Source organism: uncultured Bacillus sp., from assembly GCF_958411575.1.
GTDB classification, from domain to species: domain Bacteria; phylum Bacillota; class Bacilli; order Bacillales; family Bacillaceae; genus Bacillus; species Bacillus spizizenii.
Window position 1 is genome coordinate 1 of sequence record NZ_CATYRA010000001.1, and the last position, 115,343, is coordinate 115,343.

The 115,343-nt window shown below is 45.1% G+C and carries 111 protein-coding genes, 1 tRNA gene, 4 pseudogenes and 1 other annotated feature (1 of these 117 running past the window's edge); of the genes and pseudogenes, 28 read left to right on the forward strand and 88 right to left on the reverse strand.

The window, feature by feature from the left end; all coding sequences use genetic code 11:
- Positions 1–69: 69 nt before the first annotated feature.
- From opuCD to opuCA, 4 genes are read right to left on the reverse strand one after another with little or no spacing between them, the layout of a single operon-like run.
- A complete protein-coding gene (gene opuCD / locus Q5C82_RS00005; protein WP_003219981.1) occupies positions 70–744 on the reverse strand; it encodes a glycine betaine/carnitine/choline/choline sulfate ABC transporter permease OpuCD in 675 nt (224 codons plus the stop codon).
- A 17-nt stretch (positions 745–761) separates the two neighbouring features.
- On the reverse strand, positions 762–1,679 hold the full coding sequence (gene opuCC / locus Q5C82_RS00010; RefSeq protein WP_003219979.1) for an osmoprotectant ABC transporter substrate-binding lipoprotein OpuCC: 918 nt from the start codon (positions 1,677–1,679) through the stop codon (positions 762–764).
- A 13-nt stretch (positions 1,680–1,692) separates the two neighbouring features.
- Complete coding sequence (gene opuCB / locus Q5C82_RS00015) at positions 1,693–2,346, reverse strand: glycine betaine/carnitine/choline/choline sulfate ABC transporter permease OpuCB (RefSeq protein WP_003219978.1); 654 nt, start codon at positions 2,344–2,346, stop codon at positions 1,693–1,695.
- A gap of 22 nt (positions 2,347–2,368) precedes the next feature.
- A complete protein-coding gene (opuCA, locus tag Q5C82_RS00020) occupies positions 2,369–3,508 on the reverse strand; it encodes an osmoprotectant ABC transporter ATP-binding protein OpuCA (RefSeq protein ID WP_003219976.1) in 1,140 nt (379 codons plus the stop codon).
- A gap of 263 nt (positions 3,509–3,771) precedes the next feature.
- Here opuCA and opcR point away from each other — a divergent pair, with 263 nt between their 5' ends.
- Positions 3,772–4,329 (forward strand): opuC operon transcriptional regulator OpcR, encoded by a 558-nt coding sequence (gene opcR / locus Q5C82_RS00025; protein ID WP_003219975.1) that lies wholly within the window; start codon positions 3,772–3,774, stop codon positions 4,327–4,329.
- 17 nt (positions 4,330–4,346) lie between these two features.
- On the opposite strand, the pseudogene Q5C82_RS00030 reads toward opcR, so the two are convergent.
- A pseudogene (locus tag Q5C82_RS00030) lies at positions 4,347–4,457 on the reverse strand (MarC family protein); the annotation flags it as partial.
- A 1-nt stretch (position 4,458) separates the two neighbouring features.
- On the opposite strand from Q5C82_RS00030, the pseudogene Q5C82_RS00035 reads away from it, so the two are divergent.
- Positions 4,459–4,711 (forward strand): annotated as a pseudogene (locus Q5C82_RS00035) (YvbH-like oligomerization domain-containing protein); the annotation flags it as partial.
- A gap of 144 nt (positions 4,712–4,855) precedes the next feature.
- Complete coding sequence (locus Q5C82_RS00040) at positions 4,856–5,554, forward strand: zinc ribbon domain-containing protein (RefSeq protein ID WP_003219971.1); 699 nt, start codon at positions 4,856–4,858, stop codon at positions 5,552–5,554.
- Between the two features lie 37 nt (positions 5,555–5,591).
- Here the strand turns inward: Q5C82_RS00040 and Q5C82_RS00045 are convergent, their stop codons facing one another.
- Positions 5,592–7,397: a zinc ribbon domain-containing protein gene (locus Q5C82_RS00045; RefSeq protein ID WP_003219969.1), complete on the reverse strand. Its 1,806-nt coding sequence runs from the start codon at positions 7,395–7,397 to the stop codon at positions 5,592–5,594.
- 131 nt (positions 7,398–7,528) lie between these two features.
- On the opposite strand from Q5C82_RS00045, the gene Q5C82_RS00050 reads away from it, so the two are divergent.
- Positions 7,529–7,990, forward strand: a complete 462-nt coding sequence (locus Q5C82_RS00050; RefSeq protein ID WP_003219968.1) for a GNAT family N-acetyltransferase — start codon at positions 7,529–7,531, stop codon at positions 7,988–7,990.
- Positions 7,991–8,032: 42 nt separating this feature from the next.
- Here the strand turns inward: Q5C82_RS00050 and eno are convergent, their stop codons facing one another.
- The 7 genes from eno to araE form a co-directional block, all read right to left on the reverse strand.
- Positions 8,033–9,325 (reverse strand): phosphopyruvate hydratase, encoded by a 1,293-nt coding sequence (gene eno / locus Q5C82_RS00055; protein WP_003219966.1) that lies wholly within the window; start codon positions 9,323–9,325, stop codon positions 8,033–8,035.
- A gap of 28 nt (positions 9,326–9,353) precedes the next feature.
- Positions 9,354–10,889 carry a 2,3-bisphosphoglycerate-independent phosphoglycerate mutase gene (gpmI, locus tag Q5C82_RS00060; RefSeq protein WP_003219964.1) on the reverse strand — a complete coding sequence of 512 codons (1,536 nt, stop codon included), beginning with the start codon at positions 10,887–10,889 and terminating at the stop codon, positions 9,354–9,356.
- Entirely contained in the window at positions 10,882–11,643 is a 762-nt protein-coding gene (gene tpiA, locus Q5C82_RS00065; RefSeq protein ID WP_003219962.1) for a triose-phosphate isomerase, read from the reverse strand. Before tpiA ends, gpmI begins: the two co-directional genes overlap by 8 nt.
- 30 nt (positions 11,644–11,673) lie before the next feature.
- Positions 11,674–12,858, reverse strand: a complete 1,185-nt coding sequence (gene pgk, locus Q5C82_RS00070) for a phosphoglycerate kinase (RefSeq protein ID WP_003219959.1) — start codon at positions 12,856–12,858, stop codon at positions 11,674–11,676.
- 308 nt (positions 12,859–13,166) lie between these two features.
- Positions 13,167–14,174, reverse strand: a complete 1,008-nt coding sequence (gene gap, locus Q5C82_RS00075; RefSeq protein ID WP_003219957.1) for a type I glyceraldehyde-3-phosphate dehydrogenase — start codon at positions 14,172–14,174, stop codon at positions 13,167–13,169.
- Between the two features lie 46 nt (positions 14,175–14,220).
- A complete protein-coding gene (gene cggR / locus Q5C82_RS00080) occupies positions 14,221–15,243 on the reverse strand; it encodes a gapA transcriptional regulator CggR (RefSeq protein WP_003219954.1) in 1,023 nt (340 codons plus the stop codon).
- A gap of 300 nt (positions 15,244–15,543) precedes the next feature.
- Positions 15,544–16,938, reverse strand: coding sequence for an arabinose-proton symporter AraE (gene araE, locus Q5C82_RS00085; RefSeq protein ID WP_003219952.1), 1,395 nt, complete (start codon positions 16,936–16,938; stop codon positions 15,544–15,546).
- Positions 16,939–17,141: 203 nt separating this feature from the next.
- On the opposite strand from araE, the gene araR reads away from it, so the two are divergent.
- Positions 17,142–18,230 (forward strand): arabinose utilization transcriptional regulator AraR, encoded by a 1,089-nt coding sequence (gene araR / locus Q5C82_RS00090; RefSeq protein ID WP_003219950.1) that lies wholly within the window; start codon positions 17,142–17,144, stop codon positions 18,228–18,230.
- A gap of 48 nt (positions 18,231–18,278) precedes the next feature.
- On the opposite strand, the gene Q5C82_RS00095 is transcribed toward araR, so the two are convergent.
- Complete coding sequence (locus Q5C82_RS00095) at positions 18,279–19,289, reverse strand: LLM class flavin-dependent oxidoreductase (RefSeq protein WP_003219947.1); 1,011 nt, start codon at positions 19,287–19,289, stop codon at positions 18,279–18,281.
- Between the two features lie 201 nt (positions 19,290–19,490).
- On the opposite strand from Q5C82_RS00095, the pseudogene Q5C82_RS00100 reads away from it, so the two are divergent.
- Positions 19,491–19,739: pseudogene (locus Q5C82_RS00100) on the forward strand (EamA family transporter); the annotation flags it as partial.
- A 40-nt stretch (positions 19,740–19,779) separates the two neighbouring features.
- Here the strand turns inward: Q5C82_RS00100 and Q5C82_RS00105 are convergent.
- The 11 genes from Q5C82_RS00105 to Q5C82_RS00155 all read right to left on the reverse strand — a co-directional run bounded on the left by Q5C82_RS00105 (position 19,780) and on the right by Q5C82_RS00155 (position 30,188).
- Complete coding sequence (locus tag Q5C82_RS00105; RefSeq protein ID WP_003219943.1) at positions 19,780–21,123, reverse strand: amino acid permease; 1,344 nt, start codon at positions 21,121–21,123, stop codon at positions 19,780–19,782.
- A gap of 68 nt (positions 21,124–21,191) precedes the next feature.
- Positions 21,192–21,427: a binding site (T-box leader), on the reverse strand.
- A gap of 96 nt (positions 21,428–21,523) precedes the next feature.
- Entirely contained in the window at positions 21,524–22,558 is a 1,035-nt protein-coding gene (locus Q5C82_RS00110; protein WP_003219941.1) for a glycosyl hydrolase family 18 protein, read from the reverse strand.
- A gap of 106 nt (positions 22,559–22,664) precedes the next feature.
- Positions 22,665–23,387 carry a lactate utilization protein LutC gene (gene lutC / locus Q5C82_RS00115; RefSeq protein ID WP_003219938.1) on the reverse strand — a complete coding sequence of 241 codons (723 nt, stop codon included), beginning with the start codon at positions 23,385–23,387 and terminating at the stop codon, positions 22,665–22,667.
- Complete coding sequence (lutB, locus tag Q5C82_RS00120) at positions 23,387–24,826, reverse strand: lactate utilization iron-sulfur protein LutB (RefSeq protein WP_003219936.1); 1,440 nt, start codon at positions 24,824–24,826, stop codon at positions 23,387–23,389. Before lutB ends, lutC begins: the two co-directional genes overlap by 1 nt.
- A gap of 26 nt (positions 24,827–24,852) precedes the next feature.
- A complete protein-coding gene (gene lutA / locus Q5C82_RS00125; RefSeq protein ID WP_003219934.1) occupies positions 24,853–25,569 on the reverse strand; it encodes a lactate utilization iron-sulfur protein LutA in 717 nt (238 codons plus the stop codon).
- A gap of 174 nt (positions 25,570–25,743) precedes the next feature.
- Positions 25,744–26,361: a DUF2812 domain-containing protein gene (locus Q5C82_RS00130; RefSeq protein WP_003219931.1), complete on the reverse strand. Its 618-nt coding sequence runs from the start codon at positions 26,359–26,361 to the stop codon at positions 25,744–25,746.
- Entirely contained in the window at positions 26,358–26,687 is a 330-nt protein-coding gene (locus tag Q5C82_RS00135) for a PadR family transcriptional regulator (protein WP_003219929.1), read from the reverse strand. Before Q5C82_RS00135 ends, Q5C82_RS00130 begins: the two co-directional genes overlap by 4 nt.
- A gap of 119 nt (positions 26,688–26,806) precedes the next feature.
- The gene (gene yvfU, locus Q5C82_RS00140; RefSeq protein WP_003219927.1) at positions 26,807–27,409 is read right to left on the reverse strand and encodes a two-component system response regulator YvfU; all 603 of its coding nucleotides are present in this window, start codon (positions 27,407–27,409) and stop codon (positions 26,807–26,809) included.
- Positions 27,410–27,425: 16 nt separating this feature from the next.
- Positions 27,426–28,541, reverse strand: coding sequence for a sensor histidine kinase (locus tag Q5C82_RS00145; protein WP_032727284.1), 1,116 nt, complete (start codon positions 28,539–28,541; stop codon positions 27,426–27,428).
- 3 nt (positions 28,542–28,544) lie between these two features.
- Positions 28,545–29,282 (reverse strand): ABC transporter permease, encoded by a 738-nt coding sequence (locus Q5C82_RS00150; protein ID WP_003219923.1) that lies wholly within the window; start codon positions 29,280–29,282, stop codon positions 28,545–28,547.
- Positions 29,283–30,188, reverse strand: a complete 906-nt coding sequence (locus Q5C82_RS00155; protein ID WP_079996464.1) for an ABC transporter ATP-binding protein — start codon at positions 30,186–30,188, stop codon at positions 29,283–29,285.
- A gap of 284 nt (positions 30,189–30,472) precedes the next feature.
- Here Q5C82_RS00155 and Q5C82_RS00160 point away from each other — a divergent pair, with 284 nt between their 5' ends.
- Entirely contained in the window at positions 30,473–31,282 is an 810-nt protein-coding gene (locus tag Q5C82_RS00160) for an alpha/beta fold hydrolase (protein WP_003219918.1), read from the forward strand.
- A gap of 34 nt (positions 31,283–31,316) precedes the next feature.
- Positions 31,317–32,528: a PP2C family protein-serine/threonine phosphatase gene (locus Q5C82_RS00165; RefSeq protein ID WP_003219916.1), complete on the forward strand. Its 1,212-nt coding sequence runs from the start codon at positions 31,317–31,319 to the stop codon at positions 32,526–32,528.
- 40 nt (positions 32,529–32,568) lie between these two features.
- Here the strand turns inward: Q5C82_RS00165 and Q5C82_RS00170 are convergent.
- The 7 genes and pseudogenes from Q5C82_RS00170 to lutR form a co-directional block, all read right to left on the reverse strand.
- Positions 32,569–33,860: pseudogene (locus tag Q5C82_RS00170) on the reverse strand (arabinogalactan endo-1,4-beta-galactosidase).
- 80 nt (positions 33,861–33,940) lie between these two features.
- Complete coding sequence (gene ganA, locus Q5C82_RS00175) at positions 33,941–36,004, reverse strand: beta-galactosidase GanA (protein ID WP_079996465.1); 2,064 nt, start codon at positions 36,002–36,004, stop codon at positions 33,941–33,943.
- A 17-nt stretch (positions 36,005–36,021) separates the two neighbouring features.
- Complete coding sequence (gene ganQ / locus Q5C82_RS00180; RefSeq protein ID WP_003219912.1) at positions 36,022–36,873, reverse strand: arabinogalactan oligomer ABC transporter permease GanQ; 852 nt, start codon at positions 36,871–36,873, stop codon at positions 36,022–36,024.
- A 3-nt stretch (positions 36,874–36,876) separates the two neighbouring features.
- Positions 36,877–38,133: an arabinogalactan oligomer ABC transporter permease GanP gene (gene ganP, locus Q5C82_RS00185; RefSeq protein WP_003219911.1), complete on the reverse strand. Its 1,257-nt coding sequence runs from the start codon at positions 38,131–38,133 to the stop codon at positions 36,877–36,879.
- 39 nt (positions 38,134–38,172) lie between these two features.
- The gene (gene ganS, locus Q5C82_RS00190; protein ID WP_003219910.1) at positions 38,173–39,438 is read right to left on the reverse strand and encodes an arabinogalactan oligomer ABC transporter substrate-binding protein GanS; all 1,266 of its coding nucleotides are present in this window, start codon (positions 39,436–39,438) and stop codon (positions 38,173–38,175) included.
- 141 nt (positions 39,439–39,579) lie between these two features.
- On the reverse strand, positions 39,580–40,572 hold the full coding sequence (ganR, locus tag Q5C82_RS00195; protein ID WP_003219909.1) for a galactan degradation operon transcriptional regulator GanR: 993 nt from the start codon (positions 40,570–40,572) through the stop codon (positions 39,580–39,582).
- Between the two features lie 181 nt (positions 40,573–40,753).
- Positions 40,754–41,476, reverse strand: a complete 723-nt coding sequence (gene lutR / locus Q5C82_RS00200; protein ID WP_003219908.1) for an L-lactate utilization/bacilysin biosynthesis transcriptional regulator LutR — start codon at positions 41,474–41,476, stop codon at positions 40,754–40,756.
- 227 nt (positions 41,477–41,703) lie between these two features.
- On the opposite strand from lutR, the gene lutP reads away from it, so the two are divergent.
- Positions 41,704–43,395 (forward strand): L-lactate permease LutP, encoded by a 1,692-nt coding sequence (lutP, locus tag Q5C82_RS00205; protein ID WP_003219907.1) that lies wholly within the window; start codon positions 41,704–41,706, stop codon positions 43,393–43,395.
- A gap of 26 nt (positions 43,396–43,421) precedes the next feature.
- On the opposite strand, the gene rpoN is transcribed toward lutP, so the two are convergent.
- Positions 43,422–44,732, reverse strand: coding sequence for an RNA polymerase factor sigma-54 (gene rpoN / locus Q5C82_RS00210; RefSeq protein ID WP_003219906.1), 1,311 nt, complete (start codon positions 44,730–44,732; stop codon positions 43,422–43,424).
- A 78-nt stretch (positions 44,733–44,810) separates the two neighbouring features.
- Here rpoN and yvfG point away from each other — a divergent pair, with 78 nt between their 5' ends.
- Positions 44,811–45,029 (forward strand): protein YvfG, encoded by a 219-nt coding sequence (gene yvfG, locus Q5C82_RS00215; RefSeq protein WP_003219905.1) that lies wholly within the window; start codon positions 44,811–44,813, stop codon positions 45,027–45,029.
- A gap of 10 nt (positions 45,030–45,039) precedes the next feature.
- Here yvfG and Q5C82_RS00220 read toward each other — a convergent pair whose 3' ends face one another.
- From Q5C82_RS00220 to Q5C82_RS00290, 15 genes are all read right to left on the reverse strand, one after another.
- On the reverse strand, positions 45,040–46,005 hold the full coding sequence (locus tag Q5C82_RS00220) for a polysaccharide pyruvyl transferase family protein (RefSeq protein WP_003219904.1): 966 nt from the start codon (positions 46,003–46,005) through the stop codon (positions 45,040–45,042).
- Positions 45,984–47,150: a DegT/DnrJ/EryC1/StrS aminotransferase family protein gene (locus Q5C82_RS00225; RefSeq protein WP_003219902.1), complete on the reverse strand. Its 1,167-nt coding sequence runs from the start codon at positions 47,148–47,150 to the stop codon at positions 45,984–45,986. Before Q5C82_RS00225 ends, Q5C82_RS00220 begins: the two co-directional genes overlap by 22 nt.
- Positions 47,151–47,166: 16 nt before the next feature.
- Positions 47,167–47,805: an acetyltransferase gene (locus Q5C82_RS00230; protein ID WP_003219900.1), complete on the reverse strand. Its 639-nt coding sequence runs from the start codon at positions 47,803–47,805 to the stop codon at positions 47,167–47,169.
- A complete protein-coding gene (locus Q5C82_RS00235) occupies positions 47,802–48,410 on the reverse strand; it encodes a sugar transferase (protein ID WP_003219897.1) in 609 nt (202 codons plus the stop codon). Before Q5C82_RS00235 ends, Q5C82_RS00230 begins: the two co-directional genes overlap by 4 nt.
- Positions 48,407–49,924: an MATE family efflux transporter gene (locus Q5C82_RS00240; RefSeq protein ID WP_003219896.1), complete on the reverse strand. Its 1,518-nt coding sequence runs from the start codon at positions 49,922–49,924 to the stop codon at positions 48,407–48,409. The genes Q5C82_RS00235 and Q5C82_RS00240 overlap by 4 nt, the downstream gene beginning before the upstream one ends.
- The gene (locus Q5C82_RS00245) at positions 49,921–50,955 is read right to left on the reverse strand and encodes a glycosyltransferase (protein WP_003219894.1); all 1,035 of its coding nucleotides are present in this window, start codon (positions 50,953–50,955) and stop codon (positions 49,921–49,923) included. The genes Q5C82_RS00240 and Q5C82_RS00245 overlap by 4 nt, the downstream gene beginning before the upstream one ends.
- Positions 50,952–52,028 carry a polysaccharide pyruvyl transferase family protein gene (locus tag Q5C82_RS00250; RefSeq protein WP_003219892.1) on the reverse strand — a complete coding sequence of 359 codons (1,077 nt, stop codon included), beginning with the start codon at positions 52,026–52,028 and terminating at the stop codon, positions 50,952–50,954. The genes Q5C82_RS00245 and Q5C82_RS00250 overlap by 4 nt, the downstream gene beginning before the upstream one ends.
- Before the next feature lie 4 nt (positions 52,029–52,032).
- The gene (locus Q5C82_RS00255) at positions 52,033–53,067 is read right to left on the reverse strand and encodes a glycosyltransferase family 2 protein (RefSeq protein WP_003219890.1); all 1,035 of its coding nucleotides are present in this window, start codon (positions 53,065–53,067) and stop codon (positions 52,033–52,035) included.
- A gap of 24 nt (positions 53,068–53,091) precedes the next feature.
- Entirely contained in the window at positions 53,092–54,195 is a 1,104-nt protein-coding gene (gene epsG, locus Q5C82_RS00260) for a biofilm exopolysaccharide biosynthesis protein EpsG (protein WP_003219888.1), read from the reverse strand.
- A 3-nt stretch (positions 54,196–54,198) separates the two neighbouring features.
- Positions 54,199–55,347, reverse strand: coding sequence for a glycosyltransferase family 1 protein (locus Q5C82_RS00265; RefSeq protein ID WP_003219886.1), 1,149 nt, complete (start codon positions 55,345–55,347; stop codon positions 54,199–54,201).
- Complete coding sequence (gene epsE, locus Q5C82_RS00270; RefSeq protein ID WP_003219884.1) at positions 55,340–56,176, reverse strand: glycosyltransferase EpsE; 837 nt, start codon at positions 56,174–56,176, stop codon at positions 55,340–55,342. Before epsE ends, Q5C82_RS00265 begins: the two co-directional genes overlap by 8 nt.
- Complete coding sequence (locus Q5C82_RS00275) at positions 56,173–57,318, reverse strand: glycosyltransferase family 4 protein (protein ID WP_003219882.1); 1,146 nt, start codon at positions 57,316–57,318, stop codon at positions 56,173–56,175. Before Q5C82_RS00275 ends, epsE begins: the two co-directional genes overlap by 4 nt.
- A gap of 11 nt (positions 57,319–57,329) precedes the next feature.
- The gene (locus tag Q5C82_RS00280; RefSeq protein WP_171016998.1) at positions 57,330–59,150 is read right to left on the reverse strand and encodes a nucleoside-diphosphate sugar epimerase/dehydratase; all 1,821 of its coding nucleotides are present in this window, start codon (positions 59,148–59,150) and stop codon (positions 57,330–57,332) included.
- A gap of 235 nt (positions 59,151–59,385) precedes the next feature.
- Positions 59,386–60,069 (reverse strand): protein tyrosine kinase EpsB, encoded by a 684-nt coding sequence (gene epsB / locus Q5C82_RS00285; RefSeq protein WP_003219879.1) that lies wholly within the window; start codon positions 60,067–60,069, stop codon positions 59,386–59,388.
- 5 nt (positions 60,070–60,074) lie between these two features.
- On the reverse strand, positions 60,075–60,779 hold the full coding sequence (locus Q5C82_RS00290; RefSeq protein ID WP_003219876.1) for a YveK family protein: 705 nt from the start codon (positions 60,777–60,779) through the stop codon (positions 60,075–60,077).
- Positions 60,780–61,024: 245 nt separating this feature from the next.
- Between Q5C82_RS00290 and slrR the strand changes: the two genes are divergently transcribed.
- The 3 genes from slrR (at position 61,025) to Q5C82_RS00305 (ending at position 63,221) form a co-directional block, all read left to right on the forward strand.
- Positions 61,025–61,483: an HTH-type transcriptional regulator SlrR gene (slrR, locus tag Q5C82_RS00295; RefSeq protein WP_003219874.1), complete on the forward strand. Its 459-nt coding sequence runs from the start codon at positions 61,025–61,027 to the stop codon at positions 61,481–61,483.
- Between the two features lie 74 nt (positions 61,484–61,557).
- Positions 61,558–63,027, forward strand: a complete 1,470-nt coding sequence (locus Q5C82_RS00300; protein ID WP_003219872.1) for a carboxylesterase/lipase family protein — start codon at positions 61,558–61,560, stop codon at positions 63,025–63,027.
- 2 nt (positions 63,028–63,029) lie between these two features.
- Entirely contained in the window at positions 63,030–63,221 is a 192-nt protein-coding gene (locus tag Q5C82_RS00305) for a hypothetical protein (RefSeq protein WP_003219871.1), read from the forward strand.
- A gap of 26 nt (positions 63,222–63,247) precedes the next feature.
- Here the strand turns inward: Q5C82_RS00305 and padC are convergent, their stop codons facing one another.
- From padC to Q5C82_RS00325, 4 genes are all read right to left on the reverse strand, one after another.
- Positions 63,248–63,733 carry a phenolic acid decarboxylase gene (gene padC, locus Q5C82_RS00310; RefSeq protein WP_003219868.1) on the reverse strand — a complete coding sequence of 162 codons (486 nt, stop codon included), beginning with the start codon at positions 63,731–63,733 and terminating at the stop codon, positions 63,248–63,250.
- 21 nt (positions 63,734–63,754) lie between these two features.
- Positions 63,755–64,210: a DUF3237 domain-containing protein gene (locus Q5C82_RS00315; protein ID WP_003219867.1), complete on the reverse strand. Its 456-nt coding sequence runs from the start codon at positions 64,208–64,210 to the stop codon at positions 63,755–63,757.
- A gap of 126 nt (positions 64,211–64,336) precedes the next feature.
- Positions 64,337–65,020, reverse strand: coding sequence for an aspartate/glutamate racemase family protein (locus Q5C82_RS00320; protein WP_003219865.1), 684 nt, complete (start codon positions 65,018–65,020; stop codon positions 64,337–64,339).
- Between the two features lie 15 nt (positions 65,021–65,035).
- Entirely contained in the window at positions 65,036–66,391 is a 1,356-nt protein-coding gene (locus Q5C82_RS00325) for a serine hydrolase (RefSeq protein ID WP_003219863.1), read from the reverse strand.
- 755 nt (positions 66,392–67,146) lie between these two features.
- Between Q5C82_RS00325 and sacB the strand changes: the two genes are divergently transcribed.
- The 6 genes from sacB to Q5C82_RS00355 all read left to right on the forward strand — a co-directional run bounded on the left by sacB (position 67,147) and on the right by Q5C82_RS00355 (position 73,274).
- Positions 67,147–68,568 carry a levansucrase gene (sacB, locus tag Q5C82_RS00330; protein ID WP_003219862.1) on the forward strand — a complete coding sequence of 474 codons (1,422 nt, stop codon included), beginning with the start codon at positions 67,147–67,149 and terminating at the stop codon, positions 68,566–68,568.
- A gap of 76 nt (positions 68,569–68,644) precedes the next feature.
- Positions 68,645–70,195 (forward strand): glycoside hydrolase family 32 protein, encoded by a 1,551-nt coding sequence (locus tag Q5C82_RS00335; protein ID WP_003219860.1) that lies wholly within the window; start codon positions 68,645–68,647, stop codon positions 70,193–70,195.
- Between the two features lie 107 nt (positions 70,196–70,302).
- On the forward strand, positions 70,303–71,865 hold the full coding sequence (gene aspP, locus Q5C82_RS00340) for an aspartate/proton symporter AspP (protein ID WP_003219858.1): 1,563 nt from the start codon (positions 70,303–70,305) through the stop codon (positions 71,863–71,865).
- Between the two features lie 94 nt (positions 71,866–71,959).
- The gene (locus tag Q5C82_RS00345; protein ID WP_003219856.1) at positions 71,960–72,544 is read left to right on the forward strand and encodes a TetR family transcriptional regulator; all 585 of its coding nucleotides are present in this window, start codon (positions 71,960–71,962) and stop codon (positions 72,542–72,544) included.
- Between the two features lie 80 nt (positions 72,545–72,624).
- Entirely contained in the window at positions 72,625–72,960 is a 336-nt protein-coding gene (locus Q5C82_RS00350) for a multidrug efflux SMR transporter (protein WP_003219855.1), read from the forward strand.
- A complete protein-coding gene (locus tag Q5C82_RS00355; protein WP_003219853.1) occupies positions 72,960–73,274 on the forward strand; it encodes a multidrug efflux SMR transporter in 315 nt (104 codons plus the stop codon). Before Q5C82_RS00350 ends, Q5C82_RS00355 begins: the two co-directional genes overlap by 1 nt.
- Before the next feature lie 41 nt (positions 73,275–73,315).
- Here the strand turns inward: Q5C82_RS00355 and Q5C82_RS00360 are convergent, their stop codons facing one another.
- Positions 73,316–73,828, reverse strand: a complete 513-nt coding sequence (locus Q5C82_RS00360) for a DUF3231 family protein (RefSeq protein ID WP_003219851.1) — start codon at positions 73,826–73,828, stop codon at positions 73,316–73,318.
- A 154-nt stretch (positions 73,829–73,982) separates the two neighbouring features.
- Positions 73,983–74,058 (reverse strand) — tRNA-Arg (locus Q5C82_RS00365).
- Between the two features lie 270 nt (positions 74,059–74,328).
- Between Q5C82_RS00365 and clpP the strand changes: the two genes are divergently transcribed.
- On the forward strand, positions 74,329–74,925 hold the full coding sequence (clpP, locus tag Q5C82_RS00370) for an ATP-dependent Clp endopeptidase proteolytic subunit ClpP (protein WP_003219849.1): 597 nt from the start codon (positions 74,329–74,331) through the stop codon (positions 74,923–74,925).
- A gap of 34 nt (positions 74,926–74,959) precedes the next feature.
- On the opposite strand, the gene Q5C82_RS00375 is transcribed toward clpP, so the two are convergent.
- Positions 74,960–75,535: a TIGR00730 family Rossman fold protein gene (locus Q5C82_RS00375; RefSeq protein ID WP_003219847.1), complete on the reverse strand. Its 576-nt coding sequence runs from the start codon at positions 75,533–75,535 to the stop codon at positions 74,960–74,962.
- 117 nt (positions 75,536–75,652) lie between these two features.
- Here Q5C82_RS00375 and Q5C82_RS00380 point away from each other — a divergent pair, with 117 nt between their 5' ends.
- On the forward strand, positions 75,653–75,973 hold the full coding sequence (locus Q5C82_RS00380) for a MazG nucleotide pyrophosphohydrolase domain-containing protein (RefSeq protein ID WP_003219846.1): 321 nt from the start codon (positions 75,653–75,655) through the stop codon (positions 75,971–75,973).
- Between the two features lie 26 nt (positions 75,974–75,999).
- Here the strand turns inward: Q5C82_RS00380 and Q5C82_RS00385 are convergent, their stop codons facing one another.
- Both Q5C82_RS00385 and Q5C82_RS00390 read right to left on the reverse strand, forming a co-directional pair.
- Positions 76,000–77,601: a SulP family inorganic anion transporter gene (locus Q5C82_RS00385; RefSeq protein ID WP_003219845.1), complete on the reverse strand. Its 1,602-nt coding sequence runs from the start codon at positions 77,599–77,601 to the stop codon at positions 76,000–76,002.
- Positions 77,602–77,619: 18 nt separating this feature from the next.
- Complete coding sequence (locus tag Q5C82_RS00390; protein WP_079996466.1) at positions 77,620–78,213, reverse strand: carbonic anhydrase; 594 nt, start codon at positions 78,211–78,213, stop codon at positions 77,620–77,622.
- Positions 78,214–78,606: 393 nt separating this feature from the next.
- Here Q5C82_RS00390 and Q5C82_RS00395 point away from each other — a divergent pair, with 393 nt between their 5' ends.
- A complete protein-coding gene (locus Q5C82_RS00395; RefSeq protein ID WP_079996468.1) occupies positions 78,607–79,584 on the forward strand; it encodes a D-glycerate dehydrogenase in 978 nt (325 codons plus the stop codon).
- Between the two features lie 35 nt (positions 79,585–79,619).
- On the opposite strand, the gene Q5C82_RS00400 is transcribed toward Q5C82_RS00395, so the two are convergent.
- From Q5C82_RS00400 to psdR, 4 genes are all read right to left on the reverse strand, one after another.
- Positions 79,620–81,554: an ABC transporter permease gene (locus Q5C82_RS00400; RefSeq protein WP_003219842.1), complete on the reverse strand. Its 1,935-nt coding sequence runs from the start codon at positions 81,552–81,554 to the stop codon at positions 79,620–79,622.
- On the reverse strand, positions 81,529–82,308 hold the full coding sequence (gene psdA, locus Q5C82_RS00405; RefSeq protein ID WP_003219841.1) for a lantibiotic ABC transporter ATP-binding protein PsdA: 780 nt from the start codon (positions 82,306–82,308) through the stop codon (positions 81,529–81,531). The genes Q5C82_RS00400 and psdA overlap by 26 nt, the downstream gene beginning before the upstream one ends.
- Before the next feature lie 82 nt (positions 82,309–82,390).
- The gene (locus Q5C82_RS00410; protein ID WP_003219840.1) at positions 82,391–83,461 is read right to left on the reverse strand and encodes a HAMP domain-containing histidine kinase; all 1,071 of its coding nucleotides are present in this window, start codon (positions 83,459–83,461) and stop codon (positions 82,391–82,393) included.
- Positions 83,455–84,168 (reverse strand): two-component system response regulator PsdR, encoded by a 714-nt coding sequence (psdR, locus tag Q5C82_RS00415; RefSeq protein ID WP_003219839.1) that lies wholly within the window; start codon positions 84,166–84,168, stop codon positions 83,455–83,457. The genes Q5C82_RS00410 and psdR overlap by 7 nt, the downstream gene beginning before the upstream one ends.
- Before the next feature lie 146 nt (positions 84,169–84,314).
- Here psdR and Q5C82_RS00420 point away from each other — a divergent pair, with 146 nt between their 5' ends.
- A complete protein-coding gene (locus Q5C82_RS00420) occupies positions 84,315–84,524 on the forward strand; it encodes a membrane lipoprotein lipid attachment site-containing protein (protein WP_003219838.1) in 210 nt (69 codons plus the stop codon).
- 35 nt (positions 84,525–84,559) lie between these two features.
- On the opposite strand, the gene Q5C82_RS00425 is transcribed toward Q5C82_RS00420, so the two are convergent.
- From Q5C82_RS00425 to Q5C82_RS00525, 21 genes are all read right to left on the reverse strand, one after another.
- A complete protein-coding gene (locus Q5C82_RS00425) occupies positions 84,560–85,315 on the reverse strand; it encodes an arylamine N-acetyltransferase (protein WP_003219837.1) in 756 nt (251 codons plus the stop codon).
- An 8-nt stretch (positions 85,316–85,323) separates the two neighbouring features.
- Entirely contained in the window at positions 85,324–85,581 is a 258-nt protein-coding gene (locus tag Q5C82_RS00430; RefSeq protein WP_003219835.1) for an HPr family phosphocarrier protein, read from the reverse strand.
- A gap of 23 nt (positions 85,582–85,604) precedes the next feature.
- Complete coding sequence (gene whiA / locus Q5C82_RS00435; RefSeq protein ID WP_003219831.1) at positions 85,605–86,555, reverse strand: DNA-binding protein WhiA; 951 nt, start codon at positions 86,553–86,555, stop codon at positions 85,605–85,607.
- Positions 86,556–86,576: 21 nt separating this feature from the next.
- Positions 86,577–87,530 (reverse strand): gluconeogenesis morphogenetic factor, encoded by a 954-nt coding sequence (gene mgfK / locus Q5C82_RS00440; protein WP_003219829.1) that lies wholly within the window; start codon positions 87,528–87,530, stop codon positions 86,577–86,579.
- A 1-nt stretch (position 87,531) separates the two neighbouring features.
- Entirely contained in the window at positions 87,532–88,419 is an 888-nt protein-coding gene (gene rapZ, locus Q5C82_RS00445) for an RNase adapter RapZ (protein WP_003219827.1), read from the reverse strand.
- A gap of 24 nt (positions 88,420–88,443) precedes the next feature.
- Positions 88,444–88,911, reverse strand: a complete 468-nt coding sequence (locus Q5C82_RS00450) for an 8-oxo-dGTP diphosphatase (protein WP_003219825.1) — start codon at positions 88,909–88,911, stop codon at positions 88,444–88,446.
- Between the two features lie 329 nt (positions 88,912–89,240).
- Positions 89,241–90,191 carry a thioredoxin-disulfide reductase gene (gene trxB / locus Q5C82_RS00455; protein ID WP_003219823.1) on the reverse strand — a complete coding sequence of 317 codons (951 nt, stop codon included), beginning with the start codon at positions 90,189–90,191 and terminating at the stop codon, positions 89,241–89,243.
- A gap of 218 nt (positions 90,192–90,409) precedes the next feature.
- On the reverse strand, positions 90,410–91,819 hold the full coding sequence (cwlO, locus tag Q5C82_RS00460; protein WP_003219821.1) for a peptidoglycan DL-endopeptidase CwlO: 1,410 nt from the start codon (positions 91,817–91,819) through the stop codon (positions 90,410–90,412).
- Positions 91,820–92,199: 380 nt separating this feature from the next.
- The gene (locus Q5C82_RS00465) at positions 92,200–93,654 is read right to left on the reverse strand and encodes a tetratricopeptide repeat protein (RefSeq protein ID WP_003219819.1); all 1,455 of its coding nucleotides are present in this window, start codon (positions 93,652–93,654) and stop codon (positions 92,200–92,202) included.
- 124 nt (positions 93,655–93,778) lie between these two features.
- Positions 93,779–95,548 carry a multidrug resistance ABC transporter ATP-binding protein/permease BmrA gene (gene bmrA, locus Q5C82_RS00470; protein ID WP_003219817.1) on the reverse strand — a complete coding sequence of 590 codons (1,770 nt, stop codon included), beginning with the start codon at positions 95,546–95,548 and terminating at the stop codon, positions 93,779–93,781.
- A gap of 164 nt (positions 95,549–95,712) precedes the next feature.
- Positions 95,713–96,072, reverse strand: a complete 360-nt coding sequence (locus tag Q5C82_RS00475; protein WP_003219814.1) for a hypothetical protein — start codon at positions 96,070–96,072, stop codon at positions 95,713–95,715.
- A 14-nt stretch (positions 96,073–96,086) separates the two neighbouring features.
- Positions 96,087–97,973: a DUF6792 domain-containing protein gene (locus Q5C82_RS00480; protein ID WP_003219812.1), complete on the reverse strand. Its 1,887-nt coding sequence runs from the start codon at positions 97,971–97,973 to the stop codon at positions 96,087–96,089.
- Positions 97,963–98,676, reverse strand: a complete 714-nt coding sequence (locus tag Q5C82_RS00485) for a hypothetical protein (RefSeq protein WP_003219810.1) — start codon at positions 98,674–98,676, stop codon at positions 97,963–97,965. Before Q5C82_RS00485 ends, Q5C82_RS00480 begins: the two co-directional genes overlap by 11 nt.
- Positions 98,677–98,928: 252 nt before the next feature.
- Positions 98,929–99,552: a bifunctional phosphoribosyl-AMP cyclohydrolase/phosphoribosyl-ATP diphosphatase HisIE gene (hisIE, locus tag Q5C82_RS00490; RefSeq protein ID WP_003219809.1), complete on the reverse strand. Its 624-nt coding sequence runs from the start codon at positions 99,550–99,552 to the stop codon at positions 98,929–98,931.
- Entirely contained in the window at positions 99,549–100,307 is a 759-nt protein-coding gene (gene hisF / locus Q5C82_RS00495) for an imidazole glycerol phosphate synthase subunit HisF (protein WP_003219807.1), read from the reverse strand. Before hisF ends, hisIE begins: the two co-directional genes overlap by 4 nt.
- Positions 100,304–101,041, reverse strand: coding sequence for a 1-(5-phosphoribosyl)-5-[(5-phosphoribosylamino)methylideneamino]imidazole-4-carboxamide isomerase (gene hisA / locus Q5C82_RS00500; RefSeq protein ID WP_003219805.1), 738 nt, complete (start codon positions 101,039–101,041; stop codon positions 100,304–100,306). Before hisA ends, hisF begins: the two co-directional genes overlap by 4 nt.
- A complete protein-coding gene (gene hisH, locus Q5C82_RS00505; protein ID WP_003219804.1) occupies positions 101,038–101,676 on the reverse strand; it encodes an imidazole glycerol phosphate synthase subunit HisH in 639 nt (212 codons plus the stop codon). The genes hisA and hisH overlap by 4 nt, the downstream gene beginning before the upstream one ends.
- On the reverse strand, positions 101,677–102,261 hold the full coding sequence (gene hisB, locus Q5C82_RS00510) for an imidazoleglycerol-phosphate dehydratase HisB (RefSeq protein ID WP_003219802.1): 585 nt from the start codon (positions 102,259–102,261) through the stop codon (positions 101,677–101,679).
- Complete coding sequence (gene hisD / locus Q5C82_RS00515) at positions 102,258–103,541, reverse strand: histidinol dehydrogenase (protein WP_003219801.1); 1,284 nt, start codon at positions 103,539–103,541, stop codon at positions 102,258–102,260. Before hisD ends, hisB begins: the two co-directional genes overlap by 4 nt.
- Positions 103,538–104,179, reverse strand: a complete 642-nt coding sequence (gene hisG / locus Q5C82_RS00520; RefSeq protein ID WP_003219799.1) for an ATP phosphoribosyltransferase — start codon at positions 104,177–104,179, stop codon at positions 103,538–103,540. The genes hisD and hisG overlap by 4 nt, the downstream gene beginning before the upstream one ends.
- Positions 104,172–105,347, reverse strand: a complete 1,176-nt coding sequence (locus Q5C82_RS00525) for an ATP phosphoribosyltransferase regulatory subunit (RefSeq protein WP_003219796.1) — start codon at positions 105,345–105,347, stop codon at positions 104,172–104,174. Before Q5C82_RS00525 ends, hisG begins: the two co-directional genes overlap by 8 nt.
- A 249-nt stretch (positions 105,348–105,596) precedes the next feature.
- Between Q5C82_RS00525 and Q5C82_RS00530 the strand changes: the two genes are divergently transcribed.
- Positions 105,597–106,340: a C39 family peptidase gene (locus Q5C82_RS00530; protein ID WP_003219794.1), complete on the forward strand. Its 744-nt coding sequence runs from the start codon at positions 105,597–105,599 to the stop codon at positions 106,338–106,340.
- Positions 106,341–106,594: 254 nt separating this feature from the next.
- On the forward strand, positions 106,595–107,260 hold the full coding sequence (gene pelC / locus Q5C82_RS00535; RefSeq protein ID WP_003219792.1) for a pectate/pectin lyase PelC: 666 nt from the start codon (positions 106,595–106,597) through the stop codon (positions 107,258–107,260).
- A 22-nt stretch (positions 107,261–107,282) separates the two neighbouring features.
- Here the strand turns inward: pelC and hprF are convergent, their stop codons facing one another.
- From hprF to hprK, 5 genes are read right to left on the reverse strand one after another with little or no spacing between them, the layout of a single operon-like run.
- Positions 107,283–107,801 carry a heptaprenylglyceryl phosphate O-acetyltransferase gene (hprF, locus tag Q5C82_RS00540; protein WP_003219790.1) on the reverse strand — a complete coding sequence of 173 codons (519 nt, stop codon included), beginning with the start codon at positions 107,799–107,801 and terminating at the stop codon, positions 107,283–107,285.
- Between the two features lie 3 nt (positions 107,802–107,804).
- Entirely contained in the window at positions 107,805–108,455 is a 651-nt protein-coding gene (gene ppaX, locus Q5C82_RS00545; protein ID WP_003219788.1) for a pyrophosphatase PpaX, read from the reverse strand.
- Positions 108,452–109,390 carry a nucleoside recognition domain-containing protein gene (locus Q5C82_RS00550; RefSeq protein WP_003219786.1) on the reverse strand — a complete coding sequence of 313 codons (939 nt, stop codon included), beginning with the start codon at positions 109,388–109,390 and terminating at the stop codon, positions 108,452–108,454. The genes ppaX and Q5C82_RS00550 overlap by 4 nt, the downstream gene beginning before the upstream one ends.
- Before the next feature lie 23 nt (positions 109,391–109,413).
- Positions 109,414–110,223, reverse strand: a complete 810-nt coding sequence (lgt, locus tag Q5C82_RS00555) for a prolipoprotein diacylglyceryl transferase (RefSeq protein WP_003219785.1) — start codon at positions 110,221–110,223, stop codon at positions 109,414–109,416.
- A gap of 13 nt (positions 110,224–110,236) precedes the next feature.
- A complete protein-coding gene (gene hprK, locus Q5C82_RS00560; protein ID WP_003219784.1) occupies positions 110,237–111,169 on the reverse strand; it encodes an HPr(Ser) kinase/phosphatase in 933 nt (310 codons plus the stop codon).
- Between the two features lie 181 nt (positions 111,170–111,350).
- Between hprK and nagA the strand changes: the two genes are divergently transcribed.
- Genes nagA through nagR form a run of 3 tightly spaced genes read left to right on the forward strand, consistent with a single transcriptional unit; the run spans position 111,351 to position 114,015 of the window.
- On the forward strand, positions 111,351–112,541 hold the full coding sequence (nagA, locus tag Q5C82_RS00565) for an N-acetylglucosamine-6-phosphate deacetylase (RefSeq protein WP_003219783.1): 1,191 nt from the start codon (positions 111,351–111,353) through the stop codon (positions 112,539–112,541).
- Positions 112,538–113,266, forward strand: coding sequence for a glucosamine-6-phosphate deaminase (nagB, locus tag Q5C82_RS00570; protein WP_003219782.1), 729 nt, complete (start codon positions 112,538–112,540; stop codon positions 113,264–113,266). The genes nagA and nagB overlap by 4 nt, the downstream gene beginning before the upstream one ends.
- A 17-nt stretch (positions 113,267–113,283) precedes the next feature.
- Positions 113,284–114,015: an N-acetylglucosamine utilization transcriptional regulator NagR gene (gene nagR, locus Q5C82_RS00575; protein ID WP_003219781.1), complete on the forward strand. Its 732-nt coding sequence runs from the start codon at positions 113,284–113,286 to the stop codon at positions 114,013–114,015.
- Between the two features lie 18 nt (positions 114,016–114,033).
- Here the strand turns inward: nagR and Q5C82_RS00580 are convergent, their stop codons facing one another.
- Positions 114,034–115,343, reverse strand: partial view of a metallophosphoesterase gene (locus tag Q5C82_RS00580; protein WP_003219780.1) — the 3' end only. 2,560 nt of this gene lie beyond the right edge of the window; only the last 1,310 of its 3,870 coding nucleotides appear in the window; its start codon lies beyond the right edge, outside the window; its stop codon occupies positions 114,034–114,036.

Genomic DNA, 115,343 nt, shown 5'->3' on the forward strand with positions numbered 1-115,343 from the left:
TTCAAACTAGAAGGTGTTTTTTATTTGTCTCATATTATGGGGTCAGTCCCATTCACAAGGCGTTTTTTCTTATGCGGCGCCGGCCAGATTTTTCTTCTTTTTCTTTTTAATCGGGCTTAACGCGCGTTCAAGCCAGCCCATGACCAAATCGGCAATCACCGCCATCAGAGCTGTGGGGATCGCGCCCGCTAATATGATCGCGGTGCCGTTTGTTGCGTTTGATCCCCTGACGATGATATCTCCCAGCCCGCCTGCACCGACAAATGTTCCGATGGCCGTAATGCCGATCGCAATGACAAGCGCTGTGCGAAGGCCGGCCATAATGACAGAAAGTGCAAGCGGAAGCTCGACCATCCGCAGCACTTGAAATTTTGTCATTCCCATCGCTTTACCGGATTCAAGATAAGCGTGTTCAATGCTGATAATGCCTGTATACGTGTTTCTGATAATCGGCAGAAGAGAATACAGAAATAATGACAATATCACCGTATTAGCGCCCAGCCCCATGACAAGCATCAGCACGGCGAGCATGGCGAGAGCCGGGATGGTCTGAATGACGTTCGTCACCGCAAAAATCCATCCGCTTAATGTTCGGTATCTGGCGATCAGAATGCCGAGCGGAATTCCAACAATAGCGGCAAATAAAACGCCGTATACCGACATCAGAAAATGGCGGTAAAACTCCTGCAGCACGTAACCGCCGTTTTGCGAATAGTAAGTGCCAAGCTGCTGTAGTACTTCCATATGATCCGCCTCTTTTCTTAGTCAAAATAATGATGTTTCTCTAAAAATTCCTTCGCTACGACAGACGGCTCCTTCAGCTTGCCATCCACCTCATAGTTAAGCTCCTGCATCGTTTCCGTATCGATTTGCCCAATCAGCTTATTGATCACACCTTCAAGCTCCGGATGCTCCTTTAGCACCTTTTCCGGAATCACCGGTGAACAGTCATACGGCGGGAAGAAATGCTTATCGTCTTTTAAGGTTTTCAGATCATAAGCTTTAATCCGTCCATCCGTTGAATAAGCCAGAACGGCGTCCATTTTCCCATTTTTGACTGCGTCATAGACAAGCCCGATCTGCATCGGATAAGTTGTGCCGAATTCAAAGCCATATGTGCTGACAAAGCCTTTATATCCGTCGCCTTTTCGTTTCAGCCAGGCATTGTCGACGCCCAATTTATATTGAGAAGCGTTTTTCTTCAGGTCAGACACGGTGTGAATATGCTCCTTTTCCGCAAACTTTTTTGTCACGGTAAAGGCATAAGTGTTATCAAATCCGTAGGAATCAAACCATTTATAGGAAAAGCGCTTTTTAAACTCGTTCTGCACAATGTTAAGCGCTTTTTTCGGATCTTTTTCTGCTTCCTTGCCGAGGGTGCTTGTTAAATCCGTTCCGGAATAGCGCGTGGCAGAAATATCAATGTCACCGCCCAGCATTGCTTGGTGCTGTACATAGTTTGACCCGAGGTTTTTCACTAAAGCGGTATTCAAATCTGTATCATGTTCAATAAGCTGCGCGATCATATTCGCTAAAATTTCTGATTCTGTCATGCTTTGCGCCCCAATTTTGATCGTTTCATCTGAAGCGCCGCCGAGTCCCGGCAAAGAACAGCCGCTCAGCAGCAGGACAAAGGCGAGAGCGAGAGCGCCAAGCCATTTGATTTTTTTCGTTTTCAACAGAGCCAACTCCTTACGAAACTTCCTTCATCCCTTGCAATCCTTTCGGCGTCACCTTTCGTTCTGTCACAGCCAGCACATAATCAATGATAATTGCCAGGATCGTGACCGGGACGGCGCCGCCAATGATATATTCAGGCTGATACAGGTTCAGGCCGATAAAAATGTAGTCACCGAGACCGCCGCCGCCGATAAACGACGCAAGTGTCGCCCAGCCGATTAAATAAATCGTTGACGTGCGGATTCCCGCCATGATGATCGGAATCGCCAGCGGGATTTCGACAAGCCGAATCTGCTCCCATCCGGTCATGCCTATCCCTTTGCCCGATTCCAGCAGATTTTTGTTTACACCTTTGATGCCGGTATACGTATTACGCAGGATCGGCAACACCGAATAGAAAAATAAAGCGACAATCGCAGGCACTTTCCCTACGCCGAGAAGCGGAATAAAAAAGGCTAAAATCGCCAGACTCGGCAAGGTTTGCACAATGTTGACGACACCTATAATCGCACCTGCGCCTTTTTTCATTCTAGTGAGAGCGACACCAAGCGGCACTGCTACGATAATGCCTAATACAACGGCTATGAGTGAAATATATAAATGCTCTCCTGTTTTATACAGCAGCTCTCCGCCGTTCGTTTGCAAAAAAGTCATCATTTGATTCATCTTAAAAGAGCTCCTCCCCTGGTCAGATCGTCATAAGCTGGTCTTCCTCGCCCCATATAGAATCGTATACGATATCAACAAGGCTCGCTCTCGTCACAATTCCTGCTAAGTGGTTCTGTTCATCCACCACAGGAACATACTTGATTCCCTGCTTCAAGATCTTTCGGACCGTATCGCGAAGAAGCGCCCCTTTTTGCACGGTATATATATCAGAGCGGTATACATCACCAACGACGCTCGCTTTTTTGCGATTTTGATCAATCATTTCCACATCAACATAGCCCTTCAGCACATTCTGCCGGTCCACAACGAGCAGCGAGTCGACACGTTTTTCTCTCATCAGTTGAATCGCCTGAGAAAGCGTTTTGTCCGCTGATACAGTCACAGGTGTTCTGTTCATCATTTGCTCAACCCGCTCAATTTCAGGCCTTGTCTGGATCAGGCGTTCTTTCCCGATAAATTCTTCAACAAATTCATTTGCCGGATTCCGGAGAATCTCATCAGGTGTGCCGACTTGAACGATTTCGCCCGCTTTTAAAATCACGATCCGGTCAGCGAGCTTAATCGCTTCATCCATATCGTGGGTGACAAACACAATGGTTTTGTTTAGTGTTCTTTGCAGTTTTTTAAATTCTTCCTGAAGGGAATCACGCGTAATCGGATCAAGCGCTCCGAACGGTTCATCCATTAAAATGAGAGGGGGTTCCGCAGCCAGTGCGCGCAGCACGCCTATTCTTTGCTGCTGTCCGCCGCTGAGCTCATGGGGATAACGGTCTAAATATTCCGGGCCCATATCCACGAGCTTTAACAGCTCTCTCGCCCGTTCTTTCCGTTTTTCTTCAGGCCATTTCAGCAGTTTCGGTACGAGTGAGATATTCTGCTGAATGGTCATGTGGGGGAACAAACCAATCTGCTGAATCACATAGCCGATTTTTCTCCTCAGCTCAACCGGGTCCTGTTCCATAATATTTTCTCCGTCGATAAAGATCCTTCCCGACGATGGTTCTATCAGTCTGTTAATCATCTTCATCGTTGTCGTTTTTCCGCAGCCGCTCGGGCCGATAAAACAGATAAATTCACCCTTGGCAATATCTAAATCAATGCTGTTCACAGCTTTTTTACCGCCCTTATATACTTTTGACACTTGTTCCAATTTCAGCAATCCGTGCACCTCCGCAGGTTTCCTTTAATTTTTCTGAAAAGTATAATCTTTATTATATTTTGAACTTTATAAAATATAAAGTTTACAATGTGTTGAAATTATATGTTATTTACAGATTATTTATTGTTATGATCAAGACGGAGAGGGTGTTCTTACAATTACGCCGGATACCTCCCTCATCCTCCGCATACAGCTGTTTTCAACAACTGGCAGAAATATGATATATTGACACCATCAATTGCCATTTGAAGGGATGATCAGCTGTGGAAAAAACTGCTCTCGACATCATTGAACATGCTGAAGAGCATCTCATTGAGAAGATTGCCGATAATATGCATACGTTTGGAATGCCTTCGACTGTCGGGCGTGTGCTTGGAATTATTTATATGAATCGAAAACCGATGACATTAAGCGAGCTCTCTGAGGCGACAGGCATGAGCAAAACACGGATGAGCCAGGTTGTCCGTGAAATGATCGATGCCAATATTGCCGAAAAGGTGTTTGAAAAAGGCGTACGAAAAGACCTTTATGACGTTGAGCAGGATTATTATCAAACCTTCATTTCTTTATTTGCGGCGAACTGGACAAAGGTCGTGAGCAAAAACAAAGTGCTGTATAAAAAATTAAACCGGGAGCTGACTGATCTTTTACAAAGGGACGGGCTTACCCCCGAAGCGGAAGAGAAAGTCAATCAACTGCTTAAAGAATTAAGAGAATGGCTTCATTACTATGACTGGCTGAGCAGATTGATTGAGTTTTTTGAGAGTGAGGAAGTTTTTCAATACGTGCCGAAAACAAAAGAAAGCAGCTCCCTGAAGTAAGGGAACTGCTTTTTGCATTATGACGTTAAGATCGGAAACATGCCTTTCAGCCCGGCACCAATCATTCCGACCGCAACGACCGCCAAGATTAATCCCATCAGTCTGGTAATGACGTTCACCTCGGTTTTAAAGTTAAAAGACCTATATAAAGCACTGCTTTGCATCGCCGAAACGATCTATGAAAATGATATTTTAATTAATCAAGCGGAACAAAGCTTAGATAAAGCCGTGACTATTCTTCATTACACCCGTCCTGAACACGTCAACATTGAAACACAATATAGAACTGACAGAATTCGGATTCACATGGCTGACATCCGTCCGCTCGGAGTATCCTTTTAAGGATTTTGGAGTTGTATTTGAGAAATATATTAATAACTAGCATAAAAAAAGACACAGCTGCTATTGCGCTTGTGTCTTTATTATGTGGTATTTTTGTATGAATATTGGTTACTTTACAACTTTTTTCTTTTATAATAAAACTAGTAGTCTATTATCCCTATATTACAGATAAAGGAGTTATTTTATGTATTGTCCTCAATGCGGCCATCAAACAGATGGCGGAAAGTTTTGTGAAAAATGCGGATCACCGCTCCCTGGTCAATCAGGCCAACAGCAGGCGGCGCAAACCGGAGGTGCTGCAAAACAAGCAGCAAAGCAGTTTGGCTCATTTGTCCTGGCCGTCCTGAAACGCCCTTATCAGGAATGTAAATCAACAGGCGGAGAACAGCTGATCAGCGCGATTATCACAATGGTTCTGTTCAGTTTACTGACCCCTTTGATGTTTTATATTCTTTTTTCAGACGGTCCCGGCAGCGTAAGCTTTACAGCAGTCTTTTTAGAGCCAACCATTTACTTTGCCCTGTTTATTTTCGGTTTGCATGCATTGATCTTTTTCGCCTTGAAAATTGCGGGAAATCCAGTATCTTTCAAAGATTCATTTTCCAGATTTGGTGCGTTTCTCATTCCGTTTACGGCTATTTTGATTATTGCCCTTTTATTCTTTTTATTACATACAGACATTTGCTTTACCGTGTTAGCCGTTGGTTTAATCGGTGCATTCTTTGCCATTCCTCCTGCGATGCTAAGCAGTTACCAGCATTCATATAAAGGAAAGGTTGATATCATTTACTCAACGATTGTGATTTATCTGATCACATGCGTAACATTTCAGCTTATTATCGAACACTATATCAAGGAGATTTTCCGTTATATGCTCTTTTAAAAAACAACCCCATCACCTGCTGATGATGGGGTTGTTTTTATTGAATAGACGTTAAGTAAATTCTTCCGTTCTTCACTGTGCCCGTGTAGGTCCAGTTATAAGTTCTAAGCTTTGGACTGCCGCCTGATTTTGTGATTTCGAATTCTTCGTATGTTTTAATTATGATATTCGAACCGCTTTGACTAAAGTTTTTGACCTCTACATCAATAAATACTTCAGTCGTCCCCTCGCTGTACAATTTCTTAACTAGTTTCTGCTGATCAGCATATAACGTGCTTCCTTTTTCTAAATTGCCTTCCATCACTGCAAATTCATTTAAATTCACAGCGCTTGATTGATTTGTCAGATAATCAACCATAAATGATGTCACTTGCTCTTTTGTAAGTGTGCCGGAATTCACTTTGGACTCATTTGATGATGCCCAAGCGGAGGTGTATACTTTAGGATTTTCATTTTTTAGAGTTTTTATATGGTCTCCTATGGCTTCAGAAGTGGTCCCCGCACTTTCAAGCTTCCATTCTTTTTGTTTTTTATCATATGACAAATAATAACGATAAGCTGTATGTTCTTGTGTCATTTCAGGTTCTGTATAATCATCAAAATAAGCTGATTCGTGAAGTTCATTTCCGTTCACTGAAACAATCCATTGTCCCTTGTCGCTCTGTGAAATAGCAAATGAATCGAGATCGTAATCTGTTTCTATATACTTATCCTTATAATACATATGATTGCTCTTCATCTCTGAAATTTGTTTTTTCGTTTGAGCTTTAACATCGGATACGGCATTTGTCATCTGTTCAGTTTTTCCATTAGAAAAAGCAGCCGTGTATTGCTCAGTCGCCTTATTAATGGTTTCTATGATGTTTTCTTTTGTTTCTTTATCAGGAACTAATCTCATCTTCATGTTGCTATCAGTAATTGGCATTGCTTCAGTCGTTTGCTTTCCCCATGGAAAATCAGTTTTCACAGTCGCCGTCATACTGCCATCAGTCAAAAGAGGGCCGTATGTAAAAGTTTTGAACGGGTCTTTATGAATCGATTTACCGTTAATCAGCAAATCTCCCTTCCCGCTCTTAATGTCATCCGCTAAGCTGAATGTCACATCGTCTGCTTCCAATGAAAGATTTACCCGAAAGCTGTTATCGCCAACCGCCTGAATGTCTTCCTTTTTCACAAGATCGACTACATCGTTTTTCAGTTTGGCTGAGACTGTGTATTCTCCGGGAATGTACGGTCCGAGGGTTTGTGCTTGATCCGCTTTCTTTACAGATCCGGCATCCTCTTTATTGACATATAGATCGGTATTTTTATAATTGCTTGTCACTTCAAAATAAACCGGTGCTACCTTTAAGTCATAATGGTCAAAAACTAGCAAGCTTTTCCCGTCTTTCTCCGCATATACGATATCCTTTTGGGCTGTTTCAGCACGCAGCGATGCAAAAAGCTCATCTTTTTTGTCAGGATGATCCTTTAAATAAGTAAGAAATGGTTTTACATTATTTTTAGTTAGCTTGAGCTTGTCATTTATCGGCGTAAGGAGAGACGCGATTTGCTCTTTATCCTCATCATTTACAGCCTGTTCAAATTTGTCGACTAACCTATCCTTTGAAGTAAAGTACGCTCCTGTTTTATATGCGGCGAATAAAATGACGCACGCTGCGGCAATGCTGCTCCATAAAACGATGGTCTTCTTAGGGATTGGTTTTCTCGGGGCCTGCCTCGTTTCAGCAGTGCTTGCTGTTTCTTTATGTGCCTGTCTGTTGCTCTCTCCGATCGGGGTGCCGCATTCTTTACAAAACTTGGCCCCTTCATTGTTTTTTTGACCGCATTCCTTACAAAACATGTGACTTTCCTCCTATTTACTCTCCACTATTTTGTACATATTTCCTATGTTACATATTTTATAATAGAATGGTATGAAATTGGAGGAAATCACGAAAATATCTCTATAAAATATGAAAAGGTGGAATAATGATGCAACAGCTCACCATTCAAAAGGCTACAAACTATGACCAAGCGCTGTATGAGCTTCTGCTGCTCGCCGATCCGTCGAAAGAAATTGTTGATGAATACATAGCCAGAGGAGAATGCTACACCGCCTATATATCGGGTGAGTTAGCTGGTGTATACGTGCTGATCACAACCAGACCGCAAACCGTAGAAATTGTTAACATCGCAGTAAAAACAACAATGCAAAAACAGGGCATTGGCAAGCTTCTTATCTGCAATGCCATTGAAAAAGCGAAACAAATGGGGGCAAAGGTGATTGAGATTGGCACTGGAAATTCCAGCATCCATCAGCTTTCGCTTTATCAAAAATGCGGATTTCGCCTTCAGGCGATCGACCATGATTTTTTTATTAGACACTATGATGAGGAGATCTTTGAAAACGGCATTCAATGCCGTGATATGGTGAGGCTTTATTTGGATCTCTAAAAACACAAAAAACCGCCGAGAGAAACCCCGGCGGTCATTTTATTACTTGTTTAAGTTGTAGAAAGAGTTAATACCGTGGTATTGAGCAGTTTCAGCCAACTGATCTTCGATGCGAAGAAGCTGGTTGTATTTCGCAACACGGTCCGTACGAGACGGAGCACCAGTTTTGATTTGTCCTGCGTTTGTTGCCACAGCGATGTCAGCGATTGTGCTGTCTTCAGTTTCACCAGAACGGTGAGAGATAACAGCAGTGTAGCCTGCACGTTTCGCCATTTCGATCGCATCGAATGTTTCAGTCAATGTACCGATTTGGTTTACTTTGATCAGGATAGAGTTGCCTACGCCGTTTTTGATACCTTCAGCAAGTTTTTTCGTGTTTGTAACGAAGAGGTCATCACCAACAAGCTGAACTTTTTTGCCAAGACGCTCAGTAAGAAGCTTGTGGCCTTCCCAGTCGTTTTCGTCAAGTCCATCTTCGATAGAGATGATTGGGTATTTAGAAACCATTTCTTCGTACCAGTCAACCATTTCAGCAGATGTTTTCACAACGCCTTCGCCAGACAGATGGTATTTGCCGTCTTCTTTGTTGTAGAACTCAGAAGATGCAGCATCCATTGCAAGTTTTACTTCTTCGCCAGGTATGAAGCCGGCTTTTTCGATTGCTTCAACGATTGTTTGAAGCGCTTCTTCGTTAGAACCAAGGTTTGGAGCGAATCCGCCTTCATCACCTACAGCTGTGTTCATTCCTTTAGCAGAAAGAACTGATTTCAGGCTGTGGAAGATTTGAGCGCCCATGCGTAGTGCTTCACGGAAGTTAGGAGCACCTACAGGCATGATCATGAATTCTTGAATATCTACGTTGTTATCAGCATGCTCTCCGCCGTTTACGATGTTCATCATCGGTACAGGAAGCGTTTTTGAGTTGAATCCTCCAAGGTATTGGTAAAGAGGAATCTGTAAGAAATCAGCAGCTGCGCGCGCACAAGCCATAGATACGCCAAGGATTGCATTCGCACCAAGTTTGCCTTTGTTTTCAGTACCGTCAAGCTCGATTAAAAGCTGATCGATTGCGTTTTGTTCAGTTACATCAAAGCCAAGAAGCTCTGGAGAAATAATTTCGTTTACGTTGTTAACAGCTGTTAACACGCCTTTTCCAAGGTAACGGTCTTTGTCGCCGTCACGAAGCTCAACTGCTTCGTATTCACCTGTAGAAGCTCCGCTTGGCACTAATGCACGGCCGAAAGCTCCTGTTTCTGTATATACTTCAACTTCAACTGTTGGGTTGCCGCGGGAGTCTAGTACTTCGCGTGCATAAACATCAACAATGTATGGCATGAGTTTTGTCTCTCCTTTTGATTTCAAATTATTTTTGAATTAACGATGTTCCTGTCATTTCTTTCGGTTTTTCAACACCGAGAAGGTCTAATAACGTTGGTGCAAGGTCGCCTAGGATTCCGCCTTCACGCAGCGTGATGCCTTCTTTCGTCACAATGACAGGGACTGGGTTTGTCGTATGCGCAGTGTGCGGTTCGCCTGATTCTGTAATCAGAATGTCAGCATTACCGTGATCAGCGGTAATGATAGCATGTCCACCTTTAGCGAGAATCGCGTCAACGACTTCGCCTAAGCATTCGTCCACTGCTTCAATTGCTTTAATTGTTGGTTCAACCATTCCGGAGTGGCCGACCATATCAGGGTTTGCGAAGTTAAGAATGATCGCGTCATGTTTGTCAGCTTCAATTTCTTTGACAAGCGCGTCCTTTACTTCATACGCACTCATTTCAGGCTTCAAGTCATATGTTGCAACTTTCGGCGAGTTGATGAGAATACGTTCTTCACCCGGGAATTCAGCTTCACGGCCGCCGCTCATAAAGAACGTGACGTGCGGATACTTTTCAGTTTCTGCAATTCGAAGCTGTTTTAATCCGTGCTGAGATAATACTTCTCCGACTGTGTTATCGAGATTTATCGGTTTAAACGCTACATAGCCGTCAACTGTTTCACTGAAGTGAGTCAGGCAGACGAAATGCAGGTTTTTCGGATGATTTTCACCGCGGTCGAAATCACGGAAATCTTTGTTTGTGAACGTGTTGGAAATCTGAATCGCGCGGTCTGGTCTGAAATTATAGAAAATCACAGAATCGCCGTCTTGGATTGTCGCAACAGGCTCACCGTTTTCCTTTGTGATCACAGACGGAATCACGAATTCATCATAGATTCCGTTCGCATATGAATCATCAACAACATCCATTGCGCTGCGGTATGTTGGGCCTTCGCCGTACGCCATTGCGCGGTACGCTTTTTCTACACGGTCCCAACGTTTGTCGCGGTCCATTGAGTAGTAGCGTCCGGAAACGCTGGCGATTTCTCCAACACCGATTTCCTCAATTTGTTCGTTCAGCTGGTTGATGTATGTTTTCGCTGTTTGCGGACCTACATCACGGCCATCAAGGAAACCATGAATGTAAACCTTTGTCAGCCCTTCATTTTTCGCAAGCTTTAACAATGCGAACAAATGATTGATGTGGCTGTGCACGCCGCCGTCTGATAAAAGGCCGAACAGGTGCAGGGCTTTGTTGTTTTCTTTCGCGTTGTTAATCGCGTCAAGGAATGTTTGATTGCGTTCGAACTCTCCTTCACGAATGGCAACATTTACGCGTGTTAAGCTTTGGTACACAATACGTCCCGCACCGATATTTAAGTGACCTACTTCGGAGTTCCCCATCTGTCCGTCAGGAAGACCTACAGCCTCGCCTGAAGCAGTCAATGTTTGATGAGGATACTGGTTCCAGTAGCGGTCAAAATTCGGTTTTTTCGCTAAAGCGACTGCGTTTCCTACTGTTTCGTTACGTAATCCGAACCCATCAAGAATGATGAGTGCAGCTGGTTTTTTACTCATATTGACCTTCCTCCAATAATTGAACGAATGACTGTGGCTCAAGGCTCGCGCCGCCGACCAAAGCACCGTCAATATCGGACTCTGCCATATATTCTTTAATGTTTGCAGGCTTTACGCTTCCGCCATATTGGATGCGAAGCTTGTCTGCAACTTCTTGGCTGAAGCTTTCAGCGACGGTTTTACGGATATGCGCACACACGTCGTTCGCATCTTTTGCTGTAGAAGATTTGCCTGTTCCGATTGCCCAGATTGGCTCATACGCAATAACAGAAGCAGCAACTTGTTCTTCAGAAAGACCAGCAAGGCCTTTTTTTACTTGGTCAGCAACAAGATCATTTGTTTTACCGGCTTCGCGCTCTTCAAGCGTTTCACCTACACAGATGATCGGCACAATGCCGTGTTTGAAAGCAGCATGTGCTTTTTTGTTAACTGTTTCATCAGTTTCAGCGAACATTTCACGGCGCTCAGAGTGGCCAATGACGCAGTAGTCAACGCCAAGGTCTTTAAGAGCAACCGGGCTGATTTCGCCTGTGAACGCGCCGCTTTCTTCGAAGTGCATGTTTTGTGCGCCGACTTTTAGATCAGTGCCTTTAACAGCAGAAGTAAGCTTTTCTAAGAAAAGTGCTGGCGCGCAAACAACAGCTTCCGCTTTGTCTGCTGCTGGAATGGAAGATTTCACTTCTTCAACGAAGCTGACAGCTTCGCCGAGTGTTTTGTTCATTTTCCAGTTACCGGCGATAATTGGTTTTCTCATCTGTTCCACTTCCTTATAGCAGTTTTGAGATTATTTATCGTTAAGTGCAGCTACCCCAGGAAGCTCTTTGCCTTCCATAAACTCAAGGGATGCGCCGCCGCCTGTTGAGATGTGGCTCATTTTGTCAGCAAGGCCGAATTTTTCAACCGCTGCCGCAGAGTCTCCTCCACCGATGACAGAGTATGTATCTTTCGCCTCTGCCAATGCTTCCGCAACCGCTTTTGTTCCTTGAGCGAACAAGTCGATTTCGAATACGCCCATCGGTCCGTTCCACACGACAAGTTTGCTGTTTTTGATTACGTCAGCATAAGTTTCGCGTGTTTTCGTACCAATGTCGATTGCTTCTAAATCACTAGGGATTTCAGAGATCGGCACAATTTTCACGTTTGCATCGTTAGAGAAATCATCTGCAACGAGTACATCTTCAGGCATGTAGAAGTTAACGCCTTTTTCTTTCGCGCGGTCCATAAATGATTTCGCAAGCTCGATTTTATCCTCTTCAAGAAGAGATTTACCGACTTCATGGCCAAGCGCTTTTACGAATGTATAAGCAAGACCTCCGCCGATGATCAGGTTGTCCACTTTATCAAGAAGACTTTCGATCACACCGATTTTGTCTTTTACTTTCGCTCCGCCGATGATCGCTGTGAACGGGCGGTCAGGGTTAGAAACCGCTTTTCCGAGTACGTCAAGCTCTTTTTCCATTAAGAAACCTGCAACTGCTGGCAAATGCTCGGCAATTCCAGCTGTAGATGCGTGAGCACGGTGGGCAGCACCGAATGCGTCATTTACATATACATCTGCAAGCTCAGCAAATGCTTTTGCAAGCTCAGGATCATTTTTCTCTTCACCAGGGTAGAAACGTACGTTTTCCAATACAAGAACGTCTCCGTCCTTCATGTCAGAAATTTGTGCTTTTACAGCATCACCGTAAGCTTCATCCGCTTTTTTCACTTCTTTGCCAAGCAGTTCGCCGAGACGTGCAGCGACAGGAGTTAAACGAAGCTCCTCAACCACTTCGCCTTTCGGGCGGCCTAAGTGGCTTGCAAGAAGGACTTTCGCGCCTTGTTCTGCAAGGTGTTTGATTGTTGGAAGCGCAGCACGGATACGTGTATCGTCTGTTACTTCCCCGTCTTTCATTGGAACGTTAAAGTCAACGCGGCAGAATACAACTTTACCTTTTACGTCGATGTCTTTGAGAGTTTTCTTATTCATGCCTAGGAGATCCTCCTTCAAAATGGTTTGCATACAGCACGAAAAACGTGAAACCGTCTGGTCAAGCGATAACTCCGCTAGGGCAGATCGCAGTCTTTTTCGGCACAGGGCAGTTCGTCTGAAGCCAGGGCAGCGGCCTTAGGCGTAAGCGCCGGCAAAGCTGCTAAAAACGCGGTCGTTTCTCTATCACAGAACGTTTTCTGAAAGCCGGTCTTCATGGAAAAAGGGAAAGGGAGTCCGTCCCCTTCCCTTGTCCGCTTTCATTATAGCGCTTCTATTCAAAAGAACCAAGTCAGGTCCGCTATAAATTAAAGACCTTTTTTTGCGATGTAAGCTGCAAGGTCAACAACGCGGTTAGAGTAGCCGCTTTCGTTATCGTACCAAGAAATTACTTTTACCATGCTGCCTTCCATAACCATTGTAGAAAGAGCATCGATTGTAGAAGAGTTTTTGTTTCCGTTGTAGTCGCCAGAAACTAATGGCTCTTCACTGTAGCCAAGGATTCCTTTAAGATCGCCTTCAGCTGCTTCTTTAAGAGCTGCGTTTACTTCTTCAGCTGTTACTTCTTGGTTCAGTTCAGCAACCAAGTCAACTAGAGAAACGTTTGGAGTTGGAACACGCATTGCTCCACCGTTCAGTTTGCCTTTTAGTTCAGGAAGAACTAGAGAAACTGCTTTAGCAGCACCAGTTGAAGTTGGGATGATGTTTTCAGCTGCTGCACGCGCACGACGGTAGTCTTTGTGCGGAAGATCAAGGATTTGCTGATCGTTTGTGTAAGAGTGAACAGTTGTCATCATACCGCGTTTGATGCCGAATTTGTCGTTAAGTACTTTTGCAAACGGCGCAAGGCAGTTTGTTGTGCAAGATGCGTTAGAGATAACATCGTGGTTAGCCGCATCGTATTTATCTTCGTTAACACCCATAACAATAGTGATATCTTCTTCGTTAGCAGGAGCAGAGATGATTACTTTTTTCGCGCCAGCTTCTAAGTGTTTCGCAGCGTCTGCGCGTTTTGTGAAGAAACCAGTAGATTCAACTACGATTTCAACGCCTTGTTTGCCCCAGCTAAGTTTAGCAGGATCGCGTTCTGCAGAAACTTCAATTGTTTTGCCGTTAACAACAAGGTTGTTACCGTCAACTGAAACTTCAGCGTCTAATTTTCCGTGTACAGAATCATATTGTAAAAGGTGAGCCAGCATGTTAGCATCTGTTAAATCGTTAACCGCTACTACCTCAACTTCAGGATTGTTTAATGCTGCGCGGAATACGTTACGTCCAATACGACCAAAACCGTTAATACCGACTTTTACTGCCATGATTGTTTCCTCCTTTAAATAAGTGAGAGATATTTATATTGAGGGATTATTCATCCCTTAATAACTTCTTTGCGGCTCCTTCGTCTGTGACGAGAACCGTGTTTCGGGGCTTTTTAAAGTAAGCCTCGATCGCCTCGGCTTTTGATGATCCGCCCGCTACCGCAATAATATCGGGGATGGCGTCTATGTCATCCAGCTGCATTCCGACAGAATGCACTTTGTGGACCACTTCGCCGTCCACGTTAAAATAGTAGCCAAACGCTTCTGTCACCGCGTCGTTATCATCTATTTTCTTTAAGTCTTCTAAAGGTGTGTTTCTCCGCTGAGCCATAGTTTTAGCTTCGCCGATTCCGTGAACCAGCATACTCGCTGATTTAATCGTGTTCAGCACCTCTTTGACAGAAGGTTCTTCAATAATAGATGAATAGGCGCCTTGTGACAGCTGTCCCGGAACAAACAAAAGCCGGTAAGTGCCTGAAGCCTTTTCCGCCATATGCGCGCATATGGTGTTCGCCTGGTTTTTCACGTCTTCGCCTAAACCGCCTCTTGCAGGCACAAACAAAAGCTCGCGGTTTTTAGAATCCGGCGTCATCATTTCGGCGACAGCTTCAATTGTCGTACCGCCAGTTACAGCGACGATATTTTTGCCTGAAAATCTTTTTTTCATACATGCGACAGCTGCTCTTCCCATTTCTTTTTTGACCCATGGGGATTGATCGCTGTCTCCGGACACGATAATGGCATCCTTTAGATTTAAACGTTCTTTTAATGTCTTTTCCAAAAGAGTCAAACCTAAAACATCTTTCATCGTATCTTCCAGAACGGAAAGCAGTTCATAACCCTCTTCTGTCAATGTCATGCCGTTAGTTTTAATATCGACCAGGTTCTGTTCCTTTAAAAACTGAACCTCGCCCCTCAGCACACGCTCGCTGATTCCGAGACTGGCAGACAGGCTTCTTCGCCCGATGGGTTCTGTCAGCCTGATATACTGCAAGATTTCAAACCTCTTTTGCATAACGAGCAGAAGATCAGGCAATAATTTTTTTTGAGCTTGTATTAACTGGTTCATGACTCAAACGTTCCTTCCTTTTTTTGCTGGACATTATATGTCCCGCTATGACAAAAAACGTCCCATCATAGCCAAAAAAAATTATTTCTGCTTTCTTTAATTATTTTAACAGGGTGGAATTGTTTATTCAACTGTTAAGAGTCAATTCATCGACAATATTCGCAGAGTTTTCATGCCGCAGCGTTTTATCCAGCACTATTTTTTCCTATATATCTATATCTTATACAGAAAACGCCAAAAGGTGCATCCCAACATAAACAGCCCTTCCAAAAGAAAGGGCCTTCTTTTTTTAAAGCGTTTTCATTTTATCCAGAGCTTTTCAATCTCTTCGAGCGATTTGTTCTTCGTTTCCGGACAGATCGTAACAACAAACAGGAAGCAAAGGACGTTAATCACCGCAAAAATCCAGAATGTATAGGCGAGCCCGAATGAGTCGATCATCATTGGCACAAACTGTCCGATCGCCCAGTTTGCTCCCCATAAAAAGATGGTTGCAATGCCTGCGGCCCGCGCACGCAGATGGTTCGGGAAGATTTCAGAAATCATAATCCATGTGATCGGCCCTACAGATACACAAAATGCCGCCACAAAACCTAAAATAAAGAAGATCAACATAAGTCCGCTTGTTAACTGAAAGTAGAACGACGTTCCGATTAAGATCATAAAAATAGCCATAAAAGCAGATCCGATTGACATCAGTTTTTTTCGTCCGACTTTATCAATCAACAGCACCGCAATAACGGTAAAAATGACTTCTACAACCCCGACGATACAGGTTGTCACAAATCCGGCATTTTGTCCGAATCCCATCATTTTAAAAATTTCCGGCCCGTAGTAGGTAATTGCGTTCATGCCGATGACTTGGTTAAACAGCGCCAGCAGGATTCCGATGAAAAGCGCCTTTCTGAGCCCTGGCTTGAAAAGCTGGGAGAGCGATCCCATTTGTTCTATTTTTAAAGAGTTCTCAATATTCCTTAATTCTTCTTTTGCAACAGTTTCTCCATTAATACGTGTCAGTATCTTTAGCGCTTCATTTGTTTTGCCCGCTTTCGCCAGCCATCTCGGACTTTCCGGCACAACGAGCAATACGAGGAAAAAGATCACAGACGGCACCATTCCATAAGCGAGCATCCATCTCCAGCCGGTGTGCACACCCCATTCATATGTTCCGGACCGCTGCACAGCGAGATTAATAAAGTACGTTGCGGAAATACCCAATATCGTAAAGAGCTGATATAAGGAAGAAAGGCTTCCGCGTATGGCAGGCGGCGCGGCTTCCGTAATATACGTAACTGAGAGTGATGAGCCCATCCCAATCCCGAGGCCACCGATAATCCTTGCAATAATTAGAGTTGACACGTCTTGAGAAAGTGCTGAAACGATGGCTGATATCGCAAATAACAAAGCAGCTGTCATTAAAATTTTTCTCCGTCCGAACCTGTCGCTTAAAAATCCGGATATTCCGACGCCCGCCACTCCTCCGATCATAATGCTGGAAATCACAAGTCCTTCCATAAACGGAGTCAGGCTGTATAAATCTTTCAAAAAACCGATGGCGCCTGAAATCACTGCCGTGTCATAGCCGTACAATAAGCCGCCAAGTCCCGCCGCGCATGAGATCAAAATGACAAATCCCATTGAATGGCTTCTTGTTACAGGAGCATTTGGTTCTAATTGAGTTGGAGTATTCTTCATTTCCCTGCCCTCCCGAATGTTGAGTAAAGCGTTTTCATTTCCCTATGCAATTGTACGTACTTATATTAAAATTTAACGAAAATTTCATTTAATTAGTACGTACAAATATAGAATAATCCTGTTTGTATTTTCTGTCAATGTTTTCTTACAAAGAATGCTGTGATATACTAAAATTTGTCCGTATACATTTTGGAGGAATGGATATGTTACCAAAATACGCGCAAGTAAAAGAAGAAATCAGTTCATGGATTAACCAAGGCAAAATACTGCCTGATCAAAAGATCCCTACCGAAAATGAATTAATGCAGCAATTTGGCGTCAGCCGGCATACTATTCGCAAAGCGATCGGAGACCTCGTATCACAAGGTCTGCTGTACAGTGTACAAGGCGGGGGCACCTTTGTCGCTTCACGCTCTGCTAAGTCAGCGCTGCATTCCAATAAAACGATCGGTGTTCTGACAACTTACATGTCAGACTATATTTTCCCGAGCATCATCAGAGGAATCGAGTCTTATTTAAGCGAGCAGGGATACTCCATGCTGCTGACCAGCACAAACAACAACCCTGACAATGAAAGAAGAGGGTTAGAAAACCTGCTGTCCCAGCATATTGACGGACTCATCGTGGAACCGACAAAAAGCGCCCTGCAAACGCCGAACATCGGCTACTATCTGAATTTGGAGAAAAACGGCATTCCTTTTGCGATGATTAACGCGTCCTATGCTGAGCTTGCCGCACCAAGTTTTACCTTGGATGATGTGAAAGGCGGCATGATGGCGGCGGAGCATCTCATTTCTCTCGGCCACACGCACATAATGGGTATTTTTAAAGCTGATGACACACAAGGTGTGAAGCGGATGAACGGGTTTATACAGGCACACCGGGAGCGTGAGTTATTCCCTTCTCCGGATATGATCGTGACGTTTACGACAGAAGAAAAAGAATCAAGACTGCTGGAGAAAGTAAAGGCTACATTGGAAAAAAACAGCAAGCACATGCCAACAGCCATTCTTTGTTATAACGATGAAATTGCGCTGAAGGTGATTGATATGCTGCGCGAGATGGATATCAAAGTGCCGGAGGATATGTCTATCGTCGGGTATGACGATTCGCATTTTGCGCAAATTTCCGAGGTCAAATTAACCTCTGTCAAGCACCCGAAATCCGTGCTTGGAAAAGCAGCGGCGAAATATGTCATTGACTGTCTGGAGCATAAAAAGCCAAAGCAGGAAGATGTCATTTTTGAACCTGAATTAATCATCCGCCATTCGGCACGAAAACTGAATGAATAAAAAAGCAATGTATCGGTCTCCCCGCTACATTGCTTTTTTTTATAGCTGTTATCTGTTTTTCCAAACGTCTGCAATGATTTCAAACGAACGCATTCTGTCTGCGTGTTCAAAGGTTTCTGAGTTGACCATAATTTCATCAGCCTGCGTCGTTTTGACAAAGTCTTCGAGCTTCGCCTTCACTTCTTCAGGGCCGCCGACAATCGTGGAGCTCAGCTGCTCATTGACCATCGCTTTTTCATATGGACTCCAGATTTGATCCATATCCTCAACAGGCGGCTTTAGCTGGTTCGGCGTGCCGCGGACAAGATCAAGAAATCTTTGATAGTGCGAAGTCGCAAGATGCTGCGCTTTCTCGTTTGTATCTGCCGCAATAATGGTGACACCGACCATCGCATACGGTTCGTCGAGCACTTCTGACGGCGTAAACGAATTGCGGTACAACTCCAGAGCGGGAACGGTATTCGCCGGCGAGAAATGAGCGGCGAATGCAAACGGAAGACCCAGTTCACCTGCCAGACGGGCGCTGAAGCCGCTTGAGCCCAGCAGCCAAATCGGCACATCTATGCCCTCTCCAGGAATGGCGCGGACTTGATTGCGCACATTTCCTGACGGTTTAAAGTAATTGCGCAGTTCCTCTAATTGTTCCGGGAAATCTTCACCGCTGCTGATGTTTCTGCGAAGCGCTCTTGCTGTCAATTGGTCTGTTCCCGGCGCACGTCCGAGCCCCAGATCAATCCGTCCGGGATACAGCGTTTCCAGTGTGCCGAATTGCTCAGCAATCACTAGTGAAGAGTGGTTCGGAAGCATAATGCCGCCGGAGCCGACGCGAATTTTCTTTGTGCCGCCGGCAATATGGCCGATCAGAACTGCGGTGGCAGAGCTTGCGACACCTTCTATATTATGATGCTCAGCGAGCCAGTAGCGGTGATAGCCCCATTCCTCCGCACGGCGCGCCAAGTCCATGCTGTTTCGGAATGATTCTGCAATCGTTCCTCCCTGAACAACCGGAGATAAATTCAAGACAGAAAGCAAGGTATCTTTGCGTTGTTGAGTAGACATGTTTTTCTCCTTTGCAATTGTGATATCAGTAAACAGCCTCAAGCTGTCAAGTCATGATCGAAAGGACTTCTCTCACACCATAACACAACTGCAATCAGGAATAAAAGAATTTGTTTCGATGAAATTCGAACAATATAAAATGAGCGGATTGGCACCGTTATTCAGGCCCAAATAGCCCCTGCGCCATCTCAATAATTCCTCGTTATCGCGCTCGGTTGGCTTATCTTTTTTACACTTGTCGGTTCAGGAGAAGCAAGCAAGGTCGCATCCTACACCTTTTTGATTCCGCTCATTTCGATCGTGGCCAGCTCCATTTTCCTGCATGAACCGCTCACCTATAGCCTCTTGGCGGGGCTGCTGCTGATTGTGACGAGCATCTGCCTCGTGAATTCAAAATCAAAAGCACAAAAAGCAGCGGCGATCTGTGTAAATAAGAAGGCTGCACAATAATAAAAACCCTCTTGTCGGATATGACAAGAGGGTTCCTTATTTACTGATGCTTGCGCCCTTTGACCACATATGCAACTGTAATCAAAAGGTAGATCGCCGCAGTAATGCTGGTAATGACAATTGACGTTGTCAGGATGACCCCGATCAGAATCGCGAGTAACGCCAGTATCGCAAACCATGTGGTGTACGGGAACCATTTTACATAATAGGCCGGTGTTTCTGTTTGCCCTTTTCTCGATTTCAAATGAGCGAAGCCGATGATCAGCCAAATGAATAAAACGGTATATCCCAATGACCCCATTAAGTAATTAAACGTTTGGCTTCCTGCGAACAGAGAAATCAATACGCCTATATATAAAGAGGAAGTGCACATCAGAATCGCAAACATCGGTACGTTTTTCGATGAAAGCTTCGAAAAGATCTTCGGAAGCCTACCGTCAGTAGCCTGTGTATATAAAATGCGGGATGATCCGTATAAACCTGAATTCATAGAAGAAATGATTGCCAGCAGGATGACTGCGTTCATGATATGATCCGCGCCCGGAATACCTACCATTTTAAAGACCATCACGAAAGGACTTTCCGGAACGGCATTCACTTGATTCCATGGAATCAGGCTGACGATGATGAAAAACGGCAGCAGGTAGAATGCGACAATCCGTGTCAGTGTGCTTCGAACAGCTTTCGGGACAACCTTTTCCGGGTTCTTTGTCTCAGCAAGCGTCACACCAATAATTTCTGTACCGCCGTAAGAGTAGATCACGACAAGCATCGCCGCAATCAGCCCTGTGCCGCCGTGCGGGAAAAATCCGCCGTGCTCTGTCAGGTTTGAAAACCCGGCAGCTGTATGATCACCGAATGATACAAATAAGAGCAACAATCCTAATATAATAAAGACAATAATAACAGTAATCTTGATCATTGCCAGCCAATATTCGGTTTCGGCAAAGATTTTAACAGAAAGCAAGTTCACAATCGTGACGATAAGAGAAATCCCTAATGCCAAAACCCAGATCGGGCAGCCCGGCAGCCAATATTGAATAAAGATCGCAGCCACAACAGCTTCAGCCGCAATATTAAGCACCCACATTTTCCAGTATATCCAATCCAAGAAATAAGCAGCGTAATTTCCTAATACTTGCTGAACAAGATCCCGGAAGGTTCTGGCATTTCGGTTGCGCACAGCCATTTCCGCGAGCCCTTGCATAATAAACAGCAAAATAATGCCGCCGAGCAGGTAAGCGATAATGACAGATGGCCCTGCCACATCAATCGCTGAGCTGCTCCCTTTAAATAAACCTGCGCCGATTGCTCCGCCCAGCGCCATCATCATAATATGGCGGGACGTCATCGTGCGTTTTAACGTCTGATTGTCCTTTTTCATCTTCTTGTACCTCTCCTTCTCGTTTTCAAAAACAAAAAAGCCCGCCGTCTCCTATCTAATCTAATAGATAAAGAGACGACGAGCCTTCGGCTGACCGCGGTACCACTCTTGTTGATTCTTCATGAAGAATCCAGCTTTTGACCTGTAACGAAGGTTAGCCGTTAAAACATGGGGAATATTCAATCTATTCCGTTTCGTCTTACCACTCCCGGGCGAGTTCAAAGAAGAATCAGGCTGCGTCTCACCATCCCGCAGCTCTCTGTTCTGATACCTTTCTTTTACTGCTCCCAATCTATGTGTTTTAGTTTTCTGAAAAACTTAAATTTTACGATCTGAATATATTAACATAATATACGTGCTTCTCTTTTCCCTGTCAATAACTTCAGAAAAAAAGAAATTGTTATTTTGTCCCTTTTTGAATGGCTTTCCAAAAGGATTCTGACTCGTTTCCTAATGCGTAGACTGAGACTCCTGCTATATTATATTGCTTTGCTAGATGGCTTTTCGTTTGTATGGTTTTTTCGTTTTCATACCACACGACATGTTTATGCTTCTTTTTGTCAACGTAAGAAAACGTCATCGAACCTGTTTTTTTGTTGAATGCCGGCTTTGCTTTTTGTTTTTTGATAAGGGACTTGAGTTCATTCCATTCCCGCATTGTGCTGCCGCTTCCGTCTTTCACATTCCAGTCATAGCCGTACGCCGGGATTCCCATGATGACTTTATTGGCTTTGATTTTTTTGACTGAAAACTGCAGAGAGCTTTTGATCCAGCTTGTGCTCGCCACTGATCCCGGATCGCCCCAAATGCCGTGTTCATCGTAAGTCATCACCTGCACGTAATCCGCATATTTACCGATTTTCGCATAATCATACGGCCAGCTCCAGTCATCATTTTGATCATCGGCGCTTTTGGCAGGAACAGAAACCATTGTTTTAATATGTTTCTTTTTCAGAGCCTGTGAGACATCTTGAATGAAGCGCGAGTATTTGGATCGGTCTTCTGGATTCACTGCTTCAAAATCGATATTGATACCGTAGTATGAGTGCTTTTTGGCCAGTGCTATTAGCTGATCTGTGAATCGTTTTTTCGCTGTTTTATTACTCATGACCCGCTTGGCTAAACCCCCGTCAAAATCGTAAATGGCGTCATTATAGTTTGAAATGACAGCCCATGTCTTGATTTTTTTCTTTTTCGCATATGTTAGCTGCTTGCTTGGGGCATCGCCAATGACTTGTCCGTTTTTTTCAAACGCAAACGTATCTGTAGCGATGGAATTCATGTATGTATGATATTTCGTAAGAGAATTGTATGAGGCCGTATCCCCAGTCGTGTAGCCTAATGTCACGCCTGCTGCCTTCGCTTCTGTTTTTGTATACATAAACAGCACGATCGCAATCGCCAGTGAAACAGCTATAATCAGCCATTTTTTCATCGCATTTCCTCCTTTTTCAAGTCATACTCTTCTCATCGGCCAAATTTTTGGAAAATGAAGTTTTTTCAAGCTAAAAGCCCGGCATATGCTGCCGGGCTTTTTTAGATCAGCGGTCAGAGACGAGAATGTATGCGGCTTTTACAGGTCCGTGTACCCCAACAACCAAATCCATTTCAATGTCGGCTGAGTTACTCGGTCCAGTAATATAGTTGATGCATGAAGGAACAGTGACGCCGTCCGCAATGTTTTGGCGGATGATATCACTGGCTTGCGTCATTCTCGGCACGATGCTTGATTTCGGGACAATCGCAATATAGGTCGTCGGCAGAAGGCTGACAGACCGGCCGATGTCTTTTGAGGAAAAGAGAACAACCGTCCCCGACTCTGCCAGTGTGATTTCACTGAATGTAATTCCTACATTGGCTTGCTCCGCTTTTTTGATATTCTCTTCACCTTTAGAAGCATCCCACTCCCAGACCGGCGTTCCATCGTTCGGCCAGTCTTTGGTGAGCAGGCTTTTTAGTCCGTATGCTTCAAAGCGGGGGTCCTTCGGAATGATGACAGGGCCTCCGGAAAACCGGCTGACCTGCTCGCGGAGGGCATCGTAAAGGCCGGTTGAATCCGTTTCAATCAGCTCTGTATGGATTTTGACGCAATGGTTTTTAAGGACTGTGACTAAGTCATCCGCTGAATAACCTTTAAGTGTTTGATACTGCGGTTGATGCGCCCACTCAGGGACTGCCACGCCTCCTGTTCTTCTTTCACGGCCCAGACGTGATGCGATCCGGTTTAAAAAGCTCTCCTGATTCTGAACGGTTCCCTTCGTCATCACTGCTCCTCCTTCGTGCGTTCACTTGTTTCTCTGTCTGTAAACCAATCTCTGAATCTCGATTTATGCGGTGCTGGGAAGTCACGGATCTGTGTCCAGCTTTTGAGCGGGCCGGGCCCTTTCGAAATTTTTTCGTCCTCTGTAAAAGGCGTCATGGCGGCTGGCGCCCATTTTGAACCCAGTTTATAGAGCGACAAAGAGGACGCGCCAAGTCCGAACGCTTTCATCGCCAGCTTTTCACTGATCGGCGCTCTGCCTTCTTTTTCGACGATGTTCTGACGATGCTTGAGAAGCAGCTCATGAAGCGGAATTTTGACTGGACAGGCTTCTGAACAAGCCGCGCACAATGTAGACGCGTACGGCAGCTCCTTAAAATCGTCATAACCGCCGAGCAATGGTGATAAAACCGCTCCGATCGGCCCCGAATAGATGGAGCCGTATGAGTGTCCGCCGACATGGCGGTACACAGGGCAGACATTGATACAGGCGGCACAGCGGATACATTGCAGCACAGACTGGAATTCCGTTCCAAGAATATTGGACCTGCCATTGTCAACGATGACAAGATGGAATTCCTCCGGCCCGTCCACTTCCCCTTCCAGCTTAGGGCCTGTCAAAGCTGTAATATAACTTGTCAGCCGCTGCCCGACAGCGCTTCTCGTCAGCATGCTGACTAGTACTTCAAATTCTGAAAATGACGGGACAATCCGCTCCATTCCCATGACGGTGATTTGTGTTTTCGGCAAGGTGCTCACAAGCCGTCCATTTCCTTCATTGGTCACAAGGCTGACAGAACCCGTATCAGCAATGGCGAAGTTACAGCCGGTAATGCCGATATCCGCTTCCAGAAACTTCTCACGGAGGATAGCGCGCGCATGCATCACTAGCTCTTCCGGTTTTTCTGTATGTTGATAGTCCAGTCTTTCTTTAAATACATCGCGTATCTGCTCTTTATTTTTATGAAGGGCGGGCGCTACGATATGTGAAGGCGGATCATGATCATCAATCTGCAAAATATACTCGCCGAGGTCGGTTTCGACGACTTCGCAGCCTTCCTGTTCCAGCACCTCATTTAGATTGATTTCCTCTGTGACCATTGATTTTGATTTTACAATTTTCTTCCCGTTCTTCTTTTGAATAACATCGCGAATATAAGAAGACGCCTCTTCCGATGTTTCCGCGAAATAGACATGTCCGCCTCTTTTCGCCACATTTTCGGCAAGCTGGCCGAGATAGAAATCGAGGTTTTCAAGGACATGCTGCCTGATTTCCTCTGATAACGAGCGCCACTCCTCCCAGTTCCCCAGCTCTTCGGCTGCTTCAAGGCGCCGTGTCCGCAGACGCTCCTGCGCCCCCGAAACAGCACCTCTCATAAATTCATTATCGATCCCCTGTGATACCCGCTCTTTAAAAGCGTCAGTACCGATTTTCATCGCCATGATCCTTTCCCCCTCTGAATCCAGTTTTATCTGCTGTTGAGCACTTCGGCGATGTGCATCACTTTGACATTCTTGTCTTTACGATCAAGCCGTCCCCCGATATTCATCAAACAGCCGCAGTCAGCACCGATCAGCACCTCTGCTCCCGTTTCCTCCACACATGCGACTTTTTCATCGACCATCTGCTCAGAGATCTGCGCCATTTTGACGGAGAACGTTCCTCCGAATCCGCAGCAGTTATGTTTGCCCGGAAGCGCTGTGAATTCTAGGCCCTTCACATGACTCAGAAGCTTCATTGGCTCCTCCCGAACCCCGAGCAGCCTTGTCATATGGCACGACGTATGTAAGGTTGCTTTTGTTTGAAGGGTCGCGCCGACATCCTCTACCCCAAGGACGTTCACGATAAAATCCGTCAGTTCATACGTTTTATCGGCAAGCTTTTGCGCTTTGCCGGCCCATTTCGGGTCATCCCGAAACAGGTGCGGATACTCCCGGAACATCGTCGTGCAGGAACCGGAAGGGCTGACGACATATTCGGAATCCTGAAACGTTTCGATCATCCGTTTCATTGCTTTTTTGGCGTCATTCACATAGCCGCTGTTGTAAGCCGGCTGCCCGCAGCAGATCTGACCCTCCGGAAAATCAACCTCACACCCAAGGCGCTCCAGCAGCTCAACTGTTGCTTTTCCGACATTTGTTTGAAACATATCAACAAGACAAGTGACAAAAAGTGAGACTTTCATGATGAACCCCTCTCTCATCCCCAATATATGATCTGGTCATCTGATGACCTGAGTTAAAATAACTATATGAATATCGTACACTATTCTGACAATAGAAGGAAAGGGTTTTCTATACATTCCTGCAATAAAAAACGCCTGTTTCACTGGACAGACGTTCATGGTGCAACACACTTTTTAATGGTCATACAGGCACTTCCTGTACTTTTTATATGTTTTCACAAATAGATAAAAGAAGCTAAGAGCGCTGAGGAGAACAATCCATCCCGCTCCCCCTCTCATCAGTGCAAAAGGTGTTTCAAACAAAAAGGCCCTAATAAAAGTTGCTCCGGTCTTATCCCACAGTCCCGGCGTATAATACAAACTCTGGGGACGGATAAATAAATCAGTATTCAAAGCATTGGCAGTAAAGAGAGTCAGGATGAAGGATAAGAATATAAATGAAAGTGCAAAGTACGCTTGAAATAAGCGTTTGTATCTTCCAGCTCTGGATTCTGCATCAGAAAAAATATCGTCTGATGCACTGGAGTTCTCTTTTCTAAAATAATGCAGGCCTTGCGAACTGAAAAGATGCTTCCATCCGCTGTCTTCAAATAGAGTGCGATAATCAGTAAAATCCTCCGGATGTTTAAAGGTGCGATAGTCTATTTTGACGATAGAAGGGTCTGACGTTGCTTCGTCTGCAAACCGATAGGAAAAAAATCCTTTTCCTTTTAATCCGTACCCCTTATCTGCCATCTTATTGAGCCACTGTTCCTCACAGTCTATGTCCGTAAAATATCTGTATTTCTTCATATGGCCTCCCCCTTTTTATTTAATTCCTGCCTCGTTATCTCAACCAGCCGCTCCATTCTCTCCATGTCCTTCCTTAATACACTTCTTCCAAGTTCAGTGATGAGGTATGTTTTTCTGCGGCGGTCTTCACTTGGATAAGGCTCTATCAATTGATGCTTCAATAAGTTTTCGATTGCGCCATAAAGAGTTCCAGGCGCCATTTTAACTCTTCCGCCGCTAAGATCTTCAATATTTTTCATAATGATGTAGCCGTGAGCAGGATGTAACAAAGATAAAAGTACATAGTAAACAGTCTCAGTCAGCGGCAAATGCTTATTTTCATTCATATAACGGCCTCCATATTCAGTACAACTGTATAGTTCCATAATATACAGTCGTACTGAATATTGCAACCATAAATAACCAGATGAACAAAAAAACCTGGCTATAAATAACCAGGTCTACATTAAATCCAGCCCTTTTCCTCAGCAATGCTGGCTGCTTCTGTCCGATTTTTCGCATCGAGCTTTTGGATGATTTCTGATATATAGTTTCGGACTGTGCCTTGAGATAAATAGAGTTCCAGCGTAATATCTTTCGTTGTCTTGCCTAAAGCCGCCAGACGCAGAATTTCTTGCTCCCTTACTGTGAGCGGATTTTCGTCTCGCATCATATTGAACGTCAGCTCCGGGCTGAAGACTCGTTTTCCCTTTACACACTTTCGGATGGCGTCGGCCAGATCGTCAATTTCGCCGTCTTTCAGCAGATAGCCATGTACGCCGGCTTTGACGGCGCGTTCAAAATACCCGGGGCGTGCAAAAGTGGTTAAAATAATAACTTTGCTGCCGCAGCCTTTTTGCATGAATTCCTCTGCCACATCCAGCCCGCTTCGAACCGGCATTTCAATGTCCATGATGCATACATCAGGCTCCAGCTTCAAAATGGCTTCTAGCGCCTCTTCCCCGTTTAATGCTTGTCCGATGACTGTCATATCCTCTTCTAAATCAAGCAGAGATCCCAAAGCGCCTAAAAGCATTCGCTGGTCCTCAGCAATAAACAGACGAATCATTCCTTTCGTCCTCCTATCATTCTGCTTTTTTAATAAGGGGAACTGTCAGTGTCACAATCGTTCCGTTATGAGCTGAAAGTGTTAATCCCCCTTCAATGAGCATGAGCCGTTCTTCCATTCCCCGCAGGCCATTCCCAAACGTTTTCTCCTTCGCCGCTCCCTTTCCGTCATCCCGTATGACAATCCGCATTTTGTCAGCGAACTGGGCAATGGTGATGGCGCAGTGAGTGGCATTGCTGTGCTTGATGATATTGGTCACGGCTTCCCGCATACACATGCTAATAATATTTTGCGTGACGGGCGATATTACTGAAAAATCTTCGTCCCCTTCGTATTGAAAGGTAATGTCCCCCGTTCTTAATATGTGCTGAATGTTGGCGAGCTCCTCCGTCATCGTGACCGTTCTCATATCAGAAACCAGCTCACGAACCTGCTTGAGTGCGGCTCGTGAACTTGTTTCCATTTCTTTTGCTTCAAGCCGGGTCCGTTCTGGCTCAGATGTTGCCAGCCGCTGAATCAGCTGACTTTTTAATGTAAGGAGCGACAAAGTATGGCCGAGGGTATCGTGAAGATCACGGGCGATTCGAACGCGCTCCTCTCTTTTGGAGAGTTCTTTTATCTGTTCGTTGGCTTGGGCAAGCTTGGTTTCGAGTTCAATTCTCCGAAACAAAGAACGGATTCCGAATGGAGAAATGAGCATGATGACGAGAAACGGGAGAACAGAAAAAAGCTCCCGGAGCGAGACCGAATTCGCGAGTAATTGATAAAAACATGGAAAAAACAGCATAAAGAGTAAACCGCAAAACGCACGGTTAAACTTTGTTTTCTCTTTGTAATAACCAACAAAGTTTGCCGGGAAAAAACCTAAATAGATATAGGTGATATTGTAAAACACACTATAGATAAAAATAACCGCCATTTGCACGATAAGCCAATACGTAAACGAAGCTCTGTCGACACTGCAGAACAACTGGCGATATGCCATGACAAAAAAGATCAGCATGCCATATCCAATCACCTGTTTGATGCCTGATTCTCTCAATAAAGTAAGAAACGGCATGATGGTATACACCAGAAAGATATAAGGGAAAAACCCGAATTGCCTAGGGAATATGGATGTTAAGAGTTTCATGTATTACACCGCTTCTTGTTTTCTTCTTATATATTTAGATAGTAGCATGAAGAGCATCAAATAAGCGATTAATACCAGAATATTTTTCCAGGTTGGACTCCCGCCTCGGACAAGTTCCCACGCTCCGCTCCCGAAATGATAGGATGGAAGCCACCGGCCAATGTTCTGCATCATATCAGGCATGACCTCAAACGGCATCCACATGCCCCCGCCTAAAGCGAGCAGCATGTAAAGCACATTACTGATTCCGGCTGCAGTTTCTACTTTTCTCATGAGGCCGATGAGTGTACCTAACGCTAAAAACGGCAATGCGCCAAACAAAATCCATAGTCCGCTCATGATCCATTCAAACGGTGACAAGGCAATGTCATTGATAATGGCGCCGAACAGAAAAATGACGGTAATGGATAAAACGTGAATCACACTTTGGCCGATCATCTGAGCTGATAAATAGATATGATCCGGAAGAGGCGTAATGCGGATAAAAGCTGTCCAGCCTTGTGACCGCTCTTGAACCATACGGATTCCAAGCGTCATGATAGAGGATCCCATCACACTGAAGACTGTCATCGACATTAAGTAATGGGCGTCCCATGCACGTTGATCAGGTACGTTGGTATTCACTACATTGGTAAAGAGATAATAAAAGGCAATCGGCATCATCAGCGACCAAAGCACAAAGTACTTATTCCTAAGCACCCTTTTCATTTCAGCTATGCTTTGTTTCTGCAGCATGTTCACTCACATCGCCTCCCTGTTTCCGTCAGCCAGCTGGCGAAATGCCTCATCGAGCGTTCCTTGCTCAATCCGGATATCGCGTGCATGTATGTTTTCTTGAAAGATCAGCGCTAACACTTTGTCTGTATTTGATGTTTGGATGATGGTTCTCTTATGCTTGTGGATCACTCGCTCTACTTCCGGGTGACGAGACAGCCTTTCCAAGGATTCATCTGAATGTAATGTAAAGGAAACAGACTGTTTTTGAATCCTTGAGCGGAGTTTCATTGGTGAGTCGTCTGCCACAAGGCGCCCGTCAGCAAAAAATAAGATTCGCTGTACGGCATCATCTGCTTCCTGTAAATAATGAGTTGAAAATATAATCGTTTTTCCTTGATCCGCCAGTCCATGAATGGTCTGCCAGAATCGATGTCTTGATGAAGTGTCCATCCCGACTGTCGGTTCATCGAATATAAGCAGCTCCGGGTTCCCGGCAAGAGCCAAAGCAAAGCTCAAACGGCGTTTTTGTCCGCCGGATAATTTTTCTGCTCTTGTTTTCAAATCTTCTTTTGTGAGTGCTGTTAACGAAACGAGTTCTTTCATGGACAATGGATTCGGATAATAGCTTCGGAAGAGTTCGAGGATTTCACTCACCTTCAGACCCGGCATGACACTCACTTCCTGCAGCATCACGCCTATTTTTTCGCGAACCTGTTGATCATCGGGAACCCGGTTAAATAGTTTGATGTCTCCCTTACTCGGTTTCAGCAATCCTAGGATCATGGAGATGACGGTCGTCTTCCCTGCCCCATTCGGTCCGAGAATAGCTGCAATTTCTCCTTTTTTCATACTGAAGCTGATGTTGTTTACAGCTGTTTTTTGCTGAAAATGTTTTGTCGTATTGCTTACTGATACAATCTCATTCATCACATGAGCACCTCCTGATGGCTTACATTGATTGTAAAATGACGGAGAAGATGACGTTAGTATGGGGTGTCATGATATCAGAGTGACAAATGTCATATTCTTCCCCACCGCATGTGCCTAGGCCATCCATCCTCTACATCTTCCAATTCATCCAGCTCTCCTATGCCTGATGTCCCCTTTCTTTTAAACTGCTATTTACTTTCATAGAAAGACACACTCTTGAAACGGCGAGTGTTATGATATACATATTGAACTTTATTTTACTTTCCGGCTGAAAGGAGCCAATCATGAACGAAGCGATTTTGTCTCGAAATGATGTGAAGGTGAAGGGAAGCGGCAAAACATCTATCATTTTTGCACCTGGTTTTGGCTGCGATCAAAGTGTGTGGAATGCCGTGGCGCCGGCCTTCGAAGAAGAACATCAGGTCATTTTATTTGATTACGTCGGTTCGGGGAATTCGGATTTACGCGCATATGACCTGAATCGTTACGGAACACTTGACGGCTATGCCCAAGATGTTCTTGATGTTTGTGAAGCTTTAGATCTGGGAGAAACCGTGTTTGTGGGGCACTCTGTTGGGGCTGTCATTGGCATGCTAGCTTCGATCCGCCGCCCGGAGCTGTTTTCCCATATCGTGATGGTGGGACCTTCTCCTTGCTATTTGAATGATCCGCCTGAGTATTTCGGAGGATTTGAGGAGGAGCAGCTCCTTGGTTTGCTGGAGATGATGGAGAAAAATTATATAGGCTGGGCTACTGTATTTGCGGCAACCGTTCTGAATCAGCCAGATCGGCCTGAAATCAAGGAAGAACTTGAAAGCCGTTTTTGTTCTACTGATCCTGTGATTGCCCGGCAGTTCGCGAAAGCCGCGTTTTTTTCTGATCACCGGGGGGATCTTTCGAAGGTGACGGTTCCCTCTCTTATTCTCCAATGTGCAGATGATATCATCGCACCGGAAGCAGTAGGTGAGTATATGCATAAGCACCTCCCTTATAGCAGACTGAAACAAATGGAGGCACGCGGGCATTGCCCCCACATGAGCCATCCGGAAGAGACGATACAGCTGATCAGCGATTATTTGAAAGTATACGTGTGATATAGGAACGAAAGGGATAGAGGTGACCCTCTTAATGGACAAACAATTGAATGATGCACCATGCGGTTTCCTCACTTTGTCAGAAGAGGGTTCGATAGTAGCAGTCAACCGTACCCTGCTCAACATTTTGAACTATGAGCAGGAACAGGTTATCGGCCAGCATATAGATACAATTTTGACCGTTTCCGCACAGCTTTTCTACCAGCTTTATTTTGTTCCGCTTTTAAAGCTGGAGCACAGCATCGAAGAAATGTATATTTCCTTGAAAACAAGAGATGGTGAAGAAATTCCAATTCTTGTTAATGCTGTTGCAAGAGCTGATCGCGGAGCAACTGTCACCGAGTGTGTTCTGATTCCGATGCGGAAGCGAAATGAATATGAAAATGAGCTGCTGATGGCCAAAAATGCGGCTCAGAAAGCTTTGCTTGCTAAACAGAAAGCCAATGCAGAGTTAGAAATTGCCTTGGGAACGCTGAAGACCAAACAAGAAGAACTTCTTGAAACCAACAAACAAAATCAGCAATTTAAATTAAATACCAAAAGAGAGCTTGAGCTCGCCAGAAAGATCCAAGAAAACTCGTTGACTGAACCGATTGTAAACGATCAGATTCAGATTGACGCTTATTACAAAGCATCCAGTGAGTTATCGGGGGATTTATACGGATTCTATCAAATCGATGCAACTCGTTACGGCATTATTATCCTTGACGTGATGGGCCATGGGATTTCATCTGCTATGATTACGATGTCTCTTCATCCTTTGTTCCAGCGCCAGATCACGCAAGGCCTCAGTCCCGTCAAAGTCATGAAGGAATTAGACCGTCACCTCCACAGCTTGTTTCAAAATGATGAGGAAGCAAGACATTATTGCACGGCCATTTATCTTGAGATTGATACAGCCCGGCAAAAAATTGGTTATGTCAACGCAGGACATCCGCCAGCATTATGGCAGGGCGCCGGCGGAACCCAAAATCCGCTGCACGCAACCGCGCCTCCGATCGGGATGTTTGAAGACACGGTGTTTCATTCTAGCAGCCTTCCCTACACGGAGGGCGGAAGGCTCCTTCTATATACGGATGGCGTGATGGATCCTACGGCTTCATGTTATTTATTTGATTTATTAAAGGATCATCCCGATTTGCCTATTGCTGACCTGAAAGAGAAAATCCTTACATCACTGCATCATCATAAGGAAGCCCATCATAAAAGTGATGACGAATGTTTTATATTAGTTGATTTAAAATAAAATGATCCATGAGATAGTACATCTCATGGATTTTTATGTTTCAGCGCTTCTTCGGGGTATGGCCTGACTCCGCATATTGAAACACCTGCAAGGAAGGCAGCGGGTGTCCGTTAACATCAAACAAAGCTTGGTTATCCACAGCACTTCCCCCATACCACTTCCCAGCATCTTCAGGGTCATATTCAGCAGCATAGCTGGAGGCCCAGCCTGACCCGTATGTGTCCCACAGCACTTTGTTTTTCTCTACCTGTGTTTTCGGCCCGACTGGAGTCCACGCAGGTTCCCAATAGAAAACGCCAAGTCCCGCCGTGCCTGTATTCGCTACGGCCTGCATCACATCTCTTATCGCATCCGCCTGGCCTTGAACGGAAATTGGATATGGCAGCGTCTGCCCGCTTTTTGGCGCTGTATTTTCATGCCCATCGCCATCCTCAGCGGTATAGGTGTATGATGTCTCCGCCACCATGACTTTTTTGCCGTACGTATCGGAAACAGCCTTCAGCACGGAGGTCAAATTCTGTAATGTGCCATGCCAGAAAGGATAATACGAGCTGGCAAACACATCATAATCCACTTTGTTTTTGCTAAGTGTTTCTGCAATAAATGAATACCTTCCTGCCGTTTCAGGATTGGTAAAATGCAGTGCGACCAAAATACCTGGGTCTGTCTCCCTGACCGCGCGGCTTCCTTCATTAAATAATTGGCTCATTTTCGCCCAATCGGTTTCACCTGCAAATGCCCCTGTCGTTTCATTTCCGACCTGAACCATGCCAATGTCGACGCCTTCCTTGATCATCTTTTGCAGGCTTTGTTTCGTATACTCATAGAGCTTTGTTTTTTTAGCTTCAAAGCTGAGCTTCGCCCAAGCTTTGGGTACCTTCTGTTTCGCAGGATCGGCCCAGAAATCAGAATAATGAAAGTCGGCCAGCACCTTCATTCCATTCGCTGTGGCTCTTTTTCCGATTTCGATGGCTTTTTGAACATCATTGTTCCCCCCTCCATACCCATTGCCATTTGAATCATACGGGTCATTCCAGATTCGGACGCGAATATAGTTGATGCCAGCTTGTTTTAAGGTTGTAAAAATGTCCTGGCGTTTACCGCTAGTATTGTAAAAAAGGTGACTCCGCTGTTTTCTAAAGCAATAACACTGGACACATCTGCCCCTTTGATAAAGTCCTTGTTCATACCCTCTACTTTTTTAACGAAAAGATCATCTGTCCGAAGCTCAGGCACATGTTTCTGCCCCTCAATGGCAGCGGCATTTCCCGTAGAACTGAATGCACTCCACACGATGGCAGCCGCAAAGAACATTTTCACTCTGCCCCTCATGATTCCACCCCTCACTCTAAAGTAAGCGTTTTTCAAATATGCTAGAAAAAGAATCCGCCCGTATCGAGCGGAGCATCAGCCTAATGTGTATTTACGACAATTCTGACTTCATATTTTTCCAGCGTCAGGTCACCTGATAATATGTCTCCTGTCATCATATCCTTCACACTGTGATCAAACGTGACCAACTGCTTTTCTTCCGTAAAATTCATGACAAAAATATAATCATTATCCTGATCCTGCCTCGCTTGTACGGAGACACCTTTTCCATGCCGAACCGGAAAAACAGGAGAAAGAGACAGGTCTGTGATGAGCCCTTCATAAAAATCCCGGTGAAATTGATCCTTCAAACGCGCACCGATAAAATACGCCTTGCCCTGTTGATATTGATGGCTTGTCACCGCTGGCGTACGCGCGTAAAAATCTTCTTGATACACCGCTTCTGCTGATGCGGTCTTGACATCGATCACGGTTGCATAGTCCTTCATTTCATATGTTTGGCTGCGATAGCTGACAGCATTTCGATCCTTCGGATATAGCGTGTCGGTTTCAAGAGGCTCAATTCCGAAAATAGCTTGCAAATCCGGATGCCATCCTCCTGTATACGTTAAATCATGCTCATTTACAATCCCGCTGATATATGTCATGACTAAGGCGCCGCCGTTAGCCGTAAACGTTTTCAAACGGGAAATGGTGTCTTCGCTGATTAAATATAGCATCGGGACGATCAACAGTTTATATGGTGAAAAATCCTGTTCTTTTGTGATGACGTCGACAGGGATATCGTGTTCCCAGAACGTGCGGTAATGCTGCTGAAGCGTTTGCGCATAACGTTTTGTCGCCTTCGCAAACCCCTGAGCATCCTCGAGCGCCCAGTGATTTTCCCAGTCATATAAAATAGCCGTTTCAGCGGGCCTCTTCGTTCCGACAACCTCGGACAGCCGTTCTAATGTTTCGCCGGTTTTGGCCACTTCTTGAAAGACCCGGTTCTTCGGGCTATTGTCATGATCTACTATTGCCCCGTGCAATTTTTCTGATGATCCGCGCGATTTGCGGTATTGGAAATAGAGAACGCTGTCCGAACCGTGGGCAATCATTTGCATGGACGACAGCAGATTCATGCCCGGGCGCTTCGCCTTGTTGACGTTATGCCAATTGACCGCGCTTGGCGTACACTCCATTAATAAGAAAGGCTGCTGCTTCAGGCTCCGGTACAGGTCATTGATAAAGCCGACCTTCATCGCCAAATCAGCTGTGCTTTCCCAGTCATTGTGCCAGACCGGATAAGCGTCCCAGCTGATAACATCGACATGCTTCGCAAATTTGCTGTAGTCTAGGCCCTGATACGGAATCAAATCCGGTGTGTCAGCCATAAAGTTCGTTGTGATAGGGATATCAGGCGTCAGTTCATTCAGCGGAATGATTTCATTTTCATAAAACGAAATCGTTTGATCTGTGACGAACCGGCGCCAGTCTAAGTTCAGGCCGTGTAAGCCGTTTTCACCGATCGGCGAAGGGCTTTCAATTTGTGACCAGTCATTGAATGTGTGGCTCCAAAAAGGAGTCCACCACGCATGGTTCAATGCCTTGAGACTGTTGTCATATTTCGATTTCAGCCACTCCCTGAAAGCATGCTGGCATAGATCGCAGTGGCACTCTCCTCCGTATTCATTTGAAATATGCCACATTAACAGCGCAGGATGATTGCCGTATCGTTCTGCTAGTAACCGATTGATGTGACGTGTTTTTTCACGGTAGACTTGAGATGTGAGGCAGTGGTTGTGCCTTCCGCCGTGAAGCTGTTTGACACGGGAGGCATTGACGCGCAAAACTTCAGGATAGGTTTGCGACAGCCAGGCAGGACGAGCTCCGCTTGGTGTTGCTAATATGACCCTGCCGCCTATGCTGTGAATTCGTTCAAAAATATCGTCCAGCCATTCAAATTGGTATACGCCCTCCTCTGGCTCAAGCGCGCTCCATGCAAAAATGCCGACAGAAAACGTATTCGTATGAGAAAGTTTCATCAGCGTGATATCATCGGCTAAAATATCAGGGCGATCCAGCCATTGATCAGGATTGTAGTCTCCTCCGTGAAGCATAAATTTTGCCCCTGTTACGTGCGTTTTTTCAAGCTTTGACATCATATTCTCCTCCTTATCCCTTAACCTTTTGTTCCCCCCGCGGTTAATCCGGACACAAAATTCTTTTGCAGCATGATAAAGATGACGGCAACCGGTATGCTGATAAGCAGGGCTCCGGCTGCAAATGTCGTATAGCTGGCCCCCATGACATCATTCACTAAATTGAATAGACCTACGGGCAATGTATATGATTCAGGCGTTCTCAATATCGTTGAGGACAGCACAAAATCTCCGAGCGGGCCGGTAAAACTGTTCATAGCGACCACTGCCGCCATCGGTTTTGATAATGGCAGAATGATCTGGAAGAAGATTCTTGTGCTGCTGGCCCCGTCAATCTTGGCGCTTTCGTCTAAATCCATCGGAATGGAATCCATGTACCCTTTCATCAAATACGTATTCATCGGGATCAGCCCTCCGATATAAAGCAAGATTAACAGCCAGTGGCTATTGATCATTCCTAAGATTTGCGCCAATACAAACAAGGCAATTAAAGCCGAAAACTGAGGAATCATTTGCAGCAATAAAAAGAGAGTTAAAGCGTATTTTCTCCCTTTAAATCGAAAGCGCGAGAACGCATAGGCTGTAAACGTCACACAGATTATAGACCCCGCCATCGTAAACAGGCTGATCTTCATTGAGTTGATATACCACTGCACATATTGAAGGCTTTCTTTGCCCGCAAATAATTCCTTATAATGGTCGAATGTCGGATGCTTCGGAATGATGGATGTACTGATCAAGCTATTGCCGGGGTTAAAACTTGCGCCTGCCGTCCAAAGGAGAGGATAAACAATGATGACCGCCATACAGGCTAACAACAAGTAAGAGAGAAGGAGACGGATATATTTTCTGACCTTCATATCTGCCAGCATGCCTCATGCCTCCTCTTTAAAAGACTTCGTCTGTCTGAACTGCCACAAAGCGACGGAGATGACAAACACAGATAATAAAATGGTTAAAGCTGCGGCGAGTGAATATTGGCTTGACTGCATTGTCAATTTATAAATCCACGAAACAAGGATATCTGTCCCGCCGGCAGTTGATCCGGTTACAGCCGGACCGCCGCCATTGAATAGATAGATAATATTAAAGTTATTAAAATTAAACGTAAACTGAGTAATGATAATCGGAGCCATGGCAATGAACACCATTGGAAGCGTAATGTATCTCAGCTTTGCGAAGACTGAAGCGCCATCAATCGTAGCTGCTTCATACAGATCGTCCGGGATGGACTGCAAGACGCCTGTTGAGACGAGAAAGATGTACGGAAACCCGAGCCAGCCCTGCATAAGAATCAGCGCAAGTCTCGACCAATTGGCATCTGTCATCCATGGAAGAGGCTCTATGCCGAAGAAAGCCAAGATATCGTGATTCATCGCACCGAAGCTATCATTAAACAGCCCTGCAAAAATTAAAATCGTAACAAATCCAGGAACGGCCCATGGCAAAATGAGAATCGTCCGGAAAAAGCGTTTAAAACGAATGTCTTTCTGATTGACAATAATCGCGAGAAAAATCCCCAAACTAACTTGCAGTGTGGATGCGGCAAGTGTCCAAACCACCGTCCAAGCCAGCACATCAAAAAAAGTCGACCTCCAAATATCAACTGTGAAGATGTTTGAAAAGGTTTGAAAACCCACCCAATCAATTAATTTAGCAGGAGGAGAATGATACAAATCATAGTTTGTAAACGCTAATGCAAAGCTGAATAAGATGGGGAAGATGACGGAGAAAATTAAAATAAACAAAGATGGGCCGCTGACAACATAAGGGTAGCCATGAGAAATGATATGTTGGTATTGTTCCTTGAGGGAGCTCAATGGCTTGTTTTCATCACGCCGTTTTCCGCTTTGAAACGCATCGCGAAGATTCACATAATATACCGCAAGGCCAAAGCAGGTCACGATGACAGCGATAATTCCTTCCGCCAGCAGAAACACGGAATTATCCCGCGGCACTTCTGTTCCCAGTGTAAAGATTCCCCAAAACCCCATATTGAGCAGATCTCCAAAGACTGCAAAAAACGATGCGCCTAAGAAAAGAAAGACAAAACCTTTTATCCATTGTTTGTTATAAAATTGCCCGAGCCCCGGGATGATAGACAGCAACAAAGCGATTTGACGATGCTGCACCGTTTTCACCTCTCTTACCATACAAATCTAGCTTTCTCTTTATTTTCCGCTGTGTTTTGCCTTGATTTGTCCTTTGGCCGTTTCAGCAGCTTGATCCAATGCTTGTTTCGGATCCGCTTTTCCTGTTGCAACCGTCTGCAATGCCGAATCAGCCGGCGTCCATATTTCATTCATTTCCGGAATATTTGGCGTCAGCTCTGAGAAGCGGGATTGTTCAGTAACAGCCCGTGCCGCCTCGCTTTTCATAATAGCTGGGTCATCGGCTAAGGATTTCACAGCTGGGACTTCTTTCGTTTGTTCATATCGTGTTTTAGAATTTTTTTCGTTTGCCAGGAAAACAGCCAATTCTTGCGCCAGCTCCGCATTCTTTGAAAATGCACTGACGTTGTAGCTTTTGACACCGATAAAGGCACTCATGTTTTTGCCATTTTCCAGCTCCGGCAGTTTCGTTATGCCATAATTGATTCCTGCTTTCGAAAAGGCTTCTACATTCCACGGACCTGAGATAATCGCGGCGGCTTTTCCTTCTGTGAACAGCGATTCCAACACATTAATCCCTTGTTCTCCAATAATGCCGGCCGGGAATAAGCCATCTTTGTAAAACTTCTGAATCAGTGCCGCACCTTTGACAGCGCCTTCATTATTGATCCCGATATCTGACGGGTTATAGCTGCCGTCTTTGTCCTTTCCAAAAATGTATCCGCCGTACCCGCTCATCACACTTTCCGCATAATAAATTTGATCGAACAGGGCTAAAAAGCCAAATTTGCTGCCATCAGCAGTCTTTTTGGAATAGTCGTACCACTCTTCCAGCGTTTGCGGCAATTCCTTTTCTGAAATGAGATCTTTGTTGTAAAAAAGCACTGTCGTTTCGACCGCTTTAGGCAGTCCATAGAGCTTTTGATCTACCATTTGAGACTGAATGGAAGCGTCAGTATAAAGCGATTGAACGTTCTTTTCGACATGTAATTCCTTGAGTAATCCTTCTGTGACAGCTGTTCCGATTTGGTCACCTGGCATTGTTAACACGTCAGGACCCGTGCCGGCCGGTCCGTCCATCCGCAAATCTTCAATCTGCTTGGCATATGGTTTTTCAACAACTTTGACCTTCACATCATGCTCTTTTTCAAACGCAGCCACGGCGTCTGTAATGCCGATGCTCTTTTCCTTATCCTCCCACACGACAAGCTCCGCCCCTTTTGAACTTGATTTGGCGCTGCTGCTTTCCTTTGGGCCGCAAGCCGCCAAGGATAAACTGACAGCCACGCAGATCATAAGTGCGGAATACTTTTTTGCCATTTTCATTGATTGTCACCCTTTCGTTCTGAATGAAAGCGCTTTAAAAATAATATAGCACGGCTGAGAAAATGTGTAAACAAACTATTTACTCTTATTAGTAAATTTTTTTACCTAAATAAAAAATGACTTAGTCTCCTAAGCCATTCTTCAATTCATACTCTTTCTGACGATTAATTCCGCGCCCACATATAATGTTTTTACCGTTCTTCTCTTGTCCTGCACTTGTTCAAGCAGCATTTCAACAGCATTTTTACATAATTCATGTATATCAATATGAAACGTCGTCAGAGGGGGTGAGACATACTTTGAAAAGCTGATGTTATTGATGCTTACTACGCTTACCCTGTTCGGTATGGGAATTCCTTTTTCGTTCAGGGCTTGCAGACAGCCTACTGCAATCGGATCGGCTGCGATCAAGAAAGCAGTCGGAAGCTGATCGCCTAATGTGTCGATCGCAGCTGCCATCAGCCGGTAACCGTTTTCTACAGAAAACCCGCGATGACAGAAAATATAACGCTCATCCAGCATGCCTTTTTCCCTCATATAGGATCTGAAAGTTTGTTCACGGATGTCCATTTCATCCTGATTGGTGTTCGGGTTTTTGTATGTGCCGCCGATAAAACCGATGCTCTTATGCCCTTTCTCACTCAGGATGTTTACCGTCTTCCTTGTCATTTGAGCTAAATCAGGCCTTACCGAGTCAAAATGATCGGGATCAGGAGTTGAATCGATAAAGACGCCGTTTTCAGTGAGATTTCTGAGGAAAGCCAGCTCATCATCAGAAAATGTCCCGACAGCTATAAACCCTTCCGTGTGTTCAGGGATTCTTTCGATGCCATCCGATATTTTATAAGTGGTCATATCGATATTGAAGGTTTTCGCCAATTTCTCTACTTCTAATCTCATCGTTTTAAAATAGACATCTTCTAATTCTTCTTTATCGGTCAGCCAATATAAAAACGCAATATGTTTCACTAGCGGCCTCACTGTTTTCTTGCGGTAATTGAGCTTTTCAGCCGCTTCATATATTTTCTCCCGTGTCTCATCAGGAACAGAAAGGCTTTCATCGTTATTTAAAACGCGGGAAACGGTTGAAATTGAAAATCCCGCTTCCTGCGCGATATCCTTAATTGTCGCCATTGCATCTGCCTCCATTACTCAGCTCGCTGTTCATTTTAGTAAAATATTTTACTTTCTTTTTCGGAAATGTCAAGTGCACAAAGCTCTTGCTGCATCATGTAAAAAGACTGAACCATTTGCGGCTCAGTCTCGGTTGTTCGTATCATGCGGCGCTTGCGGAATTGCCCGGGAAATGAGTTGGTTATTGCACATTTTCCTCGAAATATCCCGAAAGAACATCTTCCACATTCGTTAAATGCGCCAGCATGGCGGCTTCTGCCTGCGCTCCATCCTGTGATGCCACGGCCTTGTAAATCCGTTCATGCTCCTCATACAGCCGCTGAACTGAGGTCTTCTTGGAAAACAGCCAGATTTTCCGTGTTTCTCTCATCGTTTCCAGCAGCAATGATGACACATGGTTCATCAAGTGTTTAAGAAGGTCATTTTGGGAAGCGTCAGCTAACGCGAGATGAAATGCGAAGTCTGCTTTCTCGCCCAGCTCCCCGTCCGTTTCAATGTTGCCCATTTCCTTTAATGCAGCATGAATTCTTTCGAGATCAGCTTCTGTTCTTTTTTCAGCAGCTAATGACGCTACACCGATTTCAAGCAGTTTTCTGACCTCAAGCAGCTGCTTGACGTCCTCTTTTTTCATGAGAAGGGCGGCTGAGAGCGGCTGAGAAATTTGATTGAGCTCAAATTCCTTCAGGTATGTGCCTTCTCCCTGTTTCATTTCGACAAGTCCCATCGCTTTTAGCGCGGAAAGTGCTTCGCGAACTGCTGAGCGGCTGACTTGAAAGCTTTCGGAAAGCGCGTGAACGGAGTCTAATTTATCTCCTGGCTTCAATTCGCCGTTTTTGATCATATCTAATAGTGCATCCGCCACTTCTTCATATATTTTCTTTGTTTTAATCTGTTTGTATTTCAATGCAATTCACCCCGTAACTTGTAGGTCTGGCTGTTTACGATCTATTATACTCTGTTTTGGGGGCCGCCAAAAGATTTTGACAATTTTGTCAAAAAGTCTTGTACTTTGATTTTTTTCAAAATATAATGCTAGGTAACTGGTCTTATTACCCAGTCATCAGATGATCATATCATCTTTAGAAACCGCTTACACGTAACGCCAGTTCATGTTTCAAGGAGGGGTTTGGGATGCAATGGACACAGGCATATACGCCTATAGGGGGAAACTTGCTTTTATCAGCGCTTGCCGCACTTGTACCGATTATTTTCTTTTTTTGGGCGCTCGCGATCAAACGGATGAAGGGGTATACAGCGGGCTTGTCCACATTGGGAATCGCACTTATCATTGCTGTATTGGTTTATCGGATGCCGGCAGAAAAAGCGCTGATGTCCGCGACACAAGGAGCCGTATACGGGATTTTGCCGATCGGCTGGATCATTGTGACGTCAGTTTTTTTGTATAAAATCACTGTGAAAACGGGACAATTTGATATTATTCGCAGTTCTGTTCTCTCGATTACGGATGACCGCCGGCTTCAGGCGCTCCTGATCGCTTTCTCATTCGGGGCTTTTTTAGAAGGAGCTGCCGGCTTCGGAGCGCCGGTCGCCATTTCTGCCGCGCTGCTGGTCGGCCTCGGCTTTAACCCTCTTTATGCGGCGGGAATCTGTTTGATCGCCAATACGGCGCCGGTCGCCTTTGGCGCGATTGGGATTCCGATTACAGCTGTAGAAGGGCCGACTGGGATTCCGGCGATGGAGATTTCGCAAATGGTCGGGCGGCAGCTGCCGTTTTTATCCGTATTTATTCCTCTCTATTTAATCATCATCATGAGCGGGTTCAGGAAAGCCTTTGAGGTCTGGCCAGCGATTCTCGTTTCCGGTGTTTCCTTTGCTGTTGTTCAATATCTCAGTTCCAATTTCTTAGGGCCTGAGCTGCCGGATGTTTTGTCAGCGCTTGTTTCGATGGCTGCGCTTGCTGTGTTTTTGAAATGGTGGAAGCCGAAAACAACATTCCGGTTTGCCAATGAACAGGAATCTGCCGCCGCGATTGAAACGGCGAAAACGAATCCAGCAGCGCCTGCGTACAGCGGCGGACAAATTTTCAAAGCCTGGTCGCCATTTCTGCTGCTGACGGTGATGATTTCTGTATGGGGCATTCCAACTGTCAAAGCCGCGCTGACCGGACATTATGAAGGCACTGCTGTTTTCTTGAAGTGGCTGAACGCAGTTGGCGAAAAACTGACTTTTGCTCCTGGTGTGCCTTTGTTGAACAATCAAATTGTCAATGCCAACGGTACGCCGATTGAAGCAGTTTACAAGTTAGAGGTGCTTGGTTCGGCCGGCACCGCGATATTGATTGCCGCTGTATTGTCAAAATTCATCACGGCCATTTCGTGGAAAGACTGGGGAGCTGTTTTTATAGAAACGATCCAAGAGTTGAAGTTTCCGATTTTGACCATCGCTTCTGTCGTTGGTTTTGCCTATGTCACCAACTCCTCTGGAATGAGTACGACACTCGGAATGACACTCGCGCTGACAGGTTCGATGTTTACCTTCTTTTCGCCTGTTCTCGGCTGGCTCGGCGTCTTCATTACCGGCTCGGATACGTCTGCCAACCTGCTGTTCGGCAACCTGCAGAAAGTCACCGCGTTATCGGTCGGCATGGACCCTGTTCTCTCTGTCGCCGCCAACTCTTCAGGCGGTGTCACAGGAAAAATGATTTCGCCGCAGTCGATTGCGGTGGCGTGCGCCGCGGTAGGACTCGCCGGGAAAGAGTCGGATCTTTTCCGCTTTACCGTTAAGCACAGCCTGTTTTTGCTGCTGCTCGTTTGTATTATCACCTTTTTGCAGCATCATGTGTTCAGCTGGATGATTCCTTAAAAAAATCCTCCCAACATGGGAGGATTTTATTTATACCGTTTTCTCGCTGCCGATGACGGAATGTTCATTTGATCGCGGTATTTTGCGACCGTGCGTCTGGAGATTTGGATGCCGTGCCGTTCGTACAGCAAGTCGGCAAGCTTTTGGTCTGAGAGCGGTTTTGTTTTGTCCTCTTGATTGACCAGATTTTCTAGATGGGTTTTGACTGCATAGTTTGACGCATCTCCATCTCCCGAAGCCTCAGCCTTTGCTGAGAAAAAGAGTTTCATCTCAAACAGTCCGTACGGCGTTTGTATCGTTTTCCCTTTGATTGCCCGGCTTACAGTTGATTCATGGAGGCTCAGGCAGTCTGCTACCTCCCTAAGCGTCAGCGGCTTCATTGCGCTTCGCCCTTTCAGAAAGAAATCCTTTTGGCGAGTGATCAGCTCATTGACAATTCTCGTGATCGTCTGTTTTCGCTGTCGCAGCGCGCGGCTCAGCCAGCGCCATTCCTGGTATTTCGCAGATAAATATGAAGCGGTATCCTGACAGGAGCCGGACGATAAAAGTGTTCTATACTGCGGATGTAGGTCTATCTCTGGAAACGAGCGGGTATTCAGCTCTGCTGCGATGTACCCGTTTTTCACGGTGATAAAAATGTCAGGCTCGATATACACATCTTGCTCTGGCCGGGCAAACAGAAGGCCCGGTCTTGGATGGAGAGCTGCGATGTCATCAGAGATATCTTGAATGGTATGAAGCGGAATTCCAGTCTCTTTTGAAAGCGCTTTCCATTTCTTTTGCGCAAAAGCATTAAAATGAGCTGAAACAAGCATTTCCGCTTGTTCATTTCTGTTCGGCAGCCGCTGTAATTGGAGAAGAATGCATTCCTGCAGAGATCTAGCGCCAATTCCAGCCGGCTCTAACGACTGGAGTTTTGCCAAAACCGCTTCCGCTTCCTCGGTCGAAACAGATAGTTGCCGTGCTGCCTCCTCTATATCTTCTTCCAAGTACCCGTTCGAATCAAGCGAATGAATCAGATAATTGAAAATCTTTTTTTCGGAGTTTGTCAGATTCATATCGAGTGACTGCTGTTTTAACACATCCTGCAGTGTTTTTTGCGGATCACTTAATTGAAGGCCTGCTTCCTGTGCATTCATCCTGTTTTTATTTGTTTTATGGTAAGATAGTGGCGGTGTGTCCGTTTCCTTTCGTTCAATAAGAGGGTTTTCCAGTGAGAGCTCATCAATGTATTCGGCGAGTTCTGCCGAATGATAGCCTAGCAGCGTGATGGCCTGCCTGAGCTCCTGTGTCAGTTGAGGCTTTAATACTTGTACTTGCTGAAGTTTCATATCCATCTTGCTCACTCCCCTTTCTTCATTGTACATGATTGAGATCACACCGTATACATTTATGAAAAAGGAGCTGCCAAAGAAATGTCTGAACTTTTTTCCGTCCCTTATTTTATTGAGAATTTAAAACAGCATATTGAAATGAATCAGTCTGAGGATAAAATCCACGCGATGAACAGCTACTACCGTTCCGTCGTCTCGACGCTTGTGCAGGACCAGCTGACGAAAAACGCAGTTGTCTTGAAACGGATTCAGCATTTAGATGAAGCATACAACAAAGTCAAACGGGGAGAATCAAAATAAACCTTCCTGCTCATATCTGAGCAGGAAGGTTTTCCTTCTTTGAGGCGTTCTGGATTCGGGTGCTTGGCACTCCTTCCATCCAGGTATGATAGTAATTGGCGTTTTTCCCGTAGGAATTATCAATGACCGTGTTTTCTTTTTGAAGAAGAGAGGACAGGATGTGGCCGTGCAGCCTTGACGTTTCTACCGATTCGTAACGGCTGAAAAACCGAATCGCTTTTTTGACGATATAATCCGAGTATTTTTCCCATATATACGCGATGGGCAAAGGATTGCCCGCTTTTTTATTCAGGACGTTCAGCGTTTGCAGAAAAGCGATCGTCCGGCGGTCTGAAGCTGACAGCACCGTGCGCCAATCGAAGCTTTCCGCTTTTGCATGTTCCTGAAGCTCCTTGTTTGCTTCATGATCTGTTCTGATAAATCTCAGCTTTTGGTTGAACGGCTGCTGCGTCGGAGTGACGGGAAACAGTTGATGGGCCATATCGGGCAGAAGCTTAATCTGATTGCTTGTAAAATAAGCCTGAGCCGTTGCGTAGGAGGCCTTTTCCCTTGTGATGATATGGAGATTCGCATGCTTTGAAAATATCTCCGCCGTCCGTTTGAGATTGTCTTCGTTTTGGAAATAAATCGATTGCGGCAGGATCACGATTTTGTGGTTCGGATAGGTTTGGACGATTTTCTCTCTAAAGCCTTGATAATACGGATACAAATCCCCGAAGTTGCCGCCTCCCTGGCAGACGATGATGAGATTCGGATCCAGCTTTCGCCCAAATGGAAAATTATCGGGATTCCAGCGTTTTCTGACCCGGATCCTATGTTCTTTAAAGAAGGCTTCTGTTCCCTTCATAATAAATAAATCCCCTACATTTCCGTATAGAGGATAGTCGGCATATATGATCTCGGATTGTTTTGGAATGACGTCGAGCAGCTCTGACAATTTCTGTTTCAGGCTAATCATCGAATGCTTGCTGTCCATTTCTTCACCTCGCCAGTTTGGAATAAGTGTGATAGCACATCAATGACCCGGTCTTGCTCTTCTTCCGTCAGATTTGACCCTGATGGGAGACAGATCCCTCGCTTGAAAAGATCTTCGCATATGCTTCCTGTATCTTCATGAGAATAAAATAAAGACGGCTCAAACAGCGGTTGGGTATGGAGCGGCTTCCAAAGCGGCCGTGCTTCAATGTTTTCTTCCGCAAGGCGTTGAACCGCGTCATATGGGCTCAGCCCGTTTTCAAGTGTGAGCGTGGTCAGCCAGCGATTGGATACACCTGCTGCATGCTCCGGCATAAAGCGGACACCTTTTATATGACCGAGCGCGTTTTTGTATCTTGTGAAAATGGCCCTTCTTTTCTCCACCCGCTCATCCAGCACCTCAAGCTGGGCAATGCCCACGCCGGCGAGAATATTGCTCAGTCTGTAATTGTGCCCGATTTCGCTGTGCTGATAATGAACAGCCGGTTCTCGTGCCTGCGAAGCGAGAAATCGCGCTTTTTCAATGGCAGCTTCATCGTCTGAAACGAGCATCCCGCCGCCTGATGTGGTGATGATTTTGTTTCCGTTAAATGAAAAAATGCCGAAGCGCCCGAATGTCCCGCTTTGCTTCCCTTTATAAACTGTGCCGAGAGATTCGGCTGCGTCCTCAATGACAGGAACTCCGTATGCATCACACAGGCTTACGATGTCATCCATTTTCGCGCTCTGTCCATATAGATTGACGGCAATAACCGCTTTGGGCAGAGTTCCGTTTCTTTTCGCATCCTCAAGCGCTCTTTCAAGGGCTCTCGGCGACATATTCCACGTCTCAGGCTCAGAATCAATAAAGACGGGCACCGCTTTTTCATACAAAATCGGGTTGGCGGTTGCCACAAATGTAAAGGACTGGCAAAACACGCTATCTCCTTCTTTTATCTCAAGCAAACGCAGTGCCAGATGAATAGCCGCCGTTCCTGAGCTGACCGCAGCCGCCCCTCTTACGCCGATGCGTTCAGCCAGTTGTTCTTCAAATGAATTCACGAGTGGCCCAAGTGGCGCAATCCAATTTGAGCGAAAGGCTTCTGAAATATAGTGCTGCTCTCTGCCACTCATGTGAGGGGGAGATAAGTAGATTCTTTTATGCATATAATCATCCTTTGTTTTATGTTTGAATGTAAGAAATAATGCGCGCCGGGGCACCGGCAGCCGTTACCCTGTCCGGTATGGAACGGATCACCGCGGAGCCGGCGCCAACAATGCTCCAAGACCCGATTGTGAGCTGCGGTATGACGGCCGCGCCGGTTCCGACGTGAGCACCTTCCTGAACGGCGACCGCTCCTGACAGTGTGACACGCGGAGAAAGGTGAACGTAATCGCTGATTTGATTGTCGTGCTCTGCCACCGCGCCCGTATTGATGATGCAGTGGGCGCCGATACGCGCATCCGCCTGAATGATTGCGCCCGCCATAATCACGGTCCCTTCCCCGATGACAGCCGACTTGCTGACGATGGCTGACGGGTGAATCAATGTAATGAAATCTTCTTTCTTCAGTCCCAGTCGCTCCGCCAGCTGTTTTCTGACACTGTTGTTTCCGATGGCGATTAGAAACAACACATCGGGAATGAGCCTGCGCAATTCAGCAACGGCTTCTGGCGGGCCTGTGTAGCACTCTTTTCCGGCTTCAAATGTTCGGAATTTATCATCAAGCACCGCGGCTAAGCGCGTGTCTGACCGAGCGTTTATCAGCTCTCTTATCACCTTTCCGTGCCCGCCGTCACCCACAATGGCCACTTTTCTCATGAGGACACATCTCCGCTTCCTGTAAACCGTTCCGCGGTCACGTGATTGGTTTGCTGAATCCCTTCTGAAACAAGTACTTTTCGCACAGTCAAACATAAAATTTTCATATCGAGAAAAAATGATCGGTTGTCAACGTACCAAACATCTAATTCAAATTTCTTTTCCCAGGAGATCGCGTTTCTGCCGTTGATTTGCGCCCATCCTGTGATACCCGGCTTCACCTCATGGCGCCGTGCCTGCTTTTCTGTATAAAGGGGCAGATAGTCCATCAAAAGCGGACGCGGGCCGACAAGGCTGAGATCGCCTTTTAAGACATTCAGCAGCTGCGGAAGCTCATCGATGCTCAGCTTTCTGATCAGCCTGCCCGTTTTCGTCAGCCGGACTTCATCAGGCAGCAGATTTCCTTCACTGTCCCGTTCATCCGTCATCGTTCGGAATTTATAAAGGGTGAACGGCTTGCCGTGCAGGCCCGGCCTTACTTGCTTAAAGAAGACAGGTGACCCTATTTTCAGCCTGACAACGGCTATAGTGAATAGAATGATGACACTCGTACAGCACAATAAAAAAATGGCGGCCGTCAGATCAAAAAGTCGTTTCAGGATCAAAGATTCACAGCTCCTTTCGTTTTTTGAAACCGTTTTAGTACCTGCTGTCTTTCCTCTTTCGTACAAACGAGCATAAAAGCGAAAACCGCGTAGCAGCAGCTGACTGTCATTCCCGCCGCTATCAGTGATGTCCAGCCGTCAATCTTCACAGCGAACCGGATTGCCTCACAGACCGCCCAGGCAAATACAGCCGCTGAAAGAGGCCCAATAATGCCTTTAAAGAACACGTGCTTTTTGTAGCCGGTAATACGGGATACGTAAAGCGGCGTAAAAATGGCATTTTTCAAAATAAGGGAAACCGCCCCGGCTAATGTAATGCCGTACAGACCGAGATGAGCCGGCCCGCTCAGCGTGACAGCCAGCACCACATTCACCGCGCCTAACAGCAGGGTAACGATCGCCGGTGTTTTTTGTTTATTAAAGGCGGTCCATATATAAAACAGCGGCATAAAGGCGAGGCTGACCACCAAGTATCCGGCATGAATATATAAAAGCGGTGCTATAGACGAAAAGGATGGCCCAAGCCAGATCGTCAGAAAAGGCTCCGCCAATCCGCCCAATAAGGCAGCAGGGAGCGCAAGCAGAAGACCGTTCAGCCTCACTGCCTTGTTGGCGTAATTCACCAATCCGTCCATATCGCCTTTTGAATAATACGAAGTAATAAGAGGCGCAAACAGGGATGCGACCGTTCCAGCCAAGCTGCGCAGCAGCAGCGGAAACTGGATAATCGCCGCGTAATTCCCGGCTGCAGACGCCCCCAGCACCAAATTGGCAGTTAATAGATCAATCTGCAAAAAAAGCAGGACGCCGATTTGATTGACGGAGCTCCATGCGCCCGCCTGAAACAGCTCCCTGCTTATGCGGAATGAAAGATCCTTGATCCGAAACGAAAACCATGGAATCAGTTTTTTGAAGAAATAGAAAGACAGCACAGACGCGATGACAGCGCCAGTTAAAGCGGCAAGCTGGATCTGCCAGATTTTCGGCGCAAAACATGCAAACAAGAGCAGCACAGACAGCACGCGTATAAGCATTTGCACTGCCTGAATTGAACTGGTGATGTAAAGGCGGTTGGCATAAAATGGTGCAGCGCCGAAACCCGCCATCAGAAACGTTAAAATGAACAGCAGACTGCCGATCAAAATTGACAGACGCACATCAGCCAAAAGCGCTGGCGGCACGTTCATGACGCGGTCAATAAAGAAAGCCGAACCCGCTAGAGGCAGCAAAAGAAGCAATGAAATCAGAACAGACGCCGCTAAATAATTGCTGATATACGCATTTGCTTTATCACGCTCTCCCCTGTGGGCGGCAACAGAAAAGAACCGCACGACAACCGAACTGAGCGCCACGGTGATAATCGAAAAGTAATTAATCACATTTTGTGTCAAATGAACAAAGCCGAACGCTTCCACACCAAGCGTTTTGACAATAAAAGGCGTCATCCAGACCGACAGGAAAACGGACAAAAGAAAAGCCGTGAGATTTGCGCTGAAGTTTATCGTGAATTTCATGCCTGCTTTGCACTGCCTTTCATCGTTCCCCGCTGCTCAAAAAACAGCTTGATGAGAAATATGAGCCGTAATTTGCACAGTCCTAATACCAAACGCTCGCCTCTTAATAATTTCTCATGCTGAACCGGTGTATGTCTGACAGCCTGCCGCACCATGTCATAGGATAAAATGTGTTTGATCTGCTTTTTAATGTCTTTCGGCGATTTTGGAGAAGCACAGGCGTTTGCGAGAAGCATCGGAAGCTGGTGCTTGCAAATGTACACATTCAAATCTTCTTTGCATGCACCTGCTAAACCGTAATGATTATAGAATGCGATTTTCGCCTGATATTGCTTTTGAATATGTTCATCCATTGCCGGCTTATAAGGAATTTCTGTCAGGCTGTTTGGATTTTCCCGATAGATGTACAAGCCTTCATCCAACATTTTCACCCGCTCCGCTTCGCAAAAAGCGGACAAATTGAAGGGAGAGTCTTCAGCAAAACGGATGTCTTCATCGAACATCAGATTGGCCCTTTCCAAAAGCTCACGGCGATAAACATAACGCCATACATACCAGATAAATCTCGTTTCGTGAGCATGTTTAAGCCGTTCAGCCATTTCCGGTTTTGTGAGTACGCGGTTTATGTCAAGCTGCGGCGGCACATACACCCGCCTGTCCGCTGACTGCTTATAAAAACCGCACCCAGCGATGTCGAGCCGATTTTGCTCTGCTTCTTCAATCAGCCTCTGGAACATGGCGGAAGATACATAATCGTCTCCGTCAACAAAGCCGATGTAAGTGCCCCGCGCGGCCTTTATTCCCGCATTTCGTGCTGAGCTCAGCCCGCCGTTTTCCTGATGAATGACCCGGATTCTCGTATCCCGTTTTGCATAGTCCTCTGCAATCTCGCCTGAACGATCCGGTGTTCCGTCATTCACGAGAATGATTTCAATATCAGAAAGCGTTTGACGAAGCAGAGAGTCAATGCACTCTTCTATAAATGGTTCAACGTTATACATCGGGACAATGATGCTGACGAGCGGGGTCATTGCGCTTCACCGCTGATTTTGTCCCGCAGTCCTTTAAAATACACGTCTCTCGGAAAGCCGGCAGGGGATGTCTCTTTTGTTAACAGCTCTTTTACTGCGGCTGTCACACGCTCCGGGTCTGGATGTTCAATCAGCTTCATGGATGGGATGTCTTTGATCCATTGATAGCCTTCCATCACCTTGTGGTCAAAGGAGCGGATGACAACACACGGCGTTCCTGTCAGCGCACAAAAAATCATGCCATGAAGCCTGTCAGTGACAACGGCTTCTGCGCTTTGCAGCTTAGACCACAGCGCTTCAAGCTCCTGCTCCCGGGAGTCGCGGCTGACCCGGCGCCCGATCGTTGTCGTAAAGGCTTTGATGTCGCCGAACTCTTCAAAAAGCGCGGCCTTTACCCGGTTTCTCTCATCCTCCTGAAGCACGCTTTCCTGATCCTCGCGCAAACACATATAAACCCCTTCGCGCTCTGCGGGGGTCTTGCTTCTATCTAAATACAGCACCATGTCCGGCTGCTTCAAAATCGTTTTTTCTTGAAAATGCTGTTTCATAAACTGATACGTTGTTTCATCCCGGGCCATCAGCAATAGGCCGGGGTGCGCGTTATAAATTTTCTGCGCCCGTTTCAGCTCTTTGCGCCCTTTTTTCGTGTCAGAAAAATGTGCCGTTGCCGGCAGCTGGACAACTCGATAGTCGTGAAAAGTTTTAATGATGAATCGGCGTGTCCACTCCTCATAACGGTATAAATCACCCATGTTTCCTCCGCCGATGATAAAGACCATATCCTCCGGATGGCGCGAACGGAGCAGTGCTTTTGCTGATTTGTAAATGTCCTTCATATCGACCTCGACGATGTCAAAATCGGGGTATTCCTGCTCAAGAAATGCCTTGCTGGCATAAGCAATCGCGTGATCTCCCAAATTGTCATGGGACGGCAGCAGGGTCAGTATGATTTTTTTCTGATGTGCTGCAGCCTTTACTGGCTGACCGCCCGCACCCAGCCAATATTGGGACGGGTATTTGACCTTAAGCAGCAGCCATTCTGCAAGATTGATTTTCAACGATTGTAACGACATGTCCTCACCCTCTGTTTCTCATTTTGTACTCGATCGCCCGCTGATACACGGCCGAGGCCATAGCGACGAACGGAATCATTCTGTATTTCGCCATCAGAAGCAGGCATGATCGTTTGGCGTCAAAAGGCGCAGTACCCGTTTTTGAGAGGCTCTCCCGAAACACTGGGTCCGCGCAAATCACGCCGACATTTCTAAGCTTTTCGAGCAGCCTGCGGCTGCCGTTTGTTTTCCATTCGTTCAGCATACAGATGCTGCTGTGAAGCACCATAAAAGTATCAAGCTCCTTTTGGTACTCCTCCAGTTTGTTGTTCTCCTGTAAAAACGCCGCATTTGCCTCATATAGCGCAAGCCCTGATTCAAACAGTTTTTTCTGATAGCTTTGCACAATGGAGGAAAGGTGAATTCGGTAATGATACAGTGGCGCTGTCACATAGGATACCGAGCGGGCGAAAAAATGAGCCCGGAAACTGAAAAACTGATCCTCCACATGCTCCAGCTCGCCGCGGAGCGGAAACGACAGCCGATGTGCTTCAACCATGCTTCTTCTATATAGTTTGTTCCATGAAAACCCTCTGACCTTTCCTTCAAATACCGCCTTGATATAGTGCTCCTTCGGCTGCTCCTGATAAGTTTCCGCAATGTCAGAGATCATGGTTTTTCCAGTGTCCTCAAACTCCGCGGCGTAATTGCAAATGACCAGATCCGTTTTATCGTCTGCTTCCTGGAGCATTCGCTCGCAATAATCAGGTTCGATCCAATCGTCTGAATCTATAAACGCGATAAACTCGCCGCGTGCCGCCTCGATGCCTTTATTCCGAACAGCGCCGAGACCCTGGTTCTCCTGATGAATCACCCTGAATCTGTGATCGTTTTTGGCGTATTCCTCCGCGATATCCGGGCTGGCATCTGCTGAACCGTCATTGACGATGATGATTTCAATGTTGTCCACAGTCTGGTTCCGCAGTGATTCGAGACACGTTCTGATATATGTTTCTGTGTTATATACAGCGACTAACAGACTAACTGCAGGTGTTTCCATAATGACCGGCTCCTCTTGCATAAATTACCGGGAAAAAATCGTTCTGTAAGGCAGAACGGACGAATCAACCGGCATAAGCAAATAACTATAAAGAAAATAACAAACAACGATAGCGATATAGATCAGGGCATTCGATTTTTCATCAAATATCCTGACGAAATAAGGGACTAAGATCATTTGATACAGGCCGAAATAAATATTGAATCTGGCAAAGATCACGTCCTTTGTGGCCAACAGCCCGAACAAAAAACCGAGCAGGCACAAATTGACGACGATATCAATTTGCGGCCACAGCTTCCGCAGACGCGCTCTGTAGCAAAAGGCGAGAAACAGCGGCAAAACCAAGACAGCGATTTTAATCACATTCATTCCATTTGTGTTTGTCATGAGCCATTTTTCATAATGGCTGTATGAGCTGTTTTCAAGCACAACAACAAACACAGAAACAAATTTTTGATATAAAAACGTCATGCCGAGAAATAAAGCAGATAAGCCAAATATCGCCGGTGACCAGGCTTTTCTCCTGACAATAAAGTACACTGGAATCATAATCAGCGCCGAGGAATGAAAGAGCGAGCTGATCAGCACGATTAGAAAATATCGCTTCCAGTTCCCGCTGATAATATAACGGATCGCCCAAAACAAGGCGGCTGCCACCATGTATTGCCTGATGCCGTTAAAAGACGCGTAATAATGAAAGGTGCCTATAAATAAAAAGACACTCAGCTCAAACGGCCTTCCGTAATCAGCGAGTGTCTTCATAACCAAACTGTAGGTCACTGCCGCAACCGTTATATACATGATTTGCGGATCTTCCGTGATGAAATTCATCAGCCAAAGGAGTGCGGTAAAGCCCGGGTCTGTCGCCGTTTTTGCTGTGCCGAAACCGAATATCTGCCACACATTTTGATAATCGCCCGCCAATTCGTACAGCAGTGTGTACGTTTGAAAATCCGTGCCGACTCTGTAACGAAGACCCGACACGAGCACAAGTGAAGCAAGCGGAATCCAAATCAAAAGCTTATTCGGCCGATACCCCGTGGCAAGTGAATCGTCACGGCCGCCGCACATTTTGGCAAACCAGGACCAAATATATACAATTCCCATATTGACGGCATATACAATCATCGTTTATTGTCCTTTTCCGCTAGTAATGTTGTATACATTCAGCAGCGCTCCTACGTTTTGCTGTGCATCGTAGCCAAGTTTTGCGAGTGTACCTTTGATGAGCTCCTGCTTCGGCCTGCCTGCGGCGGCCGCTCTTGCTATGGTTTCAGCCCAGATGCCGATCGGCTCAGAAAGACTCAATCTCGTCACAAGCCCAAGCCCGGCGTCGACTTTATCTGTAATGTTGTCTGAAATGATGCATGGAAGCCCCGACGCCTGCGCTTCCACAAGCACAACCGGCAAGCCTTCGTACAGAGACGGCATGACAAACACATCAAATGTGCGCATCAGCTCATGAATGCGTTCTTCAGTGCCTAAAAATAGGACTTCTGAAAGCAGATTCTGCCGCCGCGCCTCCTCTTCCATTTTCTCGCGCAGCGGCCCGTCTCCTGCGAGAACGAGCTGAAAGCGAACCCCTCGTTCTTTGAGATGTGCGGCAAGCTTCAGCAGAAACGCGTGGTTTTTCACTTCATGAAACCGGGCCACATGGCCAATGATGAGACGGTCAGCTGCAATGCCGCGTGCTGTTTTTTCTTCATCAGCCCTTTGCCCATTTGGAGCGAACAAATCAAGATCAATCCCGTTCGGAAGGAGATGAACACGCTCCCGCTCCATGTTGGACTGCCCGAATAAAAACCTGCCCGCATCCTCTCCGCAGGCACACAGTGCTGTCGCATTTGCCAAAATAAGCCGCCTAAACACCATCAGCTGCAGGCGATCCTTCCAATTGAAGCCGGTCTTCCACGACGTATTGTGGGAATGGCATACCCTGACCGGCACTCCAGCAAGCCTTGCCGCAAGGGCGATAAAGCCCGTTTGAAAATCTGTGTGTGCATGAATGGCGCTGAACGGCCCGTTTTCTTTTATCGTGTTTCTTACATTCCTCACAAATGTAAGGGGGTTGCTTTGCCCGATGCTCGGGACATAAAAAAGCCGCCCGCCTAAAGATAAAATCTCTTCATCGTAAGCGCACGGATCATTTCGATACGTTAAAAAATCAAATTGTACTTTGCTTCTGTCCATTTTCCGATATAAATTCATCACCATGGTTTCCGCGCCGCCCCTGTTCATGCCGCTGAGAACATGAAGCACGCGTTTTTGGCTGCTACTCATGCTTGACAAGCCCTTCCTTTTGGTTCATCACTCTTTTTTTGTGGTAGCGATTCATCACGGCTGGGGGCATAAACGCGCGGATTAACGGTTTTGCAATATATATGTAATCAGATAAAGGAAGCTTCAAGCGTCTGCATGCCTGATAGACAAGGATGGCATTGTCTACGGAATACGTAAATGACCTCCGCTTGAATGCATCGCTGTCTTCCCTTACTTTATACAAGGCTTCTTGAAGATTGTAGCCCCTGAAGCCCTCTTCAAAAAAGCGAAGCCACAAATCAATATCCTCCATCCGTCTCGTCCGCCTCACCGAACGGTAGCCTTTCAGCGTGCGGTAAGCGCTGGCTCTCATCATAATCGTTCCGTGGCAAAACGGGGTTCCTTTTGCCATGATGCCCGGCTCCGGAACAGAAGGCAGGATGCGTGTGCCTCTAACGCCACATTCATCAAATACAAGCATGCCGGTGCCAACCACCTGATAGTGGTGGTGCTTTTCTAAAAACGCGACCTGCTTTTCCAGACGGCGCGGGAATGAAAGATCGTCTCCATCCTGACGTGCGATATACTCGCCTGTCGCATGTGAAAGACAATGATTTAATGAAGCGGCAAGCCGCTTGTTTGTTTTGTTTTGAATCAGCTTGATGCGGTCGCTGTAATGAACGGCATACTGCTTCGCGATGCGGAGCGTGCCGTCTGTTGACGCATCATCGCACATAATCAGCTCCCAATTTTTATAGGACTGGCTGAGTATGGATTCAATGCTTTCCGCCAAAGTGCGTTCACAATTATAAATGCCCATTATGACAGAAACTTTCGGTCCTGAGTTCATACGCTTTTCTCCTTTGTATCCATATCCATATATGCTGAATAAATATCTGCCATTTCTTCCACCGTTCGCGACTCCGAAAAGCGCAAGGCTGTTTTTCGCCCTTCCTGCCCCAGCTTTTTGCAGAGTTCCGGCTTATGGTAAAGCTGTTCAATCCGGCAGGCAAAAGCGGCACTGTCACCGATTTTAATCAGAAAACCGTTTTCTCCGTCCCGGATGATTTCCCGATGCCCGCGGTTATCCGTGGCAATCGCCGGTTTTTCCGCTGCCATCCCCTCAAGCACATTCATTCCGAGGCCCTCTCTAATGCTTGATGCGACAGATACATCTGCAAGCTGAATCAGCTCATGAATGTCGCGGCAAAAGCCGTAAAAGCGAACATTGCCGGAAGCACCAAGCTTTTCAGCCAACATCCGATACGCTTGTTCCATCGCTCCTTCTCCTGCAAAAACAAGGCGGAGCGACGGAATGTTTTCTTTCAGCAATGCTGCGGCTTCAATTAACAGCTTCTGATTTTTGTTGAGATTAAGCTCAGCCGGATAAACCAATATAAAATCGTCTTCACGGAATCCGTGTTTTTCTCTGAGGTTTCGCTTCTCTTGCAAGCTGACAGGCCGAAACCGCTCTGTATTCACCCCGATGCCGTGAATTTTCTCGGTCATGCCGCCCGGCCTTTGAAGTCCTTTCGCCCGTATGTAATCCTCTTCATTGATCGTAATCAGGCAGTCTGTATAGGCCGAGAGCCATTTCTCAACCGGATAGTAAAGAAGCCAATTTTTTATTGGCGCTCCGCTGCAGAAGTGAAATCCGTGCGCGGTGTACAGCACCTTTGTTCCGTGCCGCCTCGCTTGCCTCGCCGCTAGTCTGGCAAGAACGCCGCCGACCGGCGTATGGCAATGGACAATGTCGTATTGATTGGTGTCGATCACTTCCTTCAGCTGTCTGTAAACGGCCAGATTCTGAGGATGGAAGGGTGACCTGCGAATCGGAATGGAGAATTTCTCATCCACATACGGCAGTTTGGTTTGTCCGCTCGCCGCGACATGAACCTCCCAGCCCATTCGTTTAAACCATTTAAAGTAAGGAAGATGAAAGGCCTTAAAATGATAATCAACAGTCGCACAAAACAAGATCTTTTTCGTCATCTTCACTCCCCCTAATGAACACTGGCAGCTGTCATTTTGTCTGATGTATTGATTGCCGCAAACAGTCTCGCTCTCAGGTCGGCTTCCGGCAGATCATGAAAATCCTCAATAAAGCGCATCAGCACTGGCCAATCGCCGTCCACTGCTTTGCCGATATGAATTTTCGGAAAGATTTGTTCAGCGTGCACTTCATTTTTATTCAGCAATTCCTCATACATTTTTTCGCCGGGACGAATGCCTGTGAATTCGATTGGAATCTGCTCAGTCGTGTAGCCGGACAAATGAATGAGATTTTTGGCAAGGTCCACAATCTTAACGGGCTCTCCCATATCGAGAACGAATATCTGGCGCCCTTTCGCCAGTGCCCCGGCCTGGATGACAAGTCTTGAGGCCTCGGGTATCGTCATAAAATAGCGGGTCATGGCCGGATGTGTTACCGTCACCGGGCCGCCTTTTTCAATCTGTTTTTTGAAAATCGGAATGACGCTGCCGCGGCTCCCAAGTACATTACCGAAGCGGACAGCGACAAATTTGGTTCTGCTGATTTTTCCAAGATTCATAATAATCATCTCGGCGAATCGTTTTGTCGCCCCCATTACATTGGCCGGGTTCACCGCTTTGTCTGATGAAATCAGCACGAACGTTTCTGTCCCCGACATATCGGCAGCTTCTGCGACATTTTTTGTTCCGATGATGTTGTTTTTGACAGCCTCCTCAGGATTATGTTCCATTAAAGGCACATGCTTATGGGCAGCTGCATGGTAGACAACGTGCGGCTCGTACTTTTTCATCAAGGTAAATATTTTATCGCGATCCTGTACATCCGCAATTTCCGTATGGAACACAATGTGTTTGCCGAATCGTCCGTTCAACTCTGTATAAATTGAATGAATGCTGTTTTCCCCATGGCCGAGCAGAATGATTTCCTTAGGCTGAAACGCGCTGATCTGCCGGCAGATTTCTGAGCCGATTGATCCGCCCGCTCCCGTAACGAGAACTGTTTTTCCTTTGATACGGTTCGAAATTTCGCTTGTGTCGAGGGTTACCGGCTTTCTGCCGAGCAAATCCTCAGCTTTTACATCTCTGATTTGTCCGGCAGTTCGTGTGCCGAGCAGCATTTCATCAAAATGAGGCATAATTTTAATGTTGACTCCAGTTCGCACACATTCTTTATATAACACCTGAAGCTCATGGGTGCGGAGTGAAGGAATGGCAATAATAATATAGTTAATTTTGAGTTTTTGCACCGCAGGCATGATACTTTCTTTTCCGCCGATCACGGGCAGCCCCATAATTTCTAATTTGTGCTTCGTTTGGTCGTCATCTATAAAAGCGACAGGTATGATGTCAGGGTCATCTTTTGAAAGCAGCTGCCTGACCATCAGAGTCCCGCCTGAACCCGCCCCGATAATCAGCGCGCGGGATGAGGCGCTGCGGTTTTTTCTGATGCTTTCTTTTAACACTCTGGATAAAACACGGGTTCCTCCGATAGACAAAAGCTGAAGCACCCAGCATGCGGTTAACAGACGGAAGAACATCGTATGATACACAGCATACTGAATGACGCCTGTCACAGCGGCTGAAAGCGTAATGCCCTTAAGCAGGACGATCAGCTCGCCGAGACCGGTGTATGTCCACACCTGTTTATACTGACGGAACAGGAAAGCACATACATGATAGCTGAGGAGCAAGCTGACAGCGGTAAGCAATAATGCTCCGGAGTCATAAAATTGATAGGAATCTTTTAAAAATTGATATCCTGCAAAAACTGAATTTAAAACGAGATAAGTATCCAGCGCAATAATCATTGACAGTCTTCTCCGGTAACTCAACCTTTTTCCCCCTAATTCTTTTATCGGTTTAGCTGCGGCGGTTTTCGTCCACCAAAACATCGGCAGCAGCTAAACCGACAATACATCCTATGTATATATCAGATAAGTGGGCATTTAACCCGTCCTCACGCCCCGCCACCGACGACCAGCATCTAAGGCAGCAACTTCAACTGCCCACAGCAGAGCCGAGTGCCTCCATTGATACAGGTCAGGAGACATCACCTTTACCATCTATTTAGTAGGAATAGTGTTCCGATTTTTTCAATTTCTTTTTGTTTAAAAGAGCGCCTAACAGCTTCGCATTGGATTGTTCCAGTGCATCCTTTGCTTTCAAGACGGTATCGGTTTTCGTTTTTCCGCTTAACACTACGAGCACGCTGCCATCTGTCTGATTTGCTAAAATCTGCGCATCCGCAACAGCCAATAGCGGAGGGGAATCAAAGATAACGAGGCTGAATTGTTCATAGATGTCAGATATTAAATCTCCCATCGCTTTTGAAGACAGCAGTTCAGCCGGATTTGGCGGGGTCGGTCCGCTTGTCAGCACATACAAGTTATCGATCGGCGTCTTTTGCACCGTCTCACTGAGTGAAGCATTCCCGACCAGCACATTTGTCAGCCCGGTTACATTCTCAACCTGAAACGTCTGATTGATGGTCGGCTTTCTTAAATCAGCATCCACCAGCAGCACTTTCTTTTCCTGCTGCTGCGCAAAGACAGCCGCAAGATTCGCTGCACTGAACGATTTACCTTCACCAGGCACAGAGGAGGTGACGAGGATAGACCGCAAGTTGGTCTGGACGGATGAAAACTCAATGTTTGTCCGAATGGTGCGATATTGTTCTGCAACAATTGATTTATTGTGTAAAACGGATATTTGAGCCAAACCTCGCCTTGCTTTCTTTTTTCTAAAGAACACTCGCTTCACTCCCCGAAATGTTTTATCCCGCGATTCCGCCCTTTTTGGACATCAGGAACGGAGCCTAAGCATGGCAATCCGGTTCTCTCGCTGAGCTGTCGTGCGCTTTTGCACGTATCATCGAGAAAATGCAGAAAAAATGCCAGTGTAATGCCGCCCATGACAGCAGCGCCAAAAGCCATAACCATATTTCGCAGCCTGGCCGGCTTGATCATTGGGCTTTCAGAAGCCTTCGCCTCTGATAAAATATGCACGCCTTGTACATTCATTCTTTCATCTACTTCTTTTTCAAACTTGTTTACTAATGTGTTCGCAATGTCAGCCGCTTTCGCCGGATCGTGATCCTGGACGGCAACGGTGATCATTTCTGATTCATTTTCACTGCTGGTAATTACTTTTCCTTTCAGCGAGGAAGCCGATTCAGAAAGATGCAATTCCGCCTTGACCTCTTCCATTAAGGCAGTGCTTTTCATAATCGATTGGAACGTGCTGCTGTACTGAAGATTTCGCTGGATGTCACTGAGATTCGAGTTTTCTTCACCGTCTGATTCATGAACCAGCACTTGCGTCGACGCTTGATAGGTCGGTGAAATGACCTTAAATTGGGCAAAGCCCGTAATAAGGGTGACGCCGATAGTGAGGAGCAGAATCAGCACGAATCTGTGTCTGACAATCGCATATAATTCTTTAAAACTCATATTCTCATTCATGTATTCATAGCCTTCAGCCTTCCCGCGGCTGGCTTCCCGCGCCCCTTTCTGTTAATGATTGGATTATAAAAGAAAACTTTATTATTTAAAAATTGCAAAATAAGCCAATAAGTTCTCTTTAGAGAACAAAATCATGATTTTCCTCTTATTTACTGCACTTCCCTTATTATTTTAAATTTTATAAAGAACGGATAATTCCTTATAATGAACAAAATAACGACAGGAATAGAGGAGAATTTTAAATCATGATTGGAAGAATTATCCGTTTGTACCGTAAAAGAAAAGGCTATTCTATTAATCAGCTGGCTGTGGAGTCAGGTGTATCTAAATCCTATTTAAGCAAGATTGAAAGAGGCGTTCATACAAATCCGTCCGTTCAATTTTTAAAGAAAATTTCCGCCACACTAGAAGTCGAATTAACAGAATTATTTGACGCAGAAACCATGATGTATGAAAAAATCAGCGGCGGTGAAGAAGAATGGCGCGTGCATCTTGTGCAAGCCGTCCAAGCCGGAATGGAAAAGGAAGAGTTGTTCACTTTTACGAACATACTGAAGAAAGAACAGCCTGAAACCGCTTCCTATCGCAACCGTAAACTGACAGAATCCAATATAGAAGAATGGAAAGCGCTGATGGCAGAAGCAAGAGAAATCGGTCTAACCGTTCAGGAAGTCAAATCCTTTTTCAAAACAATGGGAAGATGATTATCGGCTAAGGGCTGACGTTCGCATTCGCAGGGCAAATCTGTTTATAATGGGGGAAAAAGGGAGAGAACGCGATGACTCAGCAAACAGTAACAACTCAATACGGCAAAGTAAAAGGCACAACAGAAAATGGCGTACATAAATGGAAAGGCATCCCCTATGCCAGACCGCCTGTCGGGCCATTGCGTTTTAAAGCACCGGAACCTCCGGAAGCGTGGGAGAACGAACTGGACGCAACAGCGTACGGCCCTATTTGCCCGCAGCCGTCTGATTTGCTGTCACTTTCGTATAATGAGCTGCCCCGCCAGTCTGAGAATTGCTTGTATGTCAATGTATTTGCGCCTGATACTCCAAGTCAAAACCTGCCTGTCATGGTGTGGATTCACGGCGGCGCTTTTTATCTTGGAGCGGGCAGTGAGCCATTATTCGATGGGTCAAGACTTGCGGCGCAGGGAGAAGTCATTGTCGTTACACTGAATTATCGACTGGGGCCGTTTGGATTTTTACATTTGTCTTCGTTTGATGAGGCGTATTCCGATAACCTTGGTCTTTTGGACCAAGCCGCCGCACTGAAATGGGTGCGAGACAATATCTCAGCATTTGGCGGTGATCCGGATAACGTAACGGTATTTGGAGAATCCGCTGGCGGCATGAGCATTGCCGCGCTGCTCGCAATGCCTGCGGCAAAAGGCCTGTTCCAGAAAGCGATCATGGAAAGCGGCGCTTCTAGAACAATGACAACAGAAAAAGCGGCTAGCACTGCAGCAGCCTTTTTACAGGTCCTTGGGATTAACGAGAGCCAATTGGACAGACTGCACACTGTATCTGCGGAAGATTTGCTTAAAGCGGCCGATAAGCTTCGGAAAGCAGAAAATGAAAATCTCTTTCAGCTGTTATTCCAGCCCGCCCTTGATCCGAAAACGCTGCCTGCTGAACCAGAAAAAGCAATCGCAGGAGGTGCTGCTGCCGACATTCCGCTGTTAATCGGAACAAACCGCGATGAAGGATATTTATTTTTCACCCCGGACTCAGACGTTCATTCTCAAGAAACGTTTAATGCCGCGCTTGAGTATTTATTGGAACAGCCGCTGGCAAAGAAAGCCGCCGATCTGTATCCGCGTTCACTAGAAAGCCAAATTCATATGATGACTGATTTGTTATTTTGGCGCCCGGCCGTCGCCTATGCCTCCGCTCAGTCTCAATACGCGCCTGTATGGATGTACCGATTTGATTGGCACTCTGATAAGCCGCCATACAATAAGGCGTTTCACGCATTAGAGCTTCCTTTTGTTTTCGGAAATCTGGACGGGTTAGAACGAATGGCAAAAGCAGAGGTTACGGATGAGGTGAAACGGCTTTCTCATACCATACAATCAGCATGGATCACGTTTGCCAAAACAGGAAACCCAAGCACCGAAGATGTAAAATGGCCGGCGTATCATGAAGAAACAAGACAGACGCTGATTTTAGATTCAGAGATTACGATCGAAAACGATCCTGAATCTGAAAAAAGGCAGAAACTATTCCCTTCACAAGGAGAATAAACATGGGGAAAATAGGATACATTGGTGCTGTCATTGTTGTGGCAGCTTGTATCATTATTTTGTCGGCCGTGTTATGTTTACGGGACACAGCCTATTACCAGCCTATGCGCTGGACTGGCATCATACTGTTTTTCGCGGGAATTATGATGGTTCCCGCATACTCAGCAAAAAGAAAACCCGGGAAAGAGAAGTGATTCTCTTTTCCGGGTTTTTATGTTTATTATAATTTTCCCGCGCGTATATCGTCTGTCATTCCTTCATAAGGAGCTTTCGAAATTACTTCTTCGTTGTCGACTCCCTCATTTTTCAGAAAGGTAATCTCCGCAAATTCAGGTACAACGTATTTTGGATACGTTTCATATTTTTCGCGGGATTCTTTCATCAGATCAATGTGGTCATTTTGGTAGCAGACCGTAATTTCAGGATGTTCATGCACCCATTTCGGGAAGAAAATAATGCCGTGCATGCGTTTTTCATTCGGCATAAAGTTTAATGAAACATCTGTACCTGTCGGCTCTGTCCAGGACACTTTATATACGCCTTCTGTCAGTTTGACAATATTCACTTCCTGATCCCGAACCCAGCGTCCGGCAACCATTCCGCTATGAATTCTATAATCAATTGTATGGTCGTTTTTAATATAGATCTCGTATTCCCATCCATTTTCATAAGTATAAATCATGTGGCTTCCGATAAAGTTTTCCATCTTTCACACTCTCCTTAGTCTTTACTGTACTTGATAAATGTCTAGTCGAACGTAATCAAGGGTTCTTTCTGCGGAACCGATAAACAAGCGGTCATGCAGCCATTGATAAACTTCACTGCCTGTTTCAAATGTCGGCACCGTACGGAAATAAACATGCTCCGGATCAATGATTTCCCCGGCCGCAGCTTGTTTTCGAAACGGCTCGCTGACTTGCCGTATTCCATTGTTTTCAATGTAAATCAGTTCATGATCTGCTGTTTCGATCACATACCTGGCAGATAAGTCTGTTCTGCCGTCAGCGCGAATGATTTGTGAATCGGCACCGTCCGGCAAAATACGCCCCTTTATATCCCCGGTTATTGTTCCCGAACGAATCGGAATGAATCGTCTCATTCCCAGGCCTGTCTCACCAATGGTAATAGGCGGACCAACCTTGATTTCTAAAGAGGCGAATAGTTTTAAAACCGGCTTCTTCATGAGCACCACCTCACCTTTAGAAAAACATGTAACTATTTACATGTTAACTTTAACACCATTGCGTACAGCTGTCAAACAATAGGAGCAAAAAAACAAGGACTGTTTGAAGACAGTCCTTGTCTGAAACTAGCTTTGATTGGCAAGATATGTGCTGACAGTGCTTTTTGCAAGACAATCAGAGGAATCTATAATCGGAATCTCACTTTGAATATGATCTAACACCGCATTTAAATCTGTGCAGGCTGAAATGATGATGTCTGCATGCTGACTGATTTCTTCATATAGCGTCTGCCACAATGCTTGTGTATGCTGCGTATGATTTGGCTGTTTGATTGCAGCGATGAGCTGATTCACAGAATGCTGCCAATGGTCCTTGTGAACAACTTCTTGTCCATTTGCCTTCAGCCCTTTTTGGTAGATGGCGGATTGGATGGTTGAATCTGTTCCTAAAACGACCCCTTTTTTTGCAGAGTGCGGAATCTCTTTTATCGTTTCCTCAATGATATGCAACAAAGGAACCGACAATACCTGCTGAATCTCTTCATAGTAGACATGTGCCGTATTACAAGGCAAAGCAATGAAATCAACGCCTGTTTTCTCGAGCTTTACCGCTCCGTCGATAATGGCTCTTTTCATCTCACCATGGTCAATCGGACGATCTGCATAGAAGGGCGTCGGGCATGAACAGATCATCATGTGCGGATAGTCAATATCGTTTGAAGCCCCGTACAGCTTCTGACAGTAATCAATCACCTTATCGATAAACGGCGAGGTCGATCTCGGCCCCATTCCGGCTAATATACCGATCATCAAATTCATTCCTTTCTAATTTGTACGGACCGCTTCTTCTTCTGTCCCATTCTCATAGAGAATAAAGCTTTTCGCAACATCATCACCTAGCATAAATTCTAATTCAACAGACAATGATCGCAGAAAGAAACGGGTTTCCGAGGAAGGAAATAATTCCAGTCTCAGCTGCCCAGTGATCTCCAAATAAAGACGTTCATTCTCGGCTGTCACCCGTGCAGCCGTCCCATCCTGAAACGAGTAGCTGCCAACATAGCTGGCGTATATCGCCGGTTCAATTGCTTTTTTCTTTTTATCAGCAGGACGTTCTGGGATCTCATATGGCTGGCCAAATAGAATATGTTCCGCTGCCTTCAGAATCGCTTGTTCATATTTAGCTTCCTCTTCCTTATTACTCAAATAGATCAGCGTTTTACGATGATCGATATATCGGATCATCGCCGTCGAATAGCCGGGCCATCCTCCGTCGTGGCTGACAATCCGCCCTTTTTCAGGACTGTTTTGCAGCACCCAGCCAAAGCCGTAATCAATTGTTCCCCCATTGTTCAGCCGCACAGGAGAATACGCGGCTTTCTTAGAAGCATTACTGATTAAATCGTCCTGGTATAAAGCCTGATCAAATCGAAACAAATCGCTTGTGACAGAGTTCACCGTTCCGTCTCCCTGTATGCCATCGAGATAAACGACATAGTTTGTTTCCTCCAGATCGTCAGGAAGGACGTACGTTTCGGAATGTACATCATACACATAACCATATGCATAATGATCAATCCGCTCAGGCCGAAGCCTCCTGTTATACACTCTCGTTTCACTCATGCCGACCGGTGAAAAAATCCTTGTATTCATAAAATCCGCATAGCTCATGCTAGATGCTTTTTCAATAATAACCGCCAGCAGCACATAACCCGTATTGCTGTACAGCCAGCCTTCATTCGGCTCAAAATAATTAGGCAGCCCCTCATTCATCAGCATATCGACAATATCCTGATTCTGCGCAATCTTGTGTTGATCCCAATTGCTAACAAACCATCCCATATAATCAGGAAGTCCTGACGTATGGTGCAATAAATGCCGAATCGTTATACCCTGATACGGAAAACCCGGAAGCCACCGCTCCACTTTGTCTTCATATCCAAGAATCCCTTTCTCCTCCAGCAATATGATTCCCAAAGCTGTAAAAGGCTTTGACAAAGACGCTAACTCAAACAAAGAATTGGTCTGCAAGAGGCGCTTTTCCGTCAATTCTGCATAACCGAAAGAGTGATGATATAAGATTTCGCTATCCTCCGCAGCCAGAATCGTCCCGTTGAATTGATATTTTTCGCCTAATGTCTCAAATAACGTCTTAAGATGCTTCCTTTTATTCTGCTTCATTCCTCCACCTCCCTTTTCTCTGTACGTTACTTAACGATTAACGTTTCAATTATTTTGAAAATAATAAAAAATCTGATCATCCTAAACACAGAAAAAAACAACTTTAATATAGAGCGGCTGTGAACCGCATGAATCAAATATCCTTTTTTACGAAGTCAGAGAAACTGCTTTTTTTCCAAGATTAATTTCAAAGCATCAGTTCTCTTCGCGCCATTGGAGTCACCACTTATAAGCAAATATATGATATGAATAAAAAAGACCTCATCCTTTTTATCGGTCAACATTTGTACTGCATGTCATACAGCCATTCACTAATGTTTAATGACATGAGATATTGTGAATCATATCTGGATGATCATTTTCTGAATCATGATTAAATAGGTAACTTTATGCCCATACCTCTGGCGTTATTAAAAATACAGTGAATGAAAAGAAATAGGCAAATGAGTTAGTTCTTTAGACCCTTAACCTTTACATCCTTTTATGATTTTCTATCTAACAAAAGAGGAAAATAGACCAGTTGCAATCCAATCGAGAGTCTAATAGAATGATGTCGAAAAGTAAATCACGCAGGTTTGTTACTGATAAAGCAGGCAAGACCTAAAATGTGTAAAGGGCAAAGTGTATTCTTTGGCATCACCCCTTACATATTTTAGGTCTTTTTTATTGTGCGTAACTGACTTGCCATCTTCAAACAGGAGGGCCGGAAGAAGCAGACCGCTAACTCAGTACATACAAAAAAGGAGACATGAACGATGAACATCAAAAAGTTTGCAAAACAAGCAACAGTATTAACCTTTACTACTGCACTGCTGGCAGGAGGCGCAACCCAAGCGTTTGCGAAAGAAACGAACCAAAAGCCGTATAAGGAAACTTACGGCATTACCCATATCACCCGCCATGATATGCTGCAAATCCCTGAACAGCAAAAAAATGAAAAATATCAAGTGCCTGAATTCGATCAGTCCAAAATTAAAAATATCTCTTCTGCAAAAGGCCTGGACGTTTGGGACAGCTGGCCATTACAAAACGCTGACGGCACAGTCGCAAATTATCACGGCTACCACATCGTCTTTGCATTAGCCGGAGACCCTAAAAATGCGGATGATACATCGATTTACATGTTCTATCAAAAAGTCGGCGAAACTTCTATTGACAGCTGGAAAAACGCTGGCCGCGTCTTTAAAGACAGCGACAAATTCGATGCAAATGATTCAATCCTGAAAGACCAAACACAAGAATGGTCTGGTTCAGCTACATTTACATCTGACGGAAAAATTCGTTTATTCTACACTGATTTCTCCGGTAAACATTACGGTAAACAAACACTGACAACTGCACAAGTGAACGTATCAACATCAGACAGCTCTCTGAACATCAACGGTGTAGAGGATTATAAATCAATCTTTGACGGTGACGGCAAAACGTATCAAAATGTACAACAGTTCATCGATGAGGGCAACTACAGCTCCGGTGATAACCATACGCTGAGAGATCCTCACTACGTAGAAGATAAAGGCCACAAATACTTAGTATTTGAAGCAAACACTGGAACTGAAGACGGCTACCAAGGCGAAGAATCATTATTTAACAAAGCATACTATGGCAAAAGCACATCATTCTTCCGCCAAGAAAGTCAAAAACTTCTGCAAAGTGATAAAAAACGCACTGCTGAATTAGCTAACGGCGCACTGGGCATCATTGAGCTAAACGATGACTACACACTGAAAAAAGTGATGAAACCGCTGATTGCATCTAACACAGTCACAGATGAAATCGAACGCGCGAACGTCTTTAAAATGAATGGCAAATGGTATCTGTTCACTGATTCCCGCGGATCAAAAATGACGATCGACGGCATCACATCTAATGACATTTACATGCTTGGTTATGTTTCTGATTCCTTAACTGGCCCATACAAGCCGCTGAACAAAACAGGCCTTGTGTTAAAAATGGATCTTGATCCTAACGATGTGACCTTTACTTATTCACACTTTGCTGTGCCTCAAGCTGAAGGAAACAATGTCGTGATTACAAGCTACATGACAAATAGAGGCTTCTATGCAGACAAACAAGCAACGTTTGCGCCAAGCTTCCTGTTGAACATCAAAGGCAAGAAAACGTCTGTTGTAAAAGACAGCATCCTTGAACAAGGACAATTAACAATTAACAAATAACAACGCAAAAGAAAATGCCGATATCCGATTGGCATTTTCTTTTATTTCTTATCAACATCATAAAGGTGAATCCCATATGAACTATAAAAAAACAGGCAAATGGCTAACCGTATTCCTCACCTTCGCAGGAATACTGCTGTTTATCGATTTATTGCCAAACGAAGAACCTGTCAAAAAAACAAAATCAAATCATAAGGCTGACTACCGGGCGGCATATCACTTTACGACGCCGGATAAATGGAAAAATGATCCCCAAAAACCGATTTATTTTGATGGACAATACCATTATTTCTATCTGTATAACCGTGATTACCCAAAAGGTAACGGCACAGAATGGCGCCATGCCGTATCAGAGGATTTGGTGCATTGGACTGATGAAGGCGTGGCCATTCCGAAATACACAAACCCAGACGGCGACATTTGGACCGGTTCTGTCGTGATCGATAAAGAAAACACAGCCGGATTCGGGAAAAACGTGCTTGTCGCGATTGTGACACAGCCCTCAGCCAAAGACAAAAAGCAGGAGCAACATTTGTGGTACAGCACAGACAAAGGAAAATCATTTAAGCCCTACAGTGATAACCCTATTATGCCCAATCCGGGCACAGACGATTTCAGAGACCCGAAAGTCATATGGGATGACCAGGACAACAAATGGGTAATGGTCATGGCTGAAGGAACAAAAATCGGCTTTTATGAATCCGATAATCTAAAGGACTGGCGTTACACAAGCGGATTCTTCGCAGAGCAGGCGGGAATTGTAGAATGCCCTGACCTCTACATGATGCGGGCAAGCGATGGAACGACTAAGTGGGTTCTCGGCGTCAGCGCGAATGGCAAACCATGGGGCAAACCAAATACGTACGCCTACTGGACCGGAAGCTTCGACGGAAAAGAATTTACAGTGGATCAGACCGAAGCCCAATGGCTTGACTACGGCTTTGACTGGTACGGCGGCGTGACATTCGAAGACGGCAAAAGCACAGATCCATTAGAAAAGCGGTATGCGCTTGCCTGGATGAACAATTGGGATTACGCCAACAACACACCGACACTGAAGAACGGCTTTAACGGCACAGATTCTGTCATACGCGAACTCTGGCTGCAAGAGCAAGATGGCACATACAGCCTCGTCTCACAGCCAGCCGAAGCTTTGGATCAGCTGACCGTTTCAACTGACAAAGTAGAGGATCAAGATGTGAACGGTTCAAAAACACTGTCGATCACAGGTGATACGTACCAGCTTGATATGGATCTTTCTTGGTCAGAGCTGAAGAATGCAGGCGTCAGACTGAGAGAGTCAGAAGACCAAAAACGCCATATTGATGTCGGCATTTTTGCAGAAGGCGGCTATGCATATGTCAACAGAGCTGCCACAAATCAGCCTGACAAAAGCAAGACCTATGTCGAAAGCCAGGCTCCTTACGATGTAAGCAAACAGAATGCGCATTTGAAAATTCTCGTCGATAAAACAACGATAGAAGTATTTGTCGGCGACGGGAAAACCGTTTTTTCAAATGAAGTGTTCCCCAAACCTGAAGATAAAGGCATTACTCTTTATTCTGAAGGCGGCACAGCCTCATTCAAAAATATAACGGTGAAACATTTGGATACGGTTCATGAATAAGAAACAGGTGCAGCCCTTGCTGCACCTGTTTTTTTATTAGAGCGGTATTCTCTGTTACATATTGGGCATTGTAAGGAATATAAGGCTGGTTTCTAAGGAGGAAGCGGATGTCTAAACAAGGAAATTTTCAAAAATCAATGTCGCTGTTTGATCTGATTTTGATTGGGATGGGTGCCATCTTTGGATCAGCATGGCTGTTCGCTGTCAGTAATGTGGCTTCAAAAGCAGGACCCTCGGGCGCTTTTTCCTGGATCATCGGCGGAGCCATCATTCTGTTAATCGGGCTCGTGTACGCGGAGCTTGGGGCCGCTCTGCCCCGTACCGGAGGCATCATTCGATACCCCGTTTATTCACATGGCCACCTTGTCGGCTACTTAATATCATTTGTCACAATTGTCGCTTACACAAGCCTGATTTCAATTGAAGTGACGGCTGTGCGTCAGTATGTGGCCTATTGGTTTCCCGGCCTGACCATAAAAGGATCTGATTCGCCGACCATTGCAGGCTGGATCTTGCAGTTTGCCTTGCTATGCTTGTTTTTCCTGCTGAATTATTGGAGCGTCAAAACCTTCGCTAAGGCAAATTTCATTATATCGATTTTTAAATATATTGTACCGATTACCATCATTATCGTGCTGATCTTTCATTTTAAATCGCAGAATTTATCTGTTGAAGGATTTGCACCGTTTGGTTTTACAGGTATTCAGGCAGCGATTTCGACAGGCGGCGTGATGTTTGCGTATCTCGGCCTCCACCCGATTGTGGCGGTTGCAGGTGAAGTGCAAAATCCAAAACGCAATATCCCAATCGCTTTAATCATTTGCATTATCGTTTCAACCATCATTTACACTGTTTTGCAGGTCACCTTTATTGGTGCAATCCCGACAGAAACGCTTAAAAATGGCTGGCCGGCAATCGCGCGGGAGTTCTCATTGCCGTTTAAAGATATTGCGGTCATGCTCGGTTTAGGCTGGCTTGCAACGCTTGTCATTTTAGATGCCATTCTGTCTCCCGGGGGAAACGGGAATATTTTTATGAATACAACGTCTCGCCTCGTATACGCCTGGGCGCGTAACGGCACATTATTTGGCATATTTTCAAAAGTGAATAAAGAAACGGGAACGCCCCGTGCTTCACTCTGGCTTTCGTTTGCCATGTCGATTTTCTGGACGCTCCCCTTCCCTTCGTGGAATGCGCTTGTCAATGTCTGTTCTGTCGCGCTCATCCTTTCTTATGCGATTGCACCAATTTGTTCGGCAGCGCTGAGGGTCAATGCGAAGGACTTAAACAGGCCGTTTTATTTAAAAGGAATGAGCATTATCGGGCCGCTTTCCTTTATCTTCACGGCGTTTATTGTGTACTGGTCAGGATGGACAACCGTTTCCTGGCTGCTCGGTTCACAGCTCGTGATGTTTTTCATCTATCTCTGCTTTAGAAAATATGCGCCTCAAGAGGATGTCAGCTTTGCCCAGCAGCTGAAATCAGCGTGGTGGCTTGTCGGGTTTTATATCATGATGCTGATCTTTTCCTACATCGGTTCTTTCGGACATGGTTTAGGCATCATCAGCAATCCCGTCGACCTCATTTTAGTCGCCATCGGCTCACTTGTGATTTACTACTGGGCGAAGTATACCGGGCTCCCGAAAGCCGCCATTGATTATGATAAATAAAGAAGCAAGAGTTTTTCTTGCTTCTTTATTCTTTACAAACACACATACTCGCGATAAAGTGAATGATAGTCAGTCATTACAGGAGGTGTTCCTCATGTCAAAACAAACATCGGGCAAATATGAAAAAATTCTGCAGGCTGCCATTGAAGTTATTTCTGAAAAAGGTCTCGACAAGGCCTCTATTTCTGATATTGTCAAAAAGGCCGGCACCGCCCAAGGAACGTTTTACTTGTATTTCTCATCTAAAAACGCCCTTATTCCGGCAATTGCAGAAAATCTTCTCACCCATACGCTGGACCAAATCAAAGGAAGACTGAATGGAGACGAGGATTTTTGGACCGTTTTAGATATATTAATTGATGAGACATTTCTCATTACAGAACGCCATAAGGATATTATCGTCCTCTGTTACTCTGGACTTGCGATCGACCACTCCATGGAAAAATGGGAGACGATCTATCAGCCTTATTATTCTTGGCTTGAAAAAATCATCAATAAGGCCATTGAAAACCTTGAGGTAACGAAAGGAATTAATGCCAAATGGACAGCAAGAACGATTATCAACTTGGTCGAGAACACTGCAGAACGATTCTATATCGGGTTTGAACAAGATGAAAATGTCGAAGTGTATAAAAAAGAAATCTTTACTTTCTTAAAACGAAGCTTAGGTACTGCTTAAAAAATGACTGGGTAACACCGCTCATTTTTTACGGCTCAAAAATGACTGACGTTCATTCATAAATTAGAGAGGTGTTTCATTTGAATTGGGTGCTTGTTTTTATTGCAGGACTTTTAGAAGTTGTTTGGGCCTCTTCCCTCAAACATGCCGATTCGCTTTTGGATTGGATCATCGTTTTTTTATTAATAGCGATAAGCTTTATCCTTTTAATCCGCTCTTATCGAAAAATCCCTATGGCCGCGGCGTATACCGTATTTGTCGGAATTGGGACGGTCGGAACCTATATGACCGGGATTTTCTTAGGCGAATCCTTCTCAGCAGCGCAAATCTTCTTTTTGATGCTGCTGCTAGCCGGTATTTTAGGAATGAAGCTATTTACGAAAGAAAGCAAATCTCAGCCAGGAGGTGACATATAATGGCATGGTTTTTATTAGTGATTGCCGGCTTGGAGGAAATTATAGCTGCCGTTGCAATGAAATATATAGACGGAACAAGAAAAAAATGGCCGATCATTGTGATGACTGTGGGATTTGGCTTATCCTTTTACTGCCTTTCACAAGCGATGCGGATCCTGCCTGCCGGAGTCGCTTATGCCGTCTGGACCGGCATTGGCAGTATTGGCGTTTCGGCAGTCGGGTTCATCTGGTTTAAGGAGCGTTTTCAGCTTTCACAGGTGATTTCTCTTTGCCTAATCCTCACCGGCGTCATCGGCCTGCGTCTTACGGCTTAATCATAAGATAAGGGCATATACAGCTGTATATGCCCTTTCCATTAATCGTCTTGATGTTGTTGTAGATGAAGCGGCGGCGGGATGAGCCAGCCTTTGTTTTTTAGCAATCTTAAGTATTTTGCGCCGGTTGCCGCTTTTGATACATGGAATTGCCCAAACATCATGGCAATATCCTCACGAATAGACTGTCCCATAATTTTGCTGCATGTCACAAGGCCTGCAGCATTTTGCGCTGCCGCAGAGGCCGCGACATCCGGATCAAGAAACCGCGCACCCGGCGGAATATCTTTAAGATCTGCAGCCGGCGGTTCAGGAGAAGCCGGCGGGAGCGCCACCCCGTTTTCTTTCAGGATCGCACTGATCTGTTTCACTTCATCTTGGCACTTCTCAATGGATTCACGAAGCAGCTTCTTCAAGTCGTCATCACCGACATGATGCAATAACATCTGGTAATTGCCGACCATTTTATTGCCCGCCATCACATAACTCCATAAGCTGAATACCTCACCGTAATGCATCGGTTCATCCTGCGGATTTCCGCTTAAAATACCCATGTTCATCCTCCTCGCAAATTCAATATCACACATCTCATAACGTGCCCGAGAGGAGGAAAATTTATGTTCCGTTGAGAAAGATTTTTGATACAAAAACAAAAAAGACAAGAGCGGCAAAATGCCAAACCCTTGTCTTTCCTGTTGTTCTATTGGACGCGCTCGGAGGGATTCGAACCCCCGACAGACGTGGTACCGGAAACCACCGCTCTATCCAACTGAGCTACGAGCGCATATGGACTGCGTTATGAGAACGTCAGCACAACTAATTATACGATAATTCCATTGAAATAACAACCCTCTATTTCAAGAGGCCGTTTTTTTGATCAGACACATCATCTTATTTGGCAATCTGACATACGATGGTTTGAACCCCTGTATTTTTGGGGAAAATGGGAAAAAGAGAAGAGTTTGCATGTCAAGCCAGCTTTTTGTTTGACCTTTATTGACCAAAAATGTATCATGTAACTACATACTTACCTAAAAGGTGAAGGAGGAGCATTATGAATTTAATACCTACAGTCATTGAACAAACGAACCGCGGGGAAAGAGCGTATGACATTTATTCTCGTCTATTAAAGGATCGTATCATCATGCTTGGATCTGCGATTGATGACAACGTTGCGAACTCCATCGTGTCACAGCTTTTATTCTTAGAAGCAGAAGACCCTGAAAAAGATATTTCTATTTACATCAACAGCCCGGGCGGCTCTATCACAGCCGGTATGGCGATCTATGATACCATGCAGTTTATTAAGCCTAAGGTATCTACAATTTGTATCGGTATGGCTGCATCAATGGGCGCGTTCCTGCTTGCTGCCGGAGAAAAAGGCAAACGCTATGCGCTTCCAAACAGTGAAGTTATGATTCACCAGCCTCTTGGCGGAGCTCAAGGTCAGGCGACAGAAATTGAAATTGCCGCGAAACGCATTCTCTTGCTTCGCGACAAATTAAACAAAGTGCTTGCTGAGCGTACTGGCCAGCCGCTTGAAGTGATCGAACGCGACACAGACCGCGATAACTTCAAGTCTGCTGAAGAAGCGCTTGAATACGGCCTGATTGATAAAATTCTGACTCGTAACACAGAAGAACAAAAGTAATACGAGAAGAGCCTTCCCTAAAGAAGGCTCTTTTTTAGATTTCCGTCCACTTTTTCTCTAAAATCGGATAAGAGTAATTCTGCATTTGCTCAATTAACTCATCCGGCCGTGAAGAGCTGTGGATCAGCTTAAGGTGTGAGTCGTTAGAAAATCCTTCTTGAATGCTGTATTTGACCATTTTCATCATTGGTTCAAAATATCCGTTGACATTGTAAAGTCCGATTGGCTTTTGGTGGATGCCGATCTGCGCCCAACAAAGCACTTCAAATAATTCTTCATATGTACCGAAGCCGCCCGGCATGGCGATATAGCCGTCAGCCAGTTCGCTCATTTTTGCCTTCCGTTCATGCATGCCGTTGACTTCAATCAGCTCTGTCAGATTTTGATGGACAACCTCTCCGCTGAACAGGCCGCTTGGCATCACTCCAATTGCAGTGCCGCCGTTTTCCATTAACGCATCAGCAATCGCGCCCATCAACCCTACACGAGAGCCCCCGTATACCAGGCCGATACCCTGCTCAGCCATATACGCGCCAAGCTCTGCCGCTTTTCGTTTATACGCTTCATTCCCCCCCGGGTTTGACCCCGCAAATACACAAATTGTTTTCATCTTGTCATCTCCACATCTATATATCGTGTTAAACATTCATAAAACACACTATATATTGTCCCATCTTCATGTGATAATATCAATATGAAATACATAAAGAATGCAGGAGTGATGATGGTGCAGCTGGCTGATGCAGAAAAATGGATGAAAGAGTTTTACGAAAAAAGAGGCTGGACAGAATACGGACCGTTTATTCGGGTCGGCTTTTTAATGGAGGAAGCCGGAGAACTGGCCCGTGCTGTCAGAGCATATGAAATCGGCAGAGACCGGCCTGATGAGAAAGAATCGACACGAGCTGAGCAAAAACAAGAATTGATTGAAGAAATGGGGGATGTCATCGGAAATATCGCCATTCTTGCTGATATGTACGGAGTCTCTTTAGAAGACGTGATGAAAGCCCACCAAGAAAAACTGACCAAACGTTTTGAGCATGCATAAAAAAGCGGCCGTAATGGCCGCTTTTTTTAACCTGTGATTTCATCATGGTGATCAAAGAAATGCTGCTTTCCTATTTTGTGAAATAGGCCTGTTTTATGCAGCAGCTCCTTCGGCTGCGATTGCAGTCCTACAATCATCAGCTTTCCGTTGTGGCGTTTAATCCGGTTCATAACGTTCCCAAGCACTGCTTCAGCCGACGTATCCATGTAGTGCACCTTACTCATGAGCAGAATAAGGGTCTTCGGCTTTTTCTGTACTTGCTCCAGCAGTGAAGATTCAAGCGAATCAATTGACCCGAAAAACAGCGGCCCTTCTATGGAATACATACTCACGGATGGGTCTTCTCTCTTTGCCGTCTTTGCCAAAACAGGATGCGATTCCTGATTGTGGATGCGGGTCGCTTCGCTCATTCTTCTGATAAAGAACACAAATGCGAGCAGCAAGCCTGTTGCCACACCGACGATTAAGTCAAACAGAACCGTTAGCGCAAAGGTTGCCGCCAAAATAAAGGAATCGGCATTTTTCAATCTCAGCATGTTTGCGACTTCCTTGCGCTCACTCATATTCCATGCGACAACCATGAGAATCGGGGCCATACTGGCAAGCGGCACATGGGATGCATAAGGCGCGAATACGAGCAAGACAAGAAGAACGACTACACCGTGAACGACGCCGGAAACAGGAGAAACCGCTCCGTTTTTAATATTGGTCGCCGTCCTCGCGATTGCTCCCGTAGCCGGGATCCCGCCGAACAGCGGCGCAGCCATATTCGCAATCCCCTGGCCGACAAGCTCCTTATTGCTGTCATGCTTTGAGCCCTTCATGTTATCAGCGACCATTGCGGACAAAATGGACTCAAGGCCGCCAAGAAGCGCGATGACAAGCGCTGCTGGAAACAGCATAACCATTTTATCCAATGTAAGTTCAGGAAATTGAAATTCCGGCAAATGGCGAGGAATTTCTCCATAAGTTGACCCGATCGTTGCCATACGGTCAGGGAAAAACACAACCGCGATCAGTGTGGAAATCAGAAGCGCCAATAAAGCGCCTGGTACTTTAGGCATCACTTTGGTGGATACAAGCAAAATGACAAGCCCGATCACTGCTGTCAAAATGGCATACACGTTAAAGGTGCCGAGCTTCTGTGCGATTTCAAACATGTTGTGATGAAAGTTCTCATGTTTTTCAACATTTCTTAAACCGAGAAAATTAGCGATTTGCTCAGTAAAGATCAGCACGGCAATTCCGGCTGTAAAACCGACGATAACAGGTTTCGGCACGAATTTCATTATTTTTCCGAGCTTAAACAGCCCGAACAGCACCAGCATCACCCCTGCCATAAACCCTGCAATCAGCAGGTTCTCCAAGCCGTACTGTATCACAATGCCAAATAGAATCGGGACAAAGGCGCCTGTCGGACCGCCAATTTGATATTTTGATCCCCCGAACAAAGAAATACAAATCCCTGCCACAACAACAGTGTACAGCCCGTATTCAGGCTCGACTCCCGAGGCAATGGCAAACGCCATCCCTAAAGGAATTGCCACGACACCTACTACGATACCTGCAATCAGGTCTTTCTGAAATTTCTGCAAATTGTATCCCTTGAATCTCCCTGAGAATCGCATATTTTGTTATAACCTCCCTTATAAATGTGTGTTTATGAGCTCAGTTTCATAACCGTTAATGACGACATCAAGTTTTCCTGTTTCAGGGTGAATGACAAGCCCGTGAACTGGCACCTTTTTCGGCAGCAGCGGATGGTTCTTGATCATATTCACACTGTGGGAAACGCTTTCTTCTACACTGTGAAAACCGGTCAGCCATGATTTCAAATCGAGTCCGGCGCTCGACAGCAAATTCAGGCAGTTTTCTTCCACTCCGCGTTCCTTTGCTTTCTCAAGAATCGAAGTGGCATTTAATCCCGACATCCCGCATTCATGGTGGCCGACAATGCACACCTCTTCAGCCTGCAATTCATAAATCGCAACCAGTATGCTTCGCATCACGCTTCCAAATGGGTGAGAAACGATGGCTCCCGCGTTTTTTACAATTTTAGCATCACCGTTTTTAAGCCCCATTGCTTGCGGAAGAAGTTCTGTGAGCCTTGTATCCATACAGGTGACAATGACGAGCTTTTTTGAAGGAAATTTTGTCGTTTTGTACGGTTCATACTTCTTCTCTCTGACAAACCGCTGATTGTGTTCCAAAATTGATGTTAAAGAAACCATTTGATTCATCTCCCATCCATATGATTTTGCAAGCCTTCTTACCCAGCTTACAATAAGGAATTATAGCATAGGAAGCCGCCGCGAAAAGGCTTTCAAAAAAAGACACTATAATTGGACTGTAGAATAAAAACATAAAAATTTATATCTTTCAAAGATAATAAAATTTATATTTATTGAATCCTATAATCTGGCTTTAACTCGTATATTGATGATTTGTCTGACAAAAAATATAGGCGAATTCAGATAATTAAAAAACTTTTTTAAGCAGATTTAGCTGTTCAATCAATTTCAATATCCATTTTAAGTTCAAAAGAACCAGAAATTTAAAAGAACGCAGCTATATTTTTAACATCTATTTATTTCCGATATAATAAAATAGACAACAGCCATAAAGGGGGAGCCTTGTTGAAACCATTTGTATTTATCACAAAACCGATTCCTGAAGAGATTGAATCATTCATCGGTGAACATTGCCGTTATGAAATATGGCAGGAGGATACGCTTCCGAATGACGTGCTATTTGAGAAATTAAAAGAGGCAGAAGGGCTTTTAACTTCAGGAACGTCCGGACCGTCAATCAATCGTGAATTGCTGAAACATGCGCCTAAGCTCAAAGTGGTCAGCAACCAATCCGTAGGCTATGATAACTTCGATATAGAAGCCATGAAAGAAAGAGGTGTCGTCGGGACTCATACACCTTATACACTGGATGACACGGTCGCGGATCTGGCCTTTTCTCTGATTCTATCTTCCGCCAGACGTGTTGCTGAACTGGACCGTTTCGTCAGAGCAGGAAAATGGGGAACAGTTGAAGAGGAAGCGCTTTTCGGCGTTGACGTTCATCATCAGACGTTAGGCATTATCGGCATGGGCAGAATCGGCGAACAAGCAGCGAGACGCGCCAAATTCGGCTTCGATATGGAAGTGCTTTATCATAACCGTCATCGGAAACAAGAAACGGAAGAAAGCATCGGTGTCAAGTATGCTGAGCTTGATACATTGCTCGAACAATCTGACTTTATTCTGCTCATTACGCCGCTGACTGATGAAACGTATCACATGATAGCGGAACGCGAATTTAAGAAGATGAAGGATTCAGCAATTTTCGTCAATATTTCCCGGGGAAAGACAGTTGATGAAAAGGCCCTCATCCATGCCCTTCAAGAAGGATGGATTCGTGGTGCCGGCTTAGACGTGTACGAAGAAGAACCTGTCGCAAAAGACAATCCGCTCTTGCAGCTCGATCATGTTACTTTACTGCCACATATCGGCTCAGCAACAGCGAAAGTGCGCTTTAATATGTGTAAACAGGCTGCCGAAAACATGATTGCAGCCATTCAAGGGCAAACACCGAAGAATCTTACTAGAGAATTTCAATAAAAAAAAATCCGGTCTGATCCAGACCGGATTTCATATTACATATGCTGGAGAACAGCACGCTTATAAATATGGCGAGTGACGATATAATAAACAGCCTGGAACACAAAATAAATGAAGATGACAATCACGGCCTCAAGAAATAAGTTGGAATTCAGCATGTTGCTTAACGCCGCATACGCAAAGCCGGCGTGAATTGTGCCCGCGATAAATGGGATGAAGAACAAAAATCCAATTTGTCTACCAAGGATGGAGTGAATCTCTTTGTCCGTAATCCCCATTCTCTTTAATGCTAAAACTTGCACTCTCGTATCTTCTATTTCAGTAAACATTCGCAAGTACAGCATGCTCCCTTGAACGATAAAAAACAGCACGCTGACAAACAGACCGATAAACAGCATTAATGCGACTCCCTGCTTCACAATTTGATAGCTAGGAGCACGCGTTTGAAAATCAGATATATGTTCCTTCGGCACCATATTTCCAAGCTTTTCAGAGACATCTACGGTCTCCTGCCAATGCTCAAGCTCATAACCTACCACTCTCATCTGATCCTTCAGCGGCACTTCCTGAGTAAGGCTGTCAAAGCTTTTTTCGCTGACGACCAATAAACGGCTGACTCCTTCAACTGACATCAATATCCCTTTGTTTTGCTGCTTTTTCATGATATAGGAAAGTGTTTTTCCTGACTTCATATGAAAGGCTGCTTTTTCCCCTTCGCCAAATGTATCTTTTACCATCATTTGAAACGGAACATTAATAAACGCTTCATTTTCTTGTAAATGAATAACAGGGAAACCTTTTTCCTTTGCGACTTGATTATAGATTTTCTCTGAAATCAGCAAGGCTTTCGCTTTCCTGTTCCCATACGGCGAGTCTGATTGAAAAGTGACAGGAATTCCTGTGGCATTTACCTTATACTTGATGTCAGCATCAGCTTTTTTCAATGTATTCTCAGCCGTCTCAGGCTTCATAACCTGAAAGCTGGAAGCGTCTTTTTCTACCCAGGCAACAGATTGAGGAATACTTTGCTCCTCCTGTTTTTCTAAATCAGCATAAAACATATAGATAACACCTGTAGCGGTTAAAATGACTGCTGTAATGACAGAGGTTAAAAACAGCATGCGTGCGTGATCCTTCAGCCTGAATATCATGTTGGAACGGACAATGATATTCGTTCCTTTATAAAAGCTGTGTTTCTTTCTGTACAGCATGCGGAAAAACGCCACACTGCTTTGTGTAAAAAAGAAATACGTCCCGATTAACACTAAAATCAAAATCGGAAAGACACGAAATACCATATCAATCGCATTCGCTGTGGCAGACAGATAATAACCGCCAGCCAGACACAGCAAAGACAGCACAGTGAGCCATTTCGAATAGGCCGGCAAGCTTTTCGGCTTTTGGGCTGCTTTAATCAGCTCAATGATTTCCAGCTTGCGAATCCGTGCCAGTGATAAAATGAGCAGCGTCTGAAACAGGATGAGAAAGCCCGCAGCTGTCATCACAAACGCTTTCGGCACAATGACAAACGAGATCGGCACCTTCACGCTGAGCATCCAAGTCATGATCATAAAAAACAGTTTTGAAAATAACAGCCCTGCACCAATACCGGCAGCAATCGCCGCTAGAGAAATGAGTGACTGCTCATAATAAATCATCTTGCGGAGCTGCTGCTTTGATGTTCCGAACAGCGTCAGCAGCCCAAACTCTTTCTTTCTCGCCTGCAAAAATGCTGAATTCGAATATGAAATGAAAAATATACAAAAGACAATGATGACGACAAGGGCTGCGCTCAAGCACGTTTTAACAAGGCTTCCTCCATATACATTGTCTTCATTGACATCAGGATGAAAAATAAAAGATGTGAAGACAAAAAACACCGAAACGGCAAACACACAGCTTAAAAAGTAGGCGACATAACGTTGCAGATTCCCAAGAATGTTTTTACGGGCGATGGTTCTCAAATTCATGAAAATCGCCTCCCAACACACTCAAGGTATCCAGTATACTTTGATAAAACACCTGCTGGTTTGACCCTCTGTGAATCTCTGAAAAGAAACGTCCGTCTTTAATAAACACAATCCGTTTACAGAAGCTTGCCGCTGTCGCATCATGCGTGACCAATAGAATCGTCGCGTCCTTTTCTTCATTCAGCTGAGCCAGCGTGTTCATCACTTGCTTAGCCGATTTTGAATCAAGGTTTCCCGTCGGTTCATCGGCAAGAATGAGCGCCGGATTATGAATAATGGCTCTGGCACAAGCTGCCCGCTGCTGCTGTCCGCCAGACACCTCGTATGTCCGATGGTCGAGAATATGCTTGATTTGCAGCGTATCCGCCAGTTCTTCCAAACGGGCTTCCATTTCTCTCAGCCTTACCTTGTCCAATGCGAGCGGCAGCAGAATATTTTCCCGAATCGTCAAGGTATCAAGCAGATTAAAATCCTGAAAGACGAAGCCAAGTTCTCTTCTGCGAAAAAGAGCCAGCTCTTGATCCTTTAACGTTTTCGGCTGAATGCCGTTGATCATCATCTCACCCTGGGTCGGCTTATCAATGGTAGCCAGCAAATTCAGGAGTGTGGTTTTTCCGCTTCCCGACGGCCCCATAATCCCCACAAATTCTCCTTTTGCCACACTGAGGTCAAAGTCGCTGAGCGCTTGGTATGATATCGTTCCTTTATTTGAATAGTACGTTTTCGACAGGTTCGTTGTTTGTAACACGTTCATGTTCTGCTCCTCCTTTTTCTTTATTATAAAAAGGAAGTCAGCAGCCTCCCATCGAACTTTCTTGCAATTCCGCTCTCCAACCTTACAATGCTGTCACATTCAGTAGGGTGTCACTTGAAAACACGATGGTCATTACAGTGCCAGCTCCTTCTTTTGATTCCGCATACAGCTGATGGCCAAGCCGGATGCACACCTGTTTTGCTAAATAAAGCCCCATTCCCGTTGCCTCTGTCATGCTTCGTCCGTTTTCCCCGGTAAAAAACGCATCAAAAATACGCGGCAGATCCTGCGGCGGTATGCCGATGCCTTCATCAGCAATCGACAATCGCGTTTCATGTCCCTCTGCTTCAATCCGGATTGTAATATGGTCTCCCGCACCTTGCTTTGAGTATTTTAAGGCATTGAAAAGGATTTGCTCGACAACAAAGGAAAGCCATTTTTGATCACTTGAAATCTGAATGGCGTTTGGAGGCACATGTAATTTTGGGAAAAGGCGCCGTTTGATAAACTGCCGTTTTTCCTGATTGATAAGTGAACGGACAAGCTCGGTTAAATTAAAGGTTTGCGGCCTTACATCAAACGCAAATTCCTCCAGCCGGGCCGTTTGCAGCATCATATCAAGACCATGGCGAAACCTCTCATTTTCATCCTCCAGCTCCTCTAAAAACGTCGGAAAAGAAGAAGAGGTTCCATTCTTCCCTTCTTGAATCATTAAGGAAATGACAGATACCGGTGTTTTCATATGGTGGACCCACTGATTGGTGAAGATATAATGCTGTTTTTGCTGATTGATATATTGTAAGAGCCTGCCTTCGTACTGCTGCCCGAGTGCGTTGATCATTTTTGTCCAAAGCGCCTGCTCTCGTGTTCTTGGCTTTCGGGCTTTCAAAGACTGGCCGATGTCATTCGAAGAAGGCGCTTGTTCCGCAAGTTTTTTGACATAAGTCAGAAAGGAAAATTGCCGAACGTAATCAATTGCAAAACCGGCAGCTAAAAGAACACCGGGCAAGACCCATATGTATATCATATTTTCTGCGGGAGGTTTTGCGCCGCTTTCTATGATGCTTAAATACGCAATCAGCGTGGCAGCTCCTATCCCTAATAATGAAAGTAGAATAATCGCGAAGCGGTCGATGAGATAAGTCTTTAACACTCCGGTTCATCCTTCCGATTGACTTGAAATTGATAGCCTTGTCCTCTTATCGTTGAAATGCAATCTTTCAGTCCGGCATTCTCCAATTTTTTTCGCAGCCGATTGACATTGACCGTTAGCGTATTATCATCCACAAAATCGACGTCATCCCATAACGCCTCCAATAATTCATCACGGGAGACGATTTTTTTATGCTCCCTCACGAAAATCGATAGAAGCTGAAATTCTTTTTGTGAAAACAAGATGCGGGTGCTGTTCCACTCGGCCTCATTCTGATCAGGATAAACCGTCAGCCCGCCAAGCTCCACTATTCTTGATTCCTGTGACAAAGAAGGCGAGTATTCACCATATGTGCGGCGCAGGACGCTTTTGATTTTGGCCATCACTACCTCTAAATGGAACGGCTTGGTGATATAATCATCGCCGCCATTTTCAATCGCCATCACCTGATTCAGCTCATCGGTCCGTGCCGATATAAAGATAATCGGCGCATTGGAAATGGTACGGATTTGCCTGCACCAATAAAACCCGTCAAAAAAAGGCAGGTTGATATCAAGCAGGACAAGATCCGGCTTCATTTCTGTAAATTCTAATTTTATATCATTCAGCTGTTCAGCAATTTTTACTTCATATCCGTATTTTTGAAGATGACCGCCCAGCAAAGAAGCAATCCGCTCATCATCTTCCACAAGCAAAATCCGATACACGTTTATCCCCCTTACATTCTGCACGAAGATTTTTCTAGAAGATTCCAAAATTCATTATAGCATGTGGTGAGATAGTAAATCGGTCTTTTTCTTTTCGTTATGATAGAATGATAAAGGTAAAAATTTCATAATAGGCAGGTGTCGTGATGAAGAAAATCATGCTGCTTCTAACAATAACGGCAATTCTTTCAGCATGTCAGCCCAACTATACCGGGAAATACATAGAAATTGGAGATTCACTAACTGAATATACCAAAGAGTGCTTTAAAGAGCATCAAATTCCTTATCAATATGAAAAGGGAAAACTGTATGTTCCAGATGATGCATTTGATGTAGTAATCAATACTTGTTCATAAGAAAAAGCTTGCAGACATGCCGCAAGCTTTTCACGTTACAAAAAATAAGTATTTAATTTCTCTTCAAACTCTGAAGGGGCGAGGTCACTTTTTTGGCCTTCCCCGCCATTTTCATGAATGGTGAAATGGCGGTCTGACATGACCATCCGTCCGTTCGGTGTCAGCTTTGAAGCGAGCAGTGATTTGTTAAAAGGAGATTTTTCATGAGCGTGAATCATGTCCTTCATGTCATCTAAATCACCGGGATCACTCTCTTCAAGGGTAAAGGCGTAACCGATTTGCCAGCCTTCCCCTTTGTCCATCAACAGAACATGGCTGCCCTTTTCTGTCTCTTCCCCTTTGATTCGGAATGACCCGACAGGTGATTGTACCGTTTCTCCGGAAAGCGGTATCGGCTGGAGTGCCAGATTAATGCCGAAGCCGATATCAACGATGTAATCACCTTTTTCCGCAGACAGCAATACAGCAGCATGCGTTCCGTCTAATGCCCACTCTTCTTGTTTTCCTGCATAAACCGTTCCCCGAATGAGCTTCACATGAAACCCGGCCTCACGCAAGACAAAATAAATCAAACCATTTAAATCGTAGCAAAGGCCGCCGTGCTGTTCTTTGACCAGGCGGCGCCATAGCTCTTCTTTTGTTATGTTATAATTCTCTTTTGCAAGTACGGCACGGTTTTCAAATGGAAAACGGTATGCCATTGCTTTGAGAAAAAGGGGGAGATCATCGAAGCTGACATGGTCTTTCTCCCAGCCGATTTTCTGAAAGCAGTCTTTTAAAAAGTCACTCATCTTATCACCTAAACTTCTTCTTGAACATAAGCAGCCAACTTTTCCAGCGCCTCTTGTTCGTCTTCTCCCTGGGCAATCAAGGTAACCTCAGTGCCTGTGCTTACCGCAAGACTCATCAGCCCCATGATACTTTTGGCATTTACTTTTTTCCCATCCTTCTCAAGAAACACATCTGACGTAAACCGGTTTGCCTCTTGTACAAACAAAGCAGCAGGACGCGCCTGCAGTCCTGTCTTTAATCGAACTTCCACTTTCTGTTGAACCATAAGATCTCCCCTTTTCTTTACGGTTATTTTAAAGTGACGGTTTGCCCTGTCCGCAGCTGTTCTGCGATTTCGTCAAGTTTTCTCAGCCTGTGATTGATCCCTGATTTGCTGATTTTCCCGCTTGCTACCATTTCCCCCAGCTCTTTCAGCGTCACTTCCTGGTAATCAATCCGCAGCTGCGCGATTTCCCGAAGTTTTTCAGGAAGCGCATCCAAGCCGATTCTTTCATCGATGTATTTAATATTCTCCACCTGTCTGAGCGAAGCGCCGATCGTTTTGTTTAAGTTGGCTGTTTCACAATTGACGAGGCGGTTGACCGAATTTCTCATATCCCTGACGATTCTGACATCCTCAAATCGCAGAAGCGAATTGTGGGCGCCGATCACGTTCAGAAACTCAGTAATCTTTTCTGCCTCTTTTAGATAGGTGATATAGCCTTTTTTCCGTTCGAGCGTTTTACTGTTTAACTGAAACTCATTTAACAGATCACATAATGAATCGTTATGTTCCTTATAAAGAGAGAAGATTTCTAAATGATACGAGGAGGTTTCCGGGTTATTGACCGAACCTCCTGCCAAAAATGCCCCTCTCATATAAGAACGCTTGCAGCATCTCTTTTTGACCAGCTCTTTCGAAATACTTCGTTCAAACACAAAATTTTCCCCGAGTATTTTTAAATCCTCTAAGATCGCTTTTGCATTTTCTGAAAAACGCACAATATAGACGTTATTCTTTTTCAGCCGCATTTTCTTTCTGACCAGCAGCTCGACCGACACATCATATTGTTTTTTCAGCAATGTATAGATGCGGCGGGCAATCGCCGCATTTTCGGTTTGAACATCAAGTACGAGATGGCGGTTTGTAAATGATAATGCTCCGTTCATCCGGATAAGCGCAGACAGCTCTGCGTTAATGCAGCAGTCTTTCACTTCCAGATTCGTTAATTCTTTTTTTGTTTCTGATGCAAATGACATATAGCCACCTCATTTCTGGCTTCATTCTTTTAGTAAATCGACAAGAAGAGAGGCCACTTTATGTGTATCGTGACGAATTACGTCATTTTTATACGTTACGATTTGATCTCTGATGACTTCAAGCCCCATTGCTTTCAGCTCTTCGATATCAAAATCAACAGGACGCGCCGATTCCATTTCGTACTTACGTTTTATTTCGTCAGGAATGTCTTCGCTGTTCACTAATATTGTATCAATAAAACCGCAGCCCATATGCTGGTTGAGCGCTTTCACATGATCAGCTGCGGTGTAATGGAGTGTTTCGCCGGGCTGAGTCATCACGTTGCAAATGTATACTTTTTTCGCCGGCGCCTTCACTACTTCTTCCCCGATTTTCGGGACGAGCAAATTGGGAAGAATGCTTGTATAGAGGCTTCCCGGACCGATAATAATCAAATCCGCTTCCCTGATCACGTCTATCGTTTCCGGCAGCGGATCAATATGTTCAGGCGTAAGAAAAACACGCTTAATCCGCTGTCCGTACTCCGGAATAGTGGACTCGCCTGAGACCACGCGGCCGTCCTCCATTTCGGCATGCAGAACAACACTGGCATTGGCTGCCGGCAAAACCTTTCCTCTTACATTCAGCACCTTGCTCATTTCTGTGACAGCGTGAAAAAAATCACCGGTTATATTTGTCATCGCTGCCAAAATCAAATTCCCGAGAGAATGGCCTGTTAAGTCATTCCCCTTATTGAAGCGATGCTGAAAGAGATCTTCAACAAGCGGCTCCACATCAGATAAAGCGGCAAGCACATTTCTGATATCTCCGGGAGGCGGAATTTTCAGCTCATTCCGCAGACGGCCAGAGCTTCCCCCATCATCGGCAACTGTCACAATGGCCGTAATGTCAACAGGTTTATGCTTTAAGCCCCGAAGCAATACAGAAAGACCCGTACCGCCGCCAAAGATTGCGATTTTCGGCTTTTGTCCCATCTTATTTCCGGCTTCTCTTTTCAATGTCCCGGTGAGTAACATGAGTATAGTAATCCTTTTTGAAATAGTCAGCTAAATTCTCGGCAAGTGTCACAGAGCGGTGCTGGCCCCCTGTGCAGCCGATCGCAATGACGAGCTGGCTCTTCCCTTCTCTTTTGTAGGACGGCAGCATGAAGCTGAGTAAATCGATTAATTTTTCATTGAACTTTTGTGTTTCATTCCACTTCATGACGTAAGAGGATACCTCTTCATCTTTTCCGGTCAGCGGCCTCATGCTTTCGATATAATATGGGTTCGGCAAAAATCTGACATCAAAAACGAGATCGGCATCAATCGGAATACCGTATTTAAAACCAAATGACATGACATTTACCGTAAATGTCTCTCCTTGGTTTGTCGCAAAATGCTTTACGATTTTCTCGCGCAGATCGCGCGGCTTCATGTCTGATGTATCATAAATCATTTGAGAGCGGCCTTTTAATTCCTCAAGCAGCTCACGCTCCAGCGCGATGCCCTCAAGCGGCAGGCCCGTCGCTGCCAGAGGATGCGAACGTCTCGTTTCTTTATATCTCGTGACGAGAATGGAATCTTTCGCGTCCAAGAATAAAATTCGCGGTGTAATCCACGGATGTTCCGCCATTTCATCCAGTGCTTCGATCAGCCGGTCAAAAAATTCACGGCCGCGCAAATCCATCACGAGCGCAACCTTGCTCATTTTCGAATTTGATTCCTTCATCAGCTCTAAAAATTTCGGAAGCAATGAAGGTGGAAGATTATCGACGCAGAAATAGCCGAGATCTTCAAAGCTTTGAATAGCGACAGTTTTCCCCGCTCCCGACATTCCGGTTATAATGACAAGCTGAATATCATGTGATTCACTACCACTCATCTTTCTCCCCCCTGACTTGTCTTTCTATTTGATATGCTGCGGGTCTAACCGATAACTGAGCAGCTCAAAATCCGGTGTATACGTAAATGTGCCGTGCAGCAGCCCTTTTCCCTTCATCATAAAGTCTAGGATATGGCCGTCTCCCGGAGCCATAGGCAGGTTTTGAATGTCATTGACATCGTGCCACTGCAGCTTGCCTTCCTCTGATTCAGCTACATTTTGTCCGGTATATGAATCAGCGACAAACGTAAACATCATCCACTCAGAGACAACGTGGTCACCATCTTTAATAATAAAGGTAAAAACGCCTTTTAACTGAGGATTTATGATATAGATACCCGTCTCTTCTCTGTACTCTCTGATGACGGAGTCTCTGACTGATTCTCCGCTCTCCATCTTGCCTCCCGGCGCGACCCACCAGCCGCGTCTAGGTTTTTGAAGCAGAAGGACTTTGTCATCCGTCTGAAGCACACAATTTGTCACTCTTTGCAAGTACGTTCACCTAACCTTCTCGTCCTGTCATCGTCTCTTTATTATACCGCTTCAAGATGCCTCCCACAATGAAGAGGCATTGACAATCTTTTCTTCTATTTTACAGCATATTCATCTCTTAGTTCAGGTGATTTGCTGTAATAGGCATCCGTCTTTTATTTTTGGACAAAAAAAGGACACGGATAACTGGAGAATCCGTGCCAAAAAAGTGTATTCATTATAAAAAGGGGGTCAATTACTTTATTAATCATAACCGAAAAGCATTACACAACTGTTACAGCGGAATTAAAACCCAGTAACGTTATATGAAGCTCGTATGACAGTCCTTTTTATTTTAAGGTTTTCAGCGTTTCTTGGAGTTCTTCGACATAATGCTGAACGCTTTGTGCCGCAATACTTCCGTCTCCTGTAGCCGTTACAATTTGGCGCAGTGACTTTTCGCGAATGTCTCCGGCAGCGAAAATACCTTCAACCTTTGTTTCCATGCGGTCGTTTGTTTCGATGTAGCCTTCTTCATTCGTAATGCCCAGATTTTCGAACGGTTTAGACAGAGGAAGCATGCCGATGTAAATGAATACGCCGTCTGTTTTGAATTCACTTTCTTCACCGGTTACCGTATCGACAAGCGTTACGTTACCGACTTTGCCGTTTTCCTCATGAATTTCCTTCACGGTTTTATTCCATAAGAAGTCAACTTTTTCATTATCAAACGCTCTCGCTTGGAGAATGCTTTGCGCACGGAGTTTGTCACGTCTATGAACGATCGTTACTTTTGAAGCAAAACGTGTTAGGTACACGCCTTCTTCAACCGCGGAATCACCGCCGCCAACAACGACAAGCTCTTTGCCTTTAAAGAAAGCGCCGTCACATACCGCACAATAAGATACACCGCGGCCGCCCAATTCTTTTTCGCCAGGCACGCCGATTTTTTTATACTCCGCACCTGCGGCAATGATGACTGCACGTGCTTTATATTCTTTTGAACCGGCTTTAACCACTTTGTACTCTTTGCCGTCAACAACTTCTTTAATATCGCCATAAGCGTATTCAGCACCGAATTTTTTCGCGTGTTCGAACATTTTATTGGAAAGCTCAGGTCCAAGGATGCTTTCGAATCCAGGATAGTTTTCTACATCTTCCGTATTGGCCATTTGCCCGCCTGGAATTCCTCTTTCAATCATTAATGTCGATAAATTTGCTCTTGATGTGTATACAGCGGCCGTCATCCCAGCAGGGCCCGCGCCGATTATAATCACGTCATACACTTTTTCTTCTGACACACTATTCACTCCTTAAACCATCTTTTCAAGTTTGGGCTCTTTCTTATATGATAAGAATCCCCATCAAACGTATTCCTTACCCATATCCTATAAAATCTCATGGTGATACGCTATTTTTTTGCTCATTTTTTTCTCATCACGATTAAATGTATTGTAAAAGGGTATACATGTTAATAAAGAAAGAGCCTTCTGTGTATAGAAGGCCCTTGTCTTATTTATTATTGAACAACACGTCTTACAACGCCTTTAAATGCTTTTTTCCAGTAAACGTTGCTCATAGAGTCAACAGATACACCATGAGATGTATTGTCGTTTAGGAAAGTACCGTTTCCTAAGTAAATTCCAACGTGACCGTTTGTTTTATATGTGTCAAAGAAAACTAAGTCTCCGCGTTTCATTTCGGACGCGCTGACAGCTTGTCCTCTGCCAACTAATGTATCAGTTGTTGTTCCGCCGACAGGTCCAAGGTTAACACCTGCAGAAGCGTATGCCCAGCGTACGAATGATGAGCAGTCAAAAATACGGTTGTTGATATCAGACTGAGTGCGTCCGCCGCCAAATTTGTACGGAGATTGTCCTACAATGCTTGAACCAACGCTGATCGCGCCTTCAATTCCACCTGAGTTGCTGATAACAGTGCCGCCTGAATTGCTGTTTGAGCTGCTGCTCTTCTTAGAAGATGAGCTGCTTGATGAACTGTTTGATGAACTCTTAGAAGAATTGTCTGAAGAATCGTCAGATGAGCTCACCTTTGCTGATTCAGTTGTAGCCGTCTGGCTGTCATCTGTTTGTGTTTCATCAGATGCTTTTTGTGCTTCTTCCTGCTTTTTGATCAAAGCAGCCGCTGCTTCTTGTTCTTTTTTGATGCGTGCTTGTTCAGCTTCAGTATCTGCTTTTTGATTTGCAAGTTCAGACGCTTCTGATTTTAATTCAGAAATCGCGGCAGCCGTTTTCTTCTGGCTTGCTTTTGCTTCGTCGAAAAGCTTGTCTTTTTCATCAAGCTGTTTATCAAGGTCTTTTTGCATTGTTTCTAATTTAGCCAATGCAGCTTGAACTTCTTTCAGCTTATTATTCAAATCCGCTTCAGAATCTTCAAGCTTCGCTTTATCCTGCTCTTGCTGCTTAATTAAATCTTTGTCTGCATCAACAATAGATGAAACCGCAGTGGCGCGAGAGATAAAATCACCAAAGCTTGTTGATCCTAAAAGGACATCTATGTACCCTTGAGATCCGCCGCTTTCCTGTAAAGAACGAACGCGTTTTTTCAGAATTTCATTGCGTTTTTCAATGCGGGCTTCTGTCTCTTTAATCTCTTTTTTCAGTTTTTTGATTTCTTCTTTTGTTTTATCGTTTTCTTCTTTTTTATCTTCGATCTTGTTGCTTGTATCAAGCGCCTTAGCGTTAATGTCTTTCAGTTCTTTTTCAATCTTTGATTGGTTTTCCTGAAGCTTAGTTAATTCTTTTTCCTTTGCTTCAATGCTGGAAGCAACCTCAGATTGCTTGCTTTCGATTTTTTGTTTCTTTTCATCTAATGTTTCCGCCGATGCAGTTTTACTTGTAAATGGGATCAAAAAACTGCTTGTCCCGATGACGGAAGCCAAACCAAGTGTCAATAAACTCTTTCTCACTTTTTATATCCTCCCTTTTACTGTGAACCTGTTCTCATTTGGAATTGTATTTTGAACATCAAGTTTCGTTCCTCATACTCTACGAGGAATGATGGTCGTTTATGGTTAATTATTCTGTGCATCTCTTATTCTGGTTGTATAGCGTTTATTTCACATCATATGTAAAAAACACTAATTCCTTATGTACGAGAATCATTATACCATCAAGTTTCGACAAATTAGCGATAAATTTTATTACATTTGTGTTTCAAACAGATGTCAAGTCGCACATCATTTGTCATTTTTCTTAAACGAGTAAAAAAACTGTCGATATTATTTTCTTAATATAATCTATCAAATAAAAAAAGAGTCGATTCTACAAATCGACTCTTCAAAATATTCTATTCTAGAATATCATCAATATATTTCATATATTTCGTCAAAGTTGCCGGAGAGATGCCGAATCGGGCCGCTGTGTCTTTTTTCGTGTCATGCTTGCCGTGGGCTTCTTTCCAAATATAACAGATCGCCGCTGCCCAGCCTCTCTCATTTTTCAACGGAGCGGCTGCACGGATTTGCTGGATGACATGGAACACCCAGCAGCTCATGACTTCTGTTTTCATCTCTTCTTTTTCAGCTTGCTCCAATAATTTGACGGTTTGATAGGCAAAAAGTGCATCTTCTGTTACGTCAGCAGCCGCGGAATCTCCATTCAAAAGCAGCTTAACAAAATGATTTTCGAAAGGAGCGGTAATTCTCTTTGAGCGTATCACCGCTTCAAGATGCTCCGTTTCTCCCTTTGTGCTGCTGATATAATAGGCTGCGAGACGCTGTTCCACGGATGAAGGGAGAGCTTCCCTCCGCTCTATCCAGGGAGCCGGGCGGTCTTCTCCGGGATATTGCGACTCGACTTTTCTCCAGATCGTTTCGGCAAATTCAGTATGTCCCGTAAAATAAGCGGAACACGAAAGCCAGTAAAAGAATGTATCGTCACCTTCAAAGCCGGTTTTATATAATGATTTAAGCCATTTATATCCGATCTCGTAACGGCCGACAAGCGCCAAAGTGGCTCCCAGTTTATAGCGCTGTTCCAATAGCATCGGATATACATTAGAAAGCTGAGCACTCAATTCCGCCACTTTTTCATCTTCTCTTTCATAATAGTAGAAAACGAGAAGATTGCATAAGGCGTGAAGGTTTCCTTCATTATGACTGAGCACTTGATAAGCGGTTTGCTTCGCTTTTACGATGTTGCCTGAATAGAAATAGGCAAGCGCCAGGTTATTGTATGCTGACCAAAGCTCCGGATATTCTGCTGTGATTTCCTCAAGCGCCGCAACCGCTTCAGCAAGCTGGCCACTTTCCAGCAATGACTTTGCCCGATCCTGTTTCATCAGCAGTTCATCCTGATCATACAACGAATCCTCAATGCCGTCGTCTCCTAAATCGAGCAATTCAAGCAGACTATCGTTTTCTTCGGCGAATTCACCGTCCGGATCCGCATCTGAATAAGCGGCCGCTTCTTTATAAGCTTCTTGAAAGAGTCCCAGATGGGCGAAGTTATTCGCTTTAAAGTAATGGCACTCCGGCATTTCGTCCTCCAGATTCGCCATGATATAATCAAGAAGATCGTTCGACTCTTGATACTGGCCCATTTCTGAATAAATGACCGCAAGCTGCGATAGCATCTCTGAATCGTCCGGCTCCAAATGAACCGCGCGCTGAATCAGTTTGCTTGCCCGTTTCAGATTGCGCTCTTTATACGCTTTCAAGCCTTTATGAAAAAAATATTGTCCATCTTGAAGCAGCTGGACAATTTGTGCGTGATTTTTATGTTCAGAAGTGTGTTTTCCCACAACTACCCTCCGTTTTATACAATATTACCGTCAGTAGTATACCATAAATCATAAGCCCCTCAATAGTTCAAAAGGAAGGATTGGGAAAATCCCTCCGCTTTTTACTGGCTGATTCGACCAAAATTTACCCGGCTTTGTTTTCTAAATCCGCGTTCATTTTCAGCTGTTGCTCAGCAAAATCCCTATAAAGATCATGGGAAGCCATTAATTCATGATGTGTTCCACGTCCGGTAATTTCTCCTTTTTCAACAAACAAAAGCCGGTCCGCGTCTACAACGGTAGATAAGCGGTGGGCGATGACAATCGTTGTGCGGCCCTCCATCAGCACCTCAAGCGCCTGCTGAACTGATTTTTCAGATTGGCTGTCGAGGCTTGAGGTGGCTTCATCGAGCATAAGAATGCTCGGATCACGAAGAAGCGCTCTCGCAATCGCGATTCTCTGTCTTTGTCCTCCTGACAGCATAATGCCGCGTTCGCCCACCTCTGTATCAAGCTGATTCGGCAGCTCCTTTATAAAATTGAGCGCATATGCCATCTCCGCAGCTTTTTCGATCTCGTCATCCGTAACATCGCGTTCTAACCCGTAGCAGATATTTTCTCTGATTGTTCCTGACATTAACGGGCTTTCCTGTGATACATACCCGATGTGCTCCCGCCACGATTCAAGCGAGTAAGTATCAACTGGCTCGTCCCCCAGCCGGATGGTCCCTGCAGTCGGAGTATAGAAACGTTCTAGCAGCTTAAACAGCGTCGTTTTCCCACCGCCGCTCGGGCCGACAATCGCTGTGACTTTCCCTGCTTCAATGACGGCGTTGATCTCTTTCAAGATCAGCTGATCAGGCTTATATCCAAAAGACACACGATCAAGCTGAATAGGCAAATGCGCGTTTTCGATTTGTTTTCCTGTGACTGTATCTTCCTCTTCCTCTGCTAAAATCTCAATCATTCGTTCTGTTGCACCGATTGATTTTTGGAGCTGTGTGAAGAACGTGGTAATCTGGCCCATCGGCATAATAATTTGAAACAAATATAAAATAAAAGCCACGAGCGCTCCGGCGGTGAGCTCACCTGATGACACTTGCATGCCGCCGTATCCGATCACTGCCACAAGCGCCGCCATTAACACGAGTGAGATGAGCGGGCCGACAAGCGACTGAACCTTTGCTTCACGCACGCCAAGTTTAAATAATGAAGAAATCCCAATCTTCCCGCGCCCATATTCGACATCCTCCGCATTTGAAGCCTTGACGAGTCTGATTTCCGGAAGAATTTGATTCAGCAGGCCAGTGAAACGGGCTGTTTCATCTTGCGTTTCCCGTGAAATGGAGAACATCTTCCGGCCAATCGGTATTAAAATAAGAGCTGCCAGCGGAACGACAACTAACACAAGCAGTGTCAGCTTCCAATTCATAATAAACAAGATTGTCAGTGATCCAATAACAGAAATGATCCCTGTAATAAATCCGCTGATATGGGTTGTAATCAGTTCTTTGACCACCATCGTATCATTCGTTACACGACTGACTGTTTCTCCGGAGGCGTTTGTGTCGAAATAAGGAACAGGCAGCTTAATTAATTTCTTCCATAATAAATCCCGCAGTCCGGAGATGATTTTTTGTCCATTATAGTTAAGCGCATAGGTGGCATAAGCGCTTAAACCCGCCTGAACGAAAAAAACCAGCGCGATCAGCCCGATTTGCGTGCCTGACAGATTTGACATAGAAAATCCGTCGACAAGCTGCTTCGTTAATAATGGAATCAGCAGGCTGACCAGCGTGGTCACAATACTGAGGGCCAGCGCAAAGGCAAGCTTTCCATAAGAAGGATTGGTCTTCTTTACTAATGCAAAAAAGGGTTTCAATTTACTTTTAGATTTTTGTTGCTTAGTTGGCATATATGTTTCCTCCTGTTTCAGCGTTCAGAAAGGTGAAATGGCATAGCAAAAGGATGATTTTTACTCTTTCTCAATCATATCAATGGAGAGAGACTTTTTCAGTATATTTTTGCCGTGATGAACAAAAATCTCCCACTCATTGTTTGAATAGGAGACTTTTTATATTAGACACCTTGAACAGGCTTCTTTTTTTTGTAAGTCAATGTCACATCCTGCTTTCGCAGGTCTTCAATCATCATTTTGTACCGGTCAACTTTTGCAGTATGTTCTTCTTTTATCATTTGAAGTGCAGCTTTTCGTTTTTCGCTTTTTGATTCAAGCTCTTCTTTTATTTTTTTTACAATCAACCCTTTTTGTCCTTTGATTTCCTCTTTTAGCGAAGACTCAAATTTCTTTGTCAGGCCGAGAATGTCGTTGATCGGTTTATTGAGGCTGTCTGCTTTCCCCTTCATTTCGTCTTGGGGAAGAAACATATAGGTGGTTGATACAATTTCTGTTTCACTTTCTGAAAATAAGGAAGTCACTCTTCATATTCCTCCTAAGGCTGAAAATCAAATAACTGAGAAATCATTTCTTCTTTTTCAAACAGCTTTTCAATACTCTCGCGGATGTTTTTGATGAAATCTCTTTTTTCTGTTGCCTGTTTTTTTAATTCAGCAACAATTCCATCATTAGCAGGGAGCGCACCTGTGTGGAACGATTCATGAACTGAGATTTTCTCCAATTTATCGAATGTGTGATTGAAACCGGCTGCAAGCCGGAATTGAAGATCGAAGGCATAATGCGAAGGATTTTCTTCCATATGATGAATTGCCGTGATGATCGCCTGTTTTTTGTCTACGAAGTCTTCATCGATTTCCTGACTGTAAACCTTCTGGTACTTAGAAATCGCCTCTTCCATATCTTCAACGATCTTCATACCGTTTTGATAGATTCTGACAGCGGATGATAGATTGACTTTAATCGTTTCTCCCGATCCGCTCTTTCCTGTAAAGTAAATATCGGAGCCTTTATAGCTAAAGCCTTTTCCCTTTGATAAAGCGTTCAGCATTTGAACGATGCTGTGGCCGTCGACAATGAGCTTTAATGCGTCTTTTGTTTCTGTGTCGAGTGTTTCTAGTGCAGCCTTTAATTCTTTAACACTCCCTACTAACTCACAGACATAATAAACAATTGCAACTACATTATTAGTAGAAAGTGCGTATTTTAACTGTTGATATTGAATTTCTATATCGCTTATCTTATTATTAACAATTTTCAACTGTTTTTTGATACTCTTCTTTTGTGTCTCATCAATATAACCATTCTCTTTAAGCTGATCCACAAATGTCCCGCTATTATTCAAGATAGTATGAAAGAATTTGATAAAGGCCGGCATTTTTTCCCCGATATTCTTAACCATTACCTGTATATCACCAAACCGGTCTTTCACTATTTTCCCTTTCGCCATATTTCCATCAGCACTAAATATACTGCCGACAAGCTCTGCATCTATACCAGTTGAAGCCAAGACAAATCCGTTTAGCCCACCTTTTTTATAGTCATCCGAATACTTTCGCAAAAAGGTTTGGATAGAGCGGACTTCCTCATCGGGAATATTATCAATAATGCTTCTGATTCCTTTGACATCCGTGTTTGTATCTTTCATCTTTACATCGCCAAATGTAATAAAATCAGCCTTTCCGCTAACGCCATAAAGCGGGTCATCTTTGGAGATGCGTTGGGTGATGTTTGCTGTTACGCCTTTGTCTTTATAGTATTTGGTGATCGCTTTTTTAAGGTCTTCTTTTGGGAGTGAATTTAACTCTTTAAATGTATTTACCTTAAATTTTTTGAGCATTGTGTATCTCAGATGCTCATCGGCTTTAAACAAATGGTCCACGCTTACTTGAGCTCCATTTACACCATACACCTCATCGTATTCACCATCTATTAATTGCACCATTACTTGGTTATTATTAGCCAATGAATGCCCCATGCTATATGTTTTTAAATTTTTGTCATTTCCTGCTTTCTTCTTTGCTTTCCTAGTAAACTCCTTAGTTGCATTATATTGACTATCGTCCATCCCAAGAAACAGACCAAAAAAATTATAAGTCCAGTCTTTATTATCTGCACTTCCTTCAGAAATAATATGCAACTGATTGACTTCATTCTTTTTATCTGTGATATGAATAGCAGTACCATCATAACCTGATTCTTCATTCTGATGTACAAGCTCTTTAGATGTATAAATTTCAATATTTTGTGTAAGATCCTGATGAGTTTCTTCTTTATAAATTCTCCGAATATCTGCTTCAAAATCATCCTTAGCATCTTGAATTATTTTTGGATCCGAAGAAGCAAATTTCTGTTTATAACTGTATTCTATATTTATAAGGCGCAGTTTTATATTTTCATTTACAAAAATATTTTTACTCCCCATCTTCCCGCTCCTCTATATTAAAGGTGACAGAATTTAATATTTTTTTAACCTTTATCCCATAGTCTTTTGGATTTTGTTTACATGTCTGTGCATTTGCTGAGCAGCTGAACATAAAAGAATATTCCATCCCTAAATAATCTTGTTTTTTCGATTTTATATAACCAAGATAGATATAGGATGGTTTCTCTTCGTTCTCAAAGTATTCTTTTTTTGAAGCAAAATAAATATCCTTATCCTTTGCTTCTAATTTTTCGAAATTACCTTTGTATTCATTTTTACCACTAACGATATCCAACATAGTCTCCGGATCGTTTATAAATGATTCATTTTGATAAAACTTTACTGAAGCATTCATTACTATATTCGTTTTTTTATTAACACTGTCAAAAAATAGTGACTCGTTTGTTTTTGAAGTTTCAGAGTCTGAGTACTCCCCATCCTCTGGAAACAACATCCTAAATCCTTTCAACTTAGACTCCAGCAAATAATACCCCGGTTCCTCTTCTTTCGTTGACACCATGTACTCTCTCGTTTTATCGTCCTGAAACGCAGGAACTTGCGGCAGGTCTTTTGGATCCATGTCTTTTGGTTTTACGGCTTCTGTTTTATTGTCATTTGTGCTGTTTTTATCATTGTCGTTCATACTGCATCCTCCTGTCAGGGCAAGTAATAAGCTGAAGCAAATAAAGATGATCTTTTTCATTACGAACCTCCACGGTTATTGTGAGAATAGTATTCTATTTTTACTCTAAAAATAATTCTATTGACCTGGTTAATGAGTGATTAATTTATCCTTTTCCATGTTACAACATGGCGGAATTTGGATAAATAGGAAATCCGACTTGGTTTTACTCTCCTTTTATTAACTAATCATGCAAAACACCTCATACGCAACTAAATACCTATTACTTTTTTCACAAAACAAAAAGAGCCGTATGATAACGGCTCTTTACTCTTATTTTTCAGAATGTCGTTTCTTCAATACGTCAAGCACATCATCCAGCGGCAATGCTTGTTCTCTGAGCAGGACAAGCAGGTGATACAGCAGATCTGCCGCTTCCCATTTGAGTTCCTCGTGGTCTCGGTTTTTCGCGGCGATGATGACTTCGGATGCTTCTTCACCAACTTTTTTCAAAATCTTATCGACGCCTTCTCGGAAAAGGTAAGTGGTGTAAGCTCCTTCAGGCATTTCCGCTTGGCGTTCCGCGATCACGCGCTCCAGCTCGTTAATGATGTCAAATCGGCCCGCAGCCTGTTCTTCTGTTTGTTCCTTTATAAAACAGCTGTAGCTGCCAGTGTGGCATGCCGGTCCGGACGGTTCTACGAGCACGATCAGCGCGTCTTGGTCGCAGTCATACCGAATACCCGTAACGGCTTGCGTGTTCCCCGAGGTTTCTCCTTTATGCCATAACTCTTGACGTGAGCGGCTGTAAAACCATGTTTCTTTCGTTTCCAGCGTTTTTTCGTACGATTCCTTGTTCATATAGGCAAGTGTCAGCACTTCTTTGCTTACCGCATCCTGCACGATGGCAGGAATTAATCCATCCTCATTAAAACGCAGTTCATCTGCCTGTTTCATCTCACATTCACCCCGTGCTCTTTCAAGTATGATTTCACTTCTTTCATTGATGTTTCTTTATAATGAAAAATAGAGGCGGCCAGCGCAGCGTCGGCTTCTCCTTTTGTAAAAGCCTCAAGCATATGCTGCGCGTTTCCCGCTCCTCCCGAGGCGATAACAGGTACGGGGACAGTTTCAGAAACAAGCTTTGTCAGCCTGTGATCAAAGCCTTTTTTCTCACCGTCAGAGTCCATGCTTGTCAGCAATATTTCTCCTGCGCCGCGTTTGACGCCTTCTTTTGCCCATGCTGTGACTTCCCAATCTGTTTTCTTTCTGCCGCCGTGCGTGTAGACTTTATATGTGCCAGATTCCTGGTCATACTTGGCATCGATGGCAAGTACGATGCATTGCGAACCGAAAAACTCGGCTCCTTCCGTAATCAGCTCAGGCCGGAGAACAGCTGCCGTGTTCACAGAAACTTTATCTGCGCCGGCACGCAGAATCGTTTTCATATCGCTGAGCTGATTGATGCCGCCGCCGACTGTAAACGGAATCGCAAGCTTCGCGGCAACCTGCTCCACCACATCAACCATCGTTTTTCGTCCTTCATGCGAGGCGGAAATATCGAGAAAAACCAGTTCATCCGCGCCTTCCTGGTCATACAATTTCGCCAATTCAACAGGGTCACCGGCATCTTTTAATTCGAGAAATTGAATTCCTTTTACAACGCGTCCTTCTTTGACATCAAGACATGGAATAATCCGTTTTGTGATCATTTGCGTTTCACCCTTTCAAGCGCCTCGCTCAGCGTAAACTGATTGGTATACAGCGCTTTTCCGATAATCACACCAGAAACGCCGTCCGCCTGACAGCGGGCGAGGGCTTCGAGGTCCGCGACGGAGCTGACTCCGCCGGAAGCAATCACAGATTTCCCCGTTTCCTTAGCAAGCTCGACCGTGCTTTCAATATTTGGGCCAGACAGCATTCCGTCTGTCGCGATGTCAGTAAAAATAAAGACTTCCGCTCCTTCATTGGCAAGCTCTTTACCGAGTTCAGCTGCCTTAAGGCTTGATGTTTCCAGCCATCCCTCTGTTGAAACAAATCCGTTTCTCGCATCCAACCCGATTGCAATTTTCTCGCCATATTGTTTCAGCATTTTTTTGACAAATGGAGGGTTAGAAACAGCCGAGCTTCCCAGGATTACCCGATCGACTCCTGCTGATAAGTATTCATAGACGTCACTTTCGGAACGGACTCCCCCGCCGATTTCCACTTTCAGGTCCAGCTTTTGCGAAATTTCGATCACATGACGGTCATTTACTCTTTTTCCTTCTTTTGCGCCGTCAAGATCAACGAGATGGATCCATTCGGCACCCTCACTCGCAAATAACGAGGCCATGTCGTATGGTGAATCGCCGTATATCGTTTCCTTATTATAGTCTCCTTGAACAAGGCGGACACATTTGCCGTTTCTCATATCAATTGCCGGATATAATGTAAAAGCACTCATTTTTTCACCTTCTGTTCTGCTGCCATTTTCGTAAATTGGGTTAAGATGGACATTCCGACCGTGCTGCTTTTTTCCGGATGAAATTGAGCGCCGAAGACGTTCCCTTTTCCGACTACAGCAGGGACTCGCACACCATAATCAGCGCTTGCCAGAAGCGCATCCGCCTCCATTCCGTCAATGTAATAAGAATGCACGAAATAAGCGTAGCCTTCTTCTGTTTCAGCCAGCAGCAGAGATTCGTTATGAAAGGAAAGGCGATTCCAGCCCATATGCGGAACCTTCAGCTTGTTTCCTTTCTCATCTTCTGCTTTCAGCCTGACTGCTTTCCCTTTTAACAGCCCGAGGCCTGACGCGGTCCCATTTTCTTCGCTTTCATCAAATAAAAGCTGCATGCCGAGGCAGATTCCGAGAAGCAGTCTCCCTTCTGAGACCATGTCGCGAATCAATTGATCGAGCTTCGCGTTGCGCAAATTGTCCATCGCGTCTCCAAATGAACCGACTCCCGGCAAAATGAAGGCATCAGCTTCTTTCAGCTCCTCCGGCTTTTCAGAAACAAAATACGGCACGCCGACACGCTCAAACGCCTTTGAGACACTGTATAAATTGCCCATTCCGTAATCTATCACGCCGATCATTTACAGCATCCCTTTCGTTGATGGTATCCCTTTAACACGCGGATCGATTGTAGTCGCTTCATCAAGCGCACGTCCAAGCGCTTTAAAAACAGCTTCAATGATGTGGTGGGTGTTTGTGCCGTAATGAACGATAACGTGCAGATTCATCCGTGCTTCAAGCGCCAGCTTCCACAAAAATTCATGTACAAGCTCCGTATCGAATGTGCCGACTTTAGCCGCAGGGAAGTCCGCGTGCATTTCCAAGTGCGGCCGATTGCTTAAATCTATGACGACTTGAGCAAGCGCCTCATCCATCGGTACAAACGCCGATCCGTAGCGTTTGATTCCTTTTTTATCACCCAAGGCTTCGAGCAGCGCCTGCCCTAAGCAGATGCCGATGTCTTCGGTCGTGTGGTGATCATCTATATCAACATCGCCTTTTGCGTTAATCGAAAGATCGAATTGCCCGTGTTTCGTGAATAAATCCAGCATGTGCGTCATAAACGGTACGTCTGTTTGGATATCAGCTTGTCCTTCACCGTCTATTGTGAATGCCAGCTCAATATCTGTTTCGTTTGTTTTTCTGGCGCGTTCCGCTTTTCTCATTTTGAATTCCTCCGTTCTCTCGCTTCGATTGATCTGGCATGGGCTTCTAATCCTTCAAGTCTGGCAAAAGCCGCGATGCTTTCGGCATGTTCTTCAAAAGCTGATTGGCTGTAAGAAATAATGCTCGATTTCTTTTGAAAATCCGTTACGTTTAATGGACTTGAAAATCTCGCTGTTCCATTCGTCGGAAGCACGTGATTCGGTCCGGCAAAATAATCTCCGATAGGCTCAGGGCTGTATCTGCCTAAGAAAATTGCACCCGCATGTTTGATTCTTCCAAGTAAAGCTTCGGGAGACTGTGTGATGATTTCTAAATGCTCCGGCGCAAGCGTATTGACAGTATCAATCGCTTCATCCATTGTTTCCGCCACATAGATACAACCGTAATCACTCACTGAAGCTTCCGCTATTTCTCTTCGCGGCAAGGTTTTCAGCTGTTCGTTCACCTCTGTTGAAACCGCCTTGGCCAGCGCCATGGAATCTGTGACAAACACACATGAACTGAGCTTATCGTGTTCCGCCTGTGACAGCAGGTCGGCTGCAATTTCTCTCGGAATCGCTGTTTCATCAGCCAGCACGACGATTTCACTCGGTCCGGCAATCATATCAATATCGACATCGCCGAACACCTCTCGTTTGGCAAGCGCGACATAAATATTTCCAGGGCCTGTGATTTTATCTACCGGCTCAATGGTTTCGGTTCCGTACGCCAGCGCCGCAATCGCCTGAGCGCCGCCCATTTTGTAAATATCTTTTATGCCCAGCTCGGCAGCAGCGACTAAAACCCCTGGAGACAGCTGTCCGTCTCTTCCCGGAGGCGTCACCAGAACGATTCTTTCCACACCCGCTGTCAGCGCCGGAATGACATTCATCAAAACAGATGAAGGATATGCAGCCGTTCCCCCTGGCACATATACGCCGGCGGAATCAAGCGCCGTCACTTTCTGCCCCAGCATTGTGCCGTCCTTTCTGTGATAAAACCATGAGGATTGCAGCTGTCTTTCATGATATTCCCTAATATTTTCGATTGCCTGCCTAATCACCTGAAGCAGCTGTAAATCCAGTAAGGTGTATGCTTCCTCAATTTCTTCTTTTGTGACGAGCGGGCTGTCTATTTCGATGCCGTCAAATCTCGCCGTATAGCTGCGAACCGCCTGATCACCGTTTGCTTTGACATCTTCAATAATGGATCGGACTGTTTTTCTTTGCTCTTCCGTTCCGGCATCTATAGACCGCTTAAGAGAAAGCCGTTCAGCGCCGCTGATGGTTTTGATCTTCATTTTGCCGTTTCTCCTTCCACAACGAGAGATAAGCGGGATGCCATTTCGTCAATCACATCGTCTTTCATGCGATAGCTTACCGGGTTGACGATAAATCGGGAAGTAATGTCGCAAATGTGCTCCGTTTCAACAAGCCCGTTTTCTTTCAGCGTCTGTCCAGTGGAAACGATGTCCACAATCCGGTCTGCAAGCCCAATGAGCGGTGCCAGCTCAATTGAACCGTTGAGCTTAATGATTTCAACTTGTTCTCCCTGCTCTCTAAAATAACTAGAAGCCACATTCGGATACTTTGTCGCGATCCTTGGCGCTACGCCGCTCCAATCTGTATTCGGAAGTCCGGCTACTGCCAAGTGGCATTTGCTGATTTTCAAATCCAGCACCTCATATACATCGCGTTCCTCCTCCAGCATGACATCCTTGCCAGCAATTCCGACGTCTGCCACGCCATGCTCCACATATGTGGTCACGTCCATCGGCTTAGCTAATATAAAACGGAGATTTTCCTCCGGTACATCGATGATCAGTTTTCTCGAATCTTCAAACTCCTCAGGGAGCTTGTAGCCAGCCTGCCGCAGCAGCCCTGCCGCTTCTTCAAATATCCGGCCCTTTGGCATCGCCATTGTGAGTAACTTACCCATTTTGCTCTTCCTTTCTGGCACCGATAAAATAGGTGACGTTTGCAAAAGATTTTGTCATCTGATCGATATTGTCAATTCCCGATAAATCTTGAAGAACCACTTTGTTCCCCTTCATACGTTCTTCATTCGCATAAGCGATGGCTTGCGCCCGTTGCTCTTTGCTGAAAATAACAGCGTCTATTTCACAAGGTTCGTCTTTCATATGAAGAGCTTCAATCAGCCGATCGATCCGAAGCCCGAAGCCTGTCGCAGGCGCGGGTGAATTAAAATGACCCAGAAGCTTGTTATAACGGCCGCCGCTTCCAATGACAAAGCCGACATTCTCGGCGTACACTTCAAATAAAATCCCTGTGTAATAGCTCATGTGGCTAACCATATTCAGGTCAAGACGGACATTTTCCGTACATCCGTAATCCTCAAGAATGTCCCACAGCGCCTTCAGCTCATCAACCACGCTTTTTCCTTGTGCAGAATCGACGATTTCCTCAGCACGTCCGCAAACTTCTATGCCGCCACGCAATTCAAGAAGCGCAAGCAGCCTGCTTTTATCAATGGAGGAAAGCGGGAGAGACTTGACATGTTCTCTGTAGCCGACGTAGTTCTTCTCGTATAAAAACCTCCGCAGCACATCAGCACGCTCAACGTTTCCGAGCACCTCAACAAACAGGGCATCCGCAATGCCGGCATGGCCGATGGCTATTTTAAAGGAAGCAAGCCCGGCGCTTTTTAACGCACCAATTACTAATGCAATGACCTCAGCATCCGCGCTTGTCGTTCCGTCACCGATTAATTCCACTCCTACCTGCTCGAATTCGGCGGAACGTCCGCCTTCGCGTTCCTGGGCCCTGAATACATTTGCCGCATAGCCAACTCTGAGAGGATGACCGTGTTTCAGAAGCTTTGATGCCGCCACCCTTGCAATCGGTCCTGTCATATCCGGGCGAAGCACCAACGTCTTGCCGTCCTGATCAAGAAGCTTAAACAGCTGCTGCTCTTCAATCGCTGACTGTACGCCAACGGTATCGTAAAACTCCAGTGTCGGAGTTTCCATAAATTGATACCCCCATTTATCTATCAAATCGGTTAACGATTGTCTCACCTTTTTTTTCGTCTCGTATAAACCGGGCAGTGTATCTCTCATGCCGTGCGGTTTCTCAAACATAAACATCAACCCGCGCACCTCCGTTGCATTGTTTGAAGGAAAATTCCGAATCCTTTAGTTCGCTAATATGATAATATGTTAGCAGATGAAAGGATGAAAATCAATGCTTAACTTCAGTTAAGATATTTTTCATTCAGATGCCCTCCTCCCAAATATGAAAAAATCATGAATAAATAATTAAAGGTACGTAATATCTCAAATTCTTTATGTTTGGCATGCTATAATACAAATCAAATAGAGAACAAGGAGATAAAGATGAAAACACTGCGAACTCTATGTATACTGATCATCCTTTCAGGCGTCATTTTTTTCGGACTTAAAATAAATGCAAAAGATATAGACATTCCTTTTTTCAATAGCGATAAAAAAGAGGCTGAAAAAGAATCGGCTGCGAACAGCAAAAAGGAACTGAAAGGAAACGCAGAACCACTGGATGTCGTCCTTTACAATCAAATGGACGCGCCTCGGCTCTATAACGGCTGTGAAGTAACAAGTCTTGCGATGGTGCTGAATTACGCGGGATACAGCGTGACAAAAAACACACTGGCTAACCAGATAGCCACAGTTCCTTTGACATACAGCAGCGGATTAAAAGGTGATCCGAATGACGGATTTGTTGGGGATATGGCGAATGGACCGGGTCTCGGTGTCTACCATGGACCGATCTATCAGCTGGCGAAAACCTATGCCGGAGACAAAGTGTCTGACCTGACTGGAAAAAGCATTTCTGCTGTTTATGAACAGCTTGAGAAAGGCAATCCTGTTTGGGTCATTACAACCTCCAACTTTACGCCAGTTAACAACATGCAGACATGGAAAACACCAAACGGAACGATTGATATTACGTACAGTGAACACAGCGTTGCCGTTACGGGATATGATGAAACATATGTCTATCTCAATGATCCGTATGGCTATAAAAACAGAAAAACCGACAGAACCAGCTTTGAAAAAGCGTGGGAACAGATGGGCAGCCAGGCCGTTGTGATTCAAAAGTAAACAGCTGACAACCGTTCGTTTCCACAATACGTATGCTCTATCCTGAGCAAATACGACAATATTCACGCTTTTTGTTTCAATCGGTAATATCGATTCATTTTCCAGTTATCATCCAAAATTATCTTTACTTTCAGGCTGTCTGTTTTTATGATTAAAGCAGATTCAGCCTTGCCCCGATCTATGTGAGAGAAGCCGGTGCAGGACGCTGAAGCTTCTCTTACAAAAATGAAAGCGATCCGGGGAGGATTTTATCATTGAAAAAAATCATGTCTATCCTATTTATGTTCAGTTTGGTTATGGGTTTCAGCCAGTTTCAGTCATCAACTGCTTTTGCAGCTGACAAAGTGGTGCACGAAACAATTATCGTACCAAAAAATACAACATATGACGGGAAGGGACAGCGGTTTGTAGCAGGGAAAGAATTAGGTGACGGAAGCCAGTCCGAAAACCAGAAACCTGTTTTCCATGTGGAGGATGGAGCAACACTAAAAAATGTGGTGCTCGGCACACCTGCTGCTGATGGCGTGCACACTTATGGTAACGTTAACATTCAGAATGTGAAGTGGGAAGATGTTGGCGAGGATGCGTTAACGGTGAAGAAGGAAGGAAAAGTGACCATTGACGGCGGCTCTGCCCAAAAAGCGTCAGATAAAATTTTCCAAATCAATAAAGCCAGCACATTCACAGTGAAAAACTTCACGGCGGACAATGGCGGAAAGTTCATTAGACAGCTTGGCGGTTCAACCTTCCACGTCGATGTGGTCATTGACAAATGCACCATCACGAACATGAAAGAAGCGATATTCCGGACAGACAGCAAAACAAGCACGGTTAGAATGACAAATACACGCTACTCCAATGTTGGCCAAAAATGGATTGGTGTTCAGCATATTTACGAAAACAACAATACTCAATTTTAACAATAAAAAAGCCTGCTGATGTTTATTCAGCTGGCTTTTTCAATCTTTCTTGCATTTCTTCCTTCGTATAGATGATCCTCATCGGATTTCCGCCGACAAAAGCCCCGGCAGGCACATCTTTATGGACAAGTGTTCCGGCGGACACAACTGCGCCATCCCCTATTTCCACACCGGGCAGAATGGTCGTGTTGGCACCGATCATCACTTCGTCTCCGATTAGGACTTTGCCGATCCGGTATTCTTGAATCAAATACTCATGGGCCAAAATGGTCGTATTGTACCCAATGATTGTATTTGTTCCGACTGAGATCTTTTCCGGAAACATAATATCCGGCATCACCATGAGGGCAAAGGAAGTCTGCTTTCCAACCTTCATCCGCAGAAATGTACGGTACAGCCAGTTTTTCATCCCTATAAACGGTGTATATCTCGCAATTTGAATGACAATAAAATTTTTGACAACCTTTAAAAAAGGCACCGTTTGATAGACATGCCATAGTGAGTTAGCCCCCGAGACCGGATGACGATCTGTTTTTCTCACAGATTACTTCACTCCAACGATTTGTAATAGATCACTCATTTTCTCAAGCATATAATCAGGCTCATGCTTTGCCAGTGTTTCCGGCCCTTTAATCGTCCATGCGACTCCGGCCGTTTTTGTTCCGGCGTTTTTCCCTGCCAGCACATCGTGGTAATTATCTCCGACCATAATGGCTTCCGCCGGCTCGCTTCCTAGCTGTTTCAGCGCTAAAAGCACAGGCTCGGGATCAGGCTTTGCCATCGTCACATCATCAAGGGTAACGACCGTTTCAAAGAATTCGCCGATTCCCGTCAGCTTTAGGCCCATATTGACAGTATCTCTTAATTTCGTTGTCACAATCCCTAATTTAAAGCCGGCTTTTTTTAATGCATCCAGGGTTTCATACACCGTTTCATATTCAGTCACGAGTGTGTCATGCATGTCATGATTATACGCTCTGTACATGGCGATCATATCATCGCATTTATCAGCGTCCATTGAGGAGAATGTGTCAAAAAGAGACGGCCCGATAAACGCAAGAACGTCTTCTCGTTTATACTTGCTCGGGTAATAATGCTCCAGTGTATGCAAAAAGGACGCGATAATTAATTCATTCGTATTAATAAGAGTTCCGTCTAAATCAAACAGAATCGTCGTTACTTGTTTGTCACTCATATTGCTTCCTTTCCAACCGCTGAGGGTTTCCATTTTTTCCATGTATGCGCAATAGCCATTGTCAGCAGCACTGCGGTGGTGACACGAATCAGAAGAAGAGGCCAGACCGGGATACCGAGCGGAATAAAGACAAGTGTATCTTCTACGACCGCGTGGCAGGCAACGAGAAAAATAAATGCCAATGTCATATCCCGTCTGCTCACGCCGTCATCTTCGACAGCTTTGATCATAACACCCGCTCCATAGGCCAGACCGATCGTCAGTCCCGCCACCATCGTCATGGATGTATTTTTATTCATGCCAAGCAGCTGCGTAAACGGGGACAGCCACCTCGATAACCGATGCAGCCAGCCTAAATCTCTTAAAAACTGAATGATGATCATCAGCGGGATCACTATTGCCGCCAGCTGCAAAACACCAAGTCCAGCTTTTGCTAAAGCTTCGGCCAGCATTGCCAGCCAGCCGTCAGGCGCCGCACTCTTCGCGGTGATAAAACCGTACTGCGCCGTTTCCTGTCCGCCGTGCCAGATGAGGTTGATGACGATCGCTGACACAGCGGCCAAACCGATACGCACCGCCAAAATAACGCCAATTCTGATGCCGACCTTCGCGGCAACTGTCGATTCGATAATCAAGTTATGACAGAATGAAAGCATTACAGCTAAAATAAAGACTTCCTTCACAGATAAATCCAATGTCAAAATTCCGGCAATTCCGGCATACAGATTCAGCATATTTCCCAGTACAAGCGGAATAGCCGCTTCACCTGAAAGCCCGAAAAGGCCCATAACCGGTGTGATCAGACGTATCAGCCAATCCATGACAGGCGTATGCTGAAGCAAAGTGACCAATAGTGTTACCGGGAAAATGACTTTACCGAGTGTCCATGTTGTTTGAAGACCCGCCGAAAGACCAGCCAGAAAGATCTTCTTCATCCCTCATCCCCCTTTGTTGACGTCTACTCCGCGTACCGCTCCTTCGAGTATCCCTTGACGCGTCTGAAGATGATGGCAGCCACAGCCAAAACAATCAATACGATTGAAATCACCTGAGCGATGCGAAGTGCATCAGTCAGCATTAAGCTGTCAGTCCGCATTCCTTCAATAAAATATCGTCCGATTGAATACCAAATGATATAGATCAAGAACATCTCGCCTCTACGCAAATTTGCTTTGCGCAAGAACAGCAAAATGATGACGCCGACAAAGCTCCATAGTGATTCATATAAAAAAGTAGGATGATAATATTGTCCATCAATGTACATTTGATTGATGATAAATTCAGGCAGGTGCAGGCTTTCTAAAAAGGCTCTGCTGACTGCCTCACCGTGCGCTTCCTGATTCATGAAGTTTCCCCAGCGGCCGATCGCCTGGCCGAGTAAAATGCTTGGCGCGGCAATATCCGCAAGCTTCCAGAACGAAATGTTTTTCACTCTTGAAAACACATAACCTGTTAAAATGGCGCCGATCAATCCGCCGTGAATAGCAATGCCGCCCTTCCAAATCTTAATGATTTCTCCGGGGTGTGCCGCATAATAATCCCATTCAAATGCAACATAATAAATTCGTGCGCAAATAATCGCAATCGGAATGGCAAACAGGACAAGATCGATAAACGTATCTTTCTGCAGCCCCCGTTTCTCACTTTCCCTCATCGCAATCCAAAGCCCAAGCAAAGCGCCGAGACCGATAATGATTCCGTACCAATGGACGGCCAATGGCCCTAGCTGAAACGCTATCGGATTGAGTGGTTCTATCGCTTCATTCATTTAACGCCAACTCCTATTCGTCTTGTTCACTGTCTTCAATGACATCCGCCAGCTTATTGGTAAATTGCTCAGCGGCGTTCAGCCCCATCCGCTTCAATCTGAAGTTCATTGCTGCCACTTCGATGATGACTGCGAGATTTCGGCCCGGACGGACAGGAATCGTCAGCTTTGTAATTTCTGTATCAATGATTTTCATGGTTTCTTCCTCAAGCCCGAGACGGTCGTATTGCTTGCCCTGCTCCCAAAGTTCAAGATTCATGACAATCGTAATTCGTTTATTGCTTCTGACCGCGCCGGCACCAAACAGCGTCATCACGTTGATAATGCCAAGCCCTCTGATTTCAAGGAGATGCTCAATTAATTCAGGAGCGTTCCCGACAAGGGTATCCTGATCCTCCTGCCGAATTTCAACGCAATCATCGGCAACAAGGCGGTGCCCCCTTTTCACAAGCTCCAGCGCGGTTTCACTTTTCCCGACGCCGCTCTTTCCTGTGATCAGTACGCCGACGCCGTATATATCCACAAGCACACCGTGAATGGCTGTGGTTGGCGCAAGTCTGCTCTCAAGGAAGTTGGTCAGCCGGCTTGACAGCCTTGTCGTTTTCAGCGGTGATCTGAGGACAGGCACACCGTTTTTTTCAGAAGCGTCAATCAGCTCCTGCGGGATAGGCATATCTCTGGAAAGAATGATAGCTGGTGTTACATCCGTGCACAGAGAATCCATTCGCTGCTTTTTCTCCTCTTCCGGCAGCTGCTCAAAGAAAGAAAGCTCTGTTTTTCCGAGAAGCTGCACGCGCTCTCTCGGGTAATATGTAAAATATCCGGCAATTTCAATGCCTGGTCTTGATAAGTCACTCATTGTAATCGGGCGGTTAACTCCTTCTTCTCCGCTGATTAATTCCAAATTGAACTGTTCCATTACGTCTTTTGTGCGAACCTTTGCCACGATATGTTCCTCCTGTTCCGGGCTTCCCCGAGCTTGCTCACAATAATTTCATTTTATCACTTTCGGGCTTGAACCTAAAACAGATTTTATAAAAGACTGGAAAACGCCTTAGCTGGTCTAGATCACTAGTCTGAAAAGGAGTAAAATAAATGTATTCATATTCCAGAAAGGCGGATCATTTATGGCAGAAAGTCTTCTTATTAAAGGCATCGCGATCGTGACAGAAAATGAAGTAATCAAAAATGGTTATGTCGGAATCAGTGAAGGAAAAATCAGCACAGTCTCAACAGAACGGCCTAAAGAGTCTTATTCAAAAGAGATTCAAGCACCGGCAGATTCCGTTTTGCTTCCCGGGATGATTGACATTCATATTCACGGCGGCTATGGCGCAGATACAATGGATTCAAGCTATTCAGCCCTCGACACCATGTCGTCAAGGCTGCCCGAAGAAGGCACGACGAGCTTTTTAGCAACAACGATTACTCAGGAACATGGGCACATTTCTCAAGCTTTGGTGAATGCAAGAGATTGGAAAGCAGCTGAGGAAACCTCTTTATTAGGTGCGGAACTGCTCGGCATTCATTTAGAGGGCCCCTTTGTTTCACCTAATAGAGCCGGGGCGCAACCAAAGGAATGGATCAGGCCTTCGGATGTTGCGCTTTTCAAAAAGTGGCAGATGGAGGCGGGCGGACTGATCAAAATTGTCACACTCGCGCCGGAAGAGGACCAGCATTTTGAACTGATCCGCTATTTGAAAGACGAATCGATTATTGCGTCGATGGGGCACACAGATGCCGACTCCGCATTACTATCGGAGGCCGCGAAAGCAGGCGCGAGTCATATGACCCATCTTTACAACGCGATGAGCCCGTTTCATCACCGAGAGCCCGGGGTGATCGGAACAGCGCTTGCTCATGATGGGTTTGTGACAGAGCTTATTGCCGACGGCATCCATTCCCATCCTTTAGCGGCTAAGCTTGCTTTCTTGGCAAAAGGCAGCACCAAACTCATTTTAATTACCGATTCAATGAGGGCAAAAGGCCTGAAAGACGGCGTATATGAGTTCGGCGGCCAAAGTGTGACGGTAAGAGGTAAAACAGCTCTTCTATCAGACGGAACACTTGCCGGTTCAATCCTCAAAATGAACGAAGGTGCACGGCATATGCGTGAGTTTACAAATTGTTCTTGGACGGATATAGCTAATATAACTTCTGCAAACGCGGCCAAACAGCTGGGCATCTTTGACCGAAAAGGCAGTGTGACAGAAGGAAAAGATGCGGATCTTGTCATTGTCAGCAGTGATTGCGAGGTGATTCTCACCATTTGCCGCGGAAACATTGCATTTATATCCAAGGAGGCTGACCAGATATGAAAGTAGTGGAATGTCAAACATATGAAGAGCTAAGCAAAAAAGCAGCCAGAATAGCGGCAGACACAATCAAGGAAAAACCTGACGCCGTTCTCGGTTTAGCGACAGGCGGCACACCGGAAGGCACGTATCGCGAGCTGATCCGCCTGCACCAAACTGAGAATCTCTCATTTCAAAACGTCACCACGGTTAATTTGGATGAATACGCCGGACTTTCAAGCAATGACCCGAACAGCTATCACTTTTATATGAATCATCGTTTTTTTCAGCATATCGATAGCCAGCCAAGCCGGCATTTTATCCCGAATGGAAATGCAGACGACCTGGACGCCGAATGCAGACGGTACGAACAAGTCATCGAATCCCTCGGCGGCACTGACATTCAGCTTCTCGGCATCGGCCGAAACGGACATATCGGCTTTAACGAACCGGGAACGCCTTTCAAGTCGCGAACACACATTGTGACCTTAAATGAACAAACCCGCCAGGCGAATGCCAGATATTTTCCTTCAATAGACAGTGTGCCAAAACAAGCACTCACAATGGGAATCCAGACGATTCTCTCAAGCAAGCGCATTCTGCTCCTTATTTCCGGAAAAAGCAAGGCAGAAGCTGTGAAAAAGCTGTTAGAAGGAGACATAAGTGAAGATTTCCCTGCATCTGCTTTGCACCTGCATTCTGATGTAACGGTTTTGATTGATCGTGAAGCAGCGGCATTAAGACCTTGAAAGGAACATGCTGACTTATGAAGATCGATAAACAATCGCCTATTCCGATTTATTATCAGATTATGGAACAATTAAAAGCCCAAATAAAGAGCGGAGAGCTGCTGCCGGATATGCCTCTTCCCTCTGAGCGTGAATATGCCGAACAATTTGGGATCAGCCGGATGACGGTTCGCCAGGCTCTTTCTAATTTAGTCAATGAAGGCTTTCTCTATCGCCTAAAAGGGCGGGGCACCTTTGTCAGCAAGCCAAAAATGGAACAAGCACTCCAAGGGCTGACAAGCTTTACCGAGGATATGAAAAGCCGCGGGATGACACCGGGCAGCAGGCTCATTGATTACCAGCTTATTGATTCAACGGAGGGGCTCGCCGCTATATTAGGTTGCAGGCACCCCTCCCCTATCCATAAAATCACTCGGGTGCGACTGGCAAATGATATTCCGATGGCGATCGAATCCTCGCATATTCCGTTTGAACTTGCGGGTGAATTAAACGAATCGCATTTTCAGTCTTCGATTTACGAGCATATTGAAAGGTACAACAGTATACCGATTTCCAGTGCAAAACAGGAGCTTGAACCAAGCGCTGCAACAGCTGAAGAAGCAAGTATTCTCGGCATTCAAAAGGGGGCGCCTGTCCTGTTAATCAAACGAACAACATATTTACAGAACGGAACTGCTTTTGAACACGCCAAATCAGTATACAGAGGCGACCGTTATACATTTGTCCACTATATGGATCGGCTTTCATAAAAAAATCTCCAACCCTTTTTAAGGATTGGAGACATGGCGAAAATCTAACTGGTCTGGCGCAGGGCGATATGTCTCTTTTTTCGTCTTGAACTTCCAGATCGGTGATTTCGTTTTGCCGTTAAAACTGTCTTCTACAATGATGTACCAATAATAAACAGAGTGCGGCTCAAGATGATCCCAGCGGAATTCAGCCGTATCCCCGCTCTTCACTTGCTCCCGTTTTCCGAGCTCTTCATTGGTATATACATTACACTCAAAATAATCGGTTTCCACCTTTTTGATCCTCGGCTTCAAATCAAGCGAAAGGGTAAACTCATCCTTGTTACCGTAGGTATCCGTATCATAGTAGTTTTCATCTTGTAAATGCGGAGAGTACGTCGACACATGCACCATATCATTCGCCTGGTCAAATTGCAGCAAACGCAAATACCCTTGCCCGCCTTCTGCCCCACCCTGATAATCGGCCAGCATTTGATGCACGAGGCGATCCGGTTTTCCATCACCATCATCATCAAGCTCATCAGTTTTTCTCATCGCACTATGATAATGCCCGCTTAACACCATCACGACATTCGGATTCGGCTTCACAATTTTTTTGAATATTTTCTCTCCGATCGGGCTTCTGTTTCCGCTAACAAGCAAATACTCATGAAAAGCTAAAACAGCCATCCGGTCAGGGTGCTTCTTCAGTACCTGATTCATCCACGCGATGTCTTCATTGGTAATGCCCCACCCCATGTACAGCATGATATAATCATTGCCGTTGCTTGAAATCAGGTCGTAATGTCCGCGGTTATTTTTATAGGAACCGCCATAATGCAATTTTTTATCAAAACGATCACTGCCAAAGTATTTGCCAAACGCCCTGTAGGAGCCGTCCTTATGCCCGACATCGTGGTTACCGGCCAGCACGCCGTAAGGAATCCCGCTTCTATCCAAAACGGACATTGACCGATTCGCGTTTTTCCACTGTCTGACATCAGCAGAATCATCTACAATATCACCCGTGTGAAACACATATTTGATATTGAGTTGCTTTTGATTATCTTTTATCCATGCAGTTTGTTTATCAAAAATATGCGGATAGCTTTTGGCGTAATACTGTGTATCGGACATCCAGACAAATGTGTACATATCCTTTGCAGGAGGAATTTCATCCTGTACGATCACATTCATCTTCGACTTCCGCACAAAATCGGAGGCGATCACAGACGCCTTCAGCGTAAACGGTTTGTCATTCCTTGCAACAAAGCTGTCAACCGGCTGCCACTCGTTTGTCCGATAATTCCAAACATACATCGTCACCTTTCTCCCCGGCAAAGAACTTC

Bases quoted from the DNA above. Each gene is read 5' to 3' on its own strand.
- Q5C82_RS00315 (WP_003219867.1), bottom strand. From the start codon at position 64,210: ATGAAGAAGCCGGTTTTAAAACTATTCGCCTCTTTAGAAATCAAGGTT.
- Q5C82_RS00225 (WP_003219902.1), bottom strand. From the start codon at position 47,150: ATGCATAAAAGAATCTACTTATCTCCCCCTCACATGAGTGGCAGAGAG.
- lutA (WP_003219934.1), bottom strand. From the start codon at position 25,569: ATGAAAGTCTCACTTTTTGTCACTTGTCTTGTTGATATGTTTCAAACA.
- Q5C82_RS00400 (WP_003219842.1), bottom strand. From the start codon at position 81,554: ATGAATTTGAGAACCATCGCCCGTAAAAACATTCTTGGGAATCTGCAA.
- ganQ (WP_003219912.1), bottom strand. From the start codon at position 36,873: ATGCTGGCAGATATGAAGGTCAGAAAATATATCCGTCTCCTTCTCTCT.
- slrR (WP_003219874.1), top strand. From the start codon at position 61,025: ATGATTGGAAGAATTATCCGTTTGTACCGTAAAAGAAAAGGCTATTCT.
- Q5C82_RS00375 (WP_003219847.1), bottom strand. From the start codon at position 75,535: ATGAAAACAATTTGTGTATTTGCGGGGTCAAACCCGGGGGGGAATGAA.
- hisH (WP_003219804.1), bottom strand. From the start codon at position 101,676: ATGATCGGCGTGATAGATTACGGAATGGGCAATTTATACAGTGTCTCA.
- epsG (WP_003219888.1), bottom strand. From the start codon at position 54,195: ATGATTGTATATGCCGTCAATATGGGAATTGTATATATTTGGTCCTGG.
- nagA (WP_003219783.1), top strand. From the start codon at position 111,351: ATGGCAGAAAGTCTTCTTATTAAAGGCATCGCGATCGTGACAGAAAAT.
- Q5C82_RS00220 (WP_003219904.1), bottom strand. From the start codon at position 46,005: ATGGACAGCAAGCATTCGATGATTAGCCTGAAACAGAAATTGTCAGAG.
- lutP (WP_003219907.1), top strand. From the start codon at position 41,704: ATGCAATGGACACAGGCATATACGCCTATAGGGGGAAACTTGCTTTTA.
- hisG (WP_003219799.1), bottom strand. From the start codon at position 104,179: ATGGGTAAGTTACTCACAATGGCGATGCCAAAGGGCCGGATATTTGAA.
- Q5C82_RS00255 (WP_003219890.1), bottom strand. From the start codon at position 53,067: ATGGAAACACCTGCAGTTAGTCTGTTAGTCGCTGTATATAACACAGAA.
- Q5C82_RS00325 (WP_003219863.1), bottom strand. From the start codon at position 66,391: ATGAAGCAGAATAAAAGGAAGCATCTTAAGACGTTATTTGAGACATTA.
- Q5C82_RS00420 (WP_003219838.1), top strand. From the start codon at position 84,315: ATGAAGAAAATCATGCTGCTTCTAACAATAACGGCAATTCTTTCAGCA.
- araE (WP_003219952.1), bottom strand. From the start codon at position 16,938: ATGAAGAATACTCCAACTCAATTAGAACCAAATGCTCCTGTAACAAGA.
- Q5C82_RS00525 (WP_003219796.1), bottom strand. From the start codon at position 105,347: ATGTTTATGTTTGAGAAACCGCACGGCATGAGAGATACACTGCCCGGT.
- rapZ (WP_003219827.1), bottom strand. From the start codon at position 88,419: ATGAGTGGTAGTGAATCACATGATATTCAGCTTGTCATTATAACCGGA.
- Q5C82_RS00385 (WP_003219845.1), bottom strand. From the start codon at position 77,601: ATGCGATTCTCAGGGAGATTCAAGGGATACAATTTGCAGAAATTTCAG.
- tpiA (WP_003219962.1), bottom strand. From the start codon at position 11,643: ATGAGAAAACCAATTATCGCCGGTAACTGGAAAATGAACAAAACACTC.
- lgt (WP_003219785.1), bottom strand. From the start codon at position 110,223: ATGAATGAAGCGATAGAACCACTCAATCCGATAGCGTTTCAGCTAGGG.
- padC (WP_003219868.1), bottom strand. From the start codon at position 63,733: ATGGAAAACTTTATCGGAAGCCACATGATTTATACTTATGAAAATGGA.
- Q5C82_RS00250 (WP_003219892.1), bottom strand. From the start codon at position 52,028: ATGTCGTTACAATCGTTGAAAATCAATCTTGCAGAATGGCTGCTGCTT.
- Q5C82_RS00230 (WP_003219900.1), bottom strand. From the start codon at position 47,805: ATGAGAAAAGTGGCCATTGTGGGTGACGGCGGGCACGGAAAGGTGATA.
- hisD (WP_003219801.1), bottom strand. From the start codon at position 103,541: ATGAAGATCAAAACCATCAGCGGCGCTGAACGGCTTTCTCTTAAGCGG.
- yvfG (WP_003219905.1), top strand. From the start codon at position 44,811: ATGTCTGAACTTTTTTCCGTCCCTTATTTTATTGAGAATTTAAAACAG.
- ganA (WP_079996465.1), bottom strand. From the start codon at position 36,004: ATGATGTCAAAGCTTGAAAAAACGCACGTAACAGGGGCAAAATTTATG.
- rpoN (WP_003219906.1), bottom strand. From the start codon at position 44,732: ATGGATATGAAACTTCAGCAAGTACAAGTATTAAAGCCTCAACTGACA.
- Q5C82_RS00360 (WP_003219851.1), bottom strand. From the start codon at position 73,828: ATGGGTATTTTAAGCGGAAATCCGCAGGATGAACCGATGCATTACGGT.
- lutC (WP_003219938.1), bottom strand. From the start codon at position 23,387: ATGACGAAGGGAACCGTTCAGAATCAGGAGAGCTTTTTAAACCGGATC.
- nagB (WP_003219782.1), top strand. From the start codon at position 112,538: ATGAAAGTAGTGGAATGTCAAACATATGAAGAGCTAAGCAAAAAAGCA.
- pgk (WP_003219959.1), bottom strand. From the start codon at position 12,858: ATGAATAAGAAAACTCTCAAAGACATCGACGTAAAAGGTAAAGTTGTA.
- Q5C82_RS00130 (WP_003219931.1), bottom strand. From the start codon at position 26,361: ATGAAGAAATACAGATATTTTACGGACATAGACTGTGAGGAACAGTGG.
- Q5C82_RS00160 (WP_003219918.1), top strand. From the start codon at position 30,473: ATGAACGAAGCGATTTTGTCTCGAAATGATGTGAAGGTGAAGGGAAGC.
- mgfK (WP_003219829.1), bottom strand. From the start codon at position 87,530: ATGGGACAAAAGCCGAAAATCGCAATCTTTGGCGGCGGTACGGGTCTT.
- Q5C82_RS00165 (WP_003219916.1), top strand. From the start codon at position 31,317: ATGGACAAACAATTGAATGATGCACCATGCGGTTTCCTCACTTTGTCA.
- araR (WP_003219950.1), top strand. From the start codon at position 17,142: ATGTTACCAAAATACGCGCAAGTAAAAGAAGAAATCAGTTCATGGATT.
- gpmI (WP_003219964.1), bottom strand. From the start codon at position 10,889: ATGAGTAAAAAACCAGCTGCACTCATCATTCTTGATGGGTTCGGATTA.
- Q5C82_RS00355 (WP_003219853.1), top strand. From the start codon at position 72,960: ATGGCATGGTTTTTATTAGTGATTGCCGGCTTGGAGGAAATTATAGCT.
- Q5C82_RS00245 (WP_003219894.1), bottom strand. From the start codon at position 50,955: ATGACCCCGCTCGTCAGCATCATTGTCCCGATGTATAACGTTGAACCA.
- Q5C82_RS00390 (WP_079996466.1), bottom strand. From the start codon at position 78,213: ATGAATCAAATGGTTTCTTTAACATCAATTTTGGAACACAATCAGCGG.
- lutB (WP_003219936.1), bottom strand. From the start codon at position 24,826: ATGGCGATGAAAATCGGTACTGACGCTTTTAAAGAGCGGGTATCACAG.
- Q5C82_RS00335 (WP_003219860.1), top strand. From the start codon at position 68,645: ATGAACTATAAAAAAACAGGCAAATGGCTAACCGTATTCCTCACCTTC.
- Q5C82_RS00425 (WP_003219837.1), bottom strand. From the start codon at position 85,315: ATGAGTGACTTTTTAAAAGACTGCTTTCAGAAAATCGGCTGGGAGAAA.
- yvfU (WP_003219927.1), bottom strand. From the start codon at position 27,409: ATGATTCGTCTGTTTATTGCTGAGGACCAGCGAATGCTTTTAGGCGCT.
- ganR (WP_003219909.1), bottom strand. From the start codon at position 40,572: ATGGCGACAATTAAGGATATCGCGCAGGAAGCGGGATTTTCAATTTCA.
- Q5C82_RS00135 (WP_003219929.1), bottom strand. From the start codon at position 26,687: ATGAATGAAAATAAGCATTTGCCGCTGACTGAGACTGTTTACTATGTA.
- Q5C82_RS00550 (WP_003219786.1), bottom strand. From the start codon at position 109,390: ATGAAGAAGATCTTTCTGGCTGGTCTTTCGGCGGGTCTTCAAACAACA.
- opuCB (WP_003219978.1), bottom strand. From the start codon at position 2,346: ATGAATCAAATGATGACTTTTTTGCAAACGAACGGCGGAGAGCTGCTG.
- Q5C82_RS00320 (WP_003219865.1), bottom strand. From the start codon at position 65,020: ATGATCGGTATATTAGCCGGAATGGGGCCGAGATCGACCTCGCCGTTT.
- Q5C82_RS00305 (WP_003219871.1), top strand. From the start codon at position 63,030: ATGGGGAAAATAGGATACATTGGTGCTGTCATTGTTGTGGCAGCTTGT.
- Q5C82_RS00430 (WP_003219835.1), bottom strand. From the start codon at position 85,581: ATGGTTCAACAGAAAGTGGAAGTTCGATTAAAGACAGGACTGCAGGCG.
- Q5C82_RS00040 (WP_003219971.1), top strand. From the start codon at position 4,856: ATGTATTGTCCTCAATGCGGCCATCAAACAGATGGCGGAAAGTTTTGT.
- ppaX (WP_003219788.1), bottom strand. From the start codon at position 108,455: ATGAGTGACAAACAAGTAACGACGATTCTGTTTGATTTAGACGGAACT.
- opuCD (WP_003219981.1), bottom strand. From the start codon at position 744: ATGGAAGTACTACAGCAGCTTGGCACTTACTATTCGCAAAACGGCGGT.
- Q5C82_RS00480 (WP_003219812.1), bottom strand. From the start codon at position 97,973: ATGGGGAGTAAAAATATTTTTGTAAATGAAAATATAAAACTGCGCCTT.
- Q5C82_RS00345 (WP_003219856.1), top strand. From the start codon at position 71,960: ATGTCAAAACAAACATCGGGCAAATATGAAAAAATTCTGCAGGCTGCC.
- Q5C82_RS00110 (WP_003219941.1), bottom strand. From the start codon at position 22,558: ATGAAAAAATGGCTGATTATAGCTGTTTCACTGGCGATTGCGATCGTG.
- Q5C82_RS00105 (WP_003219943.1), bottom strand. From the start codon at position 21,123: ATGAAAAAGGACAATCAGACGTTAAAACGCACGATGACGTCCCGCCAT.
- eno (WP_003219966.1), bottom strand. From the start codon at position 9,325: ATGCCATACATTGTTGATGTTTATGCACGCGAAGTACTAGACTCCCGC.
- sacB (WP_003219862.1), top strand. From the start codon at position 67,147: ATGAACATCAAAAAGTTTGCAAAACAAGCAACAGTATTAACCTTTACT.
- hisA (WP_003219805.1), bottom strand. From the start codon at position 101,041: ATGAGTGCTTTTACATTATATCCGGCAATTGATATGAGAAACGGCAAA.
- Q5C82_RS00485 (WP_003219810.1), bottom strand. From the start codon at position 98,676: ATGAAAAAGATCATCTTTATTTGCTTCAGCTTATTACTTGCCCTGACA.
- psdA (WP_003219841.1), bottom strand. From the start codon at position 82,308: ATGAACGTGTTACAAACAACGAACCTGTCGAAAACGTACTATTCAAAT.
- clpP (WP_003219849.1), top strand. From the start codon at position 74,329: ATGAATTTAATACCTACAGTCATTGAACAAACGAACCGCGGGGAAAGA.
- hisB (WP_003219802.1), bottom strand. From the start codon at position 102,261: ATGAGAAAAGCGGAACGCGCCAGAAAAACAAACGAAACAGATATTGAG.
- bmrA (WP_003219817.1), bottom strand. From the start codon at position 95,548: ATGCCAACTAAGCAACAAAAATCTAAAAGTAAATTGAAACCCTTTTTT.
- Q5C82_RS00145 (WP_032727284.1), bottom strand. From the start codon at position 28,541: ATGAAACTCTTAACATCCATATTCCCTAGGCAATTCGGGTTTTTCCCT.
- hisIE (WP_003219809.1), bottom strand. From the start codon at position 99,552: ATGAAACAGGCAGATGAACTGCGTTTTAATGAGGATGGATTAATTCCT.
- Q5C82_RS00050 (WP_003219968.1), top strand. From the start codon at position 7,529: ATGCAACAGCTCACCATTCAAAAGGCTACAAACTATGACCAAGCGCTG.
- Q5C82_RS00240 (WP_003219896.1), bottom strand. From the start codon at position 49,924: ATGAAATTCACGATAAACTTCAGCGCAAATCTCACGGCTTTTCTTTTG.
- Q5C82_RS00265 (WP_003219886.1), bottom strand. From the start codon at position 55,347: ATGAGTAGCAGCCAAAAACGCGTGCTTCATGTTCTCAGCGGCATGAAC.
- Q5C82_RS00045 (WP_003219969.1), bottom strand. From the start codon at position 7,397: ATGTTTTGTAAGGAATGCGGTCAAAAAAACAATGAAGGGGCCAAGTTT.
- hisF (WP_003219807.1), bottom strand. From the start codon at position 100,307: ATGATCACAAAACGGATTATTCCATGTCTTGATGTCAAAGAAGGACGC.
- Q5C82_RS00530 (WP_003219794.1), top strand. From the start codon at position 105,597: ATGAAAACACTGCGAACTCTATGTATACTGATCATCCTTTCAGGCGTC.
- cggR (WP_003219954.1), bottom strand. From the start codon at position 15,243: ATGAACCAGTTAATACAAGCTCAAAAAAAATTATTGCCTGATCTTCTG.
- Q5C82_RS00290 (WP_003219876.1), bottom strand. From the start codon at position 60,779: ATGAATGAGAATATGAGTTTTAAAGAATTATATGCGATTGTCAGACAC.
- Q5C82_RS00300 (WP_003219872.1), top strand. From the start codon at position 61,558: ATGACTCAGCAAACAGTAACAACTCAATACGGCAAAGTAAAAGGCACA.
- aspP (WP_003219858.1), top strand. From the start codon at position 70,303: ATGTCTAAACAAGGAAATTTTCAAAAATCAATGTCGCTGTTTGATCTG.
- Q5C82_RS00095 (WP_003219947.1), bottom strand. From the start codon at position 19,289: ATGTCTACTCAACAACGCAAAGATACCTTGCTTTCTGTCTTGAATTTA.
- whiA (WP_003219831.1), bottom strand. From the start codon at position 86,555: ATGTCATTTGCATCAGAAACAAAAAAAGAATTAACGAATCTGGAAGTG.
- nagR (WP_003219781.1), top strand. From the start codon at position 113,284: ATGAAGATCGATAAACAATCGCCTATTCCGATTTATTATCAGATTATG.
- gap (WP_003219957.1), bottom strand. From the start codon at position 14,174: ATGGCAGTAAAAGTCGGTATTAACGGTTTTGGTCGTATTGGACGTAAC.
- Q5C82_RS00275 (WP_003219882.1), bottom strand. From the start codon at position 57,318: ATGACGAAAAAGATCTTGTTTTGTGCGACTGTTGATTATCATTTTAAG.
- ganS (WP_003219910.1), bottom strand. From the start codon at position 39,438: ATGAAAATGGCAAAAAAGTATTCCGCACTTATGATCTGCGTGGCTGTC.
- epsE (WP_003219884.1), bottom strand. From the start codon at position 56,176: ATGAACTCAGGACCGAAAGTTTCTGTCATAATGGGCATTTATAATTGT.